Origin of the sequence: Pseudomonas sp. PDM27, assembly GCF_019219205.1 — a bacterium.
Lineage (GTDB): Bacteria > Pseudomonadota > Gammaproteobacteria > Pseudomonadales > Pseudomonadaceae > Aquipseudomonas > Aquipseudomonas laurylsulfatiphila.
In genome coordinates this window covers 343,109-458,451 of sequence record NZ_JAHUWF010000004.1, presented here as the reverse complement: position 1 = coordinate 458,451, position 115,343 = coordinate 343,109, and the positions used below count along the sequence as shown (strand labels likewise).

Genomic DNA, 115,343 nt, shown 5'->3' with positions numbered 1-115,343 from the left:
TCCACAGTCCTACGAAATCTACGGCTGCATGGTGCGCAAAGGCGACGAGCCGTTCAAAAAGGCTGTAGATGACGCCATCAAGGCCACCTACGCATCGGGCGAGATCAACAAGATCTACGAAAAATGGTTCATGCAGCCAATCCCGCCAAAAGGCCTGAACCTGAACTTCCCGATGAGCGACGAACTCAAGGCCCTGATCGCCAATCCGACTGATAAAGCGGCTGACGACAAGAAGTCCTGATTTCTGACTAACCTTATCCCCTGAAAGGGCCGTAGCCCTTTCAGGGGAATGCACTCCCTGCTGGCATTTCTGGAAACACTCGAACCGGTGGCTGTCGAGCCGAGCGCGTGTGCCTGTCCCCCAAGGACAGGCGGGAACGGAGCTTCCCCCAAGCGGGCATTTGTACATCGATCGAATCCGAGGGGAGACCCTAATGAATTACAACTGGGACTGGGGCGTGTTCTTCAAGTCCACCGGCGTGGGCAGCGAGACCTATTTCGACTGGTACGTGTCCGGTCTGGGCTGGACCATCGGCATCGCCATCGCGGCCTGGATCATCGCCCTGACACTGGGCTCGATCCTGGGCGTCATGCGTACCGTGCCGAACCGCATCGTATCGGGCATCGCCACCTGCTACGTCGAACTCTTCCGTAACGTGCCGCTGCTGGTTCAGCTGTTCATCTGGTACTTCCTGGTACCCGACCTGCTGCCGGCGGACCTGCAAGAGTGGTACAAGCAGGATCTGAACCCGACCACCTCGGCCTTCCTCAGCGTCGTCGTGTGCCTGGGCCTGTTCACCACCGCCCGGGTGTGCGAACAGGTGCGCACCGGTATCCAGGCCCTGCCCAAAGGCCAGGAATCCGCGGCCCGCGCCATGGGTTTCAAGCTGCCGCAGATCTACTGGAACGTGCTGCTGCCCCAGGCTTACCGGATCATCATTCCGCCGCTTACCTCGGAATTCCTGAACGTCTTCAAGAACACCTCCGTGGCCTCGCTGATCGGCTTGATGGAACTGCTCGCGCAGACCAAACAGACCGCCGAGTTCTCCGCCAACCTGTTCGAAGCCTTTACCCTGGCCACGCTGATCTACTTCACCCTGAACATGAGCCTGATGTTGCTGATGCGCCTGGTCGAGAAGAAAGTCGCCGTACCGGGCCTGATCTCCGTAGGGGGTAAATGATGGAATTCGATTTCTCGGGCATCATCCCGTCCCTGCCGGGCCTGTGGAACGGCATGGTCATGACCCTCAAGCTGATGGCCATGGGCGTGGTCGGTGGCATCATCCTCGGCACCATCCTGGCGTTGATGCGCCTGTCCCACAACAAGCTGCTGTCAAACATCGCCGGCGCGTACGTCAACTACTTCCGCTCGATTCCGTTGCTGCTGGTGATCACCTGGTTCTACCTGGCGGTACCGTTCGTGCTGCGCTGGATTACCGGCGAAGACACGCCGATCGGCGCGTTCGCCTCGTGCATCGTGGCGTTCATGATGTTCGAAGCGGCGTACTTCTGCGAAATCGTCCGTGCCGGTGTGCAGTCGATTCCCAAGGGCCAGATGGGTGCAGCCCAAGCCCTGGGCATGTCCTACGGCCAGATGATGCGCCTGATCATTCTGCCGCAGGCGTTCCGCAAGATGACGCCGCTGTTGCTGCAGCAGAGCATCATCCTGTTTCAGGACACCTCGCTGGTCTACGCCGTCGGCCTGGTGGACTTCCTCAATGCTTCGCGCGCCAGTGGCGACATCATTGGCCGCTCCAATGAGTTCCTGATTTTCGCGGGTCTCGTGTACTTCATCATCAGCTTTGCCGCCTCGCAGCTGGTCAAGCGTCTGCAAAAAAGGTTCGCCGTATGATCTCTATCAAAAGCATCAACAAGTGGTATGGGGACTTCCAGGTTCTGACTGATTGCAGCACCGAGGTCAAAAAAGGCGAAGTGATCGTGGTGTGCGGGCCATCCGGTTCCGGTAAGTCGACCCTGATCAAATGCGTCAACGCCCTGGAGCCGTTCCAGAAGGGTGACATCGTGGTCGACGGCACCTCCATCGCCGACCCGAAGACCAACCTGCCGAAACTGCGTTCGCGCGTGGGCATGGTGTTCCAGCACTTCGAGCTGTTCCCGCACCTGACCATCACCGAGAACCTGACCATCGCGCAGATCAAGGTATTGGGCCGCAGCAAGGAAGAAGCCACCAAGAAAGGCCTGCAACTGCTCGAGCGCGTCGGTCTCTCGGCTCACGCCCACAAGCACCCGGGCCAATTGTCCGGCGGTCAGCAGCAGCGTGTGGCGATTGCCCGTGCGCTGGCGATGGACCCGATCGTCATGCTGTTCGACGAACCGACCTCGGCGCTGGATCCGGAAATGGTCAACGAAGTGCTCGACGTGATGGTGCAACTGGCCCACGAAGGCATGACCATGATGTGCGTGACCCACGAAATGGGCTTCGCCCGTAAAGTGGCCGACCGGGTGATCTTCATGGACCAGGGCAAGATCATCGAAGACTGCAAGAAAGAAGAGTTCTTCGGCGACATCAGCCACCGGGCCGAGCGTACGCAGCACTTCCTCAACAAGATTCTGCAGCACTAAGAAAAACACCGCTCCTACTTGTGGGAGCGGGCTTTTGTGGCGAGGGGGCTTGCCCCCGTTGGGTCGCGTAGCGGCCCCAGAACCGGCAGACGCATTTTTACTGACTCACCGCGTTGGCTGAGATTGGGGTGGCTTCGCCACCCAACGGGGGCAAGCCCCCTCGCCACAGAGTCAGCCCCACAGGAATCTGTGGGGGCTGAAGATTTGTGTGGTGGTTGACCCAAGGCATCTGTGATGAAATGCGACCCCAATCTTTATCGCGCAACGTCGCCATCACTCGCCGTGAAACCCCGTCTGGTTCGTCATTTGTTCCTGCCGCCACTGATCATCGCCATGATGATCGGCCTGGGCTATATCGGCTTCTGGATCAGTGAGCACTATGGCATCCGCAACCTCGGCGAGAACGGCCAGCGTCAGCTGGAATTGCACGCCCGTGCCGTCGAAAGCGAAATCAGCAAATACACCTACCTGCCCAGCCTGCTGGAGCTCGAAACCAGTGTTTCGCAGTTGCTGGCCGACCCGACCCCGGAACACCGGCAAACGGTCAACGATTACCTCGAAGGCCTGAACCGGCGCAGCCGCAGTCGGGCCATCTACGTGATGGACACCACCGGCCGCGTCATGGCCACCAGCAACTGGCGCGATGTCGACAGTTACCTGGGTGAAGACCTGTCCTTTCGCGCCTATTTCCAGAACGCCGTGCGCGGTCAGCCGGGGCGTTTCTACGGCATCGGCAGCACCAACGGCGAACCCGGTTACTACCTGGCCCATGGCCTGGAAGAACACGGCAAGATCATCGGCGTCGCGGTGGTCAAGGTGCGCCTGGAAGCCATGGAAGAACGCTGGCAACGGGCGCGGCTGGAAGCCTTCGTCAGCGACGAGAACGGCATCATCATTCTCTCCAGCGATCCGGCTCGACGCTTGAAATCGGTGGTGCCGCTGAGCGAAGAAACCAAGGAAAAACTTGCCCGCAGCCTGCAGTACTACTGGTTCCCGCTCAACGAACTGCAGCCGCTGGCCCGGGAAACCCTGTCCGAAGGCGTGGAAAAACTCACGTTCCCGGCCAACAGTGAACTGGTGTCCGACGATGAAAACATCAGCTACCTCTCGCAAACCCGGCCCTTGAGCGATACGCCGTGGAACTTCACCCTGCTCACGCCGCTCCAGGACTTGCGCCGCGAAGCGATCAACCAGGGGATTCTGGTGGCCGTGGCGTTTGCCCTCTGCGCCTTCCTGTTGATCGCCTGGAACGAGCGGCGCAAGGTGATCGCCACCCGCCTCGCAGCCCGGGAAGCCTTGCAGGAAGCCAACAACCAGCTGGAACGTCGGATTACCGAACGCACCACCGACCTGCGCGCCAGCAACGAACGGCTCAAGGGGCAGATCCGCGAACGCCGGCACGCCGAAGAGACCTTGCGCCGCGCCCAGGACGAACTGGTACAGGCCGGAAAACTCGCGGCCATCGGCCAGATGTCCACCAGCATCGCCCACGAACTGAACCAGCCGCTGGCGGCGCTGCGCACCTTGTCCGGCAATACCGTGCGCTTCCTCGAACGCGGCCAGCTCGACGTCGCCAGCACCAACCTCAAGACCATCAACGAACTGATCGACCGCATGGGCCGCATCACCGCCAGCCTGCGCTCGTTCGCCCGGCGCGGTGACGACAAGGGTCAGGCCTGCCTTGGCAAAGCGGTGGACGCGGCCCTGCAATTGCACGGCGCACGGGTGGAAAACACGCCTTTGCAATTGCACCGCCATTTTGACGCTGTGCAGGTGCAAATCGACCAGACCCGCCTGGAGCAGATTCTGGTCAACCTGATCGGCAACGCCCTCGACGCCATGCAAGCGCAGCCGCAACCCGAGCTGTGGCTCGAAGGCGAAACCTTCGATGGCAAATACCGGCTGCGCGTGCGTGACAACGGCCACGGCATCGACGCCGAAGCGCGCAAGCACCTGTTCGAACCCTTCTTCACCACCAAACCCGGCGAACAGGGTCTGGGCCTTGGCCTGACCCTTTCCGCCAGCCTGGCCGCCGCCACTGGCGGTCACCTGGGTGTCGAGCACCCGGCCAGCGGTGGTACCGCATTCGTCCTCAGTTTACCGTTGGTAAGCCCCACTCCCGCCGAGCCAATATGAACAACGACCTTAGTGTATTGATCGTCGAAGACGACCCCCATGTGCTGCTCGGCTGCCAGCAGGCGCTGACCCTGGAAGACATTCCCTGCATTGGCGTGGGCAGCGCCGAAGAAGCCCTGGAGCGGGTCGGCGACAACTTCGCCGGCATTGTCGTCAGCGACATTCGCCTGCCGGGCATCGATGGCCTGGAGTTGCTGACCCGGCTCAAGGAGCGCGACCGCAGCCTGCCGGTGGTGCTGATCACCGGCCACGGCGACATCTCCATGGCCGTCGGTGCGATGCAGAAAGGCGCCTACGACTTCATGGAAAAGCCGTTCTCCCCGGAGCGCCTGGTGGACGTGGCCCGCCGCGCCCTCGAGCAACGCAGCCTGGCGCGGGAAGTGTCGTCGCTGCGCCGGCAATTGGCTGAGCGCGACTCCCTCGAAGGTCGGATCATCGGTCGCTCGCCGGCCATGCAGAACCTGCGGGAACTGATCGCCAACGTCGCCGATACGTCGGCCAACGTGTTGATCGAAGGCGAGACCGGCACCGGCAAGGAACTGGTCGCGCGCTGCCTGCATGATTTCAGTCGACGGCACACCAAGCAGTTCGTCGCGTTGAACTGCGGCGGCCTGCCGGAAAACCTCTTCGAAAGCGAAATTTTCGGCCACGAAGCCAACGCCTTTACCGGTGCGGGCAAGCGGCGGATCGGCAAGATCGAACACGCCGACGGCGGCACGCTATTCCTCGACGAAGTGGAAAGCATGCCCCTGCCCTTGCAGATCAAACTGCTGCGGGTATTGCAGGAACGCACCCTCGAACGCCTCGGTTCGAACCAGAGCGTGGCGGTGGATTGCCGCGTCATCGCGGCGACCAAGTCCGACCTCGTCGAGTCGAGCAAGGCCGGCGAATTCCGCAGCGACCTGTATTACCGCCTCAACGTGGTGACCCTGGAACTGCCGCCGCTGCGCGAGCGCCGCGAGGACATCCTGCAACTGTTCGAACACTTTCTGCAGCAGTCGTCCCTGCGTTTCGACCGCGCAGTGCCGGAGCTGGACAACCATACCGTTTCAAACCTGATGAGCCACGACTGGCCGGGCAACGTGCGTGAGCTGCGCAACGTTGCCGAGCGCTTTGCCCTGGGCCTGCCGGCGTTCAAGAAAACCGGTGCCGGCGGCAGCAATCAAGGCCTGGCGTTTGCCGAAGCGGTGGAAGCCTTCGAACGCAACCTGCTCAGCGATGCCTTGCAACGCAGCGGCGGCAACCTGACCCAGGCCAGCCAGGAACTGGGCATGGCCAAGACCACGCTGTTCGACAAAGTGAAAAAGTACGGCCTGAGCCATTGAGCAAAACCTGATCCCCTGTAGGAGCTGCCGGAGGCTGCGATCTTTTGATCTTGAAATCAAAAGATCGCAGCCTCCGGCAGCTCCTACAGGGGATCGGGGGTTAGAGCAGATTGTGATCGGCCACAGGCTCGATCTGCGCCCAGTGCGAAGTGTCTTCACGGTGCTCGCGCAAGTACGGCAACACCGCCCCCAGCAACGGCGCCTTGAACGCCTCCTGGAAACGATGGGCCAGGCCCGGAATCAAGACCAACTGGCTGCCACGCAGATGCGCCGCCAGATGCACCCCATGCATCACCGGCAGCAAGGGGTCGGCCGTGCCATGCACCACCAGCGCCGGCACCCGCAACTGGTTGAGCAGCGCGACCCGGCTCGGCTCGGCGAGAATGGCCATGATCTGGCGTTTCACACCCTCGGGATTGAACGCCCGGTCATAGGACTGCGCCGCCTGATGCAACAGAACCTGACGATCATCGCTCACCATCGGGCTGCCCAGCGCCGCCAGCAAGTCGGCCTGTTGTTCCAGGGCCACCTCGCGGTTCGGTGCGCCACGTCGCGCCAGTAATTGCACCAGCGCCGCACTAGGCGCGGGCAAGCCTTCGGCCCCGGAGCTGGTCATGATCAGGGTCAGGCTCTCGACCCGCTGCGGTGCCATGGCCGCCATGTGCTGGGCGATCATCCCGCCCATGCTGGCGCCCAACACGTGGAATTGATCGATGTGCAAGGCATCCATCAAGCCCAGGCCATCGTCTGCCATGTCGGTCAGCGAGTACGGCGACGACACCGGCAAGCCGAGTTTGTAGCGCAGCACTTCGAACGTCAGGTTGGCTTCGGCCGGTGCTTGCCGCCAGGTCGACAGGCCGACATCGCGATTGTCATAGCGGATCACCCGAAAGCCCTGCTGACACAGGGCGACCACCACCTCGTCCGGCCAGTGGATCAACTGCCCGCCCAGGCCCATCACCAGCAGCAAGGCCGGATCCGACGCACGACCGATGCTCTGGTACGCCAGGCTTACCTGGGCCAGATCCACCCGTTCGGTCGCAACATTGACGTCACAACGCGAGGCCGCCAAAGACGGCAGGCCGAACAACAATGCGGCCAGAAATATGATTCGTGAAAAGAATGCAGCACCCATGGAAAAACACCAAAACGCAGAACCCCAGTAGAGCGCGAGTCTGATGAAGTTTGTTCAAGCGCGCTGCCACAGTTCCATGACAGTTTGATGAACAGCGCCGGGCGGTCATCCGGCGTCACACCCGGTTTCGCGATAACTATGTACCACCCGACCTCCTGCCGACTGCCGCCTAATGCCCGTACCGCCGGCACGGTTCGGCTTTCTGGAGACTCATCGTCATGGTTGACGAAACCACCCCCCTTACGGCCGATTTCGGCCTCATCTACCCATTGCCCGCCAACCCGGACCAGGGCCTGAGCCTGAGCGCCTTGGCACGCTGGGAAGAATGCCGCGAGCAGTGGCTCAGCCTCATGGCGAAAAGCTCGCAAGCCCAGCTCGACACCGCTTGGTGGAGCGCACGTGCACTCGGCACCGATCGCTCGCGTCGGGAACAAGCCATCCGCTTGTATCGCCAGCATTTCGAGGTGTCGAGCCAATGGGCGTTTGCCCAAGGCATCCTCGATGACGGGCAGATCAAAACCTTACTGGCGCTCATCGACCCGCCAGCGCCAACACCAACGCCTGACCAGCACCCCGTGTACGTCGAACAGTTGAGTCTCATAGATGACAATGGCCTGTCTACCCCGCTGTCGGGCGCGCTGGTCATCACCCGGGATACCGATCAACCGGTCGCTCAGCTGTTGTATCTGCCTTCGCACTCATCCGTCTGGATGACCTTTCAAAGCCGGATTGAGCTGGAGCGCTGGTTGACCGAGCATCAACCACAGCGGTTCGACCAGCCCCGGCTGTCGATGGACAAGGGCAGCGTCGATTACACCGTCCTCGACAAGGCTGTGCTGCACACCGGCGCCGAAGCCCTGTTGTCGCGCTTGTCCGTCGCCCCCGCGGACCGGCCCGGCAATGCTGCCGTGCTGGCCGCGCCCCCCGACCTGCCACGGGTGGAGACTGACGACAACGCGGCCCTGTTCGGCCAGCTCAGCCCCGATATTCCCTTGGGCCTGCGTCACCGCGCGCTGGCACAACAACGGACGGCCCTGGAGAGTCTGCTCGGCGATGACTTTGCGGGGGATGCCAAGGATCCGCGCCTGCAACGCCTGCAACAGCAACTCGAGGCCCTCAGCGCTGCCGAGCAGGCCAGCAACGCCGCCGCGACGGCACTACTGAACGCCGCCGATGACCTCAAATGGCTGGAGCTGCGCCACCAGCCGGGCCCGCATTACGCGGCCCTGCTCCAGGCACGCCAAGACGGTTTGCGCGCCGAAGCCGAACTGCAATTGAGCCTGAATCAGATCAACAGTGAAGAGCATCAATGGCTCATCAGTGTGCTGGATGCCCCCGATCAGCCCCGCGCGGACGACCTGGTGGTCGCGCGGCTGGAACTGTCGGCAACCGACACCGAAGGCGACACCCGCCGCACGCAAACCGAGGAACTGGACGGCGTTCTGCTGTTTGCAAAACCCTCGGCGCTGCTGGCCCATTCGACCGACAGCCTGTTGCTGTACTGGCCCGGACGCTTCGGGGGACTGCAACGGTTTGCCTCTCGACAGCTGCTGGAACAGTCGCTGTTCAAACGCCCGGTCAACGACCCTGCCCTGGCAGTGCACGTTGTGCCGCTGAGCGGCTCGCCGTTTGAATACGCCCTGCAAATCCAGCTCCACAGCTGTGAACAACAAGCTGCCCGAATCATTGCAGCCAATCCTGTTCCGCTTCGTACCAGCCAGCGTGCGGCCGAACTGGAAAATCTGCGCGAACAGACCCTCGCCTGCCTGACCGTCCCCCAATCCGCCGCCCGGGACTGGGTTTACGCACGCCTCGTCGAGCAAAACCAGAGCAGTGCACTGGCCGCTCAATTGCCGTCGTGGCATCGCGAACTGCCCAGCGTGCAGCGTGACCGGCTCAAGACGCTGCTCAAATCCTGGATCGCCGCGATGCAGCGCTCCCACGCGTGGTTCGAACGCGAACTGCCGCCACGGGAAGCCTTCGCCATCAAGGCTATCGACGCCCGGTTGCGCCAGGACTTCGACCTCACTCAAGCGGTGCAGGTGCTACTCGATGTTCCCGATTCCACTCGATGGCAGAAAGTGGTGATTGAAGGCGCCGCTCCGGGCACCCCTCAGAAAAATGTGCTGTTCGCCAGCGAGCAGCGCAGCAAGCTGTCCCTGGGTGAGCTGGCGCTGGGCAACATCGATCAGGAAATGGGGTGGCGACTGTCGTTCATGCAGGTCGAGGTCAGCGGTGCCGACGTCACACAACAGCAGAAACTGAAAAGTGCCATCACAACGTCCTGGCTGAGCACGCTGGTCACCGAGCTGGATCTGGCCGGGCAATATGAAAGGCTGATCCGCGAGACGTTCCTCGGCACCTCGACGGCATCGACCTTCAGTAATGAACATCGGCGCGAATGCCTGAGTGAGCCGTGGCGCCTGATGCTTCGCCTGCAAGGCGAATTCGCCGAGTTGGCAAAGGACATCGATGCCAACGGCCGGCAAGTCCTGGAAATCGCCATCGACGCCAACAGCCGTGAAGCCTTTGCCAGCGACGGCAAGCGCATCGAGTTGCTGCCCGCGCACCTGACCGTGGGCGGCAAGGACACCCACGCCCAGGGACCGAGCACCTTGTCCGGCGTCACCTTTATCGTGGAGCAGGTCAGCGGCCTGACCCTGCTGTATCTGCCCGACAGCCCCGACGGCGTTTATCTGCGCCAGTTCGACAGCCTTGAACAGGCACGGATGCGCCTGTTCAACGATTGCCTGCGCAGCTCGATGGTCAACTATCTGGCCGACCGGGCCTTGACGGGCGATGTCGCCCACCACGTCAGCCGGATCAACCAGGCCCTATTGAAAAACTTCGACGGGCTGATCGGCGTCGGTACGCCCTGGCCAGCCAGCACTTCCCTGGCAGCGCACCTGCTGAATGTGCACATGGGCCGTTTGCTGGAAGCCCATCGGGCGACATCGCGCTCCAATGATGCGTTGTACCTGGAGCAGGTCGCCTTGAAGTCCGGCGCAATGTTCAACTACCTGAAAATGGCCGTGGGCATGCTGCCCTTCATCGGTACGAGCATCGCCCTGTACGACGCCTGGAACAGTGCCAACCTGGCGGTCGCGGCCTTCCTGCGTGGCGATGTCGGCCATGGCCTGGCCGAGGTGGAGGCGGTGCTGTTGTCGCTGATCGACGCGGCCATGGACATTCTCCCCGGCACCACTGCCAACCCCGGTGTCGCCCGCGTCGCCACGCGCAGTCGTCAGTGGCGGGCGCTGGGCAAAAGTCCGCGGGCCTTGCAGGTATCGACGCAACGCCAGGCACGGCGGTCGCTGGAACGCTTCAAGGGGTATGAATATGAAAAACCGATTTCCCTCGCGGGCCTGCAACCGGGCAGCGAAGGCATTTATCGCAACGTGTATCGCCATGCCGACGGCGACTTCATGCTCAGCCAGGGACGAATCTATCGCATCGAGCTGGAAGGCGAACCACCCCGCTGGCGTTTGAGTGGCACCAGCAGCCGGACCTACAAACAGCCAGTCGCCCTCGATGAGTCAGGCCACTGGAACACCCACTACGCGGTGTACGGCACCGTGATCGAAGGCGGCGGCGTGGGCGGTGGCGCGGTGCTTGGGCACATGGCCGACGGGCTTGATCCACTCTGGCCGGCCGCCATTCGCCGCTGGCTGCCGCGCTGGTGGACGGACCGCGCCTTGCGCCGGCAATTGACCCTGACCCAGACCGCCGACGCCTACACGCGACGGCTCGATACCCAGACCCGCAGCACCAACGTCACGCTGGAGCACTACTTCACCCTCGAACCCGGACAGCGCCCAGCCCTTCGCACCCGTGCCGATGTCGCCTGCGCGAACGATATCGCCCTTGCCCAGGCGCAATACCTGAATCTCGATGAGCTGATGCTGTACAGCCATGGCCGCAAACGCGTGCAGATCGAAGACATCCAAAGCCGCTGCGCCTGGATCATCGTCGACCGTTCGGTGCGGCGGATCGGCCTGGCCAAGGAACGGCTGGTGGAGCACCTCGACCGTATCGATCAGTTGATCGCCCGGTCAGATGCCACACCGCTCACCGATACCACCGCGCACTTGCAGCTCATGGCACAACGCAAGGAGGTCCGCAAAGACCTTCTCAAAGACTTCGATCAGCTCCATACGACAGTCGAGGAAGCCAATCGCTGGAACCGCCGGATCACTAACCGGGCGCAAAAAGCGGAGATGGCGCAGAGCATGACGACCGTGAATGAGAAATTCAGCGACGCCAATCACTTCTACCTGAAAACCGCGCACACCCTGGAAGTCGTCACCCGTTATGACGCGGTGACCGACCTGTCCTGGACGTACTTCCACGTGCAGTTGAAAGCAGCCCGCAACAAGGTCGGCCGCGCGCTGCTGACGCAACATCAGCTGCCCCAGGTGAGCGCCAGCGTCAGCCAGCGCAGCAAAGTCCTCGAAGACTGCCTGACCACGTATACCGAGTTCCGCCGTCAGCTGGGCGCCTGGACACTCGGCTATCCGCAGCATCTGGACCTGGACCAAGTCACCGCGTTTCTGGACAACCTGGACAAGGTTGAAGATTTTGCACGCCAAGCCATCAAGACGCGACCTTCGGTGGTGCCCAAAGAAGGCCGACCCGGACAGCAACTGTTCGAGACCGAAGACAACCAGTTGCTGATCGGTATCGCCAGCACCGACGCCGTCACCCGGCAAAAACGCTTCACCATCGAAGGGGTCGATGGCCACACGGAAACCTGGCTGCCGCGCTCAAGCGGCAAATATCACCTCAGCGAGCCAACGAGTTCCGTGCAGCCGGAACTGCCGACCGATGTCGGGCAGCTGCTGACAGAAGCCAGGAACAGGCTAGAGGCGGCAGACGCCTACACCCGCAAAGTCGAAGGCTATGCGCGGCAGGACATGCGACCGGTCGACCTTGAGCACATGATGAGCAGCGAGGCCACGGAGTTGACCATGCGTGCCCGGGCCATCGAACGCTTGTCCCCCACCGATGCCGTAGCGCTGCAACTGCGCAATCGGGCGGATGAAATGTTGCGAACGGGGCGTACCTTGCGCATCAATCAAAGCATGAACAGCAAAACCCCGACCGAAGGTTATCTGGACTATCTGCGCGAACAACAAGTGGTGGACATCCGCAAGGAGGGTAGCTTGCGCGACCTGGGCAAACGCGCCGACGGACGACGGGATTTCCTGCAGGAGTACGAAGTGCGCGACCTGCGCAGCGAACCGGCGCAAACCCTGTGGTACGCCCACTTCCACTACACCTCGGCCAAGCCGGCATTCGGTGACTTCGTCAAAGGTCATCTGAAACTGCCGGAACAACGCAACCTCGGCCTGAAATGGCAGCAGGACGTGGCCGCCAGTGGTGGTACGGTCGAGGCGATCTGGCGCGGCGACATCGGCAAACCGCTGGGCAACAAACACTTTTCCACGCTGTAAAATGACAACGACGGGGCACGCAATGTGCCTCGTCGTGGACAGCGCCTTCAACATGAGACAAACTCAACCTTTTCGATTTCTCTACAAATTTTACTCATGGAGTCACCGGTGCTTGAAATCCGTCACCTCAAGACCCTGCACGCCTTGCGCGAAGCCGACAGCCTGGTGGATGCGGCCGATCGCCTGCACCTGACCCAGTCGGCCCTGTCTCATCAGTTCAAGGAGCTGGAAGAGCGCATGGGCATGCCGTTGTTCGTGCGCAAGACCAAACCGGTGCGCTTCACCAGCGCCGGTTTGCGCCTGTTGCAATTGGCCGACGCCACCTTGCCATTGCTGCGCGCTGCCGAACGCGACATCAGCCGCCTGGCCGGGGGCACCGCCGGTCGTCTGCACATGGCCATCGAATGCCACAGTTGCTTCCAGTGGCTGATGCCGACCATCGACCAGTTCCGCGATGCCTGGCCGGAAGTCGAGCTGGACCTGGCCTCGGGCTTCTCCTTCGCCCCGCTGCCGGCCCTGGCCCGTGGCGACCTGGACCTGGTGGTGACCTCCGACCCGCTGGATCTGGCCGGGATCACCTATGTGCCGCTGTTCACTTATGAAGCGATGCTCGCGGTGGCCAACCAGCACCGCCTGGCCGGCAAGGCCTATATCGTCCCCGAAGACTTGCTCCCGGAAACCCTGATCACCTACCCGGTGGAACGGGACCGGCTGGACATCTTCACCCGCTTCCTCGAACCCGCCGACATCGAACCGGCCCAGGTCCGCACCTCGGAACTGACGGTGATGATGATGCAGCTGGTGGCCAGCGGTCGTGGCGTGTGCGGCATGCCCCATTGGGCGCTGCATGAATACAGTGCACGGGGTTATGTGAAAGGCAAGCGGCTGGGTGAGAAGGGGTTGTTCGCCACGCTGTATGCGGCGATCCGCGCCGACATGCTCGATGCACCGTACATGCGCGACTTCTTGCTGACGGCCAAGGACACGTCGTTTTCTACATTGGATGGTGTGAGTGCCGTACGCTGAAACCATCAGACGATGCAGTCTTTGTGGCGAGGGGGCTTGTCGGAATGCCGCACCACCCCGTTCGGCTGCGCAGCAGTCGTAAAACCTGTGCTTACGGAGTCACTAATGGAATGCAGGGGAGCGCTTCGCACTCCAACGGGGGCAAGCCCCCTCGCCACAACAGCTCGCTCCCACAGGGGATCTGCGGTGGCTTCAGAGCTCGCGCCACATGTGGATCTTGTCGAAATAGTCTTCCCCCACCCGCACGGCCATCGGTTCCAGGCCGAACTGGACGAAACCGCAGCGCCGGTAGAGGTTGAACGCAGCATCGTTGCCCGCGGTGACGGTCAACTGGATCAGGCGCAAACCCGCATGGTGCTGCGCCTCGGTCAGTGCCGCCTGAACCAGTTGATAGCCGAGCCCGCGCTGGCGGACACCAGCGGTCACGTACATGCCAAACAGCGTCACCTTGTGCCGGGCCTTTTCCCGAGGCTCGAAGGCGAGGCCGACAATGCCGGCCAACCGGCCGTCCTCGAACGCCCCGAGCACCACGTCCAGCTTGCTCGTCAGGCGCGATTCCCACCAGCCCAGCGGCATCGCCGCCCGTTCACGCACACTCGAGGTAAAGGCCTGCGGGTGCAGATCGTAGGCTTCGAGCATCAGAGCCCGATAGTCCAGGGCATGGCTGGCATCCAGTCGCTCGATCCACATGCTCAGGCCATCCGTTTTTGCTCAAGCATCAGCCGCAGCGCCAGTGCCGACAATACGAAACCCATGAAATAGCGCTGCATCGCCAGCCAGGTCGGATTGTTGACGAACCACGAGGCGATACCCGCGGCAAACATGGCGATCAGCAGGTTGACGCAGAAACTGACGCTGATCTGGGTCAGGCCGAGGACGATGCTCTGGCTGAACACCGAACCGTGCTCCGGCGTGATGAACTGCGGAAACACCGACAGATAGAACACCGCGATTTTCGGGTTCAGGGCACTGGTCAGAAAGCCCATGGTGATCAGCTTGCGCGACGAATCCGGGGGCAACTGCTGGGCCTCGAACGGCGAGCGTGCACCGGGTTTGACCGCCTGCCAGGCCAGCCACAACAGGTACAGGGCACCGGCCCACTTCAACACCTCATAGGCCATCGGCACCGCCAGGAACACCGCGGTCAAACCGGCGGCCGCAGCAAACAGGTGCACGAAAAAACCCGCGACCACGCCGAGCAAGGAGATCACCCCAGCCTTGCGCCCCTGGCAGATCGAACGGGAGATCAGGTAGATCATGTTCGGCCCCGGCGTCAGTACCATCAGCAACGCGGCAGCGGCAAAAATCAGCAGGTCTTGAAGCGGGATCATGGGCGAGGTCCTTTGCGTGATGATCAGGCGATCGCAGTCAGCGATGCTCGATAAAACGGCAGGATCAGGTCCCTTGTCAATGGCGCCAGACAGACACCGCCGTCGGTCACCGGGTCAATCCAGATCACCTCTTCGATCTCCGCCGCCGGGGTGACGTCTGAATCAATCTTCAGCTGAAACAGCTCGGCGTGTACGACAAAACCCGGCTCATTGGCCGCCGGTGCCGAAAAGTGACCGAGGTAAACGGCCTGCGCCGGGTCGATGTCCAGACCCAGCTCCTCTTCCAGCTCCCGGGCCAGCGCATGAACCGGCAGCTCGTGAGGCTCAATCTTGCCGCCCGGCTGCATGAACGCCGTGGTACCGCGCTTGCGCACCAGCAGCGTGCGGCCGTCAGGGCCGATCAGCAGGGCTGCGGCGATGCAGATGGTCCCGGAGGCAGGCATGGAAAACGTCGACATAAACAGAAGGCCTTTGACTCAAAAACGCCAAGGATCACATGTCCGCCAGCCGAGATCAAAAGCCACCTGTAGGAGCTGCCGAAGGCTGCGATCTCTTGATCTTCAGCCCTTGGGAATCATCAGCTCGCGCAATCCGCAAGCATGCTCAATCACCTCCCCCGGCAACCTCAGCCGCTGATCATCCAGGTACCGATAATCCTGACGCGCCGCCGTCAACTGCTTCAGGTCCAGCTCAACGGCAAACTGCCCCTCTTCGCGTCCGGCCTCGAACAGCAGCGTGCCCAGCGGATCAACCAGCGCACTGCCGCCGGCAAACAACAAACCGCCATCCCCCTCTTCCACCCGGTTGACCATCAGTGCAAACGCCTGGTTTTCCTGGGCGCGGGCCATGATGGCGGTGCGGTGGGTCGGGCCGTAGGGGTCCATGTTGCCGTTGGTGACGATCAACAGCTCGGCGCCCAGTTGCGCCAGGGCGCGGGCGCTTTCGGGGAATTCGATGTCGTAGCAAATCAGCAGGCCCACGCGCACGCCGTTCCACAGGCAAGTGGCGTAGCGATCACCCGCCTCGTACACACCGCGATCCGAGGCCCACAGGTGGGTCTTGCGGTACTTCAGCGCGATGCCTTCAGGGGTGATCAACAGCGTTGTGTTATAGAAGCGACCGTCGTCGTTCTCGGCCATGCCGATGGCCACGGCGATATTGTGCTCGCGGGCAGCGACGATTAACGCGCTGACGGACGGACCGTCCAGCGGTTCGGCGACATCGGCCACGGACTCCGCCGAAGGGAAGCCCATCAAGTGACCTTCAGGGAACATGATCAGCTGCGTGTCGGCTGCGCACGCGGCGATGGCCGCCAGGGTGCGTTCGAGGTTGTAGGCCGTGTCGTTGTCACGGCCTGCCAATTGGGCGAGTTCGACCTTCATGGGTATTCCTTGTCAGGGGCCGGGCGGCAGAAAGATTGCCCGGTCGTTGTCTGTGCGCCAGTATGCGCAGCAAGCAACCGGGCGGGGAATTACGCCGCCGGGGTAACACGATAGGGGTAGATGCATGACACTCTCGTTGGACGACATCGCCTGGCACCGCTCGGTGGGGCAACTGATCGACGCCCTGGACAAGCCCAACTTCTGGACCCAGCTGGTGCGTTTGCTGGATCAGTACGTGCCCTTCGACAGTTGGGTGGCCCTGCTTTTCAGCGCCGATCAGCGCCCGCTGGTGTTCGCCGAATGCCCTGGCGAGGACGGCAGCCCCGACCAGTTGTTCCAGGATTACCTGCGCGGCCTGTACCTGCTCGACCCCTTCTACATCGCCTGCCGCGAGCAGTCGCGCACCGGGCTGTATCGACTGTCGGAAGTGGCCCCGGAGCACTTCGAGCTGACCGAGTATTACCAGCGCTACTTTCGTCTGAATGTGGTGGCCGACGAAATCCAGTTCAATTGTCAGCTCGAAGGCGACCGCACGCTGTGCCTGTCCCTGGGCAGCACACAGCGCTTCAGCGGTCAGCAGATCGCCTTGTTGTCGCTGATCCAGCCATGGGTGCTCGGCCTGTTGCGCCAGCGCCTACCCTATGAAATCAACGAAGCGGTGGCCCTCGCTCCCGCACCGCCACAAGCCGACTGGCGGGTGCAACTGGAGGCTTCGGTGCAGCAGCTCAAGGGCGCACAGTTGACGGCACGGGAGCTGGATGTCGGGCGTTTGATGCTCAGCGGTTGCTCCAGTAAAGAAATCGCCCGTAAGCTGGAAATCTCTGTCGAAACCGTGAAAGTCCACAAGAAACACATGTACAGCAAGCTGGGGATCAAGTCCCAGTCCGAGCTGTTTTCGATTTTTCTCCAGGCACAAAATGCCTGAAAAGATCGCAGCCTTCGGCAGCTCCTACATGGATCGCATTCCCCTGTAGGAGCTGCCGAAGGCTGCGATCTTTAAAACTCAAGGAAACCGTATGAGCCTGTCACTCCTGAGCCGCTACGCCTTCTTTGCCGTCTGCGTAATCTTCACCCTCGCCAGCCTGCCCTTTCTTGACTATGACTGGCTCTGGCCGATCACCGTCGTCACCGGTGTCCTCAGCCTGATCGGCCTGTTCGATCTGCTGCAGAGCCCCCACGCGGTACGGCGCAACTACCCGATCCTGGGCAATATCCGCTACCTGGTTGAAGGCATTCGCCCGGAAATCCGCCAGTACCTGCTCGAATCCGACAGCGAAGCCCTGCCCTTCTCCCGGGCCCAGCGCTCGCTGGTTTATTCCCGGGCCAAGAACGAAACCGCCGACAAACCCTTCGGCACCCTGATCGACGTGTATCAGTCGGGTTTCGAGTTCATCGGCCACTCCATGCGCCCGGCGCCGTTGAGCGACCCGAGCAGTTTCCGCGTCACCGTCGGCGGCCCGCAGTGCACCCAGCCGTATTCGGCCTCGGTGTTCAACATTTCAGCCATGAGTTTCGGTTCCCTCAGCGCCAACGCCATCCGCGCGTTGAACCAGGGCGCCAGGCTGGGCAATTTCGCCCATGACACCGGCGAAGGCAGCATCAGCCCCTATCACCGGGAACACGGCGGTGACCTGACCTGGGAACTGGGCAGCGGTTACTTCGGCTGCCGCACCAGCGACGGTCGTTTCGACCCGGAACGCTTCGCCGCGCAAGCCCGCACGCCACAGGTGCGGATGATCGAAATCAAGATGAGCCAGGGTGCCAAACCCGGCCACGGCGGCATCCTGCCCAAGCACAAGGTCACCAAAGAAATCGCCGAAACCCGCGGCATCCTGATGGGCGAGGACTGCGTGTCACCCTCGCGCCACACGGCGTTTTCGACGCCGATCGAAATGATGCATTTCATCGCACAACTGCGGGAGTTGTCCGGCGGTAAACCGGTGGGCTTCAAGTTCTGCCTCGGCCATCCGTGGGAGTTCATGGGGATTGCCAAGGCCATGCTGGAGACGGGCATCCTCCCGGACTTCATCGTGGTCGACGGCAAGGAAGGCGGCACCGGCGCCGCGCCCGTGGAGTTCACCGACCACATCGGCGTGCCGATGCGCGAGGGCCTGCTGTTCGTGCACAACACCCTGGTGGGCCTGAACCTGCGGGACAAGATCAAACTCGGCGCCAGCGGCAAGATCGTCAGCGCCTTCGATATCGCCAGCGTGCTGGCCATCGGTGCCGACTGGGCCAACTCGGCGCGCGGCTTCATGTTCGCCATCGGTTGCATCCAGTCGCAGAGCTGCCACACCAACAAATGCCCGACCGGCGTCGCCACCCAGGACACCCTGCGCCAGCGCGCGCTGGTGGTGCCGGACAAGGCCCAGCGCGTATTCAACTTCCACCGCAACACCCTCAAGGCCCTGGCGGAAATGCTCGCCGCCGCCGGCCTCGAACATCCGTCGCAGTTGTCGGCCAAGCATCTGGTGCGACGCATGTCGGCGACCGAGATCAAGCTGTTCTCGCAGCTGCACGTGTTCCTCAAGCCGGGGGAATTGCTGACTGGCGAAGTGAACGGCGAGTTCTACTCGCGGATGTGGCAGATGGCCCGGGCCGACAGTTTCGAGCCCAACGAGGTAGCTGCCGCCTGACCCAGCCCCATCCTGTAGGAGTTGCCGCAGGCTGGGATCTTTTGATCTTCACCCGTCACCAACGCAACGATTTGCTCCGGGCCGGCTCCTTCATCACGATAAAACCGTAATCACCGATCAGGTAAATCCGGTAGAACTGGCTGTCCACCAGCGCCGGATAGCCCTGATAGCCAACCCGCGTCGCATTGCGCCGCTCGCGCTCCGCCACCACATTGGTGATGCCCGCTTTCGGCAGGTTCTCGGCCAGCATGTAAAAATCGGTATTGAGCAGGTAGTGCAGCACCGGCATCTGCTTGAACGAGCCTGCCGCCGCCACCAACCAATAGTCGGAGTAAGTCACCGAGAGGTAGATCCGCCTGGCCTCGCGCAGCGACTGATGGCTGGCGATGTCGTACGCAAGGCTGGCCAGTGCCGTGGACGCAAAGGTTTTCTGCACCGTCAGCACCCGGCCATAGGCGAACGACAGCGACAGCATGGCCAGCAGCGGAATGATCAACAACAATGGCAGTCGCTCATGAATCGACGCCAGCGCCAGATGGCTCAAATAGCACAGCAACACCAGCAGCACGGCGAAGCCCATCAAGGTGCGGGCGCCCTCGTTGAAGTCGCGGAAAAACAGCGCGACACCGGACACCAGCAGTGTCACCACCGGCACTGTCAGCAAGCACATCAAACCGATCAACAGCTTCTTCGGCCCGTCGTCCTGACGCGCCGCTACGTTCAATCCCAGCCGCACCGCCCCGGCTATCGCGAGCAACAGCAACCCGCCGAACACCCAGAGCCATCCGCCATGGAAAAGCAGCACGACTTTCTCCAGGACCCGGTCAATGTTGATCTGGATCTGCAATAAAGGATGCGCCGTCCAGTCAAGCAGCAACGTGCGATTGGAGTCCATGAACAGATAAGCGCTGACGCTGTAGATCAACCCGCCGAGGATGACCTGGGCGGCTTTCCAGCCCAGCAGGTCGCGCCATGGCACCGGGGCGGTTCTTTCGTTAGCCGCCCTGAGCAATTCCAGGCAACACAGGCCCAGGAACACATTCAGGCTGATCTGGTACAACCCCAGCGCCAGTGCAATCAGGAACGAGGGCACCAGCCATTGCACGCTGCGCCACGGGTGACGAAAGGTGATGGCGTAGATCACCGCCACCAGGCTCAGGGTCGTGGTGGGACCGTCGTATTGATAGGACAGGTTCTGCAGGAAGAACGGGTTGTACCAGAGCGGCAACAGCACCAGGCAACAAGCAATGGTCGGCTGGCGAAAATAATGGAAAGTCAGGCTGGTCAGCGCGGCCGCCATGGCCAGTGTGGCGACCAGCAAGGGCAAAGGAAAAATGTTCGGCGCGGCATGGCTGAAGGTCAGCGCGTTGTAAAACAGTTGGGCGAAGAGTCGGCCCTGTTCGGACCAGGCCATGCCCGCCGCCAGCGAGCGCCAGTTGTCGTCGATGTAGGGATAGTCCGCGAGGATCAAGGGCAGGACATACACCAGGGTGGCGAGCAGAAAAAACCGCCAGACCTGATGCCGGCTGAGCTCGCGAACGAAAAAGTCGCTGAACCGGCCCATGCTAGTGCCCGCCCCGGTCTTTGCCGCCGACGATGTCCTTGATCACATAACGCGGTCGGTGCTTGGCCTCGATATAGATGCGACCGATGTACTCGCCGAGGATGCCGATGCCGATCAGTTGCACGCCACCGAGAAACAGGATCGCGGTCATCAACGACGGATACCCGGGGACGTTGTTGCCGAAGAAAATCTTGTCCAGCACCATGTACACCGCGTAAAACACCGCGAAAACCGACACCGCGCCACCAACGTAAGTCCACAAGCGCAGCGGCACGGTGCTGAACGAGGTCACGCCTTCCAGGGCCAGGTTCCACAGCTTCCAGCCATTGAACTTGCTGCTCCCCGCCACCCGCCCGGCCCGCTCGTACTCCACCATCACGGTGTTGAACCCGGCCCACGACAACACGCCTTTCATGAACAACTGATGCTCGGGCAGGGAACGGATCACGTCGACCACCTTGCGATCCATCAGCCGGAAATCCCCGACGTTTTCCTCGATCCGGGTGTAGGCGATGCGATTGAGCACATGGTAGAAAATCGACGCGCTGTGGCGCCTGAGGTAGCCGTCGACGTCCCGATTGCGGCGCTTGGCGAGCACCACATCGGCGCCCTTCTGCCATTGCTCGACCAACAGCGGGATGACGCTGATCGGGTCCTGCAGGTCGACATCCATGGGAATCACGGCATCGCCGCTGGCGTGCTCCAGGCCGGCAAACAGGGCCGGTTCCTTGCCGAAGTTGCGCGAGAAATTGATCAGCAGCACCTGCTCATCCGCCTCGGCCAGTGCCGTAGCCTGTTCGGCCGTGCGGTCGGAGCTGCCGTCGTTGATGAAGACGATTTCGACCTCGATGTCGCCCAGTTTCAACTCGTGGCGCACCGCCTGGTAAAACAGGTTGATCGACTGCTCCTCGTTGAACACCGGGACGATGAGCGAGATTTTCATTGATCACGCTCGCGAAACACCACGTACTTGGAATACAGGAAGCCAAACACCAGGCTCAACGCGGAAAACAACACGACGGTGAGCAGGCCATGCAGGCGCCACACATCACCCAGGTGGCCGACGCCCAGGCTCAGTGTCCCCATGCCGAGAAGAAACAGCAGATAACCGCCGATCGTGGCACTGGCGGCGAAGGTAAATTGCGCATTCATGTAGAAGGAAAACGACGCGGCCACACAGAAGGCTGCCAGGTTGCTGAGTGCCTGGCTGAGGCCGGTCGCCACGCTCAACAGGAAAAAGACCTGCCAGTGAATCAGGGTGTTGGCGACCCCGATCACCGTGTAGCTGGACAGCCCTTTCCACAACAGTCTCATTGGAGGCTCCCGTTTCAAGAACGTTGCACTTATGAGTATTTGAGCCTGTCTGCTGTCAGAAATCGCAGATTGACCGACCTTTCAGACCAGCGGTTGAGCCTTGGAGCAACGCCCGAGACATCCGGTAATATCCCGGTTTTGCAATTCACTGCGAATCACGCCACCCTGCGCGCCGCCGACTTGGCGCGCGGCCCTATGCGCCCGCAGCCAATCCCATTTTCACTCGCTGATACGAGCCTGCTGTCATGACGTTAGCGCGCGATCACCGGATCGACTTTTTTCGTGGCCTGGCACTGATCTTCATCTTTTGGGATCACGTGCCCCACAACCCATTGGGGCAAATCACCCTGCGTAACTTCGGTTTCAGCGATGCGGCCGAGGTTTTCGTGTTTCTGGCCGGTTACGCCGCGGTGCTGGCGTACGGCAAAGTCCTGGCGCGCGAAGGCTTTCTGATCGCCTGCGTGAAGATCCTGCGCCGGGCGTGGGTGCTCTATGTGGTGCATATCTTCCTGTTGGCGATGCTGATGGGCATTGTGTTTTTCGCCAACAGTCACGTGGAAACACGGGATCTGGTGGAGGAAATGGGCATGCATCATTTCATCAGCAACCCTCAGCAGGCCCTGATCGATGAACTGCTGTTGCGCTTCAAGCCCAACCTGATGGACCCGCTGCCGCTGTACATCGTGCTGCTGGCCGGGCTGCCCCTGGTGCTGCCGATACTGGTGCGCAAGGCCTGGGTGGTGGTCGCGATGTCAGTGGCGTTGTACCTGATGGTGCCACTGGCGGGCTGGAACCTGGCGGCCATCAAGGACGGCGTGTGGTACTTCAACCCGGTCGCCTGGCAGTTGCTGTTCGTGCTCGGTGGCGCCGCGGCGATTCACAGCCAGCGCCCGCGCTTGCCCGAGACCCGCCCATTGGTACGCCAGCCTTTGTTTGTGAGTGCGGCGCTGTACGTCGTGGTCGCGGGGGTGTTGACCGTCCTGTGGCGTTGGCCGGACCTGCACGATGCCGTGGTGCCGGCGAGCCTGCAAAACGTCCTCTACCCCATTAGCAAGACCAACCTGTCCCCCGTGCGCCTGCTGCACTTCCTCGCACTGGCCTACGTCACGGCGAAACTGATTCCCGACAGCGGATGGACGCAAAACTGGCTGGCACAGCAAAGCTGCCGCATGGGCCGTTTCTCGCTGGAGATTTTCTGCCTGGGCGTGCTGCTGGCGCCGTTGGCGGACATGGTCAATGCCCTGACCGACGATGCGTTTGCCATGCAGATCTTCACGGCGCTGGTGGGAGCCGGGCTGATGGCGTTGCTGGCGATGTGGCTTGAGTTCAACAAGCGCTTGAACCAGACAATCAAAAGATCGCAGCCAGGCATGTCCTTGTAGGAGCTGCCGCAGGCTGCGATCTTTTGATCTTCAAAAAAAGCCCCGGCCAATGGACCGGGGCACATTCACGAAACCGAACGCACCGCCCCCTGCGACACATGGGTCGGTTGCAGCTTGAACACGTAGAACAACACCGTCAGCAGCACCAGGAACGCAGGCCCCACATACAACGCCACGCGGGTGTCCGGGAAGTACGCCATCAGGCCGACCACCAGCACCAGGAACGCCAGCGCCAGGTACGAACTGACCGGATACAGCCACATGCGATACTTCAGGCCGGCCGCTTCGCTGGCGCTCAGGCCTTTGCGGAACTTGAGCTGGGCCAGCAGGATCATCACCCAGGTCCAGATCGCGCCGAAGGTGGCAATGGCCGTCACCCAGACAAACACCTTTTCCGGCACCAGATAGTTCAGCAACACGCCCAACAGCAACGCGCCAATCGACAGCAGCAATGCACGACGCGGCACGCCGTTGTTCGAGGTCTTGGCAAAGCCGGCCGGGGCCTGGCCGTTCTGCGCCAGGCTGTAGAGCATGCGCCCGGTACTGAAGATGCCACCGTTGCAGGACGACAGCGCCGCCGTGATCACCACGAAGTTGATGATACCCGCCGCAGTCTTGATGCCCAGACGCTCGAAGGTCATCACAAACGGGCTGCCCTGGGTGCCGATTTCATTCCACGGGTAGATCGACAGGATCACGAACAACGCACCGACGTAGAACAGCAGAATCCGCCAGAACACCGAGCCGATCGCGTTCGGAATGGTCTTCTGCGGGTTCTTCGCCTCACCGGCGGTCAGGCCGATCATCTCCACGCCGAGGTAAGCGAACATCACCATTTGCAGGGACATCAACACGCCTTGCACGCCGTTGGGCATGAAGCCGCCGTGGGTCCACAGGTTGGAAATCCCCAGGGCCACGCCGTCATTGCCGAAACCGAAGGCGATGATGCCGATGCCGCCGAACACCATCGCAATGATGGTGACGATCTTGATCAAGGCAAACCAGAACTCGAACTCACCGAAAGCCTTGACCGCGATCAGGTTGATCGAGCCCATGCTGATCAACGCAGCGAGCGCCCAGATCCAGCGCGGTACATCGGGAAACCAGATGCCCATGTACACCGCCACGGCCGTGATTTCCGCGACACAGGTCACCAGCCACAGGAACCAGTAGTTCCAGCCGGTCAGGAAGCCCGCCAACGGGCCCAGGTAGTCTTGAGCGTAACGGCTGAACGAGCCGGCAACCGGGTTGTGCACGGCCATCTCGCCGAGGGCGCGCATGATCACCAGGATCGCCAGACCGCCGATGATGTAGGACAGCATGATGGCCGGGCCGGCCATTTCGATGGCCTTGGCCGAGCCCAGGAACAGGCCGACGCCGATACAGGCACCGAGTGCCATCAGGCGAATATGCCGCTCGCCAAGTTCACGTTTGAGCGGACCGCCCTGAGCGGTCTCGCCTTGGGGCAGGTGATTGCCTACGGGCATGGGGGACAACCTCGTCTTGTTATTGGATATGACCACCGAGTGGCGAAGCGCAGGCCGATAAGCCATCGCCTCCCGAACCGGCCCTGCCTCGTGGGCAACGCCGTCCTGTAGGAAAAACCCGCAAGATCAGTGGGAAAAGCGGCGCCGAGTATTGCACAACAATGGTGCATCGTCATGCCCCTGCCAAAGCCTGGAATGCTCTAACTCAGGTGTTTCAGACAGCTATCTACTGTGGCGAGGGAGCTTGCTCCCGCTCGACTGCGCAGCAGGCGCAAAACCTGTAACTGTAGTTGCAGGGTTTGGGGCCGCTTCGCAGCCCAGCGGGAGCAAGCTCCCTCGCCACAACAGCGCTACCTGGATCCGAATCCTTCAATGAGTTGGGAGATTTCACTCAGCCAATACAGGGTCAAGCAGGAAAACGAGGAGCTAGCGTACTTAGACAACAGTTAAAGGACGCAACGGAATGCACCCACATCCAAACTCTCATCGACTGCGTTACGGACGGTACTCAGAACCAGGACGGGGCTATCTGTTAACCGCAGTCGTGCATCAGCGCCGCCGAATATTCGCAAACTGGCGGGTTGGACGCCTTTTGGTTGAAGAGCTCAGGCGAGCCCATGATCAAAAATGGGTCGATTCAATGGCTTGGGTCATCATGCCGGACCACTTCCACTGGTTGATCCAGCTTGAGCAGCAAACGCTGGCGCAACTCATGCAAGCCATCAAATCCCGGAGCACCCACACCATCAACCGGGCATTGAACGAAAGTGGAGCCTTCTGGCAATCCGGCTACCACGACCGGGCCATTCGCGATGGAGAGGACCTTCTACCGTTCGCTCGCTACATTGTTGCCAATCCACTCAGGGCTGGGCTTGTGGATAAAATTGGCGACTACCCGCTCTGGGATGCGTGCTGGCTGTAAACGCAGCGCCCATGGATCAAGCTCTTTGTGGCGAGGGGGCTTGCCCCCTCGCCACAAGTGCTTCAATTGGCCTGATTGTCGGTGCGTCCGTGCATCATTTTGCCCTTCACATTTTTTTCACCCTCGCCAACCACCGTCTAAGCTTGAGTCAAGTCCGATCAATCTGCGTGAATGGATCAGTCGACTATGGGCGCTTTATGGCAAACCGATTCGAGTAAAACCGTGGTTCCGACTGAGAGTGTGGATGAAGCGCCTATACCTGAAAAACCCCGTCGTTCCAGGCACGGATGGGGAGCGTTCTGGCTATTGCTGTTGATTATCGCGATTGTCGTGGGGCTGGCCGCCATGAGGGAGATGCGCACCTCGAGGTTCCAGGCCCGGGAAGTCAGCAAATATGCCGCGTCACTGAACTATGAGCTCAAACCCGGCCCCAGCGATGCGATTCGCTATCCGGGCGACGGCCCGTTCGATCGGCGCCTGGGCTACAGCTCGCTGGATGAGTTCCTGCCGCGCCTGATCAAGCGCAACTTCGTCGTTGAAGCGCAATCCCGCTTTTCTCCAGAGCTGTTGAAGTACACCGACAAAGGCCTGTTCGTGCCTTATGCCGAAAAAATCCAGGCCGGGCTGTCGATCACCGATTGCCGCGCAGCGCCGCTGTACCAGTACAACTACCCGCAGCAGCTTTACTCAACCTTTGCCTCGATCCCGCCGGTGGTGGTCAACAGCCTGCTGTTCATCGAGAACCGCTTCCTGCTCGACCCCAGGCAGCCGCTCGCCAACCCGGCGGTGGACTGGCCGCGGTTCGGTATGGCGGCGTGGTCCCAATTGGCCAAGATGTTGCACGTGCCTGGCCAGTCCGCCGGTGGCAGTACCCTGGCCACGCAACTGGAGAAGTACCGGCACTCCCCCGATGGCTTGACGGTCAATGGCGCGGAAAAAATCCGCCAGATGATTTCTGCCACCGTGCGCGCCTATCAGGCCGGGCCACAAACCCTCGAAGCGCGGCAGAACGTGGTTCGCGACTACCTCAACAGCGTGCCGTTGTCAGCCGTACCGGGCCACGGTGAAGTGCATGGCATGGCTGAGGGTTTGCGTGTGTGGTACGGCTCCGATTTCGATAGCGCCAACAAGGTACTGAACAGCACCGCGACGGATCCAAAAACCATGGCGGAAAAAGGCCTGGCCTTGCGTGAAATGCTGTCGTTGATGATTGCGCAGCGCCGCCCGTCGCATTACCTGACCAAGGGCCATGACGAACTGGCCGACCTCACCGACAGCCATATTCGCCTGCTGGCGCAAAACCATGTGATCGACGCCGATTTCGCCGCCGCCGCCCTGGCCAGCAAAGTGACCTACCGCGACTGGGCCACCCAGCCGACCATGCAACCGATCGAAACCAACAAGGGCATCAGCGTGGCGCGCAGCCGTCTGGCCGGCATGCTCAACCGCCCGCTGTATGACCTCGACCGCCTTGACCTCTCCGCCACCAGCACCCTGCAGGGCGAGTTGCAATCCGAGGCCACCACGTACCTGAAAAAACTCGCCGACCCTGAGTTTGCCACGCAAATCGGCCTGATCGGCGAACGCCTGCTGACCACTACCAGCACCACCCAGGTGCGCTACAGCTTCACCCTGTTCGAACTGACCCCGGACGGCTCGCGGGTTCGGGTACAGACCGACAGCACCGACCAGCCCTTCGACATCAATGAAGGCAGCAAACTGGAACTGGGTTCCACCGCGAAAATGCGCGTGCTGACCACCTACCTGCAAATCATCGCCGAGTTGCACGACAAATACGCCGGCATGGCCGTTCCGGAACTGAAGAAAGTCGAGGTGCCGGATCAGGACCGCCTGAGCCGTTGGGCGGTTGATTACCTGATCGAAAACAAGGACCGCGACCTGAAAAAAATGCTCGGTGCAGCCCTGGACCGCAAATACTCCGCCAGCCCCGGCGAGGCGTTTTTCACCGGGGGCGGCCTGCATGTGTTCAACAACTTCCGCAAGGAAGACAACGGCCGGATACCGACCCTGCGCGACGCCCTGCGCGAGTCGATCAACCTGCCGTTCATTCGCCTGATGCGTGACCTGGTGCGCTACACCACCTACTCCGGCCCCAACAGCAGTGCCGAACTGCTCAAGGACGACCGCGACCCGCGGCGCCAGGAATACCTGGCCGAATTCGCCGACCGCGAAGGCACTTCGTTCCTGCTCAAGTTCTGGAAGAAGTACAGGAACAAGGACACCCAGGAACGGCTCGAAACCTTCCTGGACGGCATGCGCCCGACGCCGATCCGCATGGCCGCCGTCCATCGCTACCTGTTGCCACAGGCCAGCCAGGAAAGCTTCAACGCCTTCGTGCGCTCGCACCTGACGGGGGCCAAGCTCACGGAAAAACTCACTGACGAACGTCTCGTGCGGCTCTACGAAGCCTACGGTCCCGGCGCCTACGACTTGCCGGACCAGGGCTTCATCGCCAAGGTTCACCCATTGGACCTGTGGATGATGGGCTACTTGCTCAATCACCCCGACGCCAAGTGGGCCGACGTCGTCAAAGCCAGCCAGTTCGAGCGCCAGGAGGTCTACAGCTGGCTGTTCAAAAGCCGGCACAAGGGCGCCCGTGACAGTCGCATCCGCACCATGCTGGAGATCGAGGCATTCCTCGACATTCACCAGCGCTGGCAGAAAGTCGGTTATCCGTTCGACCACCTGGTGCCGTCGCTGGCCACCGCCATCGGCAGCTCCGGTGACCGTCCCGCCGCCTTGGCCGAATTGATCGGCACCATCCTCAACGATGGCGTGCGCATGCCGACCCTGCGTATCGACAGCCTGCATTTCGCCGCGCACACACCCTATGAAACCCAACTGATCAATGACCCCGACGTCGGCAAACGGGTGATGCCATCCGAAGTCGCCACGGCCATGCGCGAAGCCCTTTCGCAAGTGGTGGATGCCGGTACGGCCAAACGCGTGTCCGGCAGTTTCAAACTGGCCGACGGCAGCCCGCTGGCGATGGGCGGCAAGACCGGCACCGGTGACAACCGCATCGAAGCCATCGGTTCGGGCAGGCGGATCCTGAGCTCCAAATCGCTCAACCGCACAGCCACGTTCGTGTTCTACATCGGCGATAACCATTTCGGCACACTGACGGCGTTCGTGCCGGGCCGCTCGGCGGAGAACTTCACCTTCACCTCGGCGTTGCCGGTGCAGGTGCTCAAGGGCATGGCGCCGATCCTGACGCCGTACCTGCAACCGGGCACCCACACGATGTGCCAGCCAAAGGCGGCAACCGAGGCAACCGCCCGCCGCTAGGCATGGATCGGCAGATACGCACGCGTGGCAGTAACTATGTATTTTTCACTCCTGATTTTTACCGGGTTCGGGGCGCAATCGACGTCGTTCCGAACCGGTTTTTGCGCTTTTTTTGCGGTTGTCGCCTGCCTAGCCTGATCACTCCATCCATGATCAACGGACGATCAGGCAATGCCCCACCCACATCGAATTTCAGACCCGGATCAAAGCATCCACTTCGACCTGGTCAGGAAGGCCATCCCCTCCTGGCTATCAGAGGCTTCACTCACCCGTATCAACGCACTGAAAGCTGACCGGGTAAGCATTCCCGACTGGCAGGCTGACGCCGCAAAAGCGTTACAGGAGCGTTTGAAACAGGGGATCAAGCTCGGCTGGAACGCGCAAAACGATGTCGATAGAGCGCTCAGCAAACTGCAGGATGTCTACGCCTTCGCCAAACCCTTGTTGCAACAGGCACTGAACGAACGTTTCGGTGTTGAAGATGACGTCGAAGAGACCTGGTTGCGGCTGTATGCACCAGCACAGTCATGGGGTCATAACTTTACCGGCGCAACCACCAGCCGTACCGTCTCGCTGCTGGATGCCGCCCTGCACAATTTTTCCAGTGACGAGGCGTTCACCCAGGACTCCGAATTCATCACCCGCCCCGAAGTACGCGGGCATTTCAGCGTGGTACAGCTCAAGCACAAGCTGAGTATCGAGCAGTTCAAGTCGCTGTGCCGCGAACTGGATATCGGCAGCCGTTACCAACAACACCTGAGAGATTTCCTGCTGCCGCATAACCGGGTGGCCAGCAACGTCCTGCGCCACAAAGTCAGCCTCAGCCACAAGACCGCGCTCAACATCGCGGCGAACATGGCGCTGATGAAAAACGACATCGGGCAGGATGCCTTTGACCTGGTGCAGGGACTGCTCGATGACCGCAAGAACCTGCGCTGGAGCGGCCGCTCCATCGACTGCTACAACCTGTCGATGATGGACATTCACCTGACCGGCATCGTGCTGATCGCCCCTGATGCCAACACCGCGACCGATCCCGTGCCCGTGATCGCCTATGTTCCCCATGACCCGCAGCACCCGCTCAAGCAGTACCCGTCGTCGCTCGAATTCATGGCCGAACTGACACGCCAGCTGCGCGATGCCAGCGCCCCCCGCAGCTACCAACAATTCTTCAGCCAGTTCGTGCCCCATCAGCAGCGCGGGCATTTCTTTGCCGGGTTGAACGACCGACTGAGCAAGGTCAAATGGCAACCGGCCCCGGCCGGCTCCAACTTGCCGAGCTGGCGGGAGACGCCGGTGGATAACCCCAACCTGCAATTTCAGCTGTCGAGCGTCAGGAACGATCGGGACACTGTTTTCAACGGCGACCTGTGGGGCTACTTCCACCGACAAAAAATCAACAAGGTACTCAACGACGCATGGGACATCGCGATTTCCACCGAGTACGCCGACCGCATGGCCCGCTGGGCCTGGTGGGACAACCTGGAAAAAATGCTCTCGGGCATTCTCAATGCCGCGTTGCTGGTGGTGACGCCACTGGTGCCCGGCATGGGTGAACTGATGCTGGCCTACACCGCGTATCAACTGACCGATGAGGTGGTCGAGGGCCTCGTCGATTTGGCCGAAGGCCGTGTCGCCGAGGCTGGCGAGCAAGCCATCGGCGTACTGCAAAGCGTTGTGCAACTGGGTGCGTTCGCCGCGGGAGGCGCGATCGGCAACGTCGCAAGAGCGAAACTCTCGCCGTTTTTCGAAAGCTTGAAACCGGTGCAGTTGGCCAATGGTGAGACCCGTCTGTGGAACCCAGACCTCAACCCCTATCAACGCACCGACGTGGACTTACCCGCGGACGCCCGGCCTGATGCACAGGGTCTTCACCAGCATCAGGGCCGGCGCATCCTGCGCCTGAACGATCAACACTTCGAAGTGCTGGAAGATCCGGTCACCGGACAACAGCGCATCCGCCATCCGCAGCGTTTCGATGCCTACGCACCGACCCTGCGCCACAATGGTCACGGGGCCTGGGTCTGCGAAACGGAAAACCCGCGCCAGTGGCAAGGCTCGACACTGATGCGTCGCCTCGGCCACAGCGTCGATGGTTTCGACAATGAACAACTGGAACAGATTCGCCAGATCAGCGGCACCCATGAAGCCGCACTGCGGCGGATGCACATGGACAACTCGGCACCGCCGCCATTGTTGACCGATACCCTGCAACGCCTGGGCTCACCCGTGCCTGCCAGCACCCCGCTACCCGCCGACAGCGTTGCACTGTTCAGCGAATTCCCCGACCTGCCCGACACGGTGGCGCAAGGCATTCTCGCCAACGCCAGCGCCGCGGAACGCCAACAGATCGAGCAGAAAAAACGCCTGCCGCTGCGCCTGAAAGGCCTGGCGCGGGAACTGCAATTCGAGACGCAATCGGTGCGCGCCGCCCACGGTCTGTACGATGACGCGTTGATCAACATCGACACAGAACGCCTGGTGCTGGGCACCTTGCGCATCAACAGCGACACCTTCGGTGAGCTGCGCGTCGAGATCAGGGAAGGCACATTCGACGGTGAACTGCGCTGCAGCGCCGGGCCTGAGAGCGCAGCGCGGGTCCGGGTATTGATTCATGATGACGCGGGAAATTATGAGGTGCGTGACGGGTCGAATCAGCCGATCCATGCAGCGCAGGGTTTTTTCGAAGCCTTGCTGCAGGCGACCCAGCACAATGGGCAAAACGCGCTGGGCTTCAAGGCGGGGGACGCCGAACGCCTCAGGCAGTGGGCCATGGTCAAGATCGAGCCTCTCGGCGAACGTCGAACGATACTCGCCGCACCGCCCATCCGCGCCGTGCCCGAGCATCAGACACTGCTGCTGGTGCGAGGCGCATTCACCAGCCGGGCCGGTGAAACCCTGCACGAGCGTATCCTCGACCTGCACAAGGATTTCAGTGACCGCGAAGTCGATGCCTTCGCCAATGCCCTGATCGCCAAAGGCGAGCCGATGCAAGCCATCGAGCAGCGGGAAAACGAGCTCGATGAACTGCGCGTGATCCTCAATCGTTGGGAATACATGCAAGAAAACACCTGGGGGCCGTACAGCACTGCTTTTCGTGATGAAGGCGGCCAACATATCGCCGAATGCCTGCTCAAGAGCTTCAAGCGTAAATACTCGGAAATTGGCAACCGTAGCGACCCGGACAGCTACGCACTGGATCTCTCCACCGAGATGCTGCCCCTGAGCCTGGAAACCTGGTGGTCCAAACGCCCCCCGGAGCTGCAAAAGTTCCTCGACAAAATCACCGTCCTGAAACTCGGCAATACGCGGTTTTCCAGCGAGGCGAACGGCTTGCTCAAAGCCTTCCCGAACCTTCGCGAACTCAGCGCCAGACGTTGCGACCTGACCCGTCTTCCACACAGCATCGGCTCCCTGCACCGACTGGAACGACTGCAATTGAGCGATAACGCGATCGTGCTGGATGCCGGCGCCGTCAAACAACTCAAGGACCTGACCTACCTGGAAATCCTCAGGCTCGACGGTAATCCGCTGGGGTTGTCGCCAGACATCAGCCGCATGCCGAGGCTGAAAGTCGTGGGCCTGAAAAAAACCGGGCTGACCACATGGCCCGAGGGCACGCTGGCGAAAACCAGACCGCGCGGCTTCTTGCTGGACCTGCGGAAAAATCCCATCGACCTGATTCCCGAAGTCGTCCCCGGCTCGGCACGCGCCTGGGTGATCGCGCGTACCCGACTGGATGTCGCCAGTCTGTCGGAGCTGAACCAGCTGCGATATCAGGAAATCCGCCGTTCACTGAATTTGCCGCCGGAGCCCCTCGAGGCATCCACCAGTCCGACAACCGTGACCGTCAACGCCATCGACCCGAACAACTGGACCGATGTGCCCGGCTGGGGAGTAGACCGGGAGACTCACTGGCTTGAACTGACCGACGACCCGCAGGCCCATCGGTTCCTGACCGTGGTGCACGAAACGAAAAACTCCGCTGACTATCGCCTCGGTGGCGAACCCCGCAGGCAACTGCTGCAGCGCGTGGTGCGCATGCTCGATGCCGTCTACATCGACAGCGCACTGCGGGAAAAGCTCTACACCATGGCAATCGCCCCGGTCGATTGCGCCGATGCCGGGGCGCAGTTGTTCAACAACATGGGCATTCAGGTGCTCGCCTCCGAGGCTTACTCCTACTCCACGGACCCCGCTGAGCTGGAACGCAAACTGGTCACCCTGGCCAAAGGCGCCGCGCGGCTGGAGCACGTCAATGAGATTGCCCGCGCCGATGTCGCCAGCCGTGGCGGCGACCCGGACGATGTCGAGGTCTATCTGGCTTATCAGACCGGTCTGGCGGATCGCTTGCAGCTGCCCTGGCAATCCGAAGGCATGCTGTTCAGGCCGGTGTCCGGTGTCACCGACGCCATGATCGATCAGGCGTACGACACGGTGCTGGCGCTGGGCGAAGGTGATGGACTGGTGAACAAAATGCTTGAGCAGGCATTCTGGGAAACCTGGCTGGGTGAAAATTACCCTGTTCAGATCGAGGCGAACAAACGAGAGTATCTGAACAAATACGAGTGGCTGGAGACCCTGCGATCCACCCAGCGCGAATGGGTCGAATCCACGCAATTGACGGATGTGGAACGAGCGGCATTGCGCAACAGGCTGAAAGACCTGGCCAACGACCTGCCGGTTCCCGAGACGGTTGTCTTTGCCGATGAACCGATAAGTGACGCGAACTTCGACCGGTTCCTCGTCGATCTATGGGACGGCGAAAAAGAACTGTCCAGGCGTTTGACGCGCGCGGCGTTGAGCAGGGCCGGGTTGTAATAGCGATTGCATCGTGAGGCAAACCTGGCGGCATACATTGCGCTCAGGTTTGCCGCATCCACCTCAGATATCCGAATCCCAGATCACCGTGACATTGCCCGAATAGCGGCTGGCCACGCCCGGTTGCAGCATGAACTCCATCTGGTTTTGCGCAATTTCGAAATGCAGAGTCCCAGGCGCCCGATCGACATAGAAACCAGGTTGAAACTGTTGCGATTGGGCTTGCCCGGTTCGCAGGCGCTGACGCCTGACCGGTTGCCCGGACAGGTCCGTCAGGCCATTGGGCAGACTGACGCTGACCTGAAGCTCGACCGATCGCTTGGAGACGGGATCATTCAACATGCATTCGTATGGGAAGCCACTGAACTGGCACTCCATCTGCATCTTGAAGCGCGATGATGCCGAGATATTGAAGGTCTGGTCCCGGAACAAACGCGTCGGCCTGCGCCCCGATTGTAACCAGCTCTGCCAGCCACCAGCGGGGACCAACTGGACCTTGTTGCCGCCCGGTGGAATATCGACTTTCAAGGTGTGCTGCACGTCCAGTACAAAACTCAAGGTCAAATCACTGTCGGTTGGCAGCATCACATCGCCCATGTCGAAGTCCCCGCCGGGACCGATACGATAGCTCAGGTCACCGGTGTAAAGTCCCGACGACATGCCAAGAGGATTTGGCGTTCGCAACTCGTAGGCGAAATCCAGGTATTCATAGGACATTGCCGGTACCAGGAATTTAGCTGTTTTGACACAAGCCGCTTCAACCGGAGTTTTCCAGAAAAAACGAAACGCATGATCCGTATAGAACCCGACACCGCTGTACAGGCAGGGAGGTGACGCGTTGACCCAGGCACCTGCCACGCCCCCCGACCACAAGCGTTGGTGTCCTTGCGCCGCACTCGGTGCGCCTGTCAGATTCGCGGCCGTATCGCTCAGGGCGTATCGGGAACCGATGCCGGCAATACGCACCTCGACTTTTTCAGATTCCTGCGTAGCCACGTTGGTCACCGTCAATGTCCGCCACTGCGCAGGTACTTTGAACATGGCGCTATTACGCGACACATCATCAGGTTGCATCGCTCTGTTCGATTCGAAGCGCATGGGCAACCGGATGCTGAACATCTCGTTGTCCCGGCATTCACTGGGGGCATCCGCGCAGTAGCCACTGGACGGTGTTTTATTGATGAACTTGTTGCTTTGCGGATTGGCTGAGTCGGGCATGAACAATGCCCTGATTTCCTGATTCACCGCCTCGGCCGAAGTCGGCACAAACAACACCAGCAAGCACAGCCATCCCGGCAGACAAGTATTGAGATTCATGAAAGCTCTCTCCGATATTACAACGAATGGCCGGGTTCAAGGCGCCGCCGCACTGAAGACCAGATTCACGTTGCCGTAGTAGCGACCCGGCTTGTACCCGCCCGCGGGCACCTTCGGCTGGATCTGCAGGGCAAAGCGCCCGCCCGCGACAGCCTGCTCGCGCGAGAGCACTTCAAGGGGTTGCGGGTCGTGGCTCAACGTCTTGCCGTTGAAGCTGACGAGCAAGTAGATGTTCTGCTCGTCGCGGCCGTTGGACAGGTAGGGCTCGCTCTCCAGCCGCGCGTGGATGGCGCTGGTGTCGTGCTTGACGTCGAAGTTCTTGCGCAGTCCTTCCAGCGTCGAGGTGTGGATGTTCCACGGCAGGGTCTGCTCGAGATGAATCCAGTTCGACTCGGCCGGTATCACATAAAAACCCAAGGTCGGGATATCCACCGACACTTCGAATCGGTGCTCTTCGCGGGCGGCGAATACCAGGGAACTCATCAGTGCCGCGACGCCTGTCCCCAGGGCGATGGCCGATAGCTTGATCATTTCAGGTACCTGTTACGTCAAAAAAAGCGGCGGGCAATGGCGGCCACGCATGTGTGCCGGTGGTTACTGGCTGGCAATGCGCAAGGCCTTTTTCGATGCGCCCTCGACCAGGTTGAAGCGGTATTCACGTCCCGGCTTCTTGTCGAATGCGAACTCTTTTCCCGCACGGATGTGGTGCTTGGTGGTGGGCTCGCATTCGTTTTCCTGCTTGATCGAGCAGTTGCGGAATTCGTCGACCACCACCGACGTATTGCCGTTGTTGCGAATGCGATAAGTGCTGGCGCCGTTCTCGATCTGGCTGTCGTACCGGCTGTTGTTCGGCCTGACGAAGAACACCGTGCCGAACCCGGTCATGACGTTGACGCCGGCCGAGAGATTTTTTTTGTAGTCCTCGCGCTCTTCGCTGGACACCGCGAACTCGTCTTCCTTTTCCGGCACCACCGGGATGAAGCGCACGCGGAAATAGCGCTCGGTGTCGCGCTCGCCCATGAACAACAGGCGCGTGCCCTGCATGCCGTTGGCCGGAATGATCAGGCGCGCGGGGCTGGCCATCAGCCCGTCGCGCGATGTTGCGCCCGGGTCGCTTTTGACCGGCACTTCGCTAGGCGTGCCCTCGGCGTCGTAGACGATTTCCAGAATGTTGACCTTGACGAAGGCCGTGCTGTCACCGCTGTTGAACACGCGCTTGAGGTAGGTGCTTTTGTCGCCATCCAGATAGTCGTACACCGTTCCGACATTGATTTGCGGCCCGGCCTGAAGCCCCAGGGAAAAACCGCTCAAACCCACCATTAGCAACAGACGTTTCATAACCTTAAAACCCCACGACATTGAACACAGTGCTGGCTCTATTTTTCGAGGCGCAGCCCGTCAGATCTCTGAATCCCAGATCACATAAACACCGCTGGAATAGCGGCTGGCCACGCCAGGCCGCACCATCTGTTCCACCCAAAGGGGCGGGATTTCGAAATGCAAAGTGCCAGGTGCCCGGTCCACATAAAAACCGGGTTTAAACTGCAGGGCATTCTCCGGACCCGGCCGCAATCGCTGGCGCCGGACCGGTTGCCCGGAGAGGTCGGTCAAACCGGGAGGCAGGCTGACGCTGACGAACACCGGGACTCGACGATTCTCATCAGAATTATTAATCGCGCATTCGGTCCTCTCATCCATGCTGACTCCACATCTCAGCTGCATCTTGAAATACGATGAGGCGGAGATATTGAATGTCTGGTCGCGAGACAACGTCACTGGGCGGCGCCCTGCCGCCAGCCAGCTTTGCCAGCCACCGGCGGGCAGCAAGTGGATTTTTTCGCCACCGGGGGGGATGTCGATTTTGAGCTCATGCTCGACGTCGAGGTGGAAATCCAGAACGATGACGTCGTCATTCGGGACCATCACGTCACCCAGGTCAAAGTCCTGATTCGGCCCCACTCGAAACACATGCTGCCCGGTGTATTGACCCGAGACCATGGCAAGGGGGTCGGGGGTAATGAGCTCATAGGTAAAGTCGAATGTTTCGTACTTGAAAGGCTGGGGAATATCGAACATCGCTCGCTTGGCGCAAACGCCCGCGTCGATCGGATGCCTCCAGAAACTGTTGAACCCGATGTCGTTGCCCGCACCAGCCAAGCCTGTGCATGGGGGGCCGGCATAGCTCCAGATCCCCCCTGCAAAAAGATAATCGTGCCCTGCCCCGTTCGTCAGCTCTGGCGCTGGCAGCGGTAGCTTGTAAGACACACCCATTCCGGCAACGCGAAATTTCACGACCTGCGGCGGGGCAGTCGGATGAGTCACGGTAATCGTCTCCCACTGCGATGGAATATTGAACATCGCGCCCTGCCGCTCATTGGTGTGCTCCCCCTGAATGGTCGCGTTCGAATAGGATTGAATGGGCAAGCGCAGACTGAACAAATTTGTAGCCTGACATTGGCTCGGGTTATCAAGACAAAAACCACTCACCGGGGTCGTGTTCTTGAACGCGTTGAATTGAGGATTCGCGGGGTCCGGTTTGAACACCGCCCTGATCTCCTGAGTTACGGCCTCGGCGGATGAGGGCAACAACACCATCAACACGCCCAGGAGGGTGAAGCGGCTCATTAGCGAGCCCGTTGCTCCTGACATATGCATCATTGATCCAACCCTCGAAATTTTGTACATCGGCTGTCGCTCAACCTGACTTCTGCGTGCTGAAACCGGCATCCGCCAAGGTGTCCGGCGAGCACCGCAGATCGCCGATCATCAACACGTTGTTTTCACTGCGGTGCTTGTCGGTATCGAGCCGGAACTGGCACAGCAACTGGTCGGCGTAACGCACTTCGAGGGTCGGTGAACCGGCATGCATTTCCATCGAGAAGAAGCCATCGACTTCACTCACCCCACGACTGGCGTGGTTGATCACGTGGTGGCCCTTGAGCGGCCGGCCTTGTGGATCGACGAGACGTCCGAGCACGGTCAGGGTTTTCATCACGTAGACCTTGCGGTACTCCACGCCGCCCTTGTTCAGGTGGTAGCGGGTGCGAGCCGGCTCAATGTTGGCCGCTGGCGCGTGATTGCCTTCGAAATCGAAGCTCACGGAACTGTTCCTGTAGGCCGTCAGCGGTATGAAATTGCGCCCCGGACGCAATGCCGCGCTGCCGCCGCTGAGGTCGTCGGCGCGTAACGCGATGCCGTCGATATCGGACTCGACATCGACAATCATCCCGGCCCCTCGTCCTTGATGCTGACTGGTCAGGGCCATGCGCTGGCCACCGACGACCACGGTGCTGTCCAGGTTCAAGCCGCCGGTGAAGTTGTCGTTGAACGACGAACGCTGGATAAAGCCGTCGCCGTTGATCGCGTCGGTGCGAAAGTTCGCCAGGCTCGACAGGCCGACGCCGTAGGTGTCGGTCAGCGCAGTCACCGAGACGCTCTGCAGGATGTGGTCTTGCAGGTCTTTGCGATAACCGAGCGAGGCGTTGGTGTCGCGGCTGCCATCACGGGCAGTGCGGCTGCCGATGCTGCCGGAAACCTGCTGCCCCGGCCCGCCGAGCGCCACGCTGATGCTCAGGTCGACCCCGCGATTGCGCGCATCGCCGCTGCTGTAGCTGCCGGGCCGATCGAACAGTGACAACCGCCAGTTGGCGTCGCTGCCCAGCAGCATGGTGCGCTGCGTCCAGCCCAGGTCGACGCCGACGCCTTCGACGTTGCCGTCACTGTGGGAGACCCGCGCGTTGAGCGAACTCTTGCGGCTGATGCGGTGGTTCAGCGCCAGCGATGAATTGCTGGTCTCGCCGGTGAACACATTGCGTTGGCGCACACGGGTGCCGTCGGGCAGCGTGTCGTAGGTGTTGGTGGTGTCGAGCCAGCTACGGTTGTGGCTCACCACCAGACTGCCGGAACCATAGTTGTAGAGCGCTTGCAGATCGGCGCCGGTGCCGTGGTCTTCGGTCTGGTACAGATTGGCATAGAGGCTGACGCTGTTGGCCAGGCTCCAGTCAATGGAACCGCCGTACTGCAGCGTGTTGCGCACCTGACGTGCCGAGAGCCCGAGGATGACCCGTGGGTGCAGCAGGTAATTGATCGCGGCACCCGCCGTCGCATCGCCACTGTCCTGTTGATCCCAGTTGCTCAGCAGCTTGCTTTCCTGGCCGGCGAACAGGTTGTAGCGCCAGCGCTCCTCAACGTTGCGCCAGTTGGTCGGTTTGTAGATCAGCTCCTGAGTGGTCGAGGTGACCTGGCCGTCTTCGATCAAGCGCACTTCCACATCGTAGATGCCGCCGGGCAACGGGCGGGTATCGAGGGTTTGCAAACCGGCGGGCACCGATTGGGTGTTGAGCAGCAGACCATCGCGATAAATTTCCACCGACGCCTGGCGATTGGCGGTGACATAGATCGGATAAACGCTGGGTTTGGGGCTGTCGATCGCCAGGCTGTCGGAGCTGCCGTACATCACGCCCACGGCGGTGTCGGGGCTGGTGCCGAACGAACGGGGCTGGCGGGTAAGGCCTTCGGAATTGGGGGTGAAGTAGCCCAGGCGGAAAAAACTGCCTTGCAGTTCGCGCTGGGTGTAGAGCTCATGCACCGCGTGATAAGTCTTGTCATCCGGCCCGCCGAGACGCGCCAGTTGCATGTTGAAGGTCTGGCTCCAGTTGCCCAGGCTGCCGCTGGCCTCCAGGCCATAACGTCCGCCCAGGTCCTGACCCTGGCCGCCGTTGAGGTTGAGCTGGTTGCGCACCATCAGGCCGTTGCTGCCGCCTTCGGGCTGATCGTAGAAACGCTTGGCCTCAGTGTCGCGCTCGGCATTTTCGGTGACGATCGACAGCAATGAGTTTTCCAGGTTGTAGTGCACCGCCAGCATCTGCTCGGGGCATTGGCCGCTGCAGGTGCCCAATGCCACGCCGGGTTTAAGAATGCCGGCCCAGGTGTCGCGTTCGCCGACGCTGAAACGGCTGTCGCTGGTATCGGTGAAATCGAGCAAGGTGACCCGGTCATCCCGGGACAACACGATCATCGCCTCGCCAAGGGGTTGTTGATCGAGCTCGATCCGCACGGCCAATGGCACATCGAAGAAATGTTCCTCGAAATCGGCCGGCAGACCCTTGGCCTGGGCCAGTAAACTTCGAGGCGTATTATCAACGGAAGTCGGCGCCGCAAATGCGCTGCTACATAACAGCAACGCAAGCGTTGCCGCGATGGGCGTCATCGGGAACATGAACAAATACTCTGATTACAAGGAAGTCAAAGCCCGGTCGGCAAACTTGATAGTTTGCCGACCGGTTACGTTACTTTGAGCAAGTAAACGTTTTACCGTCGCAGCTGTTACTTATACGGAAGGTTCAACGACCAGCATGACGACACCGGTGTAATCACCTGCATCAGGTTTACCGCCCAGTGCACTGATCTTGAACGGTGCGCGATAGCGGACGTTGGACTCAGCTTCGCCAACAACTTCCTGCGAAGTGGTGGTCAGGGTTTTACCGTTGAGCTCGACTTTCAAGTCAATGGTCTTGTTTCCGGCGATCAGTTTCGGCACGCCTTCCAGGCGGGCGTTCACTTTGCCGGCGGTGTGCAGCACATCAAAGTGCCCGTCGACGGTCTTCATGGAGTCAGTGCCCGGGTTGTAGCTCATGTCCTGGTCCTTGTTGACCAGGTCCGAATCAACCGGCACCGCGTAGAAATCGTCGGATGGAACATGGGCCACAATGCTGATGGAGTGCTTGGCTTCGGTGGCGGAAAACGCCATCGAGGAACTCAGTGCCAGAACAGCCAGAGGAGCAGCGAACGCGATTTTCTTGAACATCTTTCAGTACCTGTCGTTTAAAAAAAGGATCTAAGTATTGAAAGTTTCGCTGAAGCAAAACAGTCACGAGCAGTGATGTTCCAGCGCAACTCTCAACGCCGAAAGATGATCGTTCAAACAATCTGGAAAGTAAGCAGGCAAGTTCCTCAAAGCGCGTAGCCAAAGGGCCACGACCATGGCATGAAAAATACTTTAATATTGATAAAGTCACTGTTCGACTGTCAGATCAAGACTACATAAAGCCAAATTACAGGCATTTAAGGTCGACAACGACACAGTAACTTCTGTAGGAGGGATATTACAAATCCAATGTATTAAGGCGTGAATCGGCAATTTAGAGAGTTAACACTAATTCCAACTTGTTCGCCTGTTCTAAAAGCCATTTTCGGAGCCGCGAAAGCGCCATTTTCAGTGGCGGTTTCGCCTCGCGTGGTGATCAGCCGTTGGTCGGGGGGTCTTGCGAATCACTAAAGATATATCTTAAGTTGTATCTAAACACGACGAGAGAGAACGCAAAAAATGAGAGACCATCATTCCCCCCACCGCGAACACGGCGACGGCCGCGACGGCTTCGAGAAACGCCCTGGCCGCGAACGCGGTGGGCGTGGCCCGCGGGTATTTGCCCCCGGCGACCTGAAACTGCTGCTGCTGGCGTTGATCGCCGAACAGCCGTGCCACGGCTACGACCTGATCCGCCAGATCGAAGGCATGTTCGATGGCGCCTACAGTCCCAGTCCCGGCGTGATCTACCCGACCCTGACGTTTCTTGAAGAAAGCGAATTGATTACCGGCGATGCCGAAGGCGGCAAAAAACGCTACAGCGTGACCGACGCCGGACGCCAGTCCCTGACCGATCAAGCCGTCGCCCTTGAAGGTGTGCGGGTGCGCATCGATGTCAGCAAGCGTTCGTTGCGCGGCCATGATCGCCCGGCCGAAATCCACGAGGCGGTGCACAACCTGCGCCATGCCCTGCAACTGCATCACGGCCGCTGGAGCGCGGAAGAAATCCAGCGCGTTGCAGCCCTGCTCAACGACACCGCCAAAGCCATCGTCGACGGCCCTGCCGTTCAACCCGTTCAGGAGAAAGCCGAATGACTGAAGTGATCGCGCAATCCATTCACCGCGTCATGCATGAGATCAAACGCCGTCGCCTGGAGGTGTTGCGTGTGGTCGACCTGACCCCGCGCATGCGCCGGATTACCCTGGGCGGGCCGGAGCTGGCAGGCTTCGTCAGCCTGGGTACGGACGATCACGTCAAACTGTTGTTCCCGCAGAACGCCGAGCAGGCTGCGGCACTGGAAACCCTGGTGCTGGGCGCCGGCAAGGACAACGGCCCGCTGCCCGAGATGCGCGACTACACGCCGCGCCGCTATGACCTGAACACGCTGGAACTGGACATCGACTTCGTGCTGCACGGCGACGGCCCGGCCTCGACCTGGGCCGAACAGGCCAAACCGGGGCAGTTCCTGCACATCGGCGGGCCGCGGGGTTCGATGATCGTGCCGGACATGTTCGACAGCTACTTGCTGATCGGCGACGAAACCGCCCTGCCCGCCATCGCCCGGCGCCTCGAAAGCCTGGCGGCCAACCGCCGTGCGCTGGTGATCGTGGAAGTGGAAAACGGCAAGGAGCAGCAAGTGCTGGAAAGCGCTGCCGAGGTCAATGTGATCTGGGTGCTGCGCGAAGGTGGCAAGGACAATCTGCTGACCACCGTGCGCCAGATCCAGGTGCCGGCGGGCAGCCTGTACGCGTGGGTGGCGACCGAGAGCAAGGTGTCGCGGCAGATTCGTCGGGTGTTGCTCGATGAGCATGGGCTGGATGATCAATTCGTCAAGGCGGTGGGTTACTGGCGGCTGGATGGCACTGACGAGGAGTGACCACCTTACCTGTGGCGAGGGAGCTTGCTCCCGCTCGGCTGCGAAGCAGTCGCAAAATCAGCAACCGAAGTTATCCAGACACAACCCGGTTGCAGGTTTCAGCACTGCTGCGCAGTGCAGCGGGAGCAAGCTCCCTCGCCACAAAAGTGCCTACATTCGAGCGCGCCACCGATCCAGCGCCACCACCCACAACGCAATCACCACAAACCCCAGCAACAATCCCCCGGCGTTGATGAACACCTGTGGATAACCCAGTTTGTCCACATCGATGAACGGGTACGGATAAGTCGCCAGCAAATGCCCGCGCAGCAACGAGTAAGCGAAGTACACCAATGGATAAATCACCCACAACGCGATATGCCCCCAGCGCACCGAGCCTTTCGGTACACAGAACCACCAATACCCCAGGAACAGCAGCGGCATGACGTCATGCATCAGCTCATCGGCCAGCCATTGCCAGCCTTCGGGATGCCATAGATGACGAAGCAATACGCTGTACGCCAGGCCGACGACAGTGATGCTCACAGCAACGCCACTCATGACCCAGGGCTGTAAAAACCAGCGTCGCGCGGCGGACTCGCGGGACGTCAGTTCACAGGTCAGCACCGTCGCCACCAGGGTGTTGCTCAGCACGGTGAAATAGCTGAAAAAACTCACCAGCCCACCGATCAGGCTGGCCCCCAGCGTCCAGCGCGAATAGAAAATCAGGTACATCTGGATGCTCAATCCCGCCCAGCCGAGCATGGCAGCCACGACCACAAAACGGCGGCGCAACACGCAAGGATTGACCATGTTCAGAGCGGTCGTTTGGTGCGCATCAACTTCACATACAGACGTTCGACCTTCTCCCGCGCCCAGGGGGTTTTACGCAGGAACGTCAGGCTCGACTTGATGCTCGGGTCGCTCTTGAAGCAGCGGATATCGATGCGTTCGGCCAGCCCCGACCATTCGTAATGTTCAACCAGGGCGTTGAGGATTTGCTCCAGCGTCACGCCGTGCAGCGGGTCGATGTTGTGTTCGGTCATGCCGGGCCTTTAAGCAGAGTGGGAATTGGAAGTCGCGCACCATAGCCGAGGGTTTCGTCGGGTGGAAGCGATCTATCAAATGTAGGTGAACTTGTAGGAGCGAGCTTGCTCGCGATGGACTCGAACGAAAACGCGTCAACCCGGAATGAACGCGTTATCGTTAGCGACCATCGCGAGCAAGCTCGCTCCTACAACTGTTACCAAATCCGAAAGGCTGCATGTCAGTAAAAGCCCTTTCTCTATTTGTAACAGATCATTATCCTTGCACCCGCTTTAGCTGAAACGCTTCTGCTAGCCATTTCTTCCGTTCAATCCCCAGAAAAAGATCAAGAATTTCTTCTCTATGCCTGATTTCCAGCTTTCGAAAGACAGCGCTGTCTTCAAACCTGTTGCCTGCCGAAAAACCTTCAGCCTGATAGGCGGACTCACCGCTTTGGGCCTTGCCACTTGCGCTCACTCGGCTCCTGCCTTCGATAGCGATTCACCGTGGATTCTCGGCGACTGGAACGGCACTCGCAGCGAACTTGCGGAAAAAGGCTACGACTTCAAAGCCGATTACACCGGTGAAATGGGCAGCAATCTGCATGGCGGCTACGACCACGACCGCACCGCCCGCTACAGCGACCAGTTCGGCCTGGGCACCCATCTGGACTTGCAGAAAATCCTCGGCTGGGACGATGCCGAGTTCCAGCTGACCATCACCGAACGCAGCGGCAACAACATCAGCAACGACCGCATCAACGATCCGCGTGTCGGCGGCTTCACCTCGGCCCAGGAAGTCTGGGGCCGCGGCCAGACCTGGCGCCTGACGCAGATGTGGTACCAGCAGAAATTCTTCGACGAAAAACTCGACATCAAGGTCGGCCGCTTCGGCGAAGGCGAAGACTTCAACAGCTTCCCTTGCGACTTCCAGAACCTGGCGTTCTGCGGCTCCCAGGTCGGCAACTGGGCGGGTGACATCTGGTACAACTGGCCGGTCAGCCAGTGGGCGATGCGGGTCAAATATCACCTGACGCCAGAGCTTTATGCACAGGTCGGCGCGTACGAACAGAACCCGTCGAACCTCGATCGCAATAACGGCTTCAAGCTCAGCGGCAGCGGCACCCAGGGCGCGGTCCTGCCGGTGGAACTGGTGTGGACGCCGAAACTCAACGGCCTGCCGGGTGAATACCGCGCCGGTTACTACTACAGCAGCGCCAACGCCACCGACGTCTACAAGGACAGCAACGGCCAGCCTGCCGCCCTGAGTGGCGAAGCCTACCGCAGCGCCTCGAGCAAGCACGGCATGTGGCTGGGCCTCCAGCAGCAAGTCACCAGCCTGGCCAGCGATCATTCCCGCGGCCTGAGCCTGTTCGCCAACGGCACGATGCACGACAAGAAGACCAATGCCATCGACAACTACGTCCAGGCCGGTCTCGTCTACAAAGGCCTGCTCGATGCCCGGTCCAGGGACGACATCGGTTTTGCCATGGCCCGCGTCCACGTCAACCCGGCCTATCGCAAGAACGCCGAGGCGACCAACCAGGCCAATGTCGTTTTCGACTACGACAATCCGTCCTACCTGCCGCCCCAGGACACCGAATACAGCACCGAACTCTATTACGGCGTGCACGTGACCAACTGGCTGACCGTGCGCCCGAACCTGCAATACATCCGCCATCCCGGCGGCGTAAACGAAGTCGATGACGCGCTGATTGGCGGGATCAAGGTCCAGTCGTCGTTCTGAGCAACCACACAAAACCTTTGTAGGAGCGAGCTTGCTCGCGATGGACGTCAACGATAACGCTTCGAGCCTGACACCCCGCGGCGTTCTCAGGTTTCTCGCGAGCAGGCTCGCTCCTACAAGGACTGCGTCAACCACACCGGTTTTATGAACCCTGCCCGCGCCGGATCGTCATCTACAGTGAACTGGCGCAGGACTACTTGAAACATCACGGAGAATCACACTATGAGCACTGATGGTGCCTTGGGTCGAAGCCGTCTGTTGCCGACCCTGCTCGGCATACTGCTTCTGCTAATGGGCCTGGCCATGCTGGCCGGGGGGATCAAGCTGAGCATGCTCGGCGGCTCGCTGTACTACCTGCTGGCCGGCATCGGCATTGCGCTGAGCGGCGTGTTGCTGATCGCCGCCCGCCGCGCGGCGCTGGGCCTGTACGCACTGGTGCTGTTCGCCAGTACTGTCTGGGCGCTGTGGGAAGTCGGCCTCGACTGGTGGCAACTGGTGCCGCGCCTGGCGCTGTGGTTCGCACTCGGCGTGGTGATGCTGCTGCCGTGGTTCCGTCGTCCATTGCTGATCAACGGCCCTGCCCCTCTGGGTACGGGCGCCTTGAGCGTGGCCGTGGTCCTGGCCGGTGTTACCGCCGTGGCCAGCCAGTTCACCCACCCGGGAGAGACCTTGGGCGAACTGGGCCGCGACACCGCGGACATGACCAGCACCGCGCCGCAAATGCCCGAAGGCGACTGGCAGGCCTATGGCCGCAGCGAATTCGGTGACCGCTACTCGCCGCTCAAGCAGATCACCCCGGCCAACGTCGGCAAGCTGCAAGAAGCCTGGCGCATCCAGACCGGCGATCTGCCCACCGCCGATGACCCGGTGGAGCTGACCAACGAAAACACCCCGCTCAAGGCCAACGGCATGCTCTATGCCTGCACCGCCCATAGCAAGGTGCTGGCGCTGGACCCGGACACCGGCAAGGAACTGTGGCGTTTCGACCCGCAGATCAAGAGCCCGGTGGGCTTCAAGGGCTTCGCCCACATGACCTGCCGCGGCGTGTCGTACTACGACGAAGCGGCCTACGCCCAGTCTGAAAACGCGGCCTCCGCCGTCATCTCTGAAGCCGGAAAAGCCGTCGCCCAGGCCTGCCCGCGTCGCCTGTACCTGCCAACCGCCGATGCACGCCTGATCGCACTCAACGCCGATACCGGCAAGGTCTGCGAAGGTTTCGGTAAAAACGGTGTGGTTGACCTGACCCAGGGCATCGGCCCGTTCACTCCCGGTGGCTACTATGCCACCTCGCCGGCAGCGATCACCCGTGACCTGGTGATCATGGGCGGCCACGTCACCGACAACGAGTCGACCAACGAGCCCTCCGGCGTGATCCGTGCCTTTGACGTACACGACGGTCATCTGGTGTGGAACTGGGACAGCAACAATCCAGACGCGACCGAACCACTGCCAGAAGGCGAACACTACAGCCGCAACTCGGCCAACATGTGGTCGCTGGCCAGCGTCGACGAAAAACTCGGCATGGTCTACCTGCCACTGGGCAACCAGACCCCTGACCAGTGGGGCGCAGACCGCACCCCGGGCGCCGAGAAGTTCAGCGCCGGCCTGGTCGCGCTGGACCTGGCCACCGGCAAGGTACGCTGGAACTACCAGTTCACTCACCATGACCTGTGGGACATGGACGTCGGCAGTCAGCCAACCCTGCTGGACATGAAGACCGCCGACGGCATCAAGCCGGCCGTGATCCAACCGACCAAGCAAGGCAGCCTGTATGTACTTGACCGTCGTGACGGCACGCCGATCATCCCGATCAAGGAAATCCCGGCTCCGCAAGGCGCCGTGAAAGGTGACCACACCGCGCCGACCCAGGCCCGTTCGGACCTGAACCTGCTGGCCCCGGAACTGACCGAAAAAGCCATGTGGGGTGCCAGCCCGTTCGACCAGATGCTGTGCCGCATCCAGTTCAAGGAATTGCGCTACGAAGGCCAGTACACCCCGCCGTCGGAACAGGGCAGCCTGATCTATCCGGGTAACGTCGGCGTCTTCAACTGGGGCGGCGTTTCGGTCGACCCGGTTCGCCAGATGCTGTTCACCAGCCCGAACTACATGGCCTTCGTCTCGAAAATGGTGCCTCGCGCCGAAGTCGCGGCCGACAGCAAGCGCGAGAGCGAAACAGCGGGCGTGCAACCGAACACCGGCGCACCTTACGCGGTGATCATGCACCCGTTCATGTCGCCATTCGGCGTACCGTGCCAGGCGCCGGCCTGGGGCTACGTGGCCGGCATCGACCTGACCACAAATAAAGTCGTGTGGAAACGCAAGAACGGCACCAGCCGCGACAGCTCGCCGTTGCCTATCGGCCTGCCACTCGGCGTGCCAAGCATGGGCGGTTCGATGGTCACCGCCGGCGGCGTCGGCTTCCTCAGCGGCACGCTGGATCAGTACCTGCGCGCCTATGACGTCAACACCGGCAAGGAGCTTTGGAAATCGCGCCTGCCGGCTGGCGGTCAGGCTACGCCTATGACCTACACCGGCAAGGACGGCAAGCAATACGTGCTGTTGGTCGTCGGTGGCCACGGCTCACTGGGCACCAAAATGGGTGACTATGTGATTGCGTACAAACTGTCCGAATAAGTTTCAGCGGCAGTCAAAACGAAGGCGACTCCTGCGAAGGAGTCGCCTTTTTTATTATCACCACCATCCTCTGTAGGAGCTGCCGCAGGCTGCGATCTTTTAACCTTGGAAAATCAAAAGATCGCAGCCTTCGGCAGCTCCTACAAAAGCAAAGGCGCGGAGTGTGCGCAGAAATCCAGCTAACCTGTCTCTGCGCTGAACACGCCTTCGAAACACGGCGTTGCAGAAAATGACCGTTGAAACCACCGCCAACCTGCCCCATCTAAGACCCATACCCATTGTGCAGGTGCCCCCATGAGCGACCAGCAAGAATTCCCCGAAGACCCGAGCGAATACGCCGATCCGCAAAGCGCTCCACAGCACAAACCCGGCAAAGGCCTGGCCCTGCCCGGCCAGAACCTGCCGGACAAGGTCTACATCATCCCGATCCACAACCGGCCATTCTTCCCGGCCCAGGTCTTGCCGGTCATCGTCAACGAAGAGCCGTGGGCCGAGACCCTCGACCTGGTGGCCAAGTCCGAACACCACTCCCTGGCCCTGTTCTACATGGACACGCCCCAGGAGGACCCGCGCCACTTCGACACCTCGGCCCTGCCGCTCTACGGCACCCTGGTCAAGGTCCACCACGCCAGCCGCGAAAACGGCAAACTGCAATTCGTCGCCCAGGGCCTGACCCGTGTGCGTCTGAAAACCTGGCTCAAGCACCATCGTCCGCCGTATCTGGTGGAAGTCGAATACCCCCACCAGCCCACCGAGCCGACCGACGAGGTCAAGGCCTACGGCATGGCGCTGATCAATGCGATCAAGGAACTGCTGCCGCTCAACCCGCTGTACAGCGAAGAGTTGAAGAACTACCTCAACCGCTTCAGCCCCAACGACCCGTCGCCGCTGACCGATTTCGCCGCCGCGCTCACCTCGGCCACCGGTAGCGAGCTGCAGGAAGTGCTCGACTGCGTGCCGATGCTCAAGCGCATGGAAAAAGTCCTGCCGATGCTGCGCAAGGAAGTCGAGGTCGCGCGCCTGCAAAAAGAGATTTCCGCCGAAGTTAACCGCAAGATCGGTGAACATCAGCGCGAGTTCTTCCTCAAGGAGCAACTCAAGGTCATCCAGCAGGAGCTGGGCCTGACCAAGGACGACCGCAGCGCCGACCTCGAACAGTTCGAACAGCGGCTGGTGGGCAAAGTCCTGCCGGCGCAGGTGCAGAAACGCCTGGAAGAGGAAATGAACAAGCTGTCGATCCTCGAGACCGGCTCGCCAGAGTATGCGGTCACCCGCAATTACATCGACTGGGCGACCTCGGTGCCGTGGGGCGTATACGGCGAGGACAAACTCGACCTCAAGCACGCGCGCAAGGTGCTGGACAAACACCACGCCGGCCTCGACGACATCAAGGACCGCATCCTCGAATTCCTCGCAGTCGGCGCCTACAAAGGCGAGATCAGCGGCTCCATCGTGTTGCTGGTCGGCCCGCCGGGCGTGGGCAAGACCAGCGTCGGCAAATCCATCGCCGAATCCCTGGGCCGGCCGTTCTACCGCTTCAGTCTTGGCGGCATGCGCGACGAAGCCGAGATCAAGGGCCACCGCCGCACCTACATCGGCGCGCAGCCGGGCAAACTGGTGCAGGCGTTGAAAGACGTCGAAGTGATGAACCCGGTGATCATGCTCGACGAGATCGACAAGATGGGCCAGAGCTACCAGGGCGACCCGGCCTCGGCCTTGCTGGAAACACTCGACCCGGAACAGAACGTCGAATTCCTCGACCACTATCTGGACCTGCGGATGGACCTGTCGAAAGTGTTGTTCGTGTGCACCGCCAACACCCTCGACTCGATCCCCGGCCCGTTGCTCGACCGCATGGAAGTGATTCGCCTGTCGGGCTACATCACCGAAGAAAAAGTCGCCATCGCCAAGCGTCACCTGTGGCCCAAGCAGCTTGAGAAAGCCGGTGTATCCAAGGGCAGCCTGAGCATCAGCGACAGCGCGCTCAAGGCGCTGGTCGACGGCTATGCCCGTGAAGCCGGCGTGCGCCAGCTGGAAAAAAACCTCGGCAAACTGGTGCGCAAAGCGGTGATGAAACTGCTCGACGATCCGAAAGCGGTGATCAAGCTTGGTCCGAAAGATCTCGAAGCGTCGCTCGGCAAACCGGTGTTCCGCAACGAGCAGGTGCTGGCGGGGGTCGGCGTGATCACCGGCCTTGCCTGGACCAGCATGGGCGGCGCCACCCTGCCGATCGAAGCCACGCGCATCCACACCCTCAACCGCGGGTTCAAGCTCACCGGGCAACTGGGTGACGTGATGAAAGAGTCGGCGGAGATCGCCTACAGCTACGTCAGCTCGCACTTGAAGTCCTATGGCGGTGATCCGAAGTTCTTCGACGAAGCCTTCGTCCACCTGCACGTGCCGGAAGGCGCCACGCCGAAAGACGGCCCGAGCGCCGGCGTGACCATGGCTAGCGCCCTGCTGTCGCTGGCACGCAACCAGCCACCGAAAAAAGGCGTGGCCATGACCGGTGAGCTGACGTTGACCGGGCATGTACTGCCGATTGGCGGGGTGCGCGAGAAGGTGATTGCGGCGCGGCGGCAGAAGATTTTCGAGCTGATCCTGCCGGAGGCCAACCGGGGTAATTTCGAAGAACTGCCGGAGTATCTGAAGGAGGGTATTACCGTGCACTTTGCCAAGCGGTTTGCGGATGTGGCGAAGGTGTTGTTCTGATGGTCATGTAGCGCCTGCTCCACCGCTATCGCGAGCAGGCTCGCTCCCACAGGATTGAGTCGGTCACAGAATTTGTGTACCCCCTTAATTACTGTGGGAGCGAGCCTGCTCGCGAAGGCGTCCTCCCAGACACCGCTGTACAGGCTGACTGTCACACTTTGTCTCATCTTAAGTTATGCTCGCCGTTCGTCGCCAACGCCGGAGCCCCCGACCCCATGTCCTCCATTCGCCTGCTTGTCCCCCTCGCCCTCGCCTTGCTGGCCGCGTGCGCCACGCAGCCTGCACACAACGTGACCGTGGAAAAACAGAGCGAATGCCCGGTGAAACTCAGCAACGGGCAAAACCTGATCCTGACCCTGCCGAGCAATCCGACCACGGGTTATCGCTGGGCGATCCAGGATTCCGCCGGCGGCGTACTGCACGCCTTGGGGCCTGAGGTGTATCGAAATCCGGAAGATGCCGGCATCGTCGGCTCGGCCGGGGTTTCGACCTGGCGCTTCCAGGCTTTTGCGAGCGGCACGGGACGTCTGCGCCTGACCTCGCAACAGCCGTGGGCGCCGGAAGTGCTGCCGGTGGACTCGTTCGACTGCGCGATTTCGGTCAACTGACCGTGGGCTGGCTGATTCTGGCGCTGATGGGCGCGGTGACTTTCCTTTATGGCTTGAGCGTGCATGCCTCGATGCTGTGCCTGCTGGTCAAGCCGCTGCCGGTGCTGGCCTTGCTCGGCTGGCTGCACGACGCACCACCCGGCGAGTACCGGCGCTGGCTCAGCCTGGGCCTGATTTTCTCCTTGGTCGGCGACGTGTTGCTGGCCTTGCCGGGGGACTTGTTCGTGTTCGGCCTGGGCGCATTCCTGGTCGCCCACCTGGCGTATCTGAAAGCCTACTTGAGCGATTGCCGGCGCCTGGCTCTTTTACCCCTGATCATCGCCCTCGGGGTGGGTGCGGTGCTGTTGGGGATTCTGATTTCTCATGGATTGGGGCCACTACTGGTTCCGGTGATCGTCTACGGCCTGGCGATCAGCGCCATGCTCTGGCGCGCGCTGGCGCGGCTTGGCACCGACGTGCCCAAGCGCTCGGCCTTGCTGGCTGCCGGTGGTGCGGTGGCGTTTGTGTTTTCGGACAGTGTGATTGGCATCAGCCGGTTCGTGGTGCCGTTCGATGCGGCGCCCTACGTGATCATCCTCAGCTACTGGCTGGGGCAGTGGGGCATCACGGCATCGGCGTTCTCCCAAAGCAAACGCTGACCCCTGTGGCGAGGGGGCTTGTCGGAATGCCGCACCACCCCGTTCGGCGGCGCAGCCGTCGTAAACCCTGTTAGTCGGGTGTATCTGTGATTACCCGGTTGCATGGTTTTGGGACTGCTTCGCAGTCCAACGGGGGCAAGCCCCCTCGCCACAAGAGCACTCTCGGCTTTCAAACTGCATCAACCCACCCGCTTTATCAGACAACCCGCGCATCCCCACGCCAACTTGGCTAAAATGCCGGCCTTTTCACCGATACCGCTGGAACCGCCGTGAGCAAAGAACCCGATCGCCTTTTCGCCCAGCCTTTGGCCCAGGTGCCTGACTTCGCCTTTAACGAGGACGTGGTGCGGGTGTTCCCGGACATGATCAAGCGCTCGGTGCCGGGCTATCCGACCATCGTCGAAAACCTCGGCGTGCTCGCCGCGCAGTTCGCCCAACCAGGCAGCGTGCTCTACGACCTGGGCTCGTCCCTGGGTGCCGTGACCCAGGCCCTGCGCCGGCATGTGCGCACCGACGGTTGCCGCGTCATCGCTGTGGATAACTCCGCCGCCATGGTCGAGCGCTGCCGCGAATACCTCAATGGCCAGGACTCGATGTTCCAGGAGTTGTTGCCGGTCGAGGTGATCGAGGGCGACATCCTGGCGCTGGAGTTCCAGCCGGCCTCGGTGGTGGCGTTGAACTTCACCCTGCAATTCATCGCCCCGGACCAACGCACCGCGCTGTTGACGCGCATCCGTCAGTCGCTGTTGCCCGGCGGTGCCCTGATCCTCTCGGAAAAACTGCGCTTCGAAGACGAGCAGGAACACGCGTTGCTCACCGACCTGCACATCGCCTTCAAACGCGCCAACGGCTACAGCGAGCTGGAAATCGCCCAGAAGCGCAGCGCCATCGAAAACGTCATGAAGCCCGACAGCCTCGAAGAACACCGCGAACGCCTGTTGGCCGCCGGGTTCTCGAAAGTCGTGCCGTGGTTCCAGTGTCTTAACTTTGCCTCGTTGATTGCCCTGCCATGATTGATCTGTCTCCCCTCGCCCGCCGTCTGGCCGGCACGCCGCTGGCCGAATGGGCCAACACCCTGCAGGCGCAACTCGACAAGAAAATGGAAAAGGGCCATGGCGACCTGGAGCGCTGGCAAAGCGCGCTGGACGCCCTGCCAAGGATCCAGCCAAGCGAAGTCGATTTGCTCAACGGCCTGAAGCTGGACACCGATTGCAGCGACGAGACACGCGCGCAAATGCGTTCCGCGTTGATGGGCCTGTCGCCGTGGCGCAAGGGGCCGTTCGACCTGTTCGGTGTGCATGTCGACACCGAATGGCGCTCGGACTGGAAGTGGTCGCGGGTCGCCCCGCATCTGGACCTTGCGGGCAAGCGCATCCTCGATGTCGGCTGCGGCAACGGCTATTACATGTGGCGCATGCTCGGCGCCGGTGCCGACAGCGTGATCGGTGTCGACCCGAACTGGCTGTTCTTCTGCCAGTTCCAGGCGGTGCAGCGCTACCTGTCCGAACCGAACGCCTGGCACCTGCCCTTCCCCTTCGAAGACCTGCCGCCGAACCTCGAAGGCTTCGACACGGTGTTTTCCATGGGCGTGTTCTACCATCGCCGCTCGCCCATCGAGCATTTGCTGGCGCTGAAGGATTGCCTGGTCAAGGGCGGTGAGCTGGTGCTGGAGACGCTGGTGGTCGAAGGCGACAAGCACCAGGTGCTGGTACCGGAAGACCGCTACGCGCAGATGCGCAACGTGTGGTTCCTGCCGTCGGTGCCGGCGCTGGAGTTGTGGTTGCGACGTGCCGGGTTCAGCGATGTGAAGTGCGTGGATGTGAGCACCACCACGGTCGAGGAACAGCGCGGGACGGAATGGATGAAGTATCAGTCGCTGAGCGACTTCCTCGATCCCGAGGATCACAGCAAGACAATTGAAGGGCTGCCGGCACCGATGCGGGCGGTGATTGTGGCCCGTAAATAACAGCAAGATCAAAAGATCGCAGCCTGCGGCAGCTCCTACAGGGGGGGTCTGTGTTCAGTCGGAAGGTTTTGCTCTTCGGGCCTTGAAGAACTCACTTAAAACAGCCCCGCACTCCTCCGCCAACACCCCACCCTCATGCAACACCCGGTGATTCAAAAAGCCCTGGGTAAAGAACTGCCCCTGGCTCTGCACAATCCCCGCCTTGGGCTCCAGCGCGCCATACACCACCCGCGTGATCCGCGAATGCACGATCAGCCCAGCGCACATGCTGCACGGCTCCAGCGTCACATACAGCGTACTGCCGGGCAGGCGATAGTTGCTGACAGCCTCGGCGGCGGCGCGGATCGCGACCATCTCGGCGTGGGCACTGGGATCGCTGGTGCTGATCGGGCAGTTGAAGCCTCGCCCGATGATTTCACCGTCCTGCACCAGCACCGCGCCCACCGGCACTTCGCCCAGGGCCGCGCCCTGGGCGGCCAGGGCCAGGGCTTCACGCATGAATTCGCGATCACGGCTGCGGTCGATGATGGCGGCGGGACGAATCTGACGCATCACGCCACCTCGATGGCGGCCATCAGGCCGGTTTCCATGTGATCGATCACATGGCAGTGGAACATCCAGACCCCGGGGTTATCCGCCACCAGCGCCACTTGCGCGCGCTCGTTCTTGCCCAGCAGATAAGTGTCGGTGAAGTACGGAATCACCTTGTGCCGGTTCGAGGCGATGACCTTGAAGCTCATGCCGTGCAGGTGAATCGGGTGCTGATACTGGGTCATGTTCTTCAATTCGAAAATGTAGCTCTTGCCCTTTTCCAGCTTGGCAATCGGACGGTCGGCGCAGGTCTTGTCGGTGATGTCCCAGGCCTTGCCGTTGATCTGCCACAGGCTCGGCGGCTTGCCGTTGTCGACGTTGACCGACACCGAGCCGACCCATTCGAAATTGAAGTTGAGTTTCACGGCATTGGCCAGGTCCGGCTCGGCAATCGGGTTGGCCGGCAGTGCGGGCGGCCATTCGCTCGGTGCATCGGCATTGGCCACTGAACGCAAGGTACCCAGGCGCACCGGGCCGTTGCGCAAGGACAACTCTTCACCGGCCGGCGGCGCCTTGATCGCCAGACAAATGCGCATGCCAGGACCGAGCCAGTATTCCTTGCCCAGCGGGCGCGGTTCGATGGGGTTGCCGTCCAGCGCATAGATCTGCGCTTCGACGCCGGGAATGTTCAGGCGATAGGTCAGGGTGTTATCGAGATTGAGAATGCGCACCCGGGTGATCTGCCCGGCCGGCAAGTCGATCACCGCCTGCGGCACACCGTTGATGGTCGCCAGGCGTCCCGCCGTGCCGCCACGGGCCGCTTCCCGGGGAATGCTGAACTCGACGAAATTGCCGACCTCGTCGACATGCCAGCTCTTGAGGCTCAAGGTCTTTTCGTATTTGAAACCGGTGGGCTCGCGCTCTTCGATGATCAGCGGTCCCACCAGGCCACGGCCGAGCTCTTCGCTGCTGTTCACGTGCGGGTGATACCAATAGCTGCCGGCATCCGGTACGCGGAACTTGTAGTCGAAGTACTCGCCCGGCAGCACCGGCAATTGCGAGACGTAGGGTACGCCGTCCATTTCCAGCGGCAGGCGGATGCCGTGCCAGTGAATGGTGGTCGCCACCGGCAAGTGGTTGATGAAGCGCACCCGCAGCCATTCACCTTGGCGCACCCGCAACTCGGTGCCCGGCGCCGACGGGCCGAAGGCCCATGCCTGGGTCTTGTGCCCGGCCACCAACTCCACGTCCAACGGCGCCGCAATCAGCTCATAGTCGTGACCGGCATCCGCATCGGCCATCTTGCCCAGCCAGTAGCGCGACGCACCACCGGCTCCCACGCCAACGACAACAAGACCGGTCAGGCCACCGAGTATTTGGCGACGGGTAAAGGACATGAACTCAACTACCTCACAAATCAACGACAGGCCAGCGACCCGGAAAAGGCGAATACGATACACCTGCAACTGCGAAACAGTAAGGGCGATGCAGTGACGCACGCCGGATCGCCCATGCATATAACTATGTAGTACACCCCCTCTGAACGAACGGGTCATGCTCAATACTCGTTTCTCAAGGAGTGAGACTGCATGAATCCGAATCAAAACCGGCCCCTGCCCAATGCAGCCGACAAGGCCGCCCTCAAGGCCATCGCCACCCGCATCATCAAGACCTGCCCCAGCCTGCAAGACACCGCTCATGACGTCGCCGGTAACTTGCTGAAAAAAAGTACGGCATCACCGACCTCGATCCGGACCGGGTGTATTTCCACCGCTTCGACGCGTCGCAAAGCAGCTCGAAGGCCTTCTCCGGATGGGAGCATGTCAACGCCACGCCGACGTCGTCCATGACCCTGACCCAACTGGTGATCCACCGCTTCCGCGTCGTCGATCAGGACAATGCCGACCTGCTGGATGTGTATGCGGGTTTCTATACCGCTGGACCGCGCACCGGGACTTTCAATGAAACCAACGAAGTGCGCCTGCACGGTAACGACGTGCTGACGGACTTCTGGAGCATCGACTTCAGCGCGGTCTACAACGAACGGCTGACGAGCTTCTGGAACGAATCCGCCGCTGACTTCCGTACCCTGGCCAAGTGCAATTTTCTCATCAACGCCTTGCGGGCCCGCGACCGTAAAAAGCTCAGTGACGCGGACTTCAATGTCGCTGTCACGGCCGTCATGGGGCCCGTCACCTGGCCGGTCAGCCTGCAGATGTTGCAAACGCAATACGCCGATACGCATGCCCAGGTACGAATGCTGGATGTGGCCGGCTACCTGTCGAACAACATTGTGCGCATCAAGGCGCCCAAAGGCCGGCAGATTCTCTACCTTCCCGGAGAGGCCGAAGCCTTCAAGGTGCTGGAAACCGAAACGGACATGCACTTCTGGGTGTTGCTGCAAATGAATGACGAGGCGCGACGCCAGGCATTCATGGCGCACTTTTCCATGGCCGATCGCCAGGACATCGCTGACAACCTCCCGGACCTGATGAACCGCCTGGTGGGCAGCTGGAGTGTGTACGACCATCAGCTGATCAATCAGGAAAACCGCGGCATTGACGGTGACGTGTTCAGTTGGTTGCGAAACTCGACCAAGGCCGCGATGTCCGCCGAGGCCGCGCTGTCACTGACCTCCAATGGCGATCTGCGGGAAAAACTGTGGATCGGTTACCTCAGCGCCGGCGTGAAAGTGTTCGGTCCGATGGCGGTCGTCGGCTGGCCGGTCGCCCTGCCGGTGATCGGCGCCAGCATCGCCAACATGGGGTTGAACATCGATCAGGCGGTCAACGGCAAAACCGCCGAGGAACGCAAGGCCAGTGTGCTTGGCGCGGTGCTCAGCGGTATCGACATCTTGTTCAACCTGCTCGTCCTCAAAGGTCCCGGTTCGCTGGAAGAAGCCGGCCCCGAAATCGACGCCGCCGAAGCGAAGGAAATGGCTGAGCTGAAGGAGACAACACCAGCGACCAAAGCCCCCAAACCTGCACCGACCGAGATCAGAATGACACCCGGTGGCAGGATCAACCTGGATACTCCGCTTGGGCCGGCCTATGACTCCATGACGGTGGATAACCTGGGGGAACTGAAACAGGCACTGATAGAAAATGGCATGCAACCGATGGGTTGGCCGCCAGTGACTGGAGAGGCCGAGGGCGCGGCATCGGTGCTCGAGGATCTTGCCCAGGTACGACCTGAAATCCAGCTGCCGAACATACCCCAGCACTGGCAAGCCAACGAATTGCTGGAAGGGATAACACCCGAAACAACGCCCGGGAAATTCCAGGGTATCTATCGACTCGACGGCAATCCCTCGACAGCCATCACGCTCAACGATGCGGCCTGGTACGTGCGCTATGAGGCCGACGCCAACGGTGTCGGCACGTGGGCCATTATCGATCCTGAAAACCCGAACGCGTTTTCAGGCTCATTGCCAGTACGCCTGAACGCTCAAGGTGAGTGGGAGCTGGCACCACGGGCCGGCCTGAAGGGTGGCGGCAACAATCCGAAAGGAATGTCGCCAGGGGTCGCTCAACCCCAGCCGCAAATCACGCTGCGCAAACCCACCACAAGCTATGACGCACCGCAAAGATACAGCCTCAGGAAGCTGGCGATGGGTAAACCGGAGACCCATGTCAAAGTCAGCCGCTTGCCCGACGGCACAATGAAAGGGATTACCACCTACGACGAATACGTCGCCGCCCCTCGTGCCGAGTTGTCACGGGACGCTCGAAGCTTCTTTGCCCGCAGCGGATTCTCCACGTCCCTGCCTACCCGCCCGGCCCTCCCCGCCGTCACGCCCTCGACCACCGCCACAGAACTGATCGAGCAGGCGTTGGATGCAGCAAATGGCCTGGTCATCGGTGAGAGTCAGGACCGCATTGCCAGTATGCGTTTTCTCATCGAGAACATGCCGACACTCGCCAGACAGGGGGTAAAAACACTGTATTTCCATCGCCTGCTCAACGATTTCAGTCAACTGGACTTGAACACATTCTTCAGCACCGGGGAAATGTCCGATGACCTGGAGGAAACGCTGCAACAACTGCAAAGCGACCCGTCAGGGCGGTATACGCCGCTTGAAGTGGTCAGGGCTGCGCGACTCAACGGCATTCGGGTTCAGGCGACGGACTGCCTGGCGAGCTATCGCTATCCCACCTCGCCACTGCCCGACATGCATGAACAAGCCATAAAGAGCTACCTCACCCACACGATCATGCAGGCCAACGAATCCCTCAATGGTGCAGGTAAATGGGTGGTACTGACCGACCAGGAAAACATCAACACCTTTCGCGGCATGGCCGGCATCAGTGAAATACAGGGCGGTATCGGCTTGCGCATCGAAGAAGTGTTGCCCGAACAACACCTGCTGATCGAGTCAGACCGGGGCATCGAAGTGGGACGGGGCTTCACCACGCAACCGGACCATGTCAGTGGCGAATACGATACGTTGTACGCCGACCTGAGCCTGCAGATGCCGCTACCGCTGCTCGAGCGAACACCGGCGGAACTCAATCGGCTGCTGTTCCGGCAAGGAATGTTCACCTTCGAGAAGGTCGATGGAACCTGGACGTTGATTCATCGCGGCAGAGACCGCCATATTGCGCGAACGCTGGTCGAGCGTACGGTTGACGGCAAATACCTGATCAATCGTCCGACCTGGACTGATGTGCATCAGGTGCCATACGCCAGTATCGTCGAACTGTCCTGGGCCCTGAGCCGCATGGGCATGGACCTCGAAGGGCGTCTGCCTCTGTAATTCGTGCCTGTTTCTGCCACGCATGCATGCAAAAAGCCCCCGGTCTCGCGACCGGGGGCTTCCTTTACCGCTATCGTTTTGAGCCCGGGTTCACAGGCTCAAATACGATCACTCCCACTCAATGGTCGCCGGCGGCTTGCTCGACACGTCGTAGGTGACGCGGGAGATGCCTTCGATTTCATTGATGATGCGGCCGGATACGGTTTCCAGCAGTTCGTAAGGCAGGTGTGCCCAACGCGCGGTCATGAAGTCGATGGTTTCCACGGCACGCAGGGCCACGACCCAGGCGTAACGACGGCCATCGCCCACCACACCCACCGATTTCACCGGCTGGAACACCACGAAGGCCTGGCTGACCTTGTGGTACCAGTCGGCCTTGCGCAGTTCTTCGATGAAGATGTGGTCGGCACGACGCAGCAGGTCGGCGTATTCCTTCTTCACTTCACCGAGGATCCGCACGCCCAGGCCCGGGCCCGGGAATGGGTGGCGGTAGACCATGTCGTACGGCAAGCCCAGTTCCAGGCCCAGACGGCGGACTTCGTCCTTGAACAGTTCGCGCAGTGGCTCGACCAGTTTCAGGTTCATTTCTTCCGGCAGGCCGCCCACGTTGTGGTGCGACTTGATCACGTGGGCCTTGCCGCTTTTCGCGCCAGCCGACTCGATCACGTCCGGGTAGATGGTGCCCTGGGCCAGGTACTTGATGTTGTCCAGCTTGCAGGATTCGGCATCGAACACGTCGATGAAGGTACGGCCGATGATCTTGCGCTTCTTCTCCGGGTCGGCTTCGCCGGCCAGGTTGTTGAGGAACTGGTCCTCAGCATTGGCGCGGATCACCTTGACGCCCATGTTCTCGGCGAACATGGCCATCACTTGCTCGCCTTCGTGCAGGCGCAGCAAGCCGTTGTCGACGAACACGCAGGTCAGCTGGTCGCCGATGGCCTTGTGCAGCAGCGCAGCAACCACGGACGAGTCGACACCGCCGGACAGGCCGAGCAGAACGTTGTCGGTGCCGACCTGGGCGCGAACCTGGGCGATGGCGTCTTCAGCGATCTTCGAAGGCGTCCACAGCGCTTCACACTCGCAGATGTCGAGGATGAAGCGCGACAGGATGCGACCACCCTGCTTGGTGTGGGTCACTTCCGGGTGGAACTGCACGCCGTAGTAGCGACGCTCGTCGCTGAACATGCCGGCGATCGGGCAGCTCGGGGTGCTGGCCAGGATGTGGAAGTCTTCCGGCATCCGGGTGACCTTGTCACCGTGGCTCATCCATACGTCGAGGCCAAACAGGCCGTCGGCGTCGATGTGGTCTTCAATGCCGTCGAGCAGACGGCTCTTGCCGACCACGTCTACGCGGGCGTAACCGAACTCACGCAGCTCGGAACCTTCAACCTTGCCGCCCAGTTGCTCGGCCATGGTCTGCATGCCGTAGCAGATACCGAAGACCGGCACGCCCAGGTCGAAAACGGCTTGCGGGCAGCGAGGGCTGTTGGCTTCGTGGACCGACTCTGGGCCGCCAGCGAGGATGACGCCTTTAGGAGCGAATTCGCGGATCGCATCTTCGTCCATGTCGAACGGGTGCAGTTCGCAATACACACCGATTTCGCGCACGCGGCGGGCGATCAGCTGGGTGTACTGGGAACCGAAGTCGAGGATCAGGATGCGGTGAGCGTGAATGTCGAGGGCCATGATTCAGTCTCGTCTAAAAAATTCGGAAACAGTCGTGATTCAGAAACAACTCGGGGCTGAATAAAACAGCCCCGGTCGTTAACTTTTTGCTGGAAGGCTCAACCTACGCGGTAGTTTGGCGCTTCCTTGGTGATCTGCACGTCGTGAACGTGGGACTCGGCCATGCCGGCGCCGGTGATCCGCACGAACTCGGGCTTGGTGCGCATCTCTTCGATGTTGGCGCTACCGGTGTAGCCCATCGAGGAGCGCAGGCCGCCCATCAACTGGTGGATGATCGCGCTCAGGGTGCCCTTGTACGGAACACGCCCTTCGATGCCTTCCGGAACGAGCTTCTCGGCGCCTGCCGAGGAGTCCTGGAAGTAACGGTCGGAGGAACCCTGGGCCTGGGACATGGCGCCCAGCGAACCCATGCCGCGATAAGCCTTGTAGGAACGGCCCTGGAACAGTTCGATCTCGCCCGGCGCTTCTTCGGTACCGGCGAACATCGAGCCCATCATCACGCAGGAAGCACCGGCCACGATGGCCTTGGACAGGTCACCGGAGAAACGGATGCCGCCGTCGGCGATCAACGGCACGCCAGTACCTTCGAGGGCAGCGGCGACGTTGGCGATGGCACTGATTTGCGGTACGCCGACACCGGCGACGATACGGGTGGTGCAGATCGAGCCAGGGCCGATACCGACCTTGACCGCGTCAGCGCCAGCTTCGGCCAGGGCCTTGGCGGCAGCGCCGGTGGCGATGTTGCCGCCGATGACCTGCACTTCAGGGAAGTTCTGCTTGACCCAGCGAACGCGGTCGATCACGCCTTTGGAGTGACCGTGAGCGGTGTCGACCACCACCACGTCAACGCCGGCGGCGACCAGGGCGGCAACGCGGTCACCGGTGTCTTTACCGGTACCGACTGCAGCACCCACGCGCAGACGACCTTGATCGTCCTTGCTGGCCAGCGGGTAAGCCTTGGCTTTTTCGATGTCGTTGACGGTCATCATGCCCTTGAGGGCGAATTTGTCGTCGACGATCAGCACGCGTTCGATGCGGTGCTTGTGCAGCAGTTCACGCACATCGTTCTTGTCGGCGCCTTCCTTGACCGTGACCAGACGCTCTTTAGGCGTCATCACTTCACGGACAGTGGCTTCCAGACGGTTCTCGAAACGCACGTCACGGGAGGTGACAATGCCGACCAGGTCGCCATTGTGCAGCACCGGAACGCCGGAGATGTTGTGCATGCGGGTCAGTTCGAACAGTTCGCGCACGGTAGCGTCGGCGACGATGGTGATCGGGTCCTTGACCACACCGGCTTCGTAACGCTTGACCTTGCGCACTTCGGCAGCTTGCTGCTCGATGGTCATGTTCTTGTGGATGATGCCGATACCACCTTCCTGAGCCATGGCAATTGCCAGACGGGCTTCAGTAACGGTGTCCATGGCAGCGGAGACCAGTGGAATATTCAGCTCGATGCCACGGGTAAGGCGGGTCTTGAGACTGACTTCGTTAGGAAGCACCTCGGAATAACCGGGCACTAGGAGAATGTCGTCGAATGTCAGAGCTTCTTGGCTGATACGCAGCATCGCGGGGGCTCCCGAGCGGGAAAATGGAAGCGCGCCATTATAGTCAGACACCCCCTCGGGTTCAATGTAAAACTCTGACTATTATTGGCATTACTGACATACGGGGATTAATGCCCGAATCCAAGGGATTCACCACGTTCCTGTAGGAGCTGCCGAAGGCTGCGATCTTTTGATCTTGATCTTGAAAAATCAAAGTCAAAAGATCGCAGCCTTCAGCAGCTCCTACCGTCAGAGTTCGACTTTGACCCAACTGACTGGCTGATCGAGCCAATCGGCGAATTCGTCGAGAAAGCTCTGTTTGAACCCGGCTTCGGCCCAGTTGTTGAAGATGAATCCGAGGTTGGAGAAGCCGCATTCCTGCAGGAACAGGAAGCCGTTGATGTCGTCTTCATGTCCGCATTCCGGGCAGGTGAAGTTATCGGTGCGCCCCGGCATCCAGTCTTCCAGGCTTTCGAACAGGGCTTCACCGACTTCCTTGCGACACTCGGCGCAGCCTGCTTCCTCAAGAAAACCCTTGGCCGGCGTATAGATGCAGCGTTTGGTAATGATCTCCAGGCCATTGACCGGCTCGCCGAACGGCAGGGCTTCGGGGTGCAGGACCACTGCACGGGCACCGTCGGCGATGGCATGGGCCATGCGATTGCCGGTGCGGCCACAGGTGGTCAGCTCTTCCTGGATGATGTTCTTGCGCACCAGCCAGCGCACAACGGCCCGGGCCCGGGGCTCGTGCACCGGCAGGGTGGAGATTTTCGGGACGATGATGCTTTGGGAATTCATGGGGTACAGGCCTGGAGCATTGATAAATGACCTGTAGGAGCGAGCCTGCTCGCGATGGTCGTTAACGATAACGCGGGGAGTCTGGTTCCCCGCGGTGTTCTTGAGTCCATCGCGAGCAGGCTCGCTCCTACAGGTAAAGCAATGGTGCGATGCCTATAGAAGGTATAGGCCCGCCATAGCTGTTTTTACAGCTCGACGACAACCGCCTGCGAAGCACGGGTCGCCTTGGCACGGGCGGCTTCGATCGACTCGTCGCGCGCCAGGGCCACGCCCATGCGGCGCTGGCCATTGACTTCAGGCTTGCCGAACAGGCGCAGCGCGGTATCCGGCTCGCTCAAGGCGGCGCCCAGGTTGGCGAATGCGGTCTGGGTCGACTGCCCTTCCACCAGAATCACCGCCGAAGCCGATGGCCCGAACTGACGGATCAACGGGATCGGCAGGCCGAGAATGGCCCGTGCATGCAGGGCGAATTGCGACAGGTCCTGGGAGATCAGGGTCACCAGACCGGTGTCGTGCGGGCGCGGCGAGACTTCGCTGAACCACACCTGATCCCCCTTGATGAACAACTCGACGCCGAACAGACCACGGCCACCCAGGGCTTCGGTCACGGCTTTGGCGACGCGTTCGGATTCAGCCAGGGCAATCGGGCTCATGGCCTGCGGCTGCCAGGATTCCTGGTAGTCGCCCTTCTCCTGACGGTGACCGACCGGCGCGCAGAAGGTGGTGCCGCCGACGTGGCGCACGGTCAGCAGGGTGATTTCGTAGTCGAAATCGATGAAGCCTTCGATGATCACCCGACCTTTACCGGCACGGCCACCTTCCTGGGCATAGTCCCAGGCTTTCTGCACGTCATCGACGCTGCGCAGCAGGCTCTGGCCCTTGCCCGAGGAACTCATGACCGGCTTGACCACACATGGGAAACCGAGGTCTTCGACGGCCTTGCTGTAGTCCTCGAAGGTGTCGGCGAAATGGTACGGCGAGGTCGGCAGGTCCAGCTCTTCAGCGGCCAGGCGACGGATGCCTTCGCGGTTCATGGTCAGTTGCGCGGCGCGGGCGGTCGGGATCACAGTGAAACCTTCGGCCTCCAGCTCTACCAGGGTCGCGGTGGCGATGGCTTCGATTTCCGGGACGATGAAATGCGGCTTCTCGGCCTCGATCACGGCACGCAGGGCAGCGCCATCCAGCATGTTGATCACGTGGCTGCGGTGCGCCACCTGCATGGCCGGCGCGTTGGCGTAACGGTCCACGGCAATCACTTCAACGCCCAGGCGTTGCAGTTCGATCACCACTTCCTTGCCCAACTCGCCACAGCCACACATCAATACGCGGGTCGCGGTGGGCGACAATGGAGTTCCGATACGGGTCATCTGAAGGTCCTCAAGAAGCGGATCATCGAGGGAAGCACGCTTCCCATGGGGAGAAAGCGCGGCATTTTACATGAACTTCAGCTGACGACAGCCTGTTTGCGCAGGCGCCAGGCCATGATCAGCCACACGGCGGTGACCCCGGCGAATTTCGAACCCAGGGCGGTGAGGATCACCCCCGGCGTCAGGGCGTCGATCATGCCGAAAAAGATAAAGGTATCGAGGGGAATGCTCAGGGCCGAACTTATCCACAGGCGATCATGCAGTGGACGCTTGGTGATGCTGAACACCAGCCAGTCGATGCACTCGGAAACCGCGAACGCCGTGGCGCTGGCCAAGGCGATGGATGGATCGGAGGTGACGTAGGACAACACCAGCGCCACCAGCATCGCCACGAGGGCGCCATGCCCGAAACGGGTTTGCACCATGTCGCGCAGGATAAACACCAGCCCGCCCCAGGCCGACCAGATGATGTCCAGGTGGGGGGCGGTGGAGAAGGCGAAGTTGATCAGCACGACGCTGCTGATGTAGGTGATCAGGAAGAGCATGGGCTTGGAGGTACCTGTCAATTTGGCGCACAGGATACTGTAGGAGCGAGCCTGCTCGCGATGGTCGTTAACGATAACGCGGGGGAGTCTGGTTCCCCGCGGTGTTCTTGCGTCCATCGCGAGCAGGCTCGCTCCTACAACCGCGGTTTTGCCCCGATCATCCACACCAACCCACTGGCCTTGGCCCGCTCATGACACAACCCCAGCACCGTGCGCCGTTCGTCGTTGGTCATGCGGCTCCAGCGGGTGATTTCCTCAACCGTACGCTGGCAACCGGTGCAGATGTCATCGTCATCCAGCGCACAAATGCTCACGCAGGGCGATGCCACCGGGCGTTCGGGCGTGCTCATTCTTCCTGCTCGGCCAGATCGCGGGCATAACGCTGCGAGTTGTGCACATAGTGGGCAGCGCTGGCTTCCAGCATCCTGATTTGCGGCTCGGTCAATTCGCGCACCACTTTGCCCGGCGAACCCATGACCAGCGACCCGTCCGGAATCTCCTTGCCTTCGCCGATCAGCGAATTGGCGCCGATGATGCAGTTCTTGCCGATCTTCGCGCCATTGAGAATCACCGCGTTGATGCCGATCAGGCTGTAGTCGCCGACGGTGCAGCCGTGGAGCATGGCGTTGTGGCCGATGGTCACGCCGGTGCCGATGGTCAGCGGATAGCCCATGTCGGTGTGCATCACGGTGCCGTCCTGGACGTTGCTGTTCTTGCCGATCAGGATCAACTCGTTGTCGCCGCGCAGCACGGCGTTGAACCAGACGTTGGCGCCCTCTTCCAGCTTGACCTTGCCTACCAGCACGGCATTGGGGGCGACCCAGCTCTGTGGATGGGTTTCGACACGGGCGTCGCCCAGGCGGTATTTCATTGTTGTTTTCCTCAGGGCTCGGGCAGTGCCATTCGAACGATGGCTTCAGGTATTGATAAAGCTTTTGGGAGGTTGATGCAGGCTGATTTTGGCGTCATACAGCAGGTTGATCAACTCGACGATCATGATCGCCGTCAGCCCCCAGATCTTGTATTCGCCAAAGCGATAGCTCGGCACGTACCAGCTGCGGCCCTGATAGTCGATGCGATGGGTATGTTCGCGGGGGTCTTTGCGGAAGAACTCCAGGGGCACGCTGAACACCGCGGCGATCTCGGCATCGTTGGCCCGGTATTCGACAAAATCCGGGATCACCCCGACATAGGGCGTGACCATGATGCCATGCAGGCTGATCAGCGGGCTGAGCGGGCCGATCACCTCGACCAGCCCCGGCGGCAGGCCGATCTCTTCCTCGGCTTCACGCAGGGCGGTGAAAATCAGGTCGGGGTCTTCGGGGTCGCGGCGACCACCGGGGAAGGCGACTTCGCCGCCATGGGTCGACAGGCCGCTGGCACGCAGGGTCAACACCAGCTCGGGCTCGTCACTGCGGGTGATGGGCACCAGCACTGCGGCCTCGGGAAAACGACGATCGGTCTCCAGCGTGCGTGGAGTGTGGTGACTAACCCGATGCAGTAGCTCGTCCAGCATGAGTGTTCTCGATTTGTGCCTTACCCGGCATCATGCACCAATCGCTGCGGTCGCCCAACCCCCGCAACCGCCCCATGTCGCGAAACGACAACTTGCCGACCGGCACCACCGCACGCCAAGATAGGCGCAGCATTCAGGAACCCCAGCATGAAATTTTGCAGCCAGTGCGGTAACCCGGTGACCCAGCGCATTCCCGAGGGCGATTCACGCCTGCGTTTTGTCTGCGACAGCTGTCAGGCCATTCACTACCAGAACCCCAACATCGTCGCCGGCTGCGTGGCGACCTGGGGCAGCAAGGTGTTGCTGTGCCGGCGGGCCATCGAGCCGCGCCGCGGCTACTGGACCCTGCCCGCCGGTTTCATGGAGAACGGCGAGACCATCGAGCAGGCCGCCATTCGCGAGACCGCCGAGGAAGCCTGCGCCCGGGTGCGCAACCTGAGCATCTATACCCTGATCGATGTGCCACACATCAGCCAGGTGCATGTGTTCTACCGTGCCGAACTGGCGGACCTGGATTTTTCTGCCGGCCCCGAGAGCCTGGAAGTGCAATTATTCGACGAAGCGGACATTCCTTGGGATGAGCTGGCTTTCCGCACGGTGGGCCGTACCTTAGAATGCTTCTTCGCTGACCGGCGGACCGAGGTCTATCCCGTACGGTCTGAATCGATTCCGCCGTTGGTGCAGCCTGCCATTACCTGAATTCAGATTCGGCATCTTTACAGGCGCTAAAAGATCGCAGCCTTCGGCAGCTCCTACAAAAACATCTATAAATAAATAGTCGCGACACCTCCTGGGGAATCGTTTCAATGCGCTGGTTGCTTGCCCTGTTCTGTTTGTCGTTCGTCGCGGTGTCCCAGGCTTCTGCCCTGGAACCCCTGGACGGCAAGGTCATCGAGAAAATCCTGGTTCTCAAGTCGTCCCATCAATTGCAATTGATCAATGACGGCAAGCCGCTCAAGACCTATCGCATTTCCCTGGGCAAGCGTCCCAAGGGGCCGAAACTGATGGAAGGCGACAAACGCACCCCGGAGGGCCTCTACTGGGTCGACTGGCGCAAGGTCAGTGATAAATTCAACCTGGCGATGCACATTTCCTACCCGAACATCAGCGACTCGGCCCGCGCACGTCGTGAAGGCGTCGAGCCCGGTGGCATGATCATGATCCACGGCACCCCGGACACCGAGGACACCCCGGAAGACCTGTTCCACACCCTGGACTGGACCGACGGCTGCATCGCCATGCGCAACATGGACATGCGCGAAGTCTGGAACCTGGTGCCGGACGGCACGATGATCGAAATTCGTCCGTAATTCCCTCGACCATTGGTCGGCATCAAAAAATAAAATCAAAAGATCGCAGCCTGCGGCAGCTCCTACAGGGTGAATACCATTTCGCTCTGTAGGAGCTGCCGCAGGCTGCGATCTTTGTCGTTTTAAAGCCTACCGCTAATACCACTTCAAACCACCTACCCTCCAGCCGACCACAATCAGCCAATTCTTGTAAAACACCCGCGTTGACATGGTATGCAAGTGGTATTAGTTTCGCCTCACAACCGGGCGACAACAATCCTATATCCGCATCGGACATTGCCTACATGAACGACCTACAGGCCCTGCGCCCCGACGACACCCAACCCACGCCGTTGTACCTGCAACTGGCACGCAATCTGGAAGCGGCGATCCATGCCGGCCAGTGGAAAGCCGAACAGGCCATGCCGTCGGAGCGCCATCTGAGCGAGACCCTGGGCATCTCCCGCGTCACCGCCCGCAAGGCGCTGGAAGTATTGTTCGAACAAGGCCTGATCCGCCGTAACCAGGGCTCCGGCACCTTCATCACGCCGCGCCTGGAACAACCGTTGTCGCGCCTTTCCGGCTTCAGTGAAATGCTCCGCCTCAAGGGTTTTGTGCCCGGTTCGCAATGGCTGGAGCGGGAAATCACCCTGCCGACCCACGAAGAGCTGATCCGCCTCGGCCTGTCGCCCAACGACAAGGTCGCGCGGCTCAAACGCCTGCGCAAGGCCGACGACACCGTGATGGCCATCGAGATGAGCACCCTGCCCGCCTCGATCATTCCCAAGCCGCAATCGGTGGGTGATTCCCTCTACGAATTCCTCGACGGCATCGGCAAACCGGTGGTGCGCGCCTTGCAGCACATCCAGGCGATCAACGCCTCGGACGAGTTCGCCGCGCTGGTCGGCATCGCCCCAGGCACCGCGATGCTGCTGATGACCCGGGTCGGCTACCTGGAAGACAACACGCCCATCGAAGTCACCGACACCTATTGCCGCAACGACTACTACGACTTTGTGGCAGAGCTGCGTCGCTGACAAACAGCCGGCCGCTTAAAACCGAGATCCCGACATGTCCGAAGACAACATCCTCACCGCCCACGGCTGGGTTCGCGGCCGACTGGTCCACGCCCACGGCAAGGTCGTGTCCATCGAAGGCGTCCCCTGCGATCCGGCGGACAACGACCTGCCTTATCTGCTGCCGGGTTTCATCGACCTGCACGTTCACGGCGGTGGCGGCAAAGACATCATGGAAGGCACGCCCGCCTTCGAAACCATCACCCGCACCCACGTGCGCTTCGGCACCACGTCGCTGCTGGCGACCACCATGACGGCGCCGAGCGAAGAGATCACCAGCGTGCTCAAAGCCGTCGGCGAATTCTGTGAGCAGCGGCCACAAGGCTGCGCCCGGGTGCTCGGCGTGCACCTCGAAGGCCCCTACATCAACCCCGGCAAGCTCGGCGCGCAACCCAACTTCGCCCACACCGCGTTGCTGGCCGAGGTTGAAGCGTACCTGGCACTGGCGCCGATCCGGGTGATCACCATTGCCCCGGAAATCGCCGGTCACGATGCCTTGATCCGCGACCTCAGCCGCCGCGGCATCCGCATGCAGATCGGCCACACCCTGGGCAGTTACGAGGAAGGCGTCGCGGCGCTGGAGGCCGGTGCCAGCAGCTTCACCCATCTCTACAACGCCATGAGCCCGCTGCATCACCGCGAGCCGGGGATCGTCGGCGCTGCACTGGCCCATGCCAAATACGCCGAACTGATCCCGGACTTGCTGCACGTGCACCCCGGCGCCATCCGCGTCGCCCTGCGCTCGATCCCGTGCCTGTACTGCGTCACCGACTCGACCGCCGCCGCCGGCATGCCCGACGGCGAGTACAAACTCGGCAGCCACACCGTGACCAAGTGCCTGGGCGGCGTGCGCCTGCCCGACGGCACCCTGGCCGGCAGCACCCTGACCATGGATCAGGCTCTGCGCAACTTGGTGAAGATCGGCCTGCCCATCGCCGAAGCCTCGCAGCGCCTGTCGCAATTCCCCGCCGACTACCTCGGCCTCACCGAACGCGGGCGCCTGCAACCGGGGGCCTGGGCCGACTGCGTGCGGCTGGATCGCTCACTGAAACTGACCGCCGTCATGGTCGAAGGAGAAGACATTGACTTCAAAAATGCTTGAAGAGGCGCTGTCCTCGTTCGAGGCCGTGCAAGCCCAATTGCAAAAACTCGACCCGCAGATGATCGAGATCGCCGGGCGCCTGCGTCGTCAGCCCCCGCAAGTGGCCATGACCGTGGCGCGCGGCAGCTCCGACCACGCCGCCAGTTACTTCGCCTACCTGACCATGCAGCTGTTGGGCATCCCGGTGGCGTCGTTGCCGATGTCGGTGGTGACCATGCAGCAGGCGCCGCTGAAGGTCAGCGGCCAGGTGGCATTCGCCTTCTCGCAATCGGGGCAAAGCCCGGACCTGGTCAACAGTCTGCGCCTGTTGCGCAAGCGCGGCGCCTTGAGCATTTCGCTGGTCAATGCCGAGGACTCACCGCTGGAAGCCGCCTGTGAATTCAGCCTGCCGCTGTGTGCCGGCACTGAAAGCAGCGTCGCCGCGACCAAGAGTTTCATCGCCACCCTGAGCGCCAGCGCGCGGTTGATCGGGCACTGGAAGGAAGACGCCGAACTGCTCGAGGCCGGTTTGGCCTTGCCCGACGGCCTGCGCAACGCCGCGCAGCAGGACTGGAGCCCGGCCATCGAGGCCTTGCGCGATTGCCAGCGGCTGATGGTGATCGGCCGTGGCGCCGGTTTCGCCATCGCACAGGAAGCGGCGCTCAAATTCAAAGAGACCTCGGCGATCCAGGCCGAAGCCTTCAGCAGTGCCGAAGTCCGTCACGGCCCGATGGCCCTGATCGGCGACAACTACCCGCTGCTGGTGTTTGCCCCACGGGGCGCCGAACAGGCTGGTCTGCTGAGCCTGGCCGCCGACATGCGCCAGCGTGGCGCCCGTGTCCTGCTGGCCGCACCGGATGACGTGCTCGAGCGCGACCTGACCCTGACCCGCGCCGAACACCCGGCCCTCGACCCGATTCTGGCGATCCAGAGTTTCTACGTGATGGCCGCCGGCCTGGCCGTGGCCCGCGGCATGGACCCGGACCAGCCGCGGCACTTGAGCAAAGTCACCCGCACCCATTGAATCATTGTCCCCTGTGGGAGCGAGCTTGCTCGCGATGGACGTCAACGATGACGCGTTCTTCCTGAATGAACGCGTTGTTCTCAGGTTCTTCGCGAGCAAGCTCGCTCCCACAGAGAAGCGCGTTGATCCGAACTGTATTTTTTGATGAGACCGAGCCATGCATAACAACAATAAAGAGCTGACTTTAAGCGCCCCGCTCAGCGGCCCGGTGCTCACGCTCGCCAAAGTCCCGGACCCGGTGTTTGCCAGCGGCGCCATGGGCGACGGCATCGCTATCGATCCGCTCAACGACACGCTCCATGCCCCCTGCGCGGGTGTGGTGGTGCATGTCGCGCGCACTGGTCACGCGGTGACCTTGCGTGCCGACAACGGCGCGGAATTGCTCCTGCACCTGGGCCTCGACACGGTCGAGTTGCAGGGCCAGGGCTTCTCGATGCTGGTCAAGGAAGGCGCGCGCGTCGCCAATGGCCAACCCCTGCTGCGCTACGACCTGGACAAGGTCGCGCAACAGTGCAAAAGCCTGGTCAGCCTGCTGATCCTCACCAACAGCCAGGACTTTCAGGCGCGGCCCATCACCCTCAAATCGGTGAAAGTCGGTGAGCCGCTGCTGCACATCATTCGTCGACAGACATCGACCGCAGAGGTCGATGTCGAGTTTGCCGGCGCCGAGATTGTCGGCCTCGTACGCATTGCTCACCGTGGCGGCCTGCACGCGCGGCCGGCGGCGTTGATCCGTCAGACCGCACAAGGTTTCAAAAGCAAATCGCAGCTGCACTTCGCCGGCAAGTCGGCCACCTGCGACAGCCTGATCGGCCTGATGGGGCTGGCCATCGGCGAGCAGGCAGAAGTCCAGGTCAGTTGCCAGGGCCCGGACGCCGAAGCCGCGCTGCAAGCCTTGCTCACCACGTTATCCACAGCCCTGGCCGAAGACAGTCACACCGCCGCGCCACCAACGATCGCCCAACGCAATCGCCCCGCCGAAGCCGGTGTGTTGCACGGTGTCTGCGCGGCGCCGGGCCTGGTCGGCGGGCCGCTGTTTCGTCTGAATGCGATCAGCCTGCCCGTGGATGCCGGCCAGCATGATGCGCAACAGCAACGCCAGGTTCTGGACGCGGCACTGAGCCAGGTGCGCAGCGAAATCGACCACACCCTGGCCCAGGCAAAAAAACACAAGGACAGCGCTGAAGAGGCGATTTTCGCCGCGCACCTGGCGCTGCTCGAAGATCCGGCCTTGCTCGACGCTGCCAATCAATCCGTCGACCAGGGCACAGCCGCGACCCACGCCTGGAGCCAGGCCATCGATGTGCAATGCGAAGTGCTCCAGCAAACCGGCAGCACATTGCTCGCCGAACGTGCCAACGACCTGCGCGACCTCAAGCAACGGGTGCTGCGCGTATTGCTCGGCGATACCTGGCATTACGACGTGCCGGCCGGCGCCATCGTCGCGGCCCACGAACTGACGCCCTCCGATCTGCTGCAACTGAGCCAGCAAGGTGTCGCCGGGCTGTGCATGGCCGAGGGCGGTGCGACCTCCCACGTGGCGATTCTGGCCCGGGGCAAAGGCCTGCCGTGCATGGTCGCACTGGGCTCGACGCTGCTCGATCAGCAACAGGGGCAACCGGTGGTGCTGGACGCCGACGGCGGCCGCCTCGAACTGACACCCGGTACACAGCGCCTGGCCGACGTGCGCCAGCTGCAACAGCAACAGCAACAACGCCGGGCCGAACAACAGGCCCAGGCGCACACACCGGCGCTGACCACCGATGGCCTGCGCATCGAAGTCGCCGCCAACGTGGCATCCAGCACGGAAGCGGCAGACGCATTGGCCAATGGCGCCGACGGCGTCGGCTTGCTGCGCACCGAATTTCTCTTCGTCGACCGCCAGACTGCCCCGGACGAACAGGAACAACACCAGGCCTATCAAGCCGTGCTCGATGCCATGGGCGACAAGTCGGTGATCATCCGCACCATCGACGTCGGTGGCGACAAGCAACTCGATTACCTGCCACTGCCCGCCGAGGCCAACCCGGTGCTCGGCCTGCGCGGCATTCGCCTGGCCCAGGTCCGCCCGGAACTGCTCGACCAGCAACTGCGCGCGCTGCTGCACCTGAGCCCGTTGTCACGCTGCCGGATCCTGCTGCCGATGATCACTGAGGTCGATGAGCTGCTGCACATCCGCCAGCGCCTCGACGCCTTGTGCACCGAACTGGGTCTGGCGCAGCGCCCGGAGCTGGGGGTGATGATTGAAGTGCCGGCCGCCGCGCTGCTGGCCGAGCAACTGGCGGAGCACGCGGATTTCCTGTCCATCGGCACCAATGACCTGTCGCAATACACCCTGGCCATGGACCGCGACCACGCCGGCCTTGCCGCGCGCGTCGATGCGTTGCACCCGGCCCTGCTGCGGTTGATCGCCCAAACCTGCGCCGGTGCGGCGCAGCACAAGCGCTGGGTCGGAGTGTGCGGTGCACTGGCGTCCGATCCGCTGGCCACACCGGTGTTGATCGGCCTGGGGGTCAGTGAGTTGTCGGTGAGCCCGGTACAGATCGGTGAAATCAAGGACCGCGTACGTCATCTCGACGCCAGCGAATGCCGGCGCATCAGCCTGGGCCTGCTCAAGCTGAGCAGCGCCAGCGCCGTGCGTCATGCCTGTCACCAGCACTGGCCTCTGAGCTAGCTCTTTACAAAAGAAGAACAAAAATCCAGGGAGATCCGCCATGTACCAACTTTTCATTGAAGGCCTGCAACGCCTCGGCCGCGCGCTGATGCTGCCGATCGCGATCCTGCCGATTGCCGGCCTGCTGCTGCGCCTGGGTGACACCGACCTGCTCAACATCGCGATCATCCATGACGCCGGCCAGGTGATCTTTGCCAACCTGGCGATGATTTTCGCCATCGGCATCGCGGTCGGTTTCGCCAAGGACAACAACGGTACGGCGGGACTTGCCGGGGTGATCGGTTACCTGGTGATGATCGCCACCCTCAAGGTGCTCGACCCGAGTATCAACATGGGCATGCTCGCCGGGATCGTCAGCGGCCTGATGGCCGGCGCGCTGTACAACCGCTTCAAGGACATCAAGCTGCCGGAGTACCTGGCCTTCTTCGGTGGCCGACGGTTCGTGCCGATTGTCACCGGGTTCGCCGCCGTGGGCCTGGGCGTGGTGTTCGGCTATATCTGGCCGCCGATCCAGCACGGCATCAACAGCTTCGGCACGCTGATGATGGAGAGTGGCAGCATTGGTGCGTTCGTCTTCGGCGTGTTCAACCGCTTGCTGATCGTCACCGGCCTGCACCATATCCTCAATAACATGGCGTGGTTCGTGTTCGGCAATTTCACCGACCCCAGCACCGGTGCGCTGGTCACCGGCGACCTGTCGCGCTACTTCGCCGGCGACCCGAAAGGCGGCCAGTTCATGACCGGCATGTTCCCGGTGATGATCTTCGGCCTGCCCGCTGCGTGCCTGGCGATGTACCGCAACGCCCTGCCGGAGCGGCGCAAGGTGATGGGCGGGATTTTCCTGTCGATGGCCCTGACCGCGTTCCTGACCGGCGTGACCGAGCCGATCGAGTTCGCCTTCATGTTCCTCGCGCCGCTGCTGTTTCTGCTGCATGCGTTGCTGACCGGCCTGTCGATGGCCATCACCAATGCGCTGAACATTCACCTGGGCTTCACGTTCTCCGGTGGCTTCATCGACATGGTGCTGGGCTGGGGCAAGTCCACCAACGGCTGGCTGGTGATCCCGGTGGGCCTGGCGTATGCCGTGATCTATTACGTGGTGTTCGATTACTGCATCCGCCGTTTCGACCTGAAGACGCCGGGCCGCGAAACCAGCGTTGCCGCCCCGCAAGTGGCGGTGGCCGACAATGAGCGCGCCGGGGCTTACATCAAGGCCTTGGGCGGCGCGGAAAACCTGATCACCGTCGGTGCCTGCACCACGCGGTTACGCCTGGACATGGTGGATCGCAACAAGGCCTCGGATACCGATCTGAAGGCGCTCGGCGCCATGGCCGTGGTGCGTCCGGGCAAGGGCGGGAGTTTGCAGGTAGTGGTCGGGCCGATGGCCGATGCGATTGCCGATGAAATTCGCCTGGCGATGCCGGCGCTGGGGCGTGCCATGGTGTCGTCGCCGGCAGCAGAAATCGACGCGCCTCCACCTGCCGCCGTGGCAACACCCGAGGCGCAGCAATGGCTCAATGCGCTGGGGGGCGGTGACAATGTGCTGCAACTCGACTGCATAGCGATGACGCGCATCCGCCTGCAACTGGCCAATGGCAAGGCGTTGTCGGAGTGTGATTTGAAAGCGCTGGGGTGCCAGGGTGTGAGTCAGCTGGAAGGCGGGATCTGGCATCTGCTGGTTGGCGACAAGGCGCCGAGTTTGAGTGACGCGCTGGAAGCGCTGGTCAACCGCAGTGAGGTCAGTGCCAAGGTTTAGATCCTCGGTGCCTTATAGGCCGCCATCGCGAGCAAGCTCGCTCCCACATTGGATCGGCAAACACTGGACCATTGTGGGAGCGAGCTTGCTCGCGATGAGGCCATCACTAACACCACAAAAACCCGGTCAACAAAAAACCCGCTGAAATCACTTTCAGCGGGTTTTTCATTTCAGCGGCACGAGAATCAGAAATCCTCCAGCCGCCACACTTCATAAGCCGGCGTCTCGTAGGGGTGGCTCTGCTTCAGAGCCGCCACCACCGGGCGAATCAACTCATCCGCCACCACCAGCTCAACCTTCCATTCCTCGACCTGCTCGACCTGCCCTGCCTCACCAATGAACGGCTGACTGCCGTCCAATGGACGAAACTGGCCGAGGCCCAACACTTGCCATGCACAGTGGTCGTAAGCACCGATCCGTCCGCCACCGGCAGCGAATACAGCGTCCTTGACCACCTCGACATGACTGTCAGGAACAAAAAAAGCGAGCTTGTACACGGCGCTTAGTTCACCCACACACGAGCATTACGGAACATACGCATCAACGGTGCATCTTCGTTCCAGTCATCCGAACGCCACGAGTTCTGCACGGCGCGGAACACACGCTCCGGGTGCGGCATCATAATGGTCACGCGACCGTCGCGGCTGGTCAAACCGGTGATCCCGCGCGGCGAGCCGTTCGGGTTGGCCGGGTAGCTTTCGGTGACCTTGCCGTGGTTGTCGACGAAACGCATCGCCACGCAACCGGACAGATCGGCTTCCAGCAACGCTTCTTCGCTGGCGAACTCGGCATGACCTTCGCCGTGGGCGATGGCGATCGGCATGCGCGAACCGGCCATGCCCTGCAGGAAGATCGAATTCGACTCCTGGATCTGCACCATGGCAACACGGGCTTCGAACTGCTCGGAACGGTTGCGCACGAAGTGCGGCCAGAACTCGCTGCCCGGGATCAGCTCGTGCAGGTTGGACATCATCTGGCAACCGTTGCACACGCCGAGGGTGAAGCTGTCGTTGCGCTCAAAGAAGCCCTGGAACGCATCGCGGGCGCGGCTGTTGAACAGCGCGGATTTCGCCCAGCCTTCACCGGCACCCAATACGTCGCCGTAGGAGAAGCCGCCGCAAGCGACCATGCCCTTGAACTCGTTCAGGTCGACACGGCCGGCCAGGATGTCGCTCATGTGCACGTCGATCGCGTTGAAACCGGCGCGGTCGAACGCCGCCGCCATTTCCACCTGACCGTTGACGCCCTGCTCACGCAGCACGGCAACCTGTGGGCGAATGCCTTTCTTGATGTAAGGCGCGGCGATGTCCTGGTTGATGTCGTAGCTCAGCTTGACGCTCAGGCCCGGGTTGTCTTCTTCCAGCAGCACGTCGAACTCTTGCTCGGCGCAGTCGGCGTTGTCACGCAGGCGCTGGATCTGGTAGCTGGTCTCGGCCCACTGGCGTTGCAGCAGACGACGCTGGCCTTCGAACACGGTGTCGCCGTTGAAGGTGATGCTGATCTCGCCGTTGTTCATCGGCTGACCGACCACCGATACGCAATCACCCAGGCCGGCAGCGCTGAACTGCGCGAGGATGTCCGGGGTGGCGTCCTGGCGTACCTGGATCACGGCACCCAGTTCTTCGTTGAACAGGATCGCGGCGATGTCGGCGGAGGTTTCCGCCAGACCGTCGAGGTTCAGGCTCAGGCCGCAATGACCGGCGAAGGCCATTTCAACCACGGAGGTCAACAGACCACCGTCGGAACGGTCGTGGTAAGCCAGCAGGTGACCGTCGGCGTTGAGGCCCTGGATCACGGCGAAGAAGGCCTTCAGGTCTTCGGCGTCGTCGACGTCCGGCGCCTGTTTGCCGAGCTTGCCGTGGACCTGCGCGAGGATCGACGCGCCCATGCGGTTCTGGCCGCGGCCCAGGTCGATCAGGATCAGGTCGGTGGTGCCCTTGTCCATGCGCAGTTGCGGGGTCAGGGTCTGACGGATGTCAGTCACTGGCGCGAAACCGGTCACGATCAGGGACATCGGCGACGTGACGGACTTGTCCACGCCTTCATCGTTCCAGCGCGTGGCCATGGACATCGAGTCCTTGCCCACCGGAATGGTGATGCCCAGCTCAGGGCACAGTTCCATGCCGACCGCTTTCACGGTGTCGTACAGACGTGCGTCTTCGCCCGGGTGACCGGCAGCGGACATCCAGTTCGCCGACAGCTTGATGTCGGAGATCTTGCCGATGCGCGAGGCCGCGATGTTGGTCAGGGTTTCGCCGATGGCCATGCGGCCCGACGCCGGAGCGTCCAGCAGTGCCAGCGGAGTCCGCTCGCCCATGGCCATGGCTTCACCGGTGTAGACGTCGAAGCTGGTGGCGGTGACGGCAACGTCGGCCACCGGCACCTGCCACGGGCCGACCATCTGGTCACGGGCCACGAGGCCGGTGATGGTGCGGTCGCCGATGGTGATCAGGAAGCTCTTGCTGGCCACGGCCGGGTGATGCAGGACGCGCTCGACGCAGTCGGCAATGTTCAGGGTCGACGGATCGAAGTCGTCGCCCAGCTCGGCTTCACGCACCACCGAACGGTGCATGCGCGGCGCCTTGCCCAGCAACACTTCCAGTGGCATGTCCACCGGGCTGTTGCCGAAGTGGCTGTCGGTGACAGTAAGCTGCGGCTCGGCAGTGGCTTCGCCGACCACGGCAAACGGGCAACGCTCACGTTCGCAGATCGCCTTGAAACGCTCGAAGTCAGCCGGGCCGACCGCCAGAACGTAGCGTTCCTGGGATTCGTTGGACCAGATTTCGTGCGGGGCCATGCCCGGCTCGTCGTTTGGAATGTTGCGCAGTTCGAAACGGCCACCACGGTCGCCGTCGTTGACCAGTTCCGGGAAGGCGTTGGACAGACCGCCCGCACCCACGTCGTGGATGAAGCTGATCGGGTTCTTGTCGCCCAGTTGCCAGCAACGGTCGATGACTTCCTGGCAGCGACGTTCCATTTCCGGGTTTTCGCGCTGTACCGAAGCGAAGTCCAGGTCCGCCGAGCTGGTGCCGGTGGCCATGGAGGAAGCCGCGCCGCCGCCCAGGCCGATCAGCATCGCCGGGCCACCGAGCACGATCAGCTTGGAGCCAACGAGGATCTCGCCTTTCTTGACGTGTTCTTCGCGGATGTTGCCCATGCCGCCAGCCAGCATGATCGGCTTGTGGTAACCGCGAACTTCGTCACCGTGCGGGGTGCTGATCGACTGTTCGAAGGTACGGAAGTAGCCGGTCAGGGCCGGACGACCGAATTCGTTGTTGAACGCGGCACCGCCCAACGGGCCTTCGATCATGATGTCCAGCGCGGTAACGATGCGCTCAGGCTTGCCGTACGGCACTTCCCACGGCTGTTCGAAGCCTGGGATCTGCAGGTTGGACACGGTGAAACCGGTCAGGCCGGCTTTCGGCTTGGCGCCGCGACCGGTGGCGCCCTCGTCACGGATTTCGCCACCGGAACCGGTGGATGCGCCCGGGAACGGGGCAATCGCGGTCGGGTGGTTGTGGGTCTCGACCTTCATTAGGATGTGCACCGGTTCCTGCACCGCGCCGTACTGGCGGGTTTCAGGGTCCGGGAAGAAGCGACCGGCCACGGAACCGACGATCACTGAAGCGTTGTCCTTATAAGCCGACAGGACACCTTCGTTGTGCATCTGGTAGGTGTTCTTGATCATGCCGAACAGGCTTTTTTCCTGGCTCTCTCCGTCGATGTCCCAACTGGCGTTGAAGATCTTGTGACGGCAGTGCTCGGAGTTCGCCTGGGCGAACATCATCAGTTCGATGTCATGCGGGTTGCGCTTCAAGCCGACGAAGGCGTTGACCAGGTAGTCGATCTCGTCTTCGGCCAGGGCCAGGCCCAGCTCGGTGTTGGCTTTTTCCAGCGCGGCGCGGCCGCCACCCAGCACGTCGATGGCGGTCAGGGGTTTCGGTTCGGCGTGGCTGAACAGGCCGGCGGCCTGTTCGAGGTTGCCCAGGACGATCTGGGTCATGCGGTCGTGCAGACCGTCTGCGATCAACCGGGCTTCAGCGTCGCTGAACTGGCCGGCCACGTAGAACGCGATGCCGCGCTCCAGGCGCTGGATTTTCGCCAGGCCGCAGTTGCGGGCGATGTCGCTGGCCTTGCTCGACCATGGCGAGATGGTGCCGAAACGCGGCAGCACCAGGAACAGACGACCGGTCGGCTCCTGTACCGGAACGCTTGGACCGTACTTCAGAAGGCGCGCAAGCACCTGCTGTTCGTCGCCGGTCAGGACGCCGGTAACTTCGGCGAAGTGAGCGAATTCAGCATACAGGCCGCTGACAGCCGGAACCTTCTGGCTCAGTTGCTCAAGGAGCTTGCTGTGGCGAAAGGCGGAAAGGGCAGGAGCGCCGCGCAGGATCAACATCTTCGGGACAGCCTCGGGAAGGGGTGTGCTTTGAGGCCGTGCATTCTAGCCTAAACCGCCCGCGACATCACCCGAAACGCTACGCACGGTTGCACTCGGGTGTCGATCTGTGTTTCTGCCCCGAAAGTCAGGTTAACCGGGCGTATGACGACAGCTTATTTTTACCGTGACAAAACGCAGACAAGGCCCGTTCCTGCGGGGTTTCGGCCGAATTTGTGATCTCTAGCAGACTCGCCCTTCACTGTCGAGATATGGCGCCCGTGGTCCTTTGCGTATACTGCGCAGATGTTTTTCCCAATGGCTTTGCGTCCGCGGTACGCCAAATGGCTGATCGCAACCGGACTCTTCCTGATGCTCGGTGCCTGTGTTGATAAACCCAACACGCTCGAGCGCGTAAAGGAGGATGGCGTGCTGCGGGTGGTTACCCGAAACAGCCCCGCCACCTACTTTCAGGATCGCAACGGTGAAACCGGCTTCGAATACGAGCTGGTGAAGCGCTTCGCCGACGATCTGGGGGTCGAGCTCAAGATCGAGACCGCCGACAACCTCGATGATCTGTTCAACCAGGTCGGCAAGCCCAACGGCCCGGTCCTGGCGGCTGCCGGCCTGGTCAGCAGCGAAGAACGCAAGAAGCAGGTGCGTTTCTCCCACTCCTATCTGGAAGTCACCCCGCAGGTCATCTACCGCAACGGCCAGTCACGGCCGACCGACGCCAAGGATCTGGTGGGCAAGAAGATCATGGTGCTCAAGGGCAGCACCCACGCCGAACAATTGGCAAAGCTGAAACAGAAGTTTCCCGGCATCGAATACGAAGAGTCTGACGCAGTCGAGGTCGTCGATCTCCTGCGCATGGTCGACGAAGGTCAGATCGACCTCACGCTCGTCGACTCCAACGAAGTCGCGATGAACCAGGTGTACTTCACCAACATCCGGGTCGCCTTCGACCTCGGTGACGCCAGCAACCAGAGCTGGGCCGTCGGGCTGGGCGAGGACAACAGCCTGCTCAACGAAATCAACGACTACCTCGACAAGGTCGAGAAAAACGGCACCCTGCAACGCCTCAAGGATCGTTACTACGGGCACGTCGACGTTCTCGGCTACATGGGCGCCACCACCTTTGCCCAACACTTGCAGCAACGCCTGCCCAAGTACGAACAGCACTTCAAGTCGTACGCCAAGAAGGAGAAAGTCGACTGGCGCCTGCTGGCGGCCATCGGCTATCAGGAATCCCTGTGGCAACCGACCGTCACATCCAAGACCGGTGTGCGCGGCCTGATGATGCTGACCCAGAACACCGCGCAGGCCATGGGCGTGTCCAACCGCCTCGATCCGAAACAAAGCATCATGGGCGGCGCCAAGTACCTGGCCTACATAAAGGACCAGCTCGACAATTCGATCCAGGAACCGGACCGTACCTGGTTTGCCCTGGCAGCCTACAACGTCGGCAGCGGCCATCTGGACGACGCGCGCAAACTGGCGGCCAAGGAAGGTTTGAACCCGGACAAATGGCTGGACGTGAAGAAGATCCTGCCGCGCCTGTCCGAGAAGAAGTGGTACAGCAAGACCCGTTACGGCTACGCCCGCGGCGGCGAACCGGTGCATTTCGTGGCGAACATCCGTCGCTACTACGACATCCTGACCTGGGTAACCCAGCCGCAGCTTGAAGGTGACCAGGTCGCCGAGGGCAAACTGCTGGTGCCGGGGATCGACAAGAGCAAACCGGCGCAGGAGCCTGCGCCGCTCTGACAGCCACCACCAAACAAATGTGGGAGCGAGCTTGCTCGCGATGAGGCCCTTTCAGTCACATCGATTGTGTCTGTCAGACCGCTATCGCGAGCAAGCTCGCTCCCACAGGGTTTTGTGTTGGATTTAAGCCTTGGCAGCCGCCGCCAGAATCAGCGCCTTCATCTCCGACACCGCCGACTTGAAGCCAACGAACAACGCATGGGCCACCAGCGCATGCCCGATGTTCAGCTCGTTGATGCCCTTGATCGCCGCCACGGCTTCCACGTTGTGATAATGCAGGCCATGCCCGGCATTGACGATCAACCCCTGGGCCAGGCCGAAGGCCACGCCATCGGCCACACGCTTGAGTTCTTCGGCGACTTCGGTCGGTGTCTCGGCATCGGCATAACGCCCGGTGTGCAGTTCGATGGCCGGGGCGCCAACACGGCGCGAGGCTTCGATCTGACGCTCGTCGGCGTCGATGAACAGCGACACTTCGGAGCCGATCTTCGACAGGCGTTCAACCGCCGCCTTGATCCGCGCTTCCTGCCCCGCCACGTCCAGTCCGCCTTCGGTGGTCAGCTCCTGACGGGTTTCCGGCACCAGGCAAATGTGCGCCGGGCGGATGCGTTCGGCGAATTGCATCATTTCTTCGGTGATGCCCATTTCGAAGTTCATGCGGGTTTGCAGCACGTCCTTGAGCACCAGAACGTCGCGCTCCTGAATGTGCCGGCGGTCTTCGCGCAGGTGCACGGTGATGCCGTCAGCGCCCGCCTCTTCCGCGTCCAGTGCTGCCTTGACCGGGTCCGGATAACGGGTGCCCCGGGCCTGACGCAGGGTGGCAACGTGGTCGATGTTCACGCCAAGAAGAATACGGGTGCTGGTGGTCACGGAAAGCGCTCCAGAAGAAGAGAAAGTTCGGTGCACAGCATACGGTGTGATCAGGGCTTGCGAAACAGCTCGCGACTGACAAGTGGACGGCCGCCCAGGTGAACGGCCAACGCCTGGCGCATCAAGCGCTTGGCGGCAGACAGAGCGCCAGGGGCAGACCAGTCGGCCTCAGCCATGGCCAGCAGTTCGGTGCCGTTGAACAGACCCGGTTGCAGCAGGTAGACCCGCTCCAGCCCGGCATCCACTTGCAAACGGTAGAGGCCGTCCGGTGCGATGGGCTGATCGTGAATATCAGTCGTCAGGGAAAACCCGTAGCCGAGGTCATCGAGCAAGCGCCATTCGAAGGAGCGCAGCAAGGGCTCCAGGGGTCGGCCTTCGGCCAGGGCCAGCAAGGTGGCGGCGTAATGATCGAACACCGAAGGGAGCGGATCTTCAGCGGGCAGCAGGCGAATCAGCAGCTCATTGAGGTAAAGACCGCTGAACAGCGCCTCGCCATTGAGCCAGGTGGAAACACCGGCACTTTCCATGCGCCCGACGTTCTTCAGCTCGCCCTTGCCCCGGAACTCGACTTCCAATGGCACGAACGGCCGCGCCAGCGTCCCGGCCTTGCCCCGCGCACTGCGCAACACCGCCCGCAGCCGGCCTTGGGGCGTCAGGAAATCCACCAGCGCACTGTTTTCACGGTAGGCGCGGGAGTGCAGGACGTAGGCGGGTTGGCCGATTGGCGGGGTTGAGGACATGGCAATCAGAATTCTCAAGATGGGAACACGATCTTACAAACACCCCAAAACCAATGTGGGAGCGAGCTTGCTCGCGATTGCGGTCTGTCAGTCAACATTGATGTTGAATTTCAGGCCCTCATCGCGAGCAAGCTCGCTCCCACAGGGTTTCACTGGTGTATCAGGAACCGAGTCTTACAGGTCGCCATAACCCAGCGAACGCAACGCACGCTCGTCATCGGACCAGCCGCCCTTAACCTTGACCCACAGGTTGAGCATGATCTTGGAGTCGAACAGCAGCTCCATGTCCTTGCGCGCTTCGGTGCCGATACGCTTGATGCGCTCGCCCTTGTCGCCAATGATGATTTTCTTCTGGCCATCGCGCTCGACGAGGATCAAGGCATGGATGTGCAGGGTCTTGCCCTGCTGCTTGAACTCTTCGATTTCAACGGTGATCTGGTATGGCAACTCGGCGCCCATCTGGCGCATGATTTTCTCGCGCACAAGCTCGGCGGCGAGGAAACGGCTGCTGCGGTCGGTGATCTGGTCTTCCGGGAAGAAGTGATCGTTTTCCGGCAAATGCTCGGCAATCACCCGCTCCAGTGCATCGAGGTTGTGCCCGTGCTGCGCGGAAATCGGGATGATCTGCGCATTCGGCAGCTGCTCCTGCAACCAGCTCAGGTGCGGCATCAGCTCGGCCTTGTCTTCGATGCGATCGGTCTTGTTCAGCGCCACGATCAGCGGACCGGTCACGTACTGGACGCGCTCGAGCACCATCTGGTCCTCTTCGGTCCACTTGGTGCGGTCGACCACGAAGATCACCACGTCGACGTCTTTCAACGCCGCCGAAGCGGTCTTGTTCATGTAGCGGTTCAGGGCCTTCTCGCCACCCTTGTGCATACCGGGGGTGTCGACGTAGATCGCCTGCACGTCACCCTCGGTCTTGATACCGAGCATGTTGTGGCGGGTGGTTTGCGGCTTGCGCGAGGTGATCGCCAGCTTCTGACCCAGGATGTGGTTCAGCAGCGTGGACTTGCCCACGTTCGGACGGCCGACGATGGCAACATAGCCACAGCGCGTTGCGTTTGTATCAGTCATTGCCATTCTCCACACCCAGGGCAATCAGTGCTGCGGCGGCCGCTACCTGTTCGGCAATACGACGGCTCACACCCTGACCTCGGCTTTTTTCATTCAGTAAGATGATTTCGCATTCGACGAAGAACGTCCGGCAATGCGGCTCACCCTGGATATCCACCACTTCGTAACGCGGCAGCTCACAACCACGGGACTGCAGGAACTCTTGCAGGCGGGTCTTCGGATCTTTGTTGGTGTCGACCAGCGTCAGGCCTTCGAACTCTCCGGCCAGCCAGGCGAGCACACGCTCGCGGGCCACTTCCATGCCGGCATCGAGGTAGATCGCACCGATCAGCGCTTCGAGGGCATCGGCCAGAATCGACTCGCGACGGAAACCGCCGCTCTTCAGCTCGCCCGAGCCCAGGCGCAGGTACTCGCCCAGATCGAAACCACGGGCCAATACGGCCAGGGTCTCACCTTTCACCAGGCGCGCGCGCAAACGCGACAACTGGCCTTCGCGGGCCAGCGGGAAACGCTCGAACAAGGCCTCGCCGGCGACGAAGTTGAGGATGGCGTCACCGAGGAATTCCAGGCGTTCGTTGTTACGCCCGGCAAAACTGCGGTGGGTCAGGGCCAGGACCATCAGTTCCTGATCCTTGAAGGTGTAGCCGAGCTGACGCTCTAGACGGCTTAAGGAGACGCTCACGGTTTACCCACGCTGAGTTCGTGGTTCGATTGCACTGCCATCGCCGTGAGGCGGCGCAGGCTTGGGACAATTAACGCTGTGTTCAAAAATAACGTCCTGAATATCATTGGCTTCATGCTTTTTCCGTCACCTTCTTCAGGTTCCAGAAATGCATTCGGCGCTGTGTTCAACAGCGCCGTGTTTGATTACTTGATCAGGCCAACCCGCGAGAAATTCGGCAGGTGACTGAGTTTGGGTTCCGGCCAGCTCATCCAGACCGCGAAGGCCTTGCCGACGATATTCTTGTCGGGAACCATGCCCAGCAGATCCTTGGGAATGCTCGGATCATCCCAGTAGCGACTGTCGTTCGAGTTGTCGCGGTTGTCGCCCATCATGAAGTAGTGCCCGGCCGGCACGGTCCACGAATGGTCCGGCATGGCGCGGTAGCGACTCATCTCTTTACGGATCATGTGCTCGGCGGCGCCGAGTTTTTCCTTGTAGAGTTCGGCGCTGCCCAGCGTGCCCGGCTCGGAGCCGACCAGTTGCTCGGCAATCGATTGACCGTTGACGAACAGACGCTTGTCGGCGGTGTAGCGAACCGTGTCGCCCGGCAAGCCAACCACACGCTTGATGTAGTTGACGTTCGGATCGCTCGGGTAGCGGAATACCATCACATCACCGCGCTGCGGATCACCGACTTCGATGACTTTCTTGTCGATCACCGGCAAGCGGATCCCGTAGGAAAACTTGCTCACCAGGATGAAGTCGCCGACATCCAGGGTTGGCTTCATCGAGCCGGAAGGAATCTGGAACGGTTCCACCAGGAACGAACGCAGCACCAGCACGATGAACAACACCGGGAAGAACGACTTGCCGTATTCGACCAGCAGCGGCTCTTTGTTCAGCTGCTCGACCACGACCATGTCAGGCTGGCTGACGCTGCCCTGATAGGAAGCGATGGCGGCACGCCGACGCGGGGCCAGGATCAACAGATCGAGCAACGCCAACAGGCCGCAGACAAATACGGCGATGACCAGCAACAGCGGGAAATTTAGTGACATAGGACCTAACTATCCAACCTGAGCACTGCAAGGAAGGCTTCCTGTGGAATTTCCACGTTGCCGACCTGCTTCATGCGTTTCTTACCGGCCTTTTGCTTTTCCAGCAGCTTTTTCTTACGGCTGACGTCACCACCGTAGCATTTGGCCAATACGTTCTTTCTGAGCGCCTTGACGGTTGTCCGCGCCACAATCTGCCCGCCAATGGCGGCCTGGATTGCCACGTCGAACATCTGCCGCGGAATCAGATCCTTCATCTTCTCGGTCAGCTGGCGACCTTTGTAGTGCGAATTGTCACGGTGCACGATCAGCGCCAGGGCGTCGACCTTGTCACCGTTGATCAGCACGTCCAGTTTCACCAGGCTGGCCGATTGGTAACGATCGAAATGGTAGTCCAGAGAAGCATAGCCGCGACTGGTGGATTTCAGGCGATCGAAGAAGTCCAGCACCACTTCGTTCATCGGCAAGTCGTAGGTCACTTGTACCTGAGAGCCGAGGAACAGCATGTCGACCTGTACACCGCGCTTTTCGATGCACAGGGTAATGACGTTGCCCAGGTGCTCTTGCGGCACAAGAATATTGGCGCGCACGATCGGCTCGCGCATGTCTTCGATGGCAGACAGGTCCGGCAGCTTCGACGGGTTATCGACGTAGATCGTCTCGCCGGTCTTGAGCAGCAGCTCGAAGATTACCGTCGGCGCCGTGGTGATCAGGTCCAGGTTGTACTCGCGCTCCAGGCGCTCCTGGATGATTTCCATGTGCAGCATGCCGAGGAAACCGCAACGGAAGCCGAAGCCCAGGGCGTCGGAGCTTTCCGGCGTGTATTGCAGCGACGAATCGTTGAGGGTGAGCTTTTGCAGCGCCTCGCGGAAGTCTTCGAAGTCGTCGGAGCTGACCGGGAACAGGCCGGCGTACACCTGCGGCTGAATGCGCTTGAAGCCTGGCAGCACGTCGACGTCCGGCGTCGAGCTCAAGGTCAGGGTATCGCCCACTGGCGCACCGTGAATGTCCTTGATGCTGGCGATGATGAAGCCCACTTCGCCGGCCTTCAGGTCAACGGTCGGGGTGTGTTTCGGGTTGAATACACCGACGCTGTCCACCAGGTGGATCTTGCCGGTGGACTTGACCAGGATCTTGTCGCCCTTCTTCACGCGGCCGTGGCGCACGCGCACCAGGGACACAACGCCCAGGTAGTTGTCGAACCAGGAGTCGATGATCAACGCTTGCAGCGGATCTTCGATGTTGCCGGTCGGCGCCGGAATGGTGGTCACCAGGCGCTCGAGCACTTCATCGACGCCCAGACCGGTCTTGGCAGAGCAAGTGACTGCGTCGGTGGCATCGATGCCGATGATTTTTTCGATTTCTTCCTTGACGCGCTCAGGATCGGCCTGTGGCAGGTCGATCTTGTTCAGCACCGGCATCACTTCCAGGCCCTGCTCGATCGCCGTGTAGCAGTTGGCAACCGACTGCGCTTCAACGCCTTGACCGGCGTCGACCACCAGCAGCGCACCTTCACAGGCCGCCAGCGAACGGCTGACTTCGTAGGTGAAGTCGACGTGGCCAGGGGTGTCAATGAAGTTCAGCTGGTAGTTGATACCGTCTTTGGCTTTGTAATACAGAGTAACGCTGTGCGCCTTGATGGTGATCCCGCGCTCGCGCTCGAGGTCCATGGAGTCCAGGACCTGGGCTTCCATTTCGCGCTCGGCCAGGCCGCCACACATCTGGATGAAGCGATCGGCCAGCGTCGACTTGCCATGGTCAATGTGGGCGATGATGGAGAAATTGCGGATATGACTCAAATCACTCACGGATCAACACTCAAAAAGGCTGCAGGCATAGCCCGCCGAAAAATAGCCGGGAATTGTACCTGATCCACGGCACTAGCGTCACGTTCGCAGGTCAGACGGCACCTACAAAAACGCCCCGGTCTTGCGACAAGGGCGTTTTTGATCGTCAAAGCGCTCGGAAAAAGCCCGCCATCAACCGGCCCGGCGCAACAGCCAGAGCCCGGCCACGGCACAAATACCCGCCGGCACCAGCACTGAAAGCAAGGGTGGGAAGCCGAACACCTGGCTCGAAGGGCCCAGCAAATCCTGAACGATGCGGAAGGTGAAGCCCACCAGCACGCCGGTGAACACCCGTTGACCCAGGGTCACCGAACGCAGCGGACCAAAGATGAAGGAAATCGCCATCAACACCAGGGCGGCAGTCACCAGCGGCTGCAACACCTTGACCCAAAATGCCAGCCAGTAACGGCTGTTGTTCAAACCCTGGTCCGCCAGGTAGTGGATATAACCCCACAGACCGCTGATCGACAGCGACTCTGGCACCATGACCACCGTGCTCAGCAATTGCGGACTCAAGGCCACGTTCCAACGCTCGACCGGGGTCGACACCACTTCAGTGCTGCGCTCGTGGAACACCGTGGTCGTGACGTCCGTCAACTGCCAGTGATCCGTATCGAACTCGGCACGCTTGGCGAAACTCGCCGACAGCATGTGCCGTTCGCTGTCGATACGATAGCGGGTCACGCCGTACAGGATGCCGTTAGGCTGCACCGAGTTGACGTGAATGAACTCATCGCCCTGGCGGTGCCACAAACCGTGCTTGGCGCTTTGTGCATCGCCGCTGCCCTGGGCCAGCGAGCGATTGGCCTGCGCCGCGGTTTCAGCGGGCGGAGCGACGTACTCGCCAATCAGCAAGCCAGCCAGCATCAACACCAGCATCGGCTTCATGACCGCCCAGACGATCCGGCCGATCGACACACCGGCGGCGCGCATGATCGTCAATTCACTGTTGCTGGCCAGAGTGCCCAGGCCGATCAGGCAACCGATCAGCGCGGCCATCGGCAGCATTTCGTACATCCGGCGCGGTGCCGTCAGCGTCACATAGCTCAGCACATCGACCAGGGTGTAGGTATCGCTGACTTCACCCATCTCGTCGATGAAGGCAAACAGCGTCGCCAGACCAAGAATGATCCCGAGCACCGCGAGAATCGCCATGAACACGCTGCTACCAATGTAGCGATCCAGCTTAACCACGGGCCACCTCCAGCGCGCTGCGGCGACTCGCCCGCTTCAAGCGCAAAGGCTCCCAATAAAGCAGGCCCAGGCCAATGGTCAGGAAAATCCCGTGCACCCACCACAAGCCCACCACTGCGGGGATCTTGCCTTTATCAAGGGCACCGCGGGCGGCAATCAGAATGCTCAGGTAAGCCATATAAAGAAGAATAGCCGGCAATAATTTGAGGAATCGGCCCTGACGCGGGTTGACCCGCGACAGCGGCACGGCCATCAAGGTCACGATGAACACCAGCAATGGCAGCGAGATGCGCCATTGCAATTCGGCGCGCATGCGAATGTCTTCACTGCCGATCAACGTACTGGTCGGCATCGCGTCACGGTCGGTGACTTCGTCGCTGACTTCCGGTTTTGGCAGCAATACACCGTACTCGTCGTACTTGATCGCCCGGTAGTCGGCCTGACCCGGACTACCGTCATAGCGATAGCCGTTATCCAGGATCAGGTAGCGGTTGCCGTCCGGGCGAATTTCCTGACGCCCCTTTTCCGCCACCAGCACAGAAATTCCGCGATCCTTGTTGTTGGAACTGATGTTCTTCTGCGAGATGAACACACCACCCAGATTCACGCGATCATCCGACATGCGCTCGGTATAGGTGACCCGGGTGCCGTCACGCAGGGACTGGAAGCGCCCCGGTTCCAGGGTATCGAATTCGGTGAGGGCATCCTGCTTGTTCAGCAGCAGCTGAAACTGATTGGCCCCCTGTGGCGCCAGGCTCAGGCTCAGCCACGCGACGACGAGTGCAACCAGGGTGGCCGGAAACATCGTCATCCAGACCAGCCGCTGCTGGCTCATGCCGGTGGCCGAGAGCACGGTCATTTCGCTTTCGAGGTACATCCGCCCGTAGGACAACAGGATCCCGAGAAACAGCCCCAGCGGCAGGATCAGCTGGAGGAACCCCGGCATGCGAAAGCCCATGATCAGGAACAGCGAGCCCGGATCCAGCAGGCCCGAGGCGGCCTGGGCGAGGTATTTGATGAAGCGACCGCTCATGATGATGACCAGCAGCACGGCGCTGACGGCGCTCAAGGTCAACAGGACTTCGCGGGACAGATAACGGAAGACGATCAAACCAGACACTCCAGGGTTGTCAGGCTAAGGCGGCCAAACAAGCAAACGTATCGGACAGCCCGCAAGACAGAGCCGCCGAAAAAAGATGGCGCATTATCCTGTGATTGGGTGCGCCTGTCACTGCGCAATGCATTGGGCAGGTGTAGGAGCGAGCTGGTTCGCGATGGTCGTCAATGATAACGCGGGGAGCCTGAAGCCCCGCGGTGGTCTCGGGTTCATCGCGAGCAAGCTCGCTCCTGCAACAGGGCCGTCAATTCCATGAAGATCGTACAACCGAGGGTTGTCAGCCGCCGGTAGCGAGGTTCAAACTGCGGCCTTTGTCGCCGGTCGATCCTGGCGCCTTTCTTTTATAAGCAATCGACGCACATAAGGTGTCGGGCGCATGCGTGATAACCATCAATTCAGGGACCCGGACATGGAACTGGTTGTAAAAAGCGTCAACCCGGAAACGTTGAAGACCGCCACTCTCGTGGTCTCCGTCGGCGAAGGCCGCAAGCTCAGTGCCGTTGCCAAACAACTCGACGAACTGAGCGGCGGCGCGATCAGCGCAGTGCTCAAGCGCGGCGACCTGGCCGGCAAGGTTGGCCAGAGCCTGTTGCTGCACAGCCTGCCGAACCTCAAGGCCGAACGTGTGCTGCTGGTGGGCATTGGCAAGGACGACGAGCTGGGTGACCGCCCGTTCCGCAAAATCATCGCCGGCATTCTCAATACCCTGAAGGGCCTGGGCGGCAGCGATGCGGTACTGGCCCTCGACGAAGTCGTGGTCAAGGGCCGCGACAGCTATGGCAAGACCCGCCTGCTGGCCGAAACCCTGGTGGACGGCGAATACAGCTTCGAGCAGTTCAAGAGCCAGAAAGCCGATCCCCGCGCCCTGAAGAAAATCACCCTGCTGACCATCAAGGCGGCCCAGGCTGAAGTGCAGCGCGCCGTGACCCACGCCACTGCCATCGCCAACGGCATGGCCTTCACCCGTAACCTGGGCAACCTGCCGCCGAACATCTGCCACCCGACTTTCCTCGGTGAGCAGGCGAAAGACCTCGGCAAGGAATTCAAGGATCTGAAAGTCGAAGTCCTCGACGAGAAGAAGATCAAGGCCCTGGGCATGGGTTCGTTCTACGCCGTAGGCCAGGGCAGCGCCCAGCCGCCACGCCTGATCGTCATGCAATACAACGGTGGCAAGAAATCCGAGAAGCCGTATGCGCTGGTCGGCAAAGGCATCACCTTCGACACCGGCGGCATCAGCCTCAAGCCCGGCGCCGGCATGGATGAAATGAAGTACGACATGGGCGGTGCCGCCAGCGTGTTCGGTACCCTGCGTGCCGTGCTGGAACTGAAGCTGCCGATCAACCTGGTGTGCATCCTGGCCTGTGCCGAGAACATGCCGAGCGGCAACGCTTCGCGCCCTGGCGACATTGTCACCACCATGAGCGGCCAGACCGTGGAAATCCTCAACACCGACGCCGAAGGCCGTCTGGTGCTGTGCGACGCCCTGACCTACTCCGAGCGCTTCAAGCCGCAAGCGGTCATCGACATCGCGACCCTGACCGGTGCCTGCGTGGTCGCCCTGGGTTCCCACACGTCGGGCCTGCTGGGCAACAACGACGAACTGATCGGCCAACTGCTGAGCGCCGGCAAGGCTGCCGACGACCGCGCCTGGCAACTGCCGCTGTTCGATGAGTATCAGGAACAGCTGGACAGCCCGTTCGCCGATATCGCCAACATTGGCGGCCCGAAAGCCGGCACCATCACCGCCGCCTGCTTCCTGTCGCGCTTCACCAAGAACCTGAACTGGGCGCACCTGGACATCGCCGGCACCGCCTGGACCAGCGGCGGCAAGGACAAGGGCGCCACTGGCCGTCCGGTTCCTTTGCTGACCCAATACCTGCTGGACCGCGCCAAAGCCTGAAACCAATGACCCTGGGGGGCATTGCTTTCGGGCAGTGCCCCCAAGGGATCAGGAACCGCAATGACCAAAGTCGACTTCTATATCCTGCCCAGCGCCGATCCTTCGGCACGCCTGGATTTCGCCTGCAAGCTCACCGAAAAGGCCTGGCGCATGGGTCACCGTGTCTACCTGCATTGCAGCGACGCCGCCCAACGCAACGATCTCGACGCACGCCTCTGGACGTTCAAGGGTGAAAGCTTCGTGCCCCACGGCCCCGCCGAAAACGAACCGGATGGCTTGATTGTCCTGGGTTTGGGTGACGATTGCGGTCAGCATCAGGACTTGCTGGTCAATCTCGACCTGAAAGTCCCGGCCTTCGCCCAGCGTTTCGCCCGCGTGGCGGAAGTGGTGGTGGAAGACCCGACGATTCGCCAGGCCGCGCGGGAGAGTTTCCGTTTCTACCGCGAACAGGGCTATCCTCTGCAAGATCACCGTTTACAGCGACTCTGAGCCTTCCAATGGACACTCCAAAACCGCTGCAACAGTCCGCGCACCTGCTGGACGACCTTGAGTCGATCCGCCAATTGCTCGGCGATGACAACCTGCAACCGCCCCTGCTGACCGACACGGTCGAGGAAGGCGATCAGGAACAGATTCCCATGTTGTTCGACGCGGTCAGCGAGCCTTCGCCGCCCGTCGAACCGACAGCCCCCGCCCCGATCGTTGAACCGGTCATCGCGGCTGCGCCGGCGCCTGCCGCCAGCAAGAACCCGGATGACCTGTTGCACCTGGACAGCGAACTGCGTGCCGCCGCGCAGTTGATCATGCAAGACGTGATCGACGATTTCGCCCCGCACATCGAGACCGAAATCAAGCGCCGCCTCAGTGCACGACTGGAGCGGTTGTTGAGCCAGTACAACGATTGAACAACTTGCGGTGAGGGCTCTTCTGTGGGAGCGAGCTTGCTCGCGATGAGGGCGTCATATTCAACATTGATGTGTCTGTTCGACCGCTATCGCGAGCAAGCTCGCTCCCACAAAAAGGCCCCTGCAACAGGTTGAATCTTCAGGTGCTGAGATATCGCCCAATCAACGCAATCCCACTGGCCAGCACCAGCCACGTCACCAGGCGCACGAACGCCTCGCGAGACATCCGCATAGTCAGGCGCCGCCCGACCCACAACCCCAGCGCCATCGCCGGCAACAGACACACCGCCAGCACCAGCAACGGCAAATCGGCATACACCCCGGCGATAGCAAACAGACTCAAACGCACCACCGTACTACAACTGATCAGCGCACTCTGGGTCGCCCTTGCCGCCTCCTTGGGCAAACGGCTGTTCAGATAGATCGCATAGAGAAAGCCGCCGCTGCCAAACAACGCGCCAAACATCCCGCCCACCGTCCCCATCGGCAGTGCCCACACGGCAGACAACTGCGTCGGGCGGGTTTTGACCCACAGGCTGTAGATCGCATAGACACTGATAAACAGCCCCATCAACAGCAGCAACAGATCGGACTTGAGGTTCAGCAGGAAAATCACCCCCAGCGTGCAGCCCACCGCCATGCAGGGCAACAGCCGCAACAGCTCCGGCCGGGCGACATCCCGCCGCGAAGGCAACAGATTGCCGAATGCCGCGACAAAATCGAGCAACACCAGCAACGGCACGATCTTCGAGAGCGGCATGAACAGAATCAGAATCGGCCCGGCGATCAACGCCGTACCGAACCCGGCGATGCCGAACACGATGTAGGCCAGGGCGATGCCTGCGCCGATAACCAGCCAGTCCATGGCGCTGAAAGGCCATTGGTTCAACAACGTCAATACGCTCATTGCAGCGTTCCTCTACTTTAAGTTCGCTGACTTTAGCCATCGCCGAGCGTTGCGACTAATATCATCAAAGCCACTAACCCATCTCAAAAAGGCATGCCTTGTGCTTTCAACCCGGCAACTGCGTTACTTCGTTGAAATCGCTGAATGCGGCAGCTTCGGCGCCGCAGCCGAGCGCCTGTTCATCGCCCAATCGGCCCTGAGCCGGCAAATCAAGGACATGGAAGTCCACCTGCAAACCCCACTTTTCGAACGTACTGCGCGGCGGCCCCAGCTCACTCCAGCGGGTGAGGCTTTCTTACCCCGCGCCAAAAACCTGTTGAGCGAGCTGATCAAAGCCAGCGAGACGGCCACCAGGATCGGCAAAGGTCAGCACGGCACCTTACGTTTGAGCCATTCCAGCACTGTGCCCATGAGCGGCCGACTGCTGCGCAGCGTCGGCCGTTATCTCGAACATCATCCCGGCGTGTCCATGGACATCGCTCAGTTGTCTTCCGAGGCGCAGCTGCAAGAGTTGGCGGACGGCCGACTGGACATCGGCCTATTGCGCCTGCCAGTGCTGCGTCAGTGTGAAGAGGTGCAAATCGACCCGCTGTACGACGAACCTTTGCTGGTGGCAGTCCCGCCCGATCACTGGCTGGCCGGGGACAGATCCGGGCGGAAGATCAACCTGGAGCAGCTACGCGACGAAGCGTTTATTTCCATCCCTCATCCCCAGCGAGGCGGTCTTAGCTACCTGTCTGCCGAGTTGTGCATGCGCCAAGGCTTCTTTCCCAAGGCAGCTCGGGTAATTTCGCGTAAAACCACGCAACTGCAACTGATCCAGGCGGGATTTGGTATCGCCCTCTTGCCGGAATCGATGCAAGACATTGCGCCGCCCAACGTTCATTTCTTGCCTTTGGCAGACCCCGGCAGCCTTAGCTGCGTCGCTCTGGCGTACCGCAAACACCCGACGGCACTGGTTCAACAGTTCCTCGAGCATTTGGTGATATAGGGGTCGTGCATTCACTTGAAGAATGCCTTTAAACTGCGCCCCATGATTAAAGATCCCTTTGCAAGACTCGGCCTGGACCGCGAAGTCCTGACCGTCAGCCAGCTCAACGGCCGCGCGCGGGTGTTGCTCGAAGACGTGTTCAGCAACATCTGGGTAGAGGGCGAGATCTCCAACCTCGCCCGCCCGGCGTCCGGCCACGTGTATTTCACCCTCAAGGACAGCGGCGCCCAGGTGCGTTGCGCGCTGTTCCGGCAGAACGCGGCACGGGTTCGCCAGGCCTTGAAGGACGGGCTGGCGGTCAAGGTGCGCGGCAAGGTCTCGTTGTTCGAGGGGCGCGGTGATTATCAACTGATCCTCGATACCGTGGAGCCGGCCGGCGATGGCGCCTTGCGCCTGGCCTTCGATGCACTCAAGGAAAAGCTCAGCGCCGAAGGCCTGTTCAGTGCCGAGCGCAAGGTCCCGCTACCGGCGCATCCGCAACGCATCGGCATCATCAGTTCGCCCACCGGAGCGGTGATCCGCGACATCATCAGCGTGTTCCGCCGTCGCGCACCGCAGGTGCAGTTGACGCTGATCCCCACCGCCGTACAGGGCCGCGAAGCCACCGCACAGATTGTCCGTGCGCTGAAACTGGCGGATGCCCGGGGTTTCGACGCCCTGATCCTGGCCCGGGGCGGCGGTTCGCTGGAAGACCTCTGGTGTTTCAACGAAGAAGCCGTGGCCCGTGCCGTGGACGCTTGCGTGACGCCTATTGTCAGCGCGGTCGGCCATGAAACCGACGTGTCGATCAGCGACTTCGTCGCCGACGTTCGCGCGCCCACCCCTTCCGCTGCCGCCGAATTGCTGGCACCGGATTCCAGTGACCTGGTGCGTCGGGTCGAGAGCCTGCACCGCCGGCTGGTGATGCGCATGCGTGACCGTTTGATGCGCGACCGCCTGCGCCTGGAAGGTATCTCTCGCCGCCTGCGCCATCCCGGCGAGCGTCTGCGCCAACAAGCGCAACGCCTGGATGACCTGGACATGCGCATGCGCCGCGCGTTCGAGCGTAGCCTCAACACCCGTCGCGAACGCTTGATCCGCCTGGAAACCCGTCTGGCCGCACAACATCCGGGCCGGCAACTGGCAATGCTGCGCCAGCGTCTGGACAGCCTGGCCGAACGCCTGCCCCGCGCCATCCGCGAAGGGCTGAAGAACCGTCGCCTGCAGTTGCACAGCCAGATGCAGACCCTGCATGTGGTCAGCCCGCTGGCGACCCTCGGCCGCGGCTACAGCATCTTGCTGGACGAGCGCGGCAACGCAATCCGCAACGCCGCGCAAACCCACACCGGCCAGCGCCTGAAGGCCAAGCTGGGCGAAGGCGAACTGCAAGTGCGGGTCGAAGACAACCACCTGACGCCTGTCACCCTTTCTTTACTGGACTGATCCATGCCGCGTTTCCTGGCTCCATTGCTATTGCTGCTCCTGACCTTCAACGCCCACGCCGACAGCTACATCACCCGCCTGTTGAACAAACCGGTGCCGGGCGGCGTGGCGGTGGTGGATCTGGGCCCCTCCGCCCAAGCGCCAAAAGCCAGTTATCAAGGCAAACCCGTGCTGGTCGTGAAGGAGCAGAACAACTGGCTGGCCATCGTCGGCGTACCGTTGACGGTCAAGCCGGGAGCCCAATCGATCAGTAGCGGTGGTCGCAATCTGAATTTTACGGTTGGCAACAAGAAATACCCGGAACAGCGCATCACCCTGAAGAACACCCAGCAGGTCAATCCGGACCCGGAAAATCTCAAGCGCATCGAGCGTGAACTGGCCGAGCAGATTGCCGCTTACCGCACGTTCAGCCCCAATACGCCAAGCAACCTGCTGCTGGACAAACCGGTGAACGGGCCGCTGTCGAGCAAGTTTGGCGTGCGGCGCTTCTTCAACGGTGAGGAGCGTAATCCTCATTCGGGTCTGGATTTCGCGGTGGGCGCCGGCACACCGATCAAGACCCCGGCCGCGGGCAAGGTGATCCTGATCGGCAACTACTTCTTCAATGGCAATACGGTGTTCGTCGACCATGGCCAGGGCTTCATCAGCATGTTCTGCCATATGTCGAAAATCGACGTGAAGGTGGGGCAACAGCTGGCCCGGGGTGGTGTGGTTGGCAAGGTCGGCGCGACCGGCCGGGCGACAGGGCCGCATATGCACTGGAACGTCAGCCTGAACGATGCGCGAGTGGATCCGGCCATTTTCATTGGTGCGTTTCAACCTTGATTATTGCGTAAGGCAGCTGACGCCATCGCGAGCAAGCTCGCTCCCACATTGGATCTGCGTGAACACGGACACTGTGGGAGCGAGCTTGCTCGCGATGGCAATTTCACAGGCACCGAAAGTCGTCCAGCCATGCCCCACACCAATTGCGCACCGCCTGAACCTCGCGCAAAAAACAAGATCATCGCAACCATTTGAAGCAATAAAATCTCGATAAATACCCGCCCACGAGTATTCCTCTCAATTTTTTTCGACTGCTTGCCATCCTTTCCCCCCGCGGTTAGGGTTGAAGGCATGAAAACCTCTCACACCCTCATTCAGCTCCGCCAGCACAGCAGCCTGTGCCTTGTCAGTGCACGACTGCCGGGCTGAATCGTGGTGCCTCGTCCCAAGCGTTAGTCCAAGAACTTTTGATCCACCGGCAGGCCGCCTTTTTTCGGCCCACACAATAAGGATTTCCCGATGAGCATGCTCAAAGACCCGTCTTCGAAATACCGCGCGTTCCCGACCATCGACATTCCGGACCGCACCTGGCCATCGAAAACCATCACCGCCGCACCGATCTGGTGCAGTTCCGACCTGCGCGACGGCAACCAGTCGCTGATCGAGCCGATGGACGCCGTCAAGAAGCTGCGCTTCTGGAAAACCCTGGTGCAGGTCGGCGTGAAGGAAATCGAAGCATCGTTCCCGGCCGCTTCGCAAACCGACTTCGACTTCGTCCGTACCCTGATCGAAGGCAACCACATCCCGGACGACACCACCATCCAGGTGCTGACCCAGGGCCGTGAAGACCTGATCGAGCGCACCTTCGAATCCCTGCGCGGCGCGAAGAAAGCCATCGTTCACCTGTACAACGCGACCTCCCCTTCCTTCCGCCGCATTGTCTTCAACCAGGACAAGGACGGGGTCAAGGCCATCGCCGTGAACGCCGCCAAGCTGTTCGTCAAATACGCAGCCATGCAGCCGGACACCGAGTGGACCTTCGAATACTCGCCAGAGACCTTCAGCGCCACCGAACTGGAGTTCGCCAAGGAAGTCTGCGACGCGGTCATCGAGGTCTGGAACCCGACGCCCGAACACAAGATGATCCTCAACCTGCCGGCCACCGTCGAATGCGCGACCCCGAACATCTATGCCGACCAGATCGAATGGTTCGGCCGTCACATCAACCGTCGTGACAGCGTGATCATCAGCCTGCACACCCACAACGACCGTGGCACTGGCGTTGCTGCCACCGAACTGGGCCTGATGGCCGGCGCCGACCGTGTCGAAGGCTGCCTGTTCGGCAACGGCGAGCGTACCGGCAACGTCGACCTGGTGACCGTGGCCCTGAACCTCTACACCCAGGGCGTGAACCCTGAACTGGACTTCTCCGACATCGACGGCGTGCGCAAAGTCGTCGAAGAGTGCAACCAGATCCAGGTACACCCGCGTCACCCGTACGTCGGCGACCTGGTGCACACCGCGTTCTCCGGTTCGCACCAGGACGCAATCCGCAAGGGCTTCGCCCAGCAGAAATCCGATGCCTTGTGGGAAGTGCCGTACCTGCCGATCGACCCGGCTGACATCGGCCGCAGCTACGAGGCGGTCATCCGCGTCAACAGCCAGTCGGGCAAGGGTGGCATCGCCTACCTCCTGGAGCAGGAATACGGCATCAGCTTGCCACGTCGCATGCAGATCGAGTTCAGCCAGGTCGTGCAGCGTGAAACCGACCGCCTGGGCCTTGAGATGACTGCCCAGCAAATCCACGCGCTGCTGCACAGCGAGTACTTGCAGGCCAACACCCCGTACGCGCTGGTCAGCCATCGCCTGCAGGAAGAAAATGGTCACAGCTCCGTCGAAGTGGAAGTGGCCAGCAAAGGCCAGGGCGAGACCAACCTGCACTGGCGCGGCAAGGGCAACGGTGCCCTGGAAGCACTGGTGGCCGGTCTGCCGATCCCGGTGGAGATCATGGACTACAACGAACACGCCATTGGCGCGGGCACCAATGCCAAGGCTGCGGCCTACATTGAACTGCGCGTGAACGGCGAACGTGCGGTGCATGGCGTCGGCATCGATGAAAACATCACCACCGCCAGCTTCAAGGCCCTGTTCAGTGCGCTGAACCGTTCGCTGAGCCAGCCGGAAGCGAAAGCGGCGTAAGACTTTGCTGCAATGCAAAAGGCCCCGGGGTTTGCACCTCGGGGCCTTTTGTTTGCCTGTCCGTTTTTGTGCTGTTTGTCCTGGCCCCATCGCGAGCAAGCTCGCTCCCACATTGTCCGTGTTCACATTAACCACTGTGGGAGCGAGCTTGCTCGCGATGGGGCCCCGTCAGACAGAAAAGATTTCAGGTGAACTCGAAGGTATCGGCATCCAGATTCGCCGGAAACCGCTGCCGATACGCGGCCAGCTCTGCCGCATCCAGCGTCACCTTGAACACCCCGTCAGCCTCCCCCGCACTGAGCAACGTTTCGCCCTGGAAATCCAGCACCTGGCTGTCCCCGGTATAGGCGAAGCCTTTGCCATCGGTGCCAACGCGATTGACTGCCGCCACGTAGCACAGATTCTCGATCGCCCGCGCCGGCAGCAGACGGTTCCAATGCTGGCGTCGCGCACCCGGCCAGTTCGCGGTGTACAGCAGCAGATCCGTGTCCTGAGCGTCACGACTCCACACCGGGAAGCGCAAGTCGTAGCAAATCAGCGGCCGCACGCGCCAGCCCTTTAACTCGAACTGCACCTGGCGCTCGCCCGGGGTGTAGTGGTTATGCTCACCGGCCATGCGGAACAGGTGACGCTTGTCGTAATGCAGCACCTCGCCATCCGGGCGTGCCCACAGCAGGCGATTGCGATGGCTGCCGTCGGCGGCCTGGATGATCACGCTGCCGGTAATCACGGCATCAAGTCTTGCCGCCTGAACCCGCAGCCACTTGCTGGTGGGGCCGTTTTCCGATTCCGCGAGGGTCTCGGATTCCATGGAAAAACCGGTGGTGAACATCTCCGGCAGAATGATCAGGTCAGCGCCACGAGCCAGCTCCAGCAATGACTCGAAATGCTCCAGGTTGGCCTGACGGTCGTGCCAGGCCAGGGATGTCTGGATCAGCGCCACAGTCAGGTTCGGCAATGCACTCAGATCACGCATAGTTTTTCCGCCGCTTCACGCAGGGTCTCCTCACGCTTGGCAAAGCACAGCCGCACCAGACGCTGCCCTTCAGGCGGTGTCTGGTAGAACACCGAGATCGGGATACTGGCCACACCATGCTCGCGAGTCATCCACAGGGCCATCTCGACATCATTGAGGTCCGGGCGGATCTGCGAGTAATCGACCAACTGGAAATAGGTGCCGGTCACCCGGGTGAAACTGAAACGCGACGGCACCAGCAGATCGCAGAACAGATCACGCTTGGCCTGATAGAAGTCCGGCAGCTCTTCGACGTGCTCCGGATGTTCGGCCATGAAATCGGCCAAGGCGTATTGCAGCGGTGTCACACCACAGAAATTGACGTACTGATGCACCTTGCGCAATTCCGCCGTCAGGGCCGGCGGCGCGACCACGTAGCCGGTTTTCCAGCCGGTGACGTGGTAGGTCTTGCCGAACGAGCTGACCACGAAAGCACGCTGATACAGCTCTTCATGGGCCAGCACGCTGACATGGGGCACACCGTCATACACCAGGTGTTCGTAGACTTCGTCGCTGATCAGATAGATGTCGCGATCGCGGATCAACGCCGCCAACTGATCGAGTTCGGCACGACTGATCAATGCACCACTGGGGTTGTGCGGGGAGTTGAGAATGATCATCCGCGTGCGCGGGCTCAGCGCCTGGGCAAGCTTCTCGAAGTCGATACTGAAATCGTTCAAGCCCAGTTGTACATGCACGCAACGACCGCCGGCCAGTTCTACCGAGGGCTCGTAGCTGTCGTATGCCGGGTCAAACACGATGACTTCGTCGCCGCTGTGGATAACCGCCTGAATGGCACAGAAAATCGCTTCGGTCGCGCCTGGGGTGACCGTCACTTCAGTATCCGCATCCACCTGCGTGCCATAGCTGCGGGCAATCTTCACCGCAATCTGCTGACGCAACACCGGCAGGCCGGTCATCGGCGAATACTGGTTATGGCCACCGGCGATATGCCGGCCAACCGCATCGCACAGGGCCTGCGGGGCCGCGAAATCGGGAAAGCCCTGGGACAGATTGAGCGCGCCGGTCTGTGCCGCGAGCTGAGACATCTGCGTGAAGATGGTGATGCCGACATTCGGCAGCTTGCTGGTGATCATCGATAGCCCCTTGCAGGTGAGCTACAAGTTTCAAGCTGCAAGCTGCAAGTGGTCAAGCGCCAAACCTCCAGACGCAAAAAAGGGCCCTGGAAAGGACCCTTTTTGCTTTGACTTGAAGCTTGAAGCTTGAAGCTTGCAACTGCTTTTATCGCTTGTCGCGGCGCTTCTTGTCGGCTTTCTTGTGGTGCGACATCAAACGACGCTTCTTGTTGACCTGACGGTCGGTGAGCGTGTTCTTGTTGCCTTCGTACGGGTTCTCGCCGCCCTTGAACTCGATGCGGATCGGCGTACCGACCAGCTTCAGGACACGGCGGTAAGTGTTTTCCAGGTAACGCACGTAGGACTTCGGCACCTTCTCGATCTGGTTGCCGTGGATCACGATGATTGGCGGGTTTGCACCACCAAGGTGGGCATAACGCAGCTTGATCCGACGGCTGTTGACCATTGGCGGCTGGTGCTCGCTGACCGCATCTTCGAGGATCTGGGTCAGGCGGCTGGTCGGCCAACGGGTAACCGCAGACTTGAACGAGTTCTGTACCGACGCGTAGAGGTTGCCCACGCCGGTGCCGTGCAAGGCCGAGATGAAGTGGATATCGGCGTAGTCAACGAAGAACAGCCGACGTTGCAGCTCGACCTTCACGAAGTCGCGCTCGCTCGGCGTCATGCCGTCCCACTTGTTGATCGCGATGACCAGCGCACGACCCGATTCAATGGCGAAGCCCAACAGGTTGAGGTCGTGATCGACCACACCTTCGCGGGCGTCCATCACGAAGATCACCACGTTGGCGTCTTTGATCGCCTGCAGGGTTTTGACCACGGAGAACTTTTCGACTTCTTCGTGGATCTTGCCGCGCTTGCGCACACCGGCGGTGTCGATCAGCGTGTACTTCTCGTCGTTACGTTCGAACGGGATGTAGATACTGTCGCGGGTGGTGCCGGGTTGGTCGTAGACGATGACCCGGTCTTCACCGAGCATGCGGTTGACCAGGGTCGACTTGCCGACGTTCGGACGGCCGATGATCGCGATCTTGATCCCGTCTTTTTCGCTTGGGCCAGGAATGCGCTTGGCTTCCTCGCCTTCGGCGACGACCTCTTCCTCTTCGCCTTCCTGCGGCTCGTCTTCGTCACGCGGGAATTCACTCAGTGCCGCTTCCAGCAACTGGGTGATACCACGGCCGTGGGCACCGGCGATCGGGATCGCATGGCCCATGCCCAACGGGGCGAATTCGGCGCGGGCCATTTCCGGGTCGATGTTGTCGACCTTGTTGGCGACCACGTGGGAACGCTTGTTACGTTTGCGCAAATGCTCGGCGATCATCTGGTCGGCGGCGGTAAAACCGGCCTTGGCATCTACCAGGAACAGAACGACATCGGCTTCTTCGATGGCCAGCAGCGACTGCTCGGCCATCTTTTCGTCCATACCGTGCTCGTCACCGGAGATACCGCCGGTGTCGATCAGAATGTAGGAACGCCCTTGCCACTTGGCCTCACCGTACTGGCGATCACGGGTCAGACCGGACAAGTCGCCGACGATGGCGTCACGAGTCCTGGTCAGGCGGTTGAACAAGGTGGACTTGCCGACGTTCGGTCGGCCCACCAGGGCGATTACGGGAACCATGCGGCTCTCCACTTCGTTATTTCAGAAAATACAAAAGCCGCTGCGAGGCAGCGGCTGGTGCTCGGGGCAACACTGCGCGCTTGTCTGTGGGAGCGAGCCTGCTCGCGATAAACGCAAAGGCACCGCGTTCATTCAGGACGCAAACGTTATCGTTGACGTCCATCGCGAGCAGGCTCGCTCCCACATTCATACCCACAAGTGAAGCAGCCTGGGGGGGTTAACCCCAAGCATAGTCAAACCTTTACTTGATGGTCAGGGCTTCCAGTTTGCCGCTGTTGCCATACACATAAATCGTGTCACCCACCACCAGCGGACGGGCACGCAGGCCGTCGCTGTCGATGCGCTCGCGGCCGACGAATCGACCGTCCACCTGACTCAGCAGGTGCAGGTAACCTTCCAGGTCACCGACTGCAACGTAGCTGGAGAACACTTCCGGGGCCGACAGTTGACGGCGGGCCAGCGAATCGTTGCTCCACAAGGCTGTGGTGGAACGCTCGTCGACGCCTTCAACGGTACCCGAAGACAGGCTTACATAAACGGTGCCAAAGCCCTGGGCGACACCGGCGTAGCTGGAAGCATCACGCTGCCAGAGCTGACGGCCGCTTTGCAGGTCCAGAGCGGCAACGCGCCCCTGATAACTGGCGACATACAGCGTCTCGCCCGACAGCAGCAAGCCACCGTCGATATCGACCACGCGCTCCAGCTCCGAACGACCTTGCGGGATCGCTACGCGCTGTTCCCACACCGGTACGCCGTTGGTGATGTCCACGGCAACCACTTTACCGGTCGACAGGCCAGCCACCGCGAGGCGGTTGGTCACGATCGGTGCACTGGTGCCCCGCAGGGTCAGAACCGCAGGCGTGCTGTCGTAGATCCAGCGACGATCACCGGTGGAGGCATCCAGGCCGATCAGGCGATCGTCCTGAGTCTGAACCACCACAACGTCACCGTTGTTGGCTGGCGGTGCCAGTACTTCGCTGGACACGCGAGCGCGCCACTTTTCTTCACCGTTGATCGCGTCCAGGGCAACGATTTCACCCTTGATCGTACCGATCGTGACCAGACCGTAACCAACGCCGACAGCGCCGGAAACAGGCAGCTCGAGATCTTTCTTCCATTTGACGTCGCCCGTGTGGCGATCCATCGCCATCAACACGCCAGTGACGTCGGCGGCATAGATGGTATCGCCATCGATGGCCGGAACCAGCATGTTGTAGGTTTCGCCCTGACCGTCACCGATCGAACGACTCCACTGCTTTTGCAGAACCACTTCTTCCTTGAAGTCGACCAGTTCGGCCGGAGGCAGTTCTTTTTTGCTGTTGCTGCTGCAACCCGCGGCCAAAATGGCCAGGGCCAGCAATGCTGCATGTTTCCAACGAATCACGTCACGCATCCCCTTTGGCCAGGTCGTCCAGCTTGATTTGCAGGCCACCGACCGCCGCTTCATCCGACAGTGCCGCCTTGGCTTTTTGATACGCCGCGCTCGCCTCGTCGGTACGACCCAACTGCACCAGCAGGTCGCCCTTGAGTTCTTCGCGAGTGGCCAGGAATGCCTTGTCGGCATCGCCTTCGAGCAGCTTCAGGGCTTCGTCGGCCTTGTTCTGCGCGCCGAGTACCTGGGCCAGACGCTGACGGGCGATTTCGCCCAGTGCCGGGTTGGCCGGTTTGGCGACAATGGCCTTGAGTTCGGTGGCCGCGTCGTCCAGCTTGCCGCTGTCGACCGCTACCTTGGCCACGAACAGGCTGCCGTACTGCGCGTAGGCGCTGCCGCCGTACTCGCTGTTAAGCTTGCCGGCCAGGTCCGAAACACGGGCCGCATCAGGCTTGCCGTCAGGCGTCAGCGTGGTTTCGAGCAATTGTTGATAGAGAATCGAGGCGCCTTGCGACTGATTGCTCTGATACTTGTGGAACGCCTGCCAGCCGAACACGATGACCAGCGCCAACAGGCCGCCAGTGACCAGGGGCTTACCGTTGCGTGACCACCATTCCTTCAGTTCCATCAAATGTTCGTCTTCGGTACTCGACACCCCAATACTCCTTAATCGCTAATTCGGCTGTTTAGACAGCTTCAACCCTGCACGACGCAGGTGGCCAGGTGTGCTGCAAGCGCATCCCAGGCAATGCTTTGTTGTTCGCCCTGGCCACGCAGGGGTTTGAAACCTACCACTTGCTGGGCCATTTCGTCGTCACCGAGGATCAGCGCGTACAGCGCACCGCTCTTGTCGGCCTTCTTGAACTGGCTTTTGAAACTGCCGGCGCCGGCATTCACTTGCAGGCGCAGGTTGGGCAACTGGTCACGAACGCGCTCCGCCAGGGTCAGCCCGGCGAGCTCGGCGGCTTCACCGAAGGCGCAGAGATAGACATCAACCTGACGGGAGATCTCCTCCGGAATCTGCTCCAGGGTTTCCAGCAACAGCACCAGGCGTTCGATGCCCATGGCAAAACCAACGCCGGCGGTCGGCTTGCCGCCCATTTGCTCTACCAGGCCGTCGTAACGACCACCGGCACACACGGTGCCCTGGGCGCCGAGCTTGTCGGTGACCCATTCGAAAACGGTCTTGCTGTAGTAATCCAGCCCGCGAACCAGCTTCGGGTTGATCACGTAAGGAATGCCGGCGGCATCCAGGCGAGCCTTGAGGCCCTCGAAGTGCACGCGGGATTCTTCGTCGAGGTAGTCGGCCATCTTCGGCGCATCGACCAATACCGCCTGGGTGTCGGCGTTCTTGGTATCAAGAACCCGCAGCGGGTTGGTTTTCAGGCGACGCTGGCTGTCTTCGTCGAGCTTGTCCATGTGCGCCGAGAGGTATTCGACCAGCGCTTCGCGATAACGGCCGCGGGATTCGCTGGTACCCAGGCTGTTGAGCTCGAGCTTTACCGCATCGCGGATGCCCAGCTCGCCCCACAGGCGCCAGGTCAGCACGATCAGCTCGGCGTCGATGTCCGGACCGTCGAGGTTGAACACCTCGACACCGATCTGGTGGAACTGACGATAACGGCCTTTCTGCGGACGCTCGTGGCGGAACATCGGGCCGATGTACCAGAGTTTCTGAACCTGGCCGCCACCGGTGATGCCGTGCTCCAGCACCGCGCGCACGCAGGCCGCCGTGCCTTCAGGGCGCAGGGTCAGGGAGTCGCCGTTGCGGTCGTCGAAGGTGTACATCTCTTTTTCGACGATGTCGGTCACTTCACCGATGGAGCGCTTGAACAGCTCGGTGAACTCGACGATCGGCATACGGATCTGCTTGTAACCGTAGTTATCCAGCAGGCGCGAAACGGTGCCTTCGAAATGACGCCACAGGGGGGTCTGTTCGGGCAGGATGTCGTTCATGCCACGAATGGCTTGCAGAGACTTGCTCACTTAAATTCCTTAATTCGTTCGATCAGCCACGCGCAATTACGGCAGCGTCAGCTTCGACCTTTTCGGCCGCTTTCTGACGGATCAAGCGTTCAAGCTCATCCACCAGATTGTCATTCGTCAGTTTCTGCGACGGCTTGCCGTCGATGTAAATCAGGTTCGGCGTGCCGCCGGTCAAGCCGATATGGGCTTCCTTGGCTTCGCCCGGGCCGTTGACCACGCAACCGATGACCGCGACATCCAGCGGCACCAGCAAATCCTCGAGGCGCCCTTCCAGCTCGTTCATGGTCTTGACCACATCGAAGTTCTGCCGCGAGCAGCTCGGGCAGGCGATGAAGTTGATGCCACGGGAACGCAGGTGCAGGGATTTGAGAATGTCGTAGCCGACTTTCACTTCCTCGACCGGGTCGGCCGCCAACGAGATGCGGATAGTATCGCCAATCCCTTCGGCGAGCAGCATACCGAGGCCCACGGCGGATTTCACCGTGCCCGAACGCAAACCACCGGCTTCGGTGATGCCCAGGTGCAGTGGCTGGACGATTTCCTTGGCCAGCAGGCGGTACGCTTCGACGGCCATGAACACGTCGGAGGCTTTCACGCTGACCTTGAAGTCCTGGAAGTTCAGGCGTTCAAGGTGCTCGACGTGACGCAAGGCTGACTCGACCAGCGCGGCCGGGGTCGGCTCGCCGTATTTCTTTTGCAGGTCTTTTTCCAGGGAACCGGCGTTCACGCCAATACGGATCGGGATCCCGCGGTCACGGGCGGCATCGACCACCGCGCGGACGCGGTCTTCGCGACCGATGTTGCCCGGGTTGATCCGCAGGCAATCGACCCCCAGCTCGGCGACGCGCAACGCGATGCGGTAGTCGAAGTGGATGTCGGCAACCAGGGGGACTTTGACCAGTTGCTTGATCTTGCCGAAGGCCTCGGCAGCGTCCATGTCCGGTACGGAAACCCGCACGATATCGACGCCGGCCGCTTCCAGGCGATTGATTTGCGCGACCGTGGCCGCGACATCATTGGTGTCGCTGTTGGTCATGCTCTGCACAGCGATAGGCGCATCGCCGCCAACAGGCACGTTACCGACCCAGATCTTGCGGGATTCGCGACGTTTGATTGGAGATTCGCCGTGCATGACTTATTGACCCAACTTCAGGCGAGCAGTCTCGCCACTGGTGAACGGAGCGACATCGACTGGCTGGCCGTTGTAGCTGACCTGAGCGCCACGGGCAAAGCCCAGGCGCACGGAAAACGGTGGTTTGCCATTGACTGCCAGGCTGTCGCCTTTGCGTTTGAGACCGCTGAACAGCACCTTGCCGCTACCGTCGGTCACTTGTGTCCAGCAATCGGAGGTGAACTGCACCTGGACCTGGCCTTGACCGGCCACAGGTGCGGCTGCCGCTGGAGCAGGAGCCGCAGCGGTTACCGGTGCAGTCACCGCAGGGACCGGGGCGGCAGGCGCTGCCGGAGCCGGAGCTGCCGGGGTCACCGGCGCTGCGACAACGGGCGCGGTAGTGTGCGCAGGTGCGGCTGGCGTGGTTGGCGCTGCCGGGGCGGCCGGCGCAGGCACTTGAGCCTGTTCGGCTGCTTCAGCCGGAGCCTCGGCCTGTGGCAGCGCGAGAGCGGTTCCGCCTTCGGTCTGACCTTCCACGACGGCCTGGTCTTCCGGCTCGTCCAGCGGATGGATCTGTGTCGTACCGTCGGCGCCTTCGACTTCTACGTGCTCTGGTGCCAGACCGATCAGGTCCTTGGTGCGCATCGAGGTCTGATCCTGCCACCAGACGAAACCGCCACCGATCACCGCTACCAGCAACAGCAGACTGACGATTCGCAAAATGGTGTGGGAAACCCGGACCGGCTCTTCAATACGACCCAGGCTGTGAACATTGCTGCCCTGGGAGTCGGTACCGGTGGATTGATCGAATTGCTGGACCAGAACGGCCTGGTCCATGCCGAGCAACTTGGCATAGGCGCGAATATAACCACGGGCAAAGGTATGCCCGGGCAGCTTGTCGAAAGCGCCGGCTTCCAGATTGCTCAAGGAAGTGGTGGTGAGGTTGAGCTTGAGGGCCACTTCGGCCAGCGACCAGCCATTGCTTTCGCGGGCCTGGCGCAAAGTCTCACCGGGGTTAACGCGATTCGCTGCTACAACTTCGGGATGCGCCGCTTTCATCATTGCTCCGACAGGTATTGCTGATATTCCGGCGTACCGGGATAGAGTCTTTTTAGTTGCAGGCCTTTACTTGCAGCCTTGTCGCGATCTTCGAACACGTTTGCCAGCCGAACGCCGAGCAATAGACTACGTGCATTTTGCTCGGATAGCTGGCTGAAACGGTCGTAATAATCTCGCGCGGGCACATAATGCCTGTCTTCGTAAGACAACTCAGCCATTTCCAGCAATGCACGAGGTTGTTGCCGGTTCAGGCGCAGGGCTTTTTCCAGTTGCTGCTGGGCCAGATCACGCTGGCCGAGCATTGCAGCGGTCATGCCCAGGTTCTCGAACACCCGCGAACGCTCAGGATACAGCGTATCGGCAGCGGCTTGTTCAAAGCGCTCGTAGGCTTCGGTGTAACGTTTCTGCTCGAAAAGAAAACTGCCGTAATTATTGAGGATTCGTGCGTCGCCCGGACGGGAGGACAGCGCCTTGCGAAAATGTTCGTCGGCCAGTTCCGGCTCCATCTCGGCCTGGAACACCAGCCCCAGCGCCGCGTTGGCATCAGGGTCGGAGCCATCGAGTTCCAGGGCTTTTCTCAGCGGAACCTTGGCGCGCTCGGTCATGCCTTGTTGCAAATACCCGATACCGAGCTGCACGTATGCCTCACGCGCTTCATCACGGCCCTTGCTGGTCTTCATCGGATTGTAATCACCCGAAAGCACGCAGCCAGCACACAGGCTGGCCAACAGCAAAAGCAGCGCAAAGCGCAGGGACATAGAGATCCTCTCTTAATTGTTGTTCGCAGTGCTCGAAGCAACATCGCTGTCGGCGTTCAATTCACGCACGGCGATATAACGTTCGCTGCGACGGGTGCGATCCAGCACCTGCCCTACCAATTGACCACAGGCGGCGTCGATGTCTTCACCACGGGTGGTGCGGACGGTGACGTTGAAACCGGCATGATGAAGCTGATCCTGGAAACGACGAATGGCGTTGTTGCTCGGACGCTCGTACCCGGAATGCGGGAACGGGTTGAACGGGATCAGGTTGATCTTGCACGGGATGTTCTTGAGCAGCTCGATCATTTCCACGGCGTGCTCAAGCTTGTCGTTGACGTCCTTGAGCAAGGTGTACTCGATGGTCAGCACACGTTTTTCGCCCAGGGACGACATGTAGCGCTGGCACGACTCGAGCAGCATCTTAAGCGGATACTTCTTGTTGATCGGCACCAATTGGTTACGCAATGCGTCATTCGGTGCGTGCAGGGACAACGCCAGGGAGACGTCGATGTGCTTGGAGAGCTCATCGATCATCGGTACCACACCGGAGGTCGACAGGGTTACGCGGCGCTTGGAAATGCCGTAGCCCAGGTCGTCCATCATCAGGTGCATGGCCGCGACGACGTTGTCGAAGTTCAGCAGCGGCTCACCCATGCCCATCATCACCACGTTGGTGATGGCACGGTCGACGGTTGCCGGGACGCTGCCAAAGGATTTGTTGGCAATCCACACCTGGCCGATGACTTCGGCGGCGGTGAGGTTGCTGTTGAAGCCTTGCTTGCCGGTGGAGCAGAAACTGCAATCCAGGGCACAGCCTGCCTGGGACGAAACGCACAAGGTGCCGCGTTTGCCCTGGGGAATGTACACGGTCTCGACGCAGCTGCCGGACGCCACGCGCACCACCCACTTGCGGGTGCCGTCGCTGGAGATGTCCTCGCTGACCACTTCCGGACCACGGACCTCAGCAACAGCCTTGAGCTTTTCGCGCAAGGCCTTGCTGACGTTCGTCATGGCATCGAAATCATCGACACCAAAGTGGTGAATCCATTTCATTACCTGACCGGCACGGAAACGCTTCTCCCCGATTGAGTCGAAGAATTTTTCCATTTCCAGCTGAGTCAGACCCAGCAGGTTAGTTTTTACAGTCGATGTAGTCATGGATTCACCTTCACTCTTAAGCCAATGCTTAGCGAGTGGTTACTTCAGTAGCTGCGAAGAAGTACGAGATTTCGCGAGCGGCAGCGGCTTCGGAGTCCGAACCGTGTACGGCGTTGGCGTCGATGGAGTCAGCGAAGTCAGCACGGATGGTGCCGGCAGCAGCTTCTTTAGGGTTGGTAGCGCCCATCAGCTCACGGTTCAGAGCGATAGCGTTTTCGCCTTCCAGAACCTGAACGACAACCGGACCGGAGATCATGAAAGCAACCAGGTCGTTGAAGAAACCACGAGCGCTGTGCTCAGCGTAGAAGCCTTCGGCTTCAGCTTTGGACAGTTGCTTCAGTTTCGAAGCTACAACGCGCAGGCCGGCTTTTTCGAAACGAGTGGTGATCTCGCCGATCACGTTTTTAGCAACGGCGTCAGGCTTGATGATGGAGAAAGTACGTTGAACAGCCATGGTGTAACTCCAGAAACGGTAATTTACGAAAAATTAAACCCGCGAATTATACGCGGGTTCTCGGGTATTGCCTAACCTGCGGCGTGGCTCAGTCGCGCTCTTCGATCCAGTGGGCCTGAATGGCCTCCAGGATCTTTTCGCCACAATGCTCAGGCATGTCGTCGAAATCGGGTAATTCCATTACCCATTTGCGCAGATCGACGAAGTTGACCGACATAGGGTCCACGTCGGGCTTGCTTTCGGCCAGCTGGATCGCGATCTCCAGCACATCAGTCCACTTGAGTTTCATGACAATTCCTTGAATCAGTGCGGCGCTTCGGCGGCGTGGTTGAGCGAGTACTTCGGAATTTCGACCGTCAGGTCTTCGGTACCGACCTTGGCCTGGCAGCCCAGGCGGGACTCGCGCTCAAGGCCCCAGGCCTTATCAAGGTAGTCTTCTTCCAGCTCGTCGGCCTCTTCCAGCGAGTCGAAACCCTCGCGGATGATGCAGTGGCAGGTGGTGCAGGCACACACGCCGCCACAGGCGCTTTCCATCTCGATGTGGTGTTCATGGGCCAGTTCGAGGATGGAAACCCCCGTCTCAGCCTCAACAACCATGCCTTCGGGGCAAAACTTCTCGTGTGGCAGAAAAATGACCTGCGGCATCGTTATTCCTCAATCTCATTCAGGTTGCGCCCCGCCAGCGCGGCTTTCACCGTCGAGTCCAGGCGGCGGGCAGCAAAGGCGTCGGTCACTTGCGACAGACGCTTGGTCTGCTGCTCGATGGCGTAACCATCGGTACCTTTCATCAGTTCGGTCAGTTCCTGCACCTGCAGGTCGATGACCAGGCGCTCTTCGGCGTCGAGCAAGCGCTCGCCATCAGCCTCCAGAGCGGCCTGCACGGCCTCGATCAGGCGCTGGGCGTCGACCTGCTGCTCGCGCAGTACACGGGCAACCTTGTCGTCATTGGCGTGCTGGAACGAGTCCTTGAGCATTTTGGCGATTTCGCCGTCGGTCAGGCCGTAGGACGGCTTGACCTGAATGCTGGCTTCGACACCCGAACCCAGTTCGCGAGCGGAAACACTGAGCAGACCGTCGGCATCGACCTGGAAGGTCACGCGAATCTTCGCCGCGCCGGCGACCATCGCCGGGATACCGCGCAATTCGAAGCGCGCCAGGGAGCGGCAGTCGCTGATCAGCTCGCGCTCGCCCTGCAGCACGTGGATCGCCATGGCCGACTGGCCATCTTTATAGGTGGTGAAGTCCTGGGCGCGAGCGACGGGGATGGTGGTGTTGCGCGGAATCACCTTCTCCATCAGGCCACCCATGGTTTCCAGGCCCAGGGACAACGGAATCACGTCGAGCAGCAGCAGCTCACCACCATCGCGCTTGTTACCGGCCAGGGTATCGGCCTGGATCGCAGCACCAATGGCGACCACTTGATCCGGGTCGATTTCAGTCAGGGGCTGACGACCGAACGCTTCGGCGACGGCTTCGCGAACGCGGGGTACGCGAGTCGAACCACCGACCATGACCACGGCGTGCACGTCTTCCAGCTCGATACCGGAATCACGTACCGCACGACGGCAGGCTTTGAGGCTACGCGCGACCATCGGCTCGATCAGCGCATTGAAGGCTTCACGGGTCAGCTCGGCTTTCCAGTCGCCATAGGCAACTTCAACGGCCGCGGCATTGGTCAGGGCTTCCTTGGCCGCACAGGCGGCTTGCAGCAGGTTGCGCTGTGCACCCGGATCGAGGTCGGCGGACAGACCGGCGCTCTCGATGATCCAGCCAGCAATCGCATGGTCGAAGTCATCGCCGCCCAGGGCGCTGTCGCCGCCGGTGGCCAGGACTTCGAAGACACCGCCGGTCAGGCGCAGAATCGAAATATCGAAGGTACCGCCGCCCAAGTCGTAAATGGCGACCAGGCCTTCGGCATGCTGATCCAGACCATAGGCCACAGCGGCAGCGGTCGGCTCATTGAGCAAACGCAGCACATTCAGGCCGGCCAGCTTGGCCGCATCCTTGGTGGCTTGACGTTGAGCGTCATCGAAATAGGCCGGAACGGTGATCACAGCGCCCACCAGCTCACCACCCAGGGTCGCTTCGGCGCGCTGGCGCAGGACCTTGAGGATATCGGCGGACACTTCGACCGGACTTTTCGGGCCCTGGATCGTGTCGATGAACGGCATGTGCGACTCGCCGCCGACAAAGCGGTAGGGCAGTTGCTCGCCCAGCTGCTTGACGTCGGACAGACCACGACCCATCAAGCGCTTGACCGACAGCACGGTGTTCAAGGGATCGGTGGCGGCAGCCAGCTTGGCGGATTCGCCAACCTCGACGCGATCGGCGTGATAGCGGACGGCAGACGGCAGGATGACCCGCCCTTGCGCGTCAGCCAGAGGCTCGGAAAGTCCACTGCGCAATGCAGCGACCAGCGAATTGGTAGTGCCCAAGTCGATCCCCACAGCCAGACGACGCTGGTGCGGTTGAGGACTTTGGCCGGGTTCGGCGATCTGCAGTAGGGCCATCGTTATCAGGACTTATCTGTATATCAGGCGTGCGACCGGAGCGGCACTGGGTTAATCGTCGAGGCGCTCTTCTAACTGGCGCACTTCGTAGGTGAGCTTGTCGAGGAACTGCATGCGCCGCATCAGGCGTTCGGCCCGTTCACGTTGCGCGGCATCGTTCCAGCAAGCTGCGAAGTTTTGGTTCAGTTCATCCTGGGCAGCCTTCAGGCGACGCTTGAAGACGGCAACGCCATTGAGGTCGGCGCTGTCCTGCAGGTCTTCGAGCTCTTCACGCAGCTCCATCTGCTGCAGAAGGAACTCCGGATCATGCACCGTGACCTCCAGCGGCAGCTCGCCACCATTCAAGGCGAGCAGGTAACGCGCGCGCTTGGGTGGACTCTTGAGCGTCTGATAGGCCTCGTTGAGGCTCGCGGATTGCTCCAACGCCAGCCGCTGCTCGCGCTCGGAAGCGTCTGCAAAGCGGTCCGGATGAACGCCGCGCGCCAACTCACGGTAGCGCGTAGCCAGCTGATCGAGATCCAGATCGAAACTCGGTTGCAGCTCGAATAAAGCGAAATGACAAGGAGTACCCACGACAAGCCTCAGATGTTGAAGCTTTCGCCGCAGCCACATTCACCGCGCACGTTGGGGTTGTTGAACTTGAAGCCTTCGTTCAACCCTTCCTTGACGAAATCGAGTTCGGTGCCGTCCAGGTAGGCCAGGCTTTTCGGGTCGATAATCACTTTTTCGCCGTGACTTTCGAACACCTGGTCCTCAGCAACCACCTCGTCGACAAACTCCAGCACGTAGGCAAGGCCGGAACAGCCCGTGGTGCGAACACCCAGACGAATCCCTTCACCCTTGCCGCGCCCGTCGAGGGAGCGTCGCACGTGCTTGGCCGCCGCTTCTGTCATGCTGATAGCCATCGTTGACTCCTTACTCGTCGCCAAATGCTTAGATCAAGCCTTTCTTCTGCTTGTAGTCGCGAACAGCCGCCTTGATGGCGTCTTCAGCGAGTACCGAGCAGTGGATTTTCACTGGCGGCAGGGCCAGTTCTTCAGCCAGCTGGGTGTTCTTGATGGTTTCCGCTTCGTCCAGGGTCTTGCCCTTCATCCACTCGGTGGCGAGGGAGCTGGAAGCGATAGCCGAACCGCAGCCGTAGGTCTTGAACTTGGCATCTTCGATGATGCCGGCGTCGTTGACCTTGATCTGCAGGCGCATCACGTCGCCGCACGCCGGAGCGCCGACCATGCCGGTGCCGACATCAGGATCTTCCGCGTCCATCTTGCCGACGTTGCGCGGGTTTTCGTAGTGGTCGATGACCTTTTCGCTGTAAGCCATGATTCTCAATCCTCACTCATCAGGGCCGCTCTTGAGACCCTGTAGTTGCGCTGCATTTACCGCCGCGCTGCTACAGGACCTGTATCCGGCGGCTTCTATAGTTAGTGTGCCGCCCACTCGATCTTCGAGATATCGACGCCGTCTTTGTACATGTCCCACAGCGGCGACAGAGCGCGCAGCTTGGTTACGGCCTCGCAGACTTTCTGCGCGGCGTAGTCGATTTCTTCTTCGGTGGTGAAACGGCCGAAGGTGAAGCGGATCGAGCTGTGAGCCAGTTCGTCGTTGCGGCCCAGGGCGCGCAGTACGTACGAAGGCTCAAGGGA

At 61.1% G+C, this 115,343-nt stretch carries 95 protein-coding genes and 1 pseudogene (2 of these 96 running past the window's edge); 39 read left to right on the top strand and 57 right to left on the bottom strand.

All coding sequences use genetic code 11. The annotated features are described in order from the left end of the window. The 6 genes from KW838_RS12210 to KW838_RS12185 all read left to right on the top strand — a co-directional run. Positions 1–241, top strand: the 3' end of a protein-coding gene (locus KW838_RS12210; RefSeq protein WP_218501194.1) for a glutamate/aspartate ABC transporter substrate-binding protein. The gene continues 674 nt to the left of window position 1, outside the view; the window shows 241 of its 915 coding nt (coding positions 675–915); the start codon falls outside the window, past its left edge; it ends in the stop codon at positions 239–241. 193 nt (positions 242–434) lie between these two features. Further along, entirely contained in the window at positions 435–1,181 is a 747-nt protein-coding gene (locus KW838_RS12205) for an amino acid ABC transporter permease (protein ID WP_007975080.1), read from the top strand. After that, positions 1,181–1,852, top strand: coding sequence for an amino acid ABC transporter permease (locus KW838_RS12200; RefSeq protein ID WP_102699059.1), 672 nt, complete (start codon positions 1,181–1,183; stop codon positions 1,850–1,852). Before KW838_RS12205 ends, KW838_RS12200 begins: the two co-directional genes overlap by 1 nt. Then, positions 1,849–2,583, top strand: coding sequence for an amino acid ABC transporter ATP-binding protein (locus tag KW838_RS12195; protein WP_015093699.1), 735 nt, complete (start codon positions 1,849–1,851; stop codon positions 2,581–2,583). The genes KW838_RS12200 and KW838_RS12195 overlap by 4 nt, the downstream gene beginning before the upstream one ends. Before the next feature lie 234 nt (positions 2,584–2,817). Continuing rightward, a complete protein-coding gene (locus tag KW838_RS12190) occupies positions 2,818–4,719 on the top strand; it encodes a sensor histidine kinase (protein ID WP_218501193.1) in 1,902 nt (633 codons plus the stop codon). Beyond that, positions 4,716–6,044: a sigma-54 dependent transcriptional regulator gene (locus tag KW838_RS12185; RefSeq protein ID WP_218501192.1), complete on the top strand. Its 1,329-nt coding sequence runs from the start codon at positions 4,716–4,718 to the stop codon at positions 6,042–6,044. The genes KW838_RS12190 and KW838_RS12185 overlap by 4 nt, the downstream gene beginning before the upstream one ends. Positions 6,045–6,144: 100 nt before the next feature. On the opposite strand, the gene KW838_RS12180 is transcribed toward KW838_RS12185, so the two are convergent. Further along, positions 6,145–7,179, bottom strand: coding sequence for an alpha/beta fold hydrolase (locus KW838_RS12180; protein WP_218501191.1), 1,035 nt, complete (start codon positions 7,177–7,179; stop codon positions 6,145–6,147). 218 nt (positions 7,180–7,397) lie between these two features. On the opposite strand from KW838_RS12180, the gene KW838_RS12175 reads away from it, so the two are divergent. Together KW838_RS12175 and metR are read left to right on the top strand one after the other, a co-directional pair. Continuing rightward, positions 7,398–12,632 carry a dermonecrotic toxin domain-containing protein gene (locus KW838_RS12175; RefSeq protein ID WP_218501190.1) on the top strand — a complete coding sequence of 1,745 codons (5,235 nt, stop codon included), beginning with the start codon at positions 7,398–7,400 and terminating at the stop codon, positions 12,630–12,632. Positions 12,633–12,740: 108 nt separating this feature from the next. Continuing rightward, positions 12,741–13,658, top strand: a complete 918-nt coding sequence (gene metR, locus KW838_RS12170) for a transcriptional regulator MetR (protein ID WP_218501189.1) — start codon at positions 12,741–12,743, stop codon at positions 13,656–13,658. 192 nt (positions 13,659–13,850) lie between these two features. Here metR and KW838_RS12165 read toward each other — a convergent pair whose 3' ends face one another. From KW838_RS12165 to KW838_RS12150, 4 genes are all read right to left on the bottom strand, one after another. Continuing rightward, positions 13,851–14,348 (bottom strand): GNAT family N-acetyltransferase, encoded by a 498-nt coding sequence (locus KW838_RS12165; RefSeq protein WP_218501188.1) that lies wholly within the window; start codon positions 14,346–14,348, stop codon positions 13,851–13,853. A gap of 2 nt (positions 14,349–14,350) precedes the next feature. Next, positions 14,351–14,989, bottom strand: a complete 639-nt coding sequence (locus tag KW838_RS12160; RefSeq protein ID WP_218501187.1) for a LysE family translocator — start codon at positions 14,987–14,989, stop codon at positions 14,351–14,353. Positions 14,990–15,012: 23 nt separating this feature from the next. Continuing rightward, positions 15,013–15,447: an NUDIX domain-containing protein gene (locus KW838_RS12155; protein WP_218501186.1), complete on the bottom strand. Its 435-nt coding sequence runs from the start codon at positions 15,445–15,447 to the stop codon at positions 15,013–15,015. 102 nt (positions 15,448–15,549) lie between these two features. Next, positions 15,550–16,371, bottom strand: a complete 822-nt coding sequence (locus KW838_RS12150) for a carbon-nitrogen hydrolase family protein (protein ID WP_218501185.1) — start codon at positions 16,369–16,371, stop codon at positions 15,550–15,552. A 124-nt stretch (positions 16,372–16,495) separates the two neighbouring features. Here KW838_RS12150 and KW838_RS12145 point away from each other — a divergent pair, with 124 nt between their 5' ends. Both KW838_RS12145 and KW838_RS12140 read left to right on the top strand, forming a co-directional pair. Beyond that, positions 16,496–17,296 (top strand): LuxR C-terminal-related transcriptional regulator, encoded by an 801-nt coding sequence (locus KW838_RS12145; protein WP_102699068.1) that lies wholly within the window; start codon positions 16,496–16,498, stop codon positions 17,294–17,296. 91 nt (positions 17,297–17,387) lie between these two features. Next, on the top strand, positions 17,388–19,007 hold the full coding sequence (locus tag KW838_RS12140) for an FMN-binding glutamate synthase family protein (RefSeq protein WP_218501184.1): 1,620 nt from the start codon (positions 17,388–17,390) through the stop codon (positions 19,005–19,007). 55 nt (positions 19,008–19,062) lie between these two features. On the opposite strand, the gene KW838_RS12135 is transcribed toward KW838_RS12140, so the two are convergent. Genes KW838_RS12135 through KW838_RS12125 form a run of 3 tightly spaced genes read right to left on the bottom strand, consistent with a single transcriptional unit; the run spans position 19,063 to position 21,885 of the window. Beyond that, complete coding sequence (locus tag KW838_RS12135) at positions 19,063–20,571, bottom strand: glucosyltransferase domain-containing protein (protein WP_218501183.1); 1,509 nt, start codon at positions 20,569–20,571, stop codon at positions 19,063–19,065. Between the two features lies 1 nt (position 20,572). Continuing rightward, complete coding sequence (locus KW838_RS12130) at positions 20,573–21,514, bottom strand: glycosyltransferase family 2 protein (RefSeq protein ID WP_218501182.1); 942 nt, start codon at positions 21,512–21,514, stop codon at positions 20,573–20,575. Further along, a complete protein-coding gene (locus KW838_RS12125; RefSeq protein WP_218501181.1) occupies positions 21,511–21,885 on the bottom strand; it encodes a GtrA family protein in 375 nt (124 codons plus the stop codon). The genes KW838_RS12130 and KW838_RS12125 overlap by 4 nt, the downstream gene beginning before the upstream one ends. 245 nt (positions 21,886–22,130) lie before the next feature. Between KW838_RS12125 and KW838_RS12120 the strand changes: the two genes are divergently transcribed. Beyond that, positions 22,131–23,267 carry an OpgC family protein gene (locus KW838_RS12120; protein WP_102699073.1) on the top strand — a complete coding sequence of 379 codons (1,137 nt, stop codon included), beginning with the start codon at positions 22,131–22,133 and terminating at the stop codon, positions 23,265–23,267. Between the two features lie 65 nt (positions 23,268–23,332). Here the strand turns inward: KW838_RS12120 and KW838_RS12115 are convergent, their stop codons facing one another. Continuing rightward, positions 23,333–24,754 (bottom strand): amino acid permease, encoded by a 1,422-nt coding sequence (locus KW838_RS12115; RefSeq protein WP_102699074.1) that lies wholly within the window; start codon positions 24,752–24,754, stop codon positions 23,333–23,335. 463 nt (positions 24,755–25,217) lie between these two features. Here KW838_RS12115 and KW838_RS12110 point away from each other — a divergent pair, with 463 nt between their 5' ends. From KW838_RS12110 to KW838_RS12100, 3 genes are all read left to right on the top strand, one after another. After that, positions 25,218–25,676 (top strand): transposase, encoded by a 459-nt coding sequence (locus KW838_RS12110; RefSeq protein WP_218501180.1) that lies wholly within the window; start codon positions 25,218–25,220, stop codon positions 25,674–25,676. A 186-nt stretch (positions 25,677–25,862) separates the two neighbouring features. After that, positions 25,863–28,985, top strand: coding sequence for a transglycosylase domain-containing protein (locus tag KW838_RS12105; protein WP_218501179.1), 3,123 nt, complete (start codon positions 25,863–25,865; stop codon positions 28,983–28,985). A 171-nt stretch (positions 28,986–29,156) separates the two neighbouring features. Beyond that, on the top strand, positions 29,157–33,806 hold the full coding sequence (locus tag KW838_RS12100) for a dermonecrotic toxin domain-containing protein (RefSeq protein ID WP_218501178.1): 4,650 nt from the start codon (positions 29,157–29,159) through the stop codon (positions 33,804–33,806). Between the two features lie 63 nt (positions 33,807–33,869). On the opposite strand, the gene KW838_RS12095 is transcribed toward KW838_RS12100, so the two are convergent. The 6 genes from KW838_RS12095 to KW838_RS12070 all read right to left on the bottom strand — a co-directional run bounded on the left by KW838_RS12095 (position 33,870) and on the right by KW838_RS12070 (position 40,929). After that, positions 33,870–35,123 (bottom strand): hypothetical protein, encoded by a 1,254-nt coding sequence (locus KW838_RS12095; RefSeq protein WP_218501177.1) that lies wholly within the window; start codon positions 35,121–35,123, stop codon positions 33,870–33,872. A 36-nt stretch (positions 35,124–35,159) separates the two neighbouring features. Next, positions 35,160–35,654, bottom strand: a complete 495-nt coding sequence (locus KW838_RS12090) for a CS1 type fimbrial major subunit (protein WP_102699080.1) — start codon at positions 35,652–35,654, stop codon at positions 35,160–35,162. A 63-nt stretch (positions 35,655–35,717) separates the two neighbouring features. Beyond that, positions 35,718–36,461: a molecular chaperone gene (locus KW838_RS12085; protein WP_218501176.1), complete on the bottom strand. Its 744-nt coding sequence runs from the start codon at positions 36,459–36,461 to the stop codon at positions 35,718–35,720. A gap of 60 nt (positions 36,462–36,521) precedes the next feature. Then, positions 36,522–37,748, bottom strand: a complete 1,227-nt coding sequence (locus tag KW838_RS12080) for a hypothetical protein (protein ID WP_256358811.1) — start codon at positions 37,746–37,748, stop codon at positions 36,522–36,524. Positions 37,749–37,818: 70 nt separating this feature from the next. Further along, positions 37,819–40,341 carry a CS1-pili formation C-terminal domain-containing protein gene (locus tag KW838_RS12075; protein ID WP_218501174.1) on the bottom strand — a complete coding sequence of 841 codons (2,523 nt, stop codon included), beginning with the start codon at positions 40,339–40,341 and terminating at the stop codon, positions 37,819–37,821. Positions 40,342–40,452: 111 nt separating this feature from the next. Further along, positions 40,453–40,929, bottom strand: coding sequence for a CS1 type fimbrial major subunit (locus KW838_RS12070; protein WP_218501173.1), 477 nt, complete (start codon positions 40,927–40,929; stop codon positions 40,453–40,455). A gap of 519 nt (positions 40,930–41,448) precedes the next feature. Between KW838_RS12070 and KW838_RS12065 the strand changes: the two genes are divergently transcribed. Then, entirely contained in the window at positions 41,449–42,024 is a 576-nt protein-coding gene (locus KW838_RS12065; protein WP_218501172.1) for a PadR family transcriptional regulator, read from the top strand. After that, positions 42,021–42,806 carry a siderophore-interacting protein gene (locus KW838_RS12060; protein WP_218501171.1) on the top strand — a complete coding sequence of 262 codons (786 nt, stop codon included), beginning with the start codon at positions 42,021–42,023 and terminating at the stop codon, positions 42,804–42,806. The genes KW838_RS12065 and KW838_RS12060 overlap by 4 nt, the downstream gene beginning before the upstream one ends. Before the next feature lie 150 nt (positions 42,807–42,956). Here the strand turns inward: KW838_RS12060 and KW838_RS12055 are convergent, their stop codons facing one another. The 3 genes from KW838_RS12055 to KW838_RS29880 form a co-directional block, all read right to left on the bottom strand. Further along, on the bottom strand, positions 42,957–43,598 hold the full coding sequence (locus KW838_RS12055; RefSeq protein ID WP_102699086.1) for a Pr6Pr family membrane protein: 642 nt from the start codon (positions 43,596–43,598) through the stop codon (positions 42,957–42,959). 2 nt (positions 43,599–43,600) lie between these two features. Continuing rightward, positions 43,601–43,831 (bottom strand): VF530 family DNA-binding protein, encoded by a 231-nt coding sequence (locus KW838_RS12050; RefSeq protein ID WP_007975135.1) that lies wholly within the window; start codon positions 43,829–43,831, stop codon positions 43,601–43,603. A gap of 256 nt (positions 43,832–44,087) precedes the next feature. Beyond that, positions 44,088–44,288, bottom strand: a complete 201-nt coding sequence (locus tag KW838_RS29880; RefSeq protein WP_371317830.1) for a hypothetical protein — start codon at positions 44,286–44,288, stop codon at positions 44,088–44,090. On the opposite strand from KW838_RS29880, the gene KW838_RS12045 reads away from it, so the two are divergent. From KW838_RS12045 to cmoB, 7 genes are all read left to right on the top strand, one after another. After that, positions 44,265–45,557 carry a carbohydrate porin gene (locus KW838_RS12045; protein ID WP_371317829.1) on the top strand — a complete coding sequence of 431 codons (1,293 nt, stop codon included), beginning with the start codon at positions 44,265–44,267 and terminating at the stop codon, positions 45,555–45,557. The two genes, KW838_RS29880 and KW838_RS12045, sit on opposite strands and share 24 nt — an antisense overlap. A 222-nt stretch (positions 45,558–45,779) precedes the next feature. Further along, complete coding sequence (locus tag KW838_RS12040) at positions 45,780–48,191, top strand: glucose/quinate/shikimate family membrane-bound PQQ-dependent dehydrogenase (RefSeq protein WP_218501169.1); 2,412 nt, start codon at positions 45,780–45,782, stop codon at positions 48,189–48,191. Between the two features lie 294 nt (positions 48,192–48,485). Beyond that, the gene (gene lon / locus KW838_RS12035) at positions 48,486–50,903 is read left to right on the top strand and encodes an endopeptidase La (protein ID WP_256358810.1); all 2,418 of its coding nucleotides are present in this window, start codon (positions 48,486–48,488) and stop codon (positions 50,901–50,903) included. Between the two features lie 215 nt (positions 50,904–51,118). Continuing rightward, a complete protein-coding gene (locus KW838_RS12030) occupies positions 51,119–51,511 on the top strand; it encodes a protease inhibitor I42 family protein (protein WP_218501168.1) in 393 nt (130 codons plus the stop codon). Between the two features lie 2 nt (positions 51,512–51,513). Beyond that, a complete protein-coding gene (locus KW838_RS12025; RefSeq protein WP_218501203.1) occupies positions 51,514–52,149 on the top strand; it encodes a lysoplasmalogenase in 636 nt (211 codons plus the stop codon). Between the two features lie 269 nt (positions 52,150–52,418). Then, on the top strand, positions 52,419–53,162 hold the full coding sequence (cmoA, locus tag KW838_RS12020; RefSeq protein ID WP_015093665.1) for a carboxy-S-adenosyl-L-methionine synthase CmoA: 744 nt from the start codon (positions 52,419–52,421) through the stop codon (positions 53,160–53,162). After that, complete coding sequence (gene cmoB, locus KW838_RS12015) at positions 53,159–54,115, top strand: tRNA 5-methoxyuridine(34)/uridine 5-oxyacetic acid(34) synthase CmoB (protein WP_218501167.1); 957 nt, start codon at positions 53,159–53,161, stop codon at positions 54,113–54,115. The genes cmoA and cmoB overlap by 4 nt, the downstream gene beginning before the upstream one ends. Positions 54,116–54,169: 54 nt before the next feature. Here the strand turns inward: cmoB and tadA are convergent, their stop codons facing one another. Beyond that, a complete protein-coding gene (gene tadA, locus KW838_RS12010) occupies positions 54,170–54,667 on the bottom strand; it encodes a tRNA adenosine(34) deaminase TadA (RefSeq protein WP_007973921.1) in 498 nt (165 codons plus the stop codon). Next, positions 54,667–56,043, bottom strand: a complete 1,377-nt coding sequence (locus KW838_RS12005) for a multicopper oxidase family protein (protein ID WP_218501166.1) — start codon at positions 56,041–56,043, stop codon at positions 54,667–54,669. Before KW838_RS12005 ends, tadA begins: the two co-directional genes overlap by 1 nt. A 192-nt stretch (positions 56,044–56,235) precedes the next feature. Here KW838_RS12005 and KW838_RS12000 point away from each other — a divergent pair. Next, a pseudogene (locus KW838_RS12000) lies at positions 56,236–59,402 on the top strand (dermonecrotic toxin domain-containing protein). A gap of 108 nt (positions 59,403–59,510) precedes the next feature. Here the strand turns inward: KW838_RS12000 and guaA are convergent. The 8 genes from guaA to KW838_RS11960 form a co-directional block, all read right to left on the bottom strand. Continuing rightward, positions 59,511–61,088 (bottom strand): glutamine-hydrolyzing GMP synthase, encoded by a 1,578-nt coding sequence (guaA, locus tag KW838_RS11995; RefSeq protein ID WP_007973927.1) that lies wholly within the window; start codon positions 61,086–61,088, stop codon positions 59,511–59,513. A 98-nt stretch (positions 61,089–61,186) separates the two neighbouring features. Next, positions 61,187–62,656: an IMP dehydrogenase gene (gene guaB, locus KW838_RS11990; protein WP_102670162.1), complete on the bottom strand. Its 1,470-nt coding sequence runs from the start codon at positions 62,654–62,656 to the stop codon at positions 61,187–61,189. Positions 62,657–62,884: 228 nt separating this feature from the next. Next, positions 62,885–63,433 (bottom strand): hypothetical protein, encoded by a 549-nt coding sequence (locus tag KW838_RS11985; RefSeq protein WP_007973932.1) that lies wholly within the window; start codon positions 63,431–63,433, stop codon positions 62,885–62,887. A gap of 185 nt (positions 63,434–63,618) precedes the next feature. After that, on the bottom strand, positions 63,619–64,800 hold the full coding sequence (purT, locus tag KW838_RS11980) for a formate-dependent phosphoribosylglycinamide formyltransferase (protein WP_007982831.1): 1,182 nt from the start codon (positions 64,798–64,800) through the stop codon (positions 63,619–63,621). Between the two features lie 77 nt (positions 64,801–64,877). After that, positions 64,878–65,345 carry a VUT family protein gene (locus tag KW838_RS11975; protein ID WP_102699096.1) on the bottom strand — a complete coding sequence of 156 codons (468 nt, stop codon included), beginning with the start codon at positions 65,343–65,345 and terminating at the stop codon, positions 64,878–64,880. A gap of 134 nt (positions 65,346–65,479) precedes the next feature. Further along, entirely contained in the window at positions 65,480–65,695 is a 216-nt protein-coding gene (locus KW838_RS11970; RefSeq protein ID WP_218501165.1) for a DUF1289 domain-containing protein, read from the bottom strand. Then, the gene (locus KW838_RS11965; protein ID WP_057716270.1) at positions 65,692–66,216 is read right to left on the bottom strand and encodes a gamma carbonic anhydrase family protein; all 525 of its coding nucleotides are present in this window, start codon (positions 66,214–66,216) and stop codon (positions 65,692–65,694) included. The genes KW838_RS11970 and KW838_RS11965 overlap by 4 nt, the downstream gene beginning before the upstream one ends. A 45-nt stretch (positions 66,217–66,261) precedes the next feature. Then, entirely contained in the window at positions 66,262–66,861 is a 600-nt protein-coding gene (locus KW838_RS11960; protein ID WP_102699099.1) for a CoA pyrophosphatase, read from the bottom strand. Positions 66,862–67,008: 147 nt separating this feature from the next. Between KW838_RS11960 and KW838_RS11955 the strand changes: the two genes are divergently transcribed. The 7 genes from KW838_RS11955 to nagE all read left to right on the top strand — a co-directional run bounded on the left by KW838_RS11955 (position 67,009) and on the right by nagE (position 75,761). After that, positions 67,009–67,560: an NUDIX hydrolase gene (locus KW838_RS11955; protein ID WP_218501164.1), complete on the top strand. Its 552-nt coding sequence runs from the start codon at positions 67,009–67,011 to the stop codon at positions 67,558–67,560. Positions 67,561–67,667: 107 nt separating this feature from the next. Further along, positions 67,668–68,171 carry a murein L,D-transpeptidase family protein gene (locus KW838_RS11950; protein WP_007973946.1) on the top strand — a complete coding sequence of 168 codons (504 nt, stop codon included), beginning with the start codon at positions 67,668–67,670 and terminating at the stop codon, positions 68,169–68,171. A gap of 284 nt (positions 68,172–68,455) precedes the next feature. Beyond that, positions 68,456–69,187: a GntR family transcriptional regulator gene (locus tag KW838_RS11945; RefSeq protein WP_007973947.1), complete on the top strand. Its 732-nt coding sequence runs from the start codon at positions 68,456–68,458 to the stop codon at positions 69,185–69,187. Positions 69,188–69,221: 34 nt separating this feature from the next. After that, positions 69,222–70,328 carry an N-acetylglucosamine-6-phosphate deacetylase gene (gene nagA, locus KW838_RS11940; protein WP_218501163.1) on the top strand — a complete coding sequence of 369 codons (1,107 nt, stop codon included), beginning with the start codon at positions 69,222–69,224 and terminating at the stop codon, positions 70,326–70,328. Beyond that, positions 70,309–71,331 (top strand): SIS domain-containing protein, encoded by a 1,023-nt coding sequence (locus tag KW838_RS11935; protein ID WP_218501162.1) that lies wholly within the window; start codon positions 70,309–70,311, stop codon positions 71,329–71,331. Before nagA ends, KW838_RS11935 begins: the two co-directional genes overlap by 20 nt. Positions 71,332–71,488: 157 nt before the next feature. Then, complete coding sequence (gene ptsP, locus KW838_RS11930; protein ID WP_218501161.1) at positions 71,489–74,005, top strand: phosphoenolpyruvate--protein phosphotransferase; 2,517 nt, start codon at positions 71,489–71,491, stop codon at positions 74,003–74,005. Positions 74,006–74,045: 40 nt separating this feature from the next. Continuing rightward, complete coding sequence (gene nagE, locus KW838_RS11925; RefSeq protein WP_218501160.1) at positions 74,046–75,761, top strand: N-acetylglucosamine-specific PTS transporter subunit IIBC; 1,716 nt, start codon at positions 74,046–74,048, stop codon at positions 75,759–75,761. 185 nt (positions 75,762–75,946) lie between these two features. On the opposite strand, the gene KW838_RS11920 is transcribed toward nagE, so the two are convergent. Continuing rightward, a complete protein-coding gene (locus KW838_RS11920; RefSeq protein ID WP_102699104.1) occupies positions 75,947–76,258 on the bottom strand; it encodes a YqfO family protein in 312 nt (103 codons plus the stop codon). A gap of 5 nt (positions 76,259–76,263) precedes the next feature. After that, positions 76,264–80,160 carry a phosphoribosylformylglycinamidine synthase gene (gene purL / locus KW838_RS11915; protein WP_218501159.1) on the bottom strand — a complete coding sequence of 1,299 codons (3,897 nt, stop codon included), beginning with the start codon at positions 80,158–80,160 and terminating at the stop codon, positions 76,264–76,266. A gap of 285 nt (positions 80,161–80,445) precedes the next feature. Here purL and mltF point away from each other — a divergent pair, with 285 nt between their 5' ends. Next, entirely contained in the window at positions 80,446–81,906 is a 1,461-nt protein-coding gene (mltF, locus tag KW838_RS11910) for a membrane-bound lytic murein transglycosylase MltF (protein WP_218501158.1), read from the top strand. Positions 81,907–82,029: 123 nt separating this feature from the next. On the opposite strand, the gene pdxJ is transcribed toward mltF, so the two are convergent. From pdxJ to lptF, 8 genes are all read right to left on the bottom strand, one after another. Beyond that, positions 82,030–82,776, bottom strand: a complete 747-nt coding sequence (pdxJ, locus tag KW838_RS11905) for a pyridoxine 5'-phosphate synthase (protein ID WP_007973957.1) — start codon at positions 82,774–82,776, stop codon at positions 82,030–82,032. Between the two features lie 50 nt (positions 82,777–82,826). Then, entirely contained in the window at positions 82,827–83,516 is a 690-nt protein-coding gene (recO, locus tag KW838_RS11900; RefSeq protein ID WP_102699107.1) for a DNA repair protein RecO, read from the bottom strand. 174 nt (positions 83,517–83,690) lie between these two features. Continuing rightward, positions 83,691–84,593, bottom strand: coding sequence for a GTPase Era (era, locus tag KW838_RS11895; protein ID WP_007973959.1), 903 nt, complete (start codon positions 84,591–84,593; stop codon positions 83,691–83,693). Continuing rightward, positions 84,586–85,275 carry a ribonuclease III gene (gene rnc, locus KW838_RS11890; RefSeq protein WP_007973960.1) on the bottom strand — a complete coding sequence of 230 codons (690 nt, stop codon included), beginning with the start codon at positions 85,273–85,275 and terminating at the stop codon, positions 84,586–84,588. Before rnc ends, era begins: the two co-directional genes overlap by 8 nt. Before the next feature lie 185 nt (positions 85,276–85,460). Beyond that, positions 85,461–86,315, bottom strand: a complete 855-nt coding sequence (gene lepB / locus KW838_RS11885) for a signal peptidase I (RefSeq protein WP_015093643.1) — start codon at positions 86,313–86,315, stop codon at positions 85,461–85,463. A 5-nt stretch (positions 86,316–86,320) separates the two neighbouring features. Next, positions 86,321–88,120, bottom strand: coding sequence for a translation elongation factor 4 (lepA, locus tag KW838_RS11880; protein WP_007973962.1), 1,800 nt, complete (start codon positions 88,118–88,120; stop codon positions 86,321–86,323). Between the two features lie 171 nt (positions 88,121–88,291). Further along, positions 88,292–89,353, bottom strand: coding sequence for an LPS export ABC transporter permease LptG (gene lptG, locus KW838_RS11875; RefSeq protein ID WP_102699109.1), 1,062 nt, complete (start codon positions 89,351–89,353; stop codon positions 88,292–88,294). Then, positions 89,346–90,464 (bottom strand): LPS export ABC transporter permease LptF, encoded by a 1,119-nt coding sequence (gene lptF / locus KW838_RS11870; RefSeq protein ID WP_218501157.1) that lies wholly within the window; start codon positions 90,462–90,464, stop codon positions 89,346–89,348. Before lptF ends, lptG begins: the two co-directional genes overlap by 8 nt. 415 nt (positions 90,465–90,879) lie before the next feature. Here lptF and KW838_RS11865 point away from each other — a divergent pair, with 415 nt between their 5' ends. From KW838_RS11865 to KW838_RS11855, 3 genes are read left to right on the top strand one after another with little or no spacing between them, the layout of a single operon-like run. Further along, positions 90,880–92,370 carry a leucyl aminopeptidase gene (locus KW838_RS11865; RefSeq protein ID WP_218501202.1) on the top strand — a complete coding sequence of 497 codons (1,491 nt, stop codon included), beginning with the start codon at positions 90,880–90,882 and terminating at the stop codon, positions 92,368–92,370. A 60-nt stretch (positions 92,371–92,430) separates the two neighbouring features. After that, a complete protein-coding gene (locus KW838_RS11860; protein ID WP_015093639.1) occupies positions 92,431–92,859 on the top strand; it encodes a DNA polymerase III subunit chi in 429 nt (142 codons plus the stop codon). A gap of 8 nt (positions 92,860–92,867) precedes the next feature. Next, positions 92,868–93,275, top strand: coding sequence for a DNA polymerase III subunit chi (locus tag KW838_RS11855; RefSeq protein ID WP_102699111.1), 408 nt, complete (start codon positions 92,868–92,870; stop codon positions 93,273–93,275). 139 nt (positions 93,276–93,414) lie between these two features. On the opposite strand, the gene KW838_RS11850 is transcribed toward KW838_RS11855, so the two are convergent. Beyond that, positions 93,415–94,182: a sulfite exporter TauE/SafE family protein gene (locus tag KW838_RS11850; RefSeq protein WP_218501156.1), complete on the bottom strand. Its 768-nt coding sequence runs from the start codon at positions 94,180–94,182 to the stop codon at positions 93,415–93,417. 100 nt (positions 94,183–94,282) lie between these two features. Between KW838_RS11850 and KW838_RS11845 the strand changes: the two genes are divergently transcribed. From KW838_RS11845 to leuA, 4 genes are all read left to right on the top strand, one after another. Further along, positions 94,283–95,173: a LysR family transcriptional regulator gene (locus tag KW838_RS11845; protein WP_102699113.1), complete on the top strand. Its 891-nt coding sequence runs from the start codon at positions 94,283–94,285 to the stop codon at positions 95,171–95,173. Positions 95,174–95,215: 42 nt separating this feature from the next. After that, on the top strand, positions 95,216–96,595 hold the full coding sequence (gene xseA, locus KW838_RS11840) for an exodeoxyribonuclease VII large subunit (RefSeq protein ID WP_008053235.1): 1,380 nt from the start codon (positions 95,216–95,218) through the stop codon (positions 96,593–96,595). Positions 96,596–96,598: 3 nt separating this feature from the next. After that, positions 96,599–97,420: a M23 family metallopeptidase gene (locus KW838_RS11835; RefSeq protein ID WP_102699114.1), complete on the top strand. Its 822-nt coding sequence runs from the start codon at positions 96,599–96,601 to the stop codon at positions 97,418–97,420. Positions 97,421–97,879: 459 nt separating this feature from the next. Then, positions 97,880–99,559 (top strand): 2-isopropylmalate synthase, encoded by a 1,680-nt coding sequence (leuA, locus tag KW838_RS11830; RefSeq protein ID WP_102699116.1) that lies wholly within the window; start codon positions 97,880–97,882, stop codon positions 99,557–99,559. A 184-nt stretch (positions 99,560–99,743) separates the two neighbouring features. Here the strand turns inward: leuA and KW838_RS11825 are convergent, their stop codons facing one another. The 18 genes from KW838_RS11825 to KW838_RS11740 all read right to left on the bottom strand — a co-directional run. Beyond that, positions 99,744–100,535 (bottom strand): amidohydrolase, encoded by a 792-nt coding sequence (locus KW838_RS11825; RefSeq protein ID WP_218501155.1) that lies wholly within the window; start codon positions 100,533–100,535, stop codon positions 99,744–99,746. Continuing rightward, positions 100,523–101,671 (bottom strand): pyridoxal phosphate-dependent aminotransferase, encoded by a 1,149-nt coding sequence (locus KW838_RS11820; protein WP_218501154.1) that lies wholly within the window; start codon positions 101,669–101,671, stop codon positions 100,523–100,525. The genes KW838_RS11825 and KW838_RS11820 overlap by 13 nt, the downstream gene beginning before the upstream one ends. Positions 101,672–101,816: 145 nt before the next feature. After that, positions 101,817–103,289: a ribosome biogenesis GTPase Der gene (gene der / locus KW838_RS11815; protein WP_007973987.1), complete on the bottom strand. Its 1,473-nt coding sequence runs from the start codon at positions 103,287–103,289 to the stop codon at positions 101,817–101,819. Positions 103,290–103,530: 241 nt separating this feature from the next. Further along, entirely contained in the window at positions 103,531–104,682 is a 1,152-nt protein-coding gene (bamB, locus tag KW838_RS11810; protein WP_102699119.1) for an outer membrane protein assembly factor BamB, read from the bottom strand. Next, positions 104,675–105,316, bottom strand: a complete 642-nt coding sequence (locus tag KW838_RS11805) for a tetratricopeptide repeat protein (protein WP_102699120.1) — start codon at positions 105,314–105,316, stop codon at positions 104,675–104,677. Before KW838_RS11805 ends, bamB begins: the two co-directional genes overlap by 8 nt. A 41-nt stretch (positions 105,317–105,357) precedes the next feature. After that, positions 105,358–106,647 (bottom strand): histidine--tRNA ligase, encoded by a 1,290-nt coding sequence (hisS, locus tag KW838_RS11800; RefSeq protein WP_007973994.1) that lies wholly within the window; start codon positions 106,645–106,647, stop codon positions 105,358–105,360. Between the two features lie 22 nt (positions 106,648–106,669). Then, positions 106,670–107,779 carry a flavodoxin-dependent (E)-4-hydroxy-3-methylbut-2-enyl-diphosphate synthase gene (ispG, locus tag KW838_RS11795; protein WP_003185136.1) on the bottom strand — a complete coding sequence of 370 codons (1,110 nt, stop codon included), beginning with the start codon at positions 107,777–107,779 and terminating at the stop codon, positions 106,670–106,672. 3 nt (positions 107,780–107,782) lie between these two features. Next, the gene (locus KW838_RS11790) at positions 107,783–108,817 is read right to left on the bottom strand and encodes a RodZ family helix-turn-helix domain-containing protein (RefSeq protein WP_218501153.1); all 1,035 of its coding nucleotides are present in this window, start codon (positions 108,815–108,817) and stop codon (positions 107,783–107,785) included. Next, positions 108,817–109,575 (bottom strand): type IV pilus biogenesis/stability protein PilW, encoded by a 759-nt coding sequence (gene pilW / locus KW838_RS11785; RefSeq protein ID WP_218501152.1) that lies wholly within the window; start codon positions 109,573–109,575, stop codon positions 108,817–108,819. The genes KW838_RS11790 and pilW overlap by 1 nt, the downstream gene beginning before the upstream one ends. Before the next feature lie 12 nt (positions 109,576–109,587). Continuing rightward, a complete protein-coding gene (rlmN, locus tag KW838_RS11780; protein WP_007973997.1) occupies positions 109,588–110,736 on the bottom strand; it encodes a 23S rRNA (adenine(2503)-C(2))-methyltransferase RlmN in 1,149 nt (382 codons plus the stop codon). Between the two features lie 28 nt (positions 110,737–110,764). Continuing rightward, positions 110,765–111,190: a nucleoside-diphosphate kinase gene (ndk, locus tag KW838_RS11775; protein WP_007903599.1), complete on the bottom strand. Its 426-nt coding sequence runs from the start codon at positions 111,188–111,190 to the stop codon at positions 110,765–110,767. An 88-nt stretch (positions 111,191–111,278) separates the two neighbouring features. Beyond that, the gene (gene iscX, locus KW838_RS11770) at positions 111,279–111,479 is read right to left on the bottom strand and encodes a Fe-S cluster assembly protein IscX (RefSeq protein WP_007973999.1); all 201 of its coding nucleotides are present in this window, start codon (positions 111,477–111,479) and stop codon (positions 111,279–111,281) included. A gap of 14 nt (positions 111,480–111,493) precedes the next feature. Continuing rightward, on the bottom strand, positions 111,494–111,835 hold the full coding sequence (fdx, locus tag KW838_RS11765; RefSeq protein ID WP_015093626.1) for an ISC system 2Fe-2S type ferredoxin: 342 nt from the start codon (positions 111,833–111,835) through the stop codon (positions 111,494–111,496). 2 nt (positions 111,836–111,837) lie between these two features. Beyond that, entirely contained in the window at positions 111,838–113,700 is a 1,863-nt protein-coding gene (gene hscA / locus KW838_RS11760) for a Fe-S protein assembly chaperone HscA (RefSeq protein WP_218501151.1), read from the bottom strand. A 51-nt stretch (positions 113,701–113,751) separates the two neighbouring features. Continuing rightward, on the bottom strand, positions 113,752–114,273 hold the full coding sequence (hscB, locus tag KW838_RS11755; RefSeq protein WP_102699125.1) for a co-chaperone HscB: 522 nt from the start codon (positions 114,271–114,273) through the stop codon (positions 113,752–113,754). An 8-nt stretch (positions 114,274–114,281) separates the two neighbouring features. Further along, the gene (gene iscA / locus KW838_RS11750; protein WP_007974004.1) at positions 114,282–114,605 is read right to left on the bottom strand and encodes an iron-sulfur cluster assembly protein IscA; all 324 of its coding nucleotides are present in this window, start codon (positions 114,603–114,605) and stop codon (positions 114,282–114,284) included. A gap of 28 nt (positions 114,606–114,633) precedes the next feature. Further along, complete coding sequence (gene iscU / locus KW838_RS11745; protein ID WP_007974006.1) at positions 114,634–115,020, bottom strand: Fe-S cluster assembly scaffold IscU; 387 nt, start codon at positions 115,018–115,020, stop codon at positions 114,634–114,636. A 101-nt stretch (positions 115,021–115,121) separates the two neighbouring features. Then, positions 115,122–115,343 carry the end of an IscS subfamily cysteine desulfurase gene (locus KW838_RS11740; RefSeq protein WP_008057730.1) on the bottom strand. The gene runs 993 nt beyond the window's last position, so 222 of the gene's 1,215 nt are visible here — the last part of the coding sequence; its start codon lies off the right edge, out of view; the stop codon is at positions 115,122–115,124.

Bases quoted from the DNA above. Each gene is read 5' to 3' on its own strand.
- KW838_RS12205 (WP_007975080.1), top strand. From the start codon at position 435: ATGAATTACAACTGGGACTGGGGCGTGTTCTTCAAGTCCACCGGCGTG.
- KW838_RS12200 (WP_102699059.1), top strand. From the start codon at position 1,181: ATGGAATTCGATTTCTCGGGCATCATCCCGTCCCTGCCGGGCCTGTGG.
- KW838_RS12195 (WP_015093699.1), top strand. From the start codon at position 1,849: ATGATCTCTATCAAAAGCATCAACAAGTGGTATGGGGACTTCCAGGTT.
- KW838_RS12190 (WP_218501193.1), top strand. From the start codon at position 2,818: ATGAAATGCGACCCCAATCTTTATCGCGCAACGTCGCCATCACTCGCC.
- KW838_RS12185 (WP_218501192.1), top strand. From the start codon at position 4,716: ATGAACAACGACCTTAGTGTATTGATCGTCGAAGACGACCCCCATGTG.
- KW838_RS12180 (WP_218501191.1), bottom strand. From the start codon at position 7,179: ATGGGTGCTGCATTCTTTTCACGAATCATATTTCTGGCCGCATTGTTG.
- KW838_RS12175 (WP_218501190.1), top strand. From the start codon at position 7,398: ATGGTTGACGAAACCACCCCCCTTACGGCCGATTTCGGCCTCATCTAC.
- KW838_RS12165 (WP_218501188.1), bottom strand. From the start codon at position 14,348: ATGTGGATCGAGCGACTGGATGCCAGCCATGCCCTGGACTATCGGGCT.
- KW838_RS12160 (WP_218501187.1), bottom strand. From the start codon at position 14,989: ATGATCCCGCTTCAAGACCTGCTGATTTTTGCCGCTGCCGCGTTGCTG.
- KW838_RS12155 (WP_218501186.1), bottom strand. From the start codon at position 15,447: ATGTCGACGTTTTCCATGCCTGCCTCCGGGACCATCTGCATCGCCGCA.
- KW838_RS12150 (WP_218501185.1), bottom strand. From the start codon at position 16,371: ATGAAGGTCGAACTCGCCCAATTGGCAGGCCGTGACAACGACACGGCC.
- KW838_RS12145 (WP_102699068.1), top strand. From the start codon at position 16,496: ATGACACTCTCGTTGGACGACATCGCCTGGCACCGCTCGGTGGGGCAA.
- KW838_RS12140 (WP_218501184.1), top strand. From the start codon at position 17,388: ATGAGCCTGTCACTCCTGAGCCGCTACGCCTTCTTTGCCGTCTGCGTA.
- KW838_RS12135 (WP_218501183.1), bottom strand. From the start codon at position 20,571: ATGGGCCGGTTCAGCGACTTTTTCGTTCGCGAGCTCAGCCGGCATCAG.
- KW838_RS12130 (WP_218501182.1), bottom strand. From the start codon at position 21,514: ATGAAAATCTCGCTCATCGTCCCGGTGTTCAACGAGGAGCAGTCGATC.
- KW838_RS12125 (WP_218501181.1), bottom strand. From the start codon at position 21,885: ATGAGACTGTTGTGGAAAGGGCTGTCCAGCTACACGGTGATCGGGGTC.
- KW838_RS12120 (WP_102699073.1), top strand. From the start codon at position 22,131: ATGACGTTAGCGCGCGATCACCGGATCGACTTTTTTCGTGGCCTGGCA.
- KW838_RS12115 (WP_102699074.1), bottom strand. From the start codon at position 24,754: ATGCCCGTAGGCAATCACCTGCCCCAAGGCGAGACCGCTCAGGGCGGT.
- KW838_RS12110 (WP_218501180.1), top strand. From the start codon at position 25,218: ATGCACCCACATCCAAACTCTCATCGACTGCGTTACGGACGGTACTCA.
- KW838_RS12105 (WP_218501179.1), top strand. From the start codon at position 25,863: ATGGGCGCTTTATGGCAAACCGATTCGAGTAAAACCGTGGTTCCGACT.
- KW838_RS12100 (WP_218501178.1), top strand. From the start codon at position 29,157: ATGCCCCACCCACATCGAATTTCAGACCCGGATCAAAGCATCCACTTC.
- KW838_RS12095 (WP_218501177.1), bottom strand. From the start codon at position 35,123: ATGAATCTCAATACTTGTCTGCCGGGATGGCTGTGCTTGCTGGTGTTG.
- KW838_RS12090 (WP_102699080.1), bottom strand. From the start codon at position 35,654: ATGATCAAGCTATCGGCCATCGCCCTGGGGACAGGCGTCGCGGCACTG.
- KW838_RS12085 (WP_218501176.1), bottom strand. From the start codon at position 36,461: ATGAAACGTCTGTTGCTAATGGTGGGTTTGAGCGGTTTTTCCCTGGGG.
- KW838_RS12080 (WP_256358811.1), bottom strand. From the start codon at position 37,748: ATGAGCCGCTTCACCCTCCTGGGCGTGTTGATGGTGTTGTTGCCCTCA.
- KW838_RS12075 (WP_218501174.1), bottom strand. From the start codon at position 40,341: ATGTTCCCGATGACGCCCATCGCGGCAACGCTTGCGTTGCTGTTATGT.
- KW838_RS12070 (WP_218501173.1), bottom strand. From the start codon at position 40,929: ATGTTCAAGAAAATCGCGTTCGCTGCTCCTCTGGCTGTTCTGGCACTG.
- KW838_RS12065 (WP_218501172.1), top strand. From the start codon at position 41,449: ATGAGAGACCATCATTCCCCCCACCGCGAACACGGCGACGGCCGCGAC.
- KW838_RS12060 (WP_218501171.1), top strand. From the start codon at position 42,021: ATGACTGAAGTGATCGCGCAATCCATTCACCGCGTCATGCATGAGATC.
- KW838_RS12055 (WP_102699086.1), bottom strand. From the start codon at position 43,598: ATGGTCAATCCTTGCGTGTTGCGCCGCCGTTTTGTGGTCGTGGCTGCC.
- KW838_RS12050 (WP_007975135.1), bottom strand. From the start codon at position 43,831: ATGACCGAACACAACATCGACCCGCTGCACGGCGTGACGCTGGAGCAA.
- KW838_RS12040 (WP_218501169.1), top strand. From the start codon at position 45,780: ATGAGCACTGATGGTGCCTTGGGTCGAAGCCGTCTGTTGCCGACCCTG.
- lon (WP_256358810.1), top strand. From the start codon at position 48,486: ATGAGCGACCAGCAAGAATTCCCCGAAGACCCGAGCGAATACGCCGAT.
- KW838_RS12030 (WP_218501168.1), top strand. From the start codon at position 51,119: ATGTCCTCCATTCGCCTGCTTGTCCCCCTCGCCCTCGCCTTGCTGGCC.
- cmoB (WP_218501167.1), top strand. From the start codon at position 53,159: ATGATTGATCTGTCTCCCCTCGCCCGCCGTCTGGCCGGCACGCCGCTG.
- tadA (WP_007973921.1), bottom strand. From the start codon at position 54,667: ATGCGTCAGATTCGTCCCGCCGCCATCATCGACCGCAGCCGTGATCGC.
- KW838_RS12005 (WP_218501166.1), bottom strand. From the start codon at position 56,043: ATGTCCTTTACCCGTCGCCAAATACTCGGTGGCCTGACCGGTCTTGTT.
- guaA (WP_007973927.1), bottom strand. From the start codon at position 61,088: ATGGCCCTCGACATTCACGCTCACCGCATCCTGATCCTCGACTTCGGT.
- guaB (WP_102670162.1), bottom strand. From the start codon at position 62,656: ATGCTGCGTATCAGCCAAGAAGCTCTGACATTCGACGACATTCTCCTA.
- KW838_RS11985 (WP_007973932.1), bottom strand. From the start codon at position 63,433: ATGAATTCCCAAAGCATCATCGTCCCGAAAATCTCCACCCTGCCGGTG.
- purT (WP_007982831.1), bottom strand. From the start codon at position 64,800: ATGACCCGTATCGGAACTCCATTGTCGCCCACCGCGACCCGCGTATTG.
- KW838_RS11975 (WP_102699096.1), bottom strand. From the start codon at position 65,345: ATGCTCTTCCTGATCACCTACATCAGCAGCGTCGTGCTGATCAACTTC.
- KW838_RS11970 (WP_218501165.1), bottom strand. From the start codon at position 65,695: ATGAGCACGCCCGAACGCCCGGTGGCATCGCCCTGCGTGAGCATTTGT.
- KW838_RS11965 (WP_057716270.1), bottom strand. From the start codon at position 66,216: ATGAAATACCGCCTGGGCGACGCCCGTGTCGAAACCCATCCACAGAGC.
- KW838_RS11960 (WP_102699099.1), bottom strand. From the start codon at position 66,861: ATGCTGGACGAGCTACTGCATCGGGTTAGTCACCACACTCCACGCACG.
- KW838_RS11955 (WP_218501164.1), top strand. From the start codon at position 67,009: ATGAAATTTTGCAGCCAGTGCGGTAACCCGGTGACCCAGCGCATTCCC.
- KW838_RS11950 (WP_007973946.1), top strand. From the start codon at position 67,668: ATGCGCTGGTTGCTTGCCCTGTTCTGTTTGTCGTTCGTCGCGGTGTCC.
- KW838_RS11945 (WP_007973947.1), top strand. From the start codon at position 68,456: ATGAACGACCTACAGGCCCTGCGCCCCGACGACACCCAACCCACGCCG.
- nagA (WP_218501163.1), top strand. From the start codon at position 69,222: ATGTCCGAAGACAACATCCTCACCGCCCACGGCTGGGTTCGCGGCCGA.
- ptsP (WP_218501161.1), top strand. From the start codon at position 71,489: ATGCATAACAACAATAAAGAGCTGACTTTAAGCGCCCCGCTCAGCGGC.
- nagE (WP_218501160.1), top strand. From the start codon at position 74,046: ATGTACCAACTTTTCATTGAAGGCCTGCAACGCCTCGGCCGCGCGCTG.
- purL (WP_218501159.1), bottom strand. From the start codon at position 80,160: ATGTTGATCCTGCGCGGCGCTCCTGCCCTTTCCGCCTTTCGCCACAGC.
- mltF (WP_218501158.1), top strand. From the start codon at position 80,446: ATGTTTTTCCCAATGGCTTTGCGTCCGCGGTACGCCAAATGGCTGATC.
- recO (WP_102699107.1), bottom strand. From the start codon at position 83,516: ATGTCCTCAACCCCGCCAATCGGCCAACCCGCCTACGTCCTGCACTCC.
- era (WP_007973959.1), bottom strand. From the start codon at position 84,593: ATGACTGATACAAACGCAACGCGCTGTGGCTATGTTGCCATCGTCGGC.
- lepB (WP_015093643.1), bottom strand. From the start codon at position 86,315: ATGTCACTAAATTTCCCGCTGTTGCTGGTCATCGCCGTATTTGTCTGC.
- KW838_RS11865 (WP_218501202.1), top strand. From the start codon at position 90,880: ATGGAACTGGTTGTAAAAAGCGTCAACCCGGAAACGTTGAAGACCGCC.
- KW838_RS11860 (WP_015093639.1), top strand. From the start codon at position 92,431: ATGACCAAAGTCGACTTCTATATCCTGCCCAGCGCCGATCCTTCGGCA.
- KW838_RS11855 (WP_102699111.1), top strand. From the start codon at position 92,868: ATGGACACTCCAAAACCGCTGCAACAGTCCGCGCACCTGCTGGACGAC.
- KW838_RS11850 (WP_218501156.1), bottom strand. From the start codon at position 94,182: ATGAGCGTATTGACGTTGTTGAACCAATGGCCTTTCAGCGCCATGGAC.
- xseA (WP_008053235.1), top strand. From the start codon at position 95,216: ATGATTAAAGATCCCTTTGCAAGACTCGGCCTGGACCGCGAAGTCCTG.
- KW838_RS11835 (WP_102699114.1), top strand. From the start codon at position 96,599: ATGCCGCGTTTCCTGGCTCCATTGCTATTGCTGCTCCTGACCTTCAAC.
- leuA (WP_102699116.1), top strand. From the start codon at position 97,880: ATGAGCATGCTCAAAGACCCGTCTTCGAAATACCGCGCGTTCCCGACC.
- KW838_RS11825 (WP_218501155.1), bottom strand. From the start codon at position 100,535: ATGCGTGATCTGAGTGCATTGCCGAACCTGACTGTGGCGCTGATCCAG.
- KW838_RS11820 (WP_218501154.1), bottom strand. From the start codon at position 101,671: ATGATCACCAGCAAGCTGCCGAATGTCGGCATCACCATCTTCACGCAG.
- der (WP_007973987.1), bottom strand. From the start codon at position 103,289: ATGGTTCCCGTAATCGCCCTGGTGGGCCGACCGAACGTCGGCAAGTCC.
- bamB (WP_102699119.1), bottom strand. From the start codon at position 104,682: ATGCGTGACGTGATTCGTTGGAAACATGCAGCATTGCTGGCCCTGGCC.
- ispG (WP_003185136.1), bottom strand. From the start codon at position 107,779: ATGCACGGCGAATCTCCAATCAAACGTCGCGAATCCCGCAAGATCTGG.
- KW838_RS11790 (WP_218501153.1), bottom strand. From the start codon at position 108,817: ATGAAAGCGGCGCATCCCGAAGTTGTAGCAGCGAATCGCGTTAACCCC.
- pilW (WP_218501152.1), bottom strand. From the start codon at position 109,575: ATGTCCCTGCGCTTTGCGCTGCTTTTGCTGTTGGCCAGCCTGTGTGCT.
- rlmN (WP_007973997.1), bottom strand. From the start codon at position 110,736: ATGACTACATCGACTGTAAAAACTAACCTGCTGGGTCTGACTCAGCTG.
- ndk (WP_007903599.1), bottom strand. From the start codon at position 111,190: ATGGCTGTTCAACGTACTTTCTCCATCATCAAGCCTGACGCCGTTGCT.
- iscX (WP_007973999.1), bottom strand. From the start codon at position 111,479: ATGAAACTCAAGTGGACTGATGTGCTGGAGATCGCGATCCAGCTGGCC.
- fdx (WP_015093626.1), bottom strand. From the start codon at position 111,835: ATGCCGCAGGTCATTTTTCTGCCACACGAGAAGTTTTGCCCCGAAGGC.
- hscA (WP_218501151.1), bottom strand. From the start codon at position 113,700: ATGGCCCTACTGCAGATCGCCGAACCCGGCCAAAGTCCTCAACCGCAC.
- iscA (WP_007974004.1), bottom strand. From the start codon at position 114,605: ATGGCTATCAGCATGACAGAAGCGGCGGCCAAGCACGTGCGACGCTCC.
- iscU (WP_007974006.1), bottom strand. From the start codon at position 115,020: ATGGCTTACAGCGAAAAGGTCATCGACCACTACGAAAACCCGCGCAAC.